Below are 115,343 nucleotides of genomic sequence, written 5' to 3'. Positions count from 1 at the left end.
AAAGAGCCGACGCAACAGCTGGCGCATCAGGCGGCGCTGATTGAAGCACCGGAAAGCCAGGTGCTTGCCGAGCAGGCCGAGCGCATCGCGCGCCTGGTGGATGAAATTCAGCTGGTGAATCAGCTGGAGGCGGATTTCTGGCGCCCGACGCCTACCGACTTCACCATTCAGGAGCTGATTGACGAAGTGGTCCCGGAAGTGCTGCCGGTCATCAAGCGTAAGGGTTTACAACTGCTGATTAATAACCAGCTTGCCGCTAATGAAGAGCGCCACGGCGATCGCGAGGCGCTGCGTAAAGTGCTGCTGATGCTGCTGCACTACTCCGTCACCACCACGCAGATTGGCAAGATTACGCTTGAGATTATGGCGGAAGAAGGCGCGCGCGAGCGTCTGCTGTTCCGCGTGCTGGATACCGGCGAAGGCATCAGCAACAGCGAAATCGATAACCTGCACTTCCCGTTCCTGAACGACACCTCTAACGATCAGTTTGGCAAAGCTAACGGCCTCACCTTTTATCTGTGCAACCAGCTGGCGCGCCGCCTCGGCGGTCATCTGAATATCAAAGCCCGCAAAGAGCTGGGTACGCGCTATTCGTTGCACGTGACGATGCCGGTGGAGCCGCTGGAGACCGAAGAGAGCGACGAGCGGCTGCTGGATGACGTTATCGCGATGATCGATATTACGTCGAACGAAGTTCGTAATGTGGTGGTGCGCCAGCTCGAACAGTGGGGCGCGTCCTGCATCACGCCGGACGAAAGATTATCAAGTCAAGAGTACGATATATTTTTGACTGATAATCCGTCTAATCTTACTGCCAACGGCCTGCTTTTAAGCGATGATGAGGCCGGCGTACGACGCATCGGACCAGGACAGCTGCGCGTCAACTTTAATATTAGTCACGCAATGCAGGAAGCAGTGCTACAACTAATTGAAGAGCAACTGGCGCAGGAAGATATTCCTGAATCTCCAATGGGCGGCGATGAAAATGCGCAGCTTCATGCCAGCGGCTATTATGCGCTGTTCGTCGATACGGTACCGGATGATGTTCAGAGATTGTATACTGAATCGTCCGCCGGCGATTTTGCTGCGCTGGCGCAGACGGCGCACCGCCTGAAGGGGGTGTTCGCTATGCTGAATCTGGTTCCCGGCAAACAGTTATGTGAAACACTGGAGCATCTTATTCGCGAGAAGGATGCCACAGCCATAGAAAAATATATCAGCGACATTGACGTTTACGTCAAGAGCCTGCTGTAGCAAGGTAGCCTAATACATGAACAATATGAACGTAATTATTGCCGATGACCATCCGATTGTTCTGTTCGGCATTCGCAAATCTCTTGAACAAATCGAGTGGGTGAATGTTGTCGGTGAGTTCGAAGATTCCACAGCATTAATTAACAATTTGCCGAAGCTGGACGCGCATGTCCTTATCACCGACCTCTCCATGCCGGGCGATAAATACGGCGACGGTATTACGCTTATTAAATACATTAAGCGCCATTTCCCGACCTTATCTATTATCGTGCTGACGATGAACAATAACCCGGCCATTCTGAGCGCCGTGTTAGATCTCGATATCGAAGGGATTGTTCTTAAGCAAGGCGCGCCGACCGATCTGCCGAAAGCGTTGGCTGCGCTGCAAAAAGGCAAAAAATTTACCCCGGAAAGCGTCTCCCGTCTGCTTGAGAAGATCAGCGCAGGCGGCTATGGCGATAAACGCCTGTCGCCGAAAGAGAGCGAAGTGCTGCGTCTGTTCGCAGAGGGCTTCCTGGTCACCGAAATTGCCAAGAAGCTGAACCGCAGTATTAAAACCATCAGTAGCCAGAAGAAATCGGCGATGATGAAGCTCGGCGTGGATAACGATATCGCGCTGCTGAACTACCTCTCTTCCGTGAGCCTGACGCCTGCGGATAAAGAGTAATCCCTGCTGTCCCTGCCCGCCGGGCAGGGACACACCGCCGTCTCCCGCCCTGCTTTTCCTGCCATTTTTTACACAATCAATCAATGCCGCTAATGATGACGCGCTATGGGTTTTTATTCTCACACGGGTAAACCATCGCGCGCCGCTCATGCATGAGGGCGCGCGTTACGATTAACCGCGCGTCTTGCGAACCCTGTCGGCATACACCGCCAGCGTCTGCTTCAGCACATCCAGCGTCACCGGTTTAGACAGACAGCTGTCCATCCCGGATTCCAGGCAGCGCTGTTTCTCTTCCGCCAGCGCGTTAGCGGTCACGCCCACAACCGGCAGCGTCATGCCAAGCTCGCGAATACGCTGCGTCAGGCGGTAACCGTCCATGTTCGGCATGTTGACGTCGCTTAATACGATATCGATATGGTTTTTGCTGAGCACATTGAGCGCGTCCACGCCGTCATTCGCGGTACGGCACTGATAGCCCAGCGTACCGAGCTGATCGGCCAGCAGTCGGCGGTTGATCGGGTGGTCATCCACCACCAGAATCATCATATCTTCGTTCTGTTCGGCGCTGGTGGAGGACGCAGGCAGTACAGGCTCGCTGCCCGGCACGTCGACATTAATGCTGTAAATGCGTCCCAACAGCGTCAGAAGCTCATGCGGTGCGGCGACGCTGTGCATCCAGACGCCCGGACTGCGCTCCACCGGAATTCCGATATGCCGGCGGCAGAAGAAGATAACCCCTCTGCCCTGCCACTCGACGCAGTTTTCATCGTCGGTAATCAGGATATCGTCTTTATCCGGCGTTTCGCCGTGATGATTTTGTACGCGGATATTGTTGCGCGAGAGCAGGCCCTGCAAATATTCGCACAGCGACGCGTTGCGTACCGCCAGCCAGCAGCGCTTATTGGAAAGCCCGTCGACGTTGGGCTTCGGCGGCAGCTGTGCCTGCCAGAGCGGAATGCGGATGGTAAACTGACTGCCCATACCCGGCTCGGTATCGACCGAAATATCGCCATCCATCATGTTGATGAGTTTTTCGCAGATAGCGAGCCCAAGCCCCGTTCCCTGGAAGTTGCGCTGCACGCCGGTTCCCACCTGGAAGAACGGATCGAAGAGCCGCACGACCTCTTTCGCCGGAATGCCAACACCGGTGTCGCGCACGCGGAAGCAGAGATAATCGCCCTGAGTACCGACATGCAGAATAATGCAGCCGATGTCGGTGAATTTAATGGCGTTGCTCAGCAGGTTGGAGATCACCTGTTGCAGTCGCATCGGGTCGCCCAGCAGCGACATCGGCACGTCTGGCTCGATAAAGCAGTAGAGGCCGAGCTGTTTACGCACCACCAGCGGCTGATAGTTGGCAGTGATATGGCTCATCACTTCGCGCGGTGAAAACTCGCGCGGCTCGATTTTGAGCTGTTCCGATTCGATTTTAGAGAAATCGAGAATATCGCTGATGATTTTCAGCAGCAGGCTTGAAGAGTTATGCATCGCCGTCACCAGACTATCGACGCCTTTCGGCAGCTCCTGCGTTTGCAAGAGATCGAGGTTACCGATAATCCCGTACAGCGGCGTGCGCAGCTCGTGGCTGACGGTCGCCAGGAACATCGATTTCGACTGGCTCGCCTGCTCGGCCGCCTGGGCCATCTCCTGCAGCGACTCTTCCATTTTAACGCGCGCCGAGACATCCACCAGCACGCAGATCGCCACGTTTTCATTGCGATAGCGCGAATGCACAAAGCTGATTTGCAGGTTGGTGTTGTTGCTGGTGAGCACGTCGACGAAATTCACCTGCTGCCCGCAGATAATCTGCGTGAGCCGCTGGCGGTCTTCATGCGTCAGCATGTTCAGATAGTTATGCGCCAGCTCGTTGGAGATAATATTGGTCCCGTCCTGGGTGCGCAGAATACAGATCCCGACCGGCGCGGAGGCAACGATTTTACGGTTGAACTGCTCATGTTCTTCCAGGCGCTGCGCGTCGTTTTCCGCCGGAATAAAGATGCGTCGCTCATACATGCGCGCCAGCGTAAACAGCACAATCCCCACCAGCACATTCAGCAGTACGGCGTTGAGGATAAGCATCCGGATGCGCTCCAGCACCAGATCGACCGGCACGGAATAGACAATGCTAAGCGACGACGGCGGCAGGCTCTTTTTCAGAATCAGCTGCTTAAAGCCAGACGTATAGCCAAACCACGCGCGCTCCTGCTCCCACTCGCCATTCGGCTCAAGGTTGGTTTCCGAACCGGTAAGCGAAAAGAGCGGCCGATCGTTTTCATCGAGAATCGTCACACCCATTGGCATACTGCCGGGCGTAAAGAAATTTTCAATGCGGATGGTCTGCTCAATACCCAGCAACCCTTGCAGGCGGTTCGCCAGGTAGACTGGCGTCAGCGAATAGAAATTACCGATACCAGGACGCTGGCCAGCCGATACCCAAAACAAGCTGTTGCTACGTTCGTCCTGCGGCGCGTTGCGATATTTAATGATGCGCTCATGCAGCGCCTGCAGGGTTTTGTCGCGCTCAAGCGGGATCTCACGCAGACCAAAATCCGCCATGCAGAGGTTATCGGAGCCTATCAGAAACACGCGGTTTAAGTCGTAGGCGGCGGAGAAGTTATCGTGCCAGTAGCGCAAAAACCAGGAGAGTGATTGCAACGAGCCGCGCCAGCTCGTCCCGAGCGAGTTACAGTCGGAATCGGAAAACAGCGGCACAAACGACGGCGCGTTCAGCGCATCATTTTGCCCACGCCCGCTTTTCATCAGCGCATCGATATTTTCCAGCCGGTTTTCAGCCACATACTTCAGCTCTTTCATCACATCAGACGTGCGCTGAATATAGCGCTGCGCCTGATCGTAACTCAGGTTAAATTCCTGACGAATTTCCGACTCTTTCACATGCAGCGCGCTTACGATGTAAAACACCGAAAACAGGGCGATAAGCAGCCAGAGCAGCAGCGCCAGCGCCCGGAAAAGATAGCGAGACACTTTAAGCGTCGAGCGGAAAGAGACGAAGTATTTCAAGGGGGCACCAGCCAGCCGTGAGGTAAGAAAAAGGAATGCCGTTAAGGTAGCCGCAAAACCCTTGTGCCGCAACGGCAACGCGCTTATCCGGCGATATTCAGAGCAGCCTGCCCCGCAAAAAGAAAGGGCCGGTCAGACCGGCCCTTTCATAAGGCAAAACACGGTGTGCGAAAGCCGCGCGACGATTACTCGTCTGCGTCGTCCACCGCATCGTCGTCGGCGTCGGTTTCCGGCGCGATGTCGTCATCGCCTTCCGCCACGCTGCCGTCGATGGAGTCAAGCTCTTCGTCATCCACCGGCTCGGCGACACGCTGCAGACCCACCACGTTTTCATCTTCCGCAGTGCGGATGAGGATAACGCCCTGAGTGTTACGGCCTACCACGCTGATTTCCGACACGCGCGTACGCACAAGCGTACCGGCATCGGTGATCATCATGATTTGGTCAGCGTCATCGACCTGCACCGCGCCGACCACCGGCCCGTTGCGATCGGTCACCTTGATGGAGATAACCCCTTTCGTCGCGCGCGACTTGGTCGGGTACTCTTCCACCGCGGTACGCTTGCCGTAACCGTTCTGGGTGGCAGTCAGGATAGCGCCTTCGCCGCGCGGCACGATAAGCGACACCACGCTGTCGCCTTCGCCGAGGCGAATACCGCGCACGCCGGTGGCGGTACGGCCCATCGGACGCACCGCGTCTTCTTTAAAGCGCACCACTTTGCCCTGCGCGGAGAACAGCATCACTTCGTCTTTGCCTGCGGTCAGGTCGACGCCGATAAGCTCATCGCCTTCGTTCAGGTTCACCGCGATGATACCGGCGGTACGCGGACGGCTGAACTCGGTCAGCGCCGTTTTCTTCACGGTACCGCTCGCGGTCGCCATAAAGACGTTAACGCCCTCTTCATATTCGCGTACCGGCAGAATCGCGGTGATACGCTCGTTCGCTTCCAGCGGCAGCAGGTTGACGATAGGACGTCCACGCGCGCCGCGGCTCGCTTCCGGCAACTGGTAGACTTTCATCCAGTAGAGACGGCCACGGCTTGAGAAGCAGAGGATCGTATCGTGGGTGTTGGCCACCAGCAGGCGGTCGATAAAGTCTTCTTCTTTAATACGCGCGGCGGATTTGCCTTTACCGCCGCGGCGCTGCGCTTCGTAATCCGTCAGCGGCTGATATTTCACATAGCCCTGGTGAGACAGGGTGACCACCACATCTTCCTGGTTAATCAGATCTTCGATGTTGATATCGGCGCTGTTGGCGGTGATTTCGGTGCGGCGCTCGTCACCGAACTGATCGCGGATAAGCTCCAGCTCTTCGCGGATCACTTCCATCAGGCGGTCGGCGCTGCCGAGGATATGCAGCAACTCAGCGATCTGCTCCAGCAGCTCTTTGTACTCGTCGAGCAGTTTTTCATGCTCAAGGCCGGTGAGCTTTTGCAGACGCAGATCGAGGATCGCCTGCGCCTGTTGCTCGGTCAGCCAGTATTTGCCATCGCGAATACCGAACTCTGGCTCCAGCCACTCCGGACGCGCGGCGTCATCACCGGCGCGTTCCAGCATCGCAGAAACGGTGCCAAGCTCCCACGCCTGCGCGATGAGGCCCGCTTTCGCTTCCGACGGAGTCGGCGCGCGGCGAATCAGTTCGATAATGGGATCGATATTGGCCAGCGCAATCGCCAGACCTTCTAAGATATGCGCGCGCTCGCGGGCTTTGCGCAGTTCGAAGATGGTGCGGCGGGTCACGACTTCACGACGGTGGCGAACAAACGCCGCCAGAATCTCTTTCAGCGTCATGATCTTCGGCTGACCGTGGTGCAGTGCGACCATGTTGATACCGAAAGACACCTGCAGCTGCGTCTGGGAATAGAGATTATTGAGCACCACTTCGCCCACGGCGTCGCGTTTGATCTCAATAACAATGCGCATACCGTCTTTGTCAGACTCGTCGCGCAGCGCGCTGATGCCTTCGACGCGTTTCTCTTTCACCAGTTCGGCGATTTTCTCGATCAGGCGCGCTTTGTTCACCTGATACGGAATTTCGTGCACGATAATGGTTTCGCGGCCATTTTTCGGATCGACTTCCACTTCCGCGCGCGCGCGAATGTAGATTTTGCCGCGCCCGGTGCGGTACGCCTCTTCAATGCCGCGACGGCCATTGATGATGGCGGCAGTCGGGAAATCCGGGCCGGGGATGTGCTCCATCAGCCCTTCGATGCTGATATCTTCATCATCGATATAGGCGAGGCAGCCGTTGATCACTTCCGTCAGGTTATGCGGCGGAATGTTGGTCGCCATCCCGACCGCGATACCGGAAGCCCCGTTTACCAGCAGATTCGGGATTTTGGTCGGCATGACGTCCGGGATTTTTTCCGTGCCGTCATAGTTATCGACAAAATCAACGGTTTCTTTGTCGAGGTCGGCCATCAGTTCATGGGCGATTTTCGCCAGACGGATTTCCGTATAACGCATCGCCGCGGCGGAGTCGCCGTCGATAGAACCGAAGTTGCCCTGACCATCCACTAGCGTATAGCGCAGCGAGAACGGCTGAGCCATACGTACAATGGTATCGTAGACGGCGGAATCACCGTGGGGATGGTATTTACCGATTACGTCACCAACGACACGGGCGGATTTTTTGTAGGCTTTATTCCAGTCATTGCCCAACACGTTCATGGCGTAAAGTACGCGACGGTGTACCGGTTTGAGGCCATCTCGGACATCCGGAAGCGCGCGGCCGACAATAACCGACATCGCGTAATCCAGATAGGAGTTCTTTAACTCTTCCTCAATGTTGACCGGTGTAATTTCTCTGGCAAGGTCGCTCATCTGACCGTTATCCCTCTACTGTGTCCCGGATTCAAAGGTCGCAAATTATAACACAGCCGCGGCCTGTTCGGTAAACCGAATAGCCCCGTCAGGCCGCTTTATTCCCTACTAACGCCTGTTATACTCGACGCTCTTGCGAAGAAAGGAGTAAAGGCGTCCATGAATGCTGAAAAACCGCCCGTTGCGCACAACGTAGACTTAGAAGAAATCGCCAAATTTGAAGCTGTCGCTTCGCGCTGGTGGGACACTGAAGGGGAATTTAAACCGCTGCATCGCATTAACCCGCTGCGTCTTGGCTATATCGCCGAACGCGCCGGTGGCCTGTTCGGGAAAAAAGTGCTGGATGTCGGCTGCGGCGGCGGCATTCTCTCAGAGAGCATGGCTCGCGAAGGCGCGAACGTCACGGGGCTCGACATGGGCGCGGAGCCGCTGGCGGTGGCGCGTCTACACGCGCTGGAAAGCGGCGTTGAGCTTAACTATGTTCAGCAGACCGTGGAAGAACACGCCGCGCAGCATGCCGGTGCCTATGACGTCGTGACCTGCATGGAGATGCTCGAACACGTGCCGGACCCGCGCTCGGTGGTGCAGGCCTGCGCTCAACTCGTAAAGCCCGGCGGCCACGTCTTTTTCTCCACGCTTAACCGCAACGCCAAATCCTGGCTGATGGCGGTGGTAGGCGCAGAATATGTGCTGCGCATGGTGCCCAAAGGCACGCACGATGCCAAAAAATTCATTCGCCCTTCCGAACTGCTGGGCTGGGTGGACGAAACGCCGCTGGAAGAGCGTCATATCATCGGGCTGCATTACAATCCGCTGACCAACCGCTTCAAGCTCGCGCCAGGCGTTGATGTTAACTATATGTTGCATACACAGGCTAAGAAACCTGTCTGAAAACCGTCCTGTCAGAAGCTTTTCGTATTAAAAATTGCGCAACGTTCTGTTGCGCCATTTCTTTCCTGACCAGGAAATCAGCGTTCGATCAAATTTTCATTTTTTTTCCTGCCGCCTTGACAAGCCCTCAAGGCCTTATGTGATGAGGACTTACTTAATTTCGAGATTTTGCAACCGCAAATTAACACCGAAATCAAGGCTTGTTCTCAAAAGAATCCGGACTAGAATACTCACCATATAGCGTTTCACTTATCTCAAACCCCCTATATATAGTATTTATCCACAGAGTTAGTCACTTGTGGATAAGCGGGGGATATTTCTATTTCACGGATTTCACGGACAGGTATTACCCATGAATCAGAGTCTGCTGGTAACAAAACGAGATGGCAGCCAGGAACGCATCAACCTGGATAAAATTCATCGTGTTCTGGACTGGGCTGCGGAAGGTCTGCATAACGTCTCCATCTCCCAGGTAGAGCTGCGTTCTCACATTCAGTTCTACGACGGCATCAAAACCTCCGATATTCATGAAACCATCATCAAGGCGGCGGCGGATCTTATCTCCCGCGACGCGCCGGACTATCAATACCTGGCCGCGCGCCTGGCGATTTTCCACCTGCGCAAAAAAGCCTACGGTCAGTTCGAGCCGCCGAAACTGTACGACCATGTCGTGAAGATGGTGGAGCTGGGTAAATATGACCACCACCTGCTGCAGGATTACAGCGAAGACGAGTTTGCGCAGATGGACGGTTTTATCGACCACTGGCGTGATATGAACTTCTCCTACGCCGCCGTGAAGCAGCTCGAAGGGAAATACCTGGTCCAGAACCGCGTTACCGGCGAGATCTACGAAAGCGCGCAGTTCCTCTACATTCTCGTGGCGGCGTGCCTGTTCTCTAACTACCCGCGCGAAACCCGTCTGGATTACGTGAAGCGTTTCTACGATGCGGTCTCCACGTTTAAAATTTCGCTGCCGACGCCTATCATGTCCGGCGTGCGCACCCCGACCCGTCAGTTCAGCTCCTGCGTACTGATCGAGTGCGGCGACAGCCTGGATTCCATCAACGCCACCTCCAGCGCCATCGTGAAATACGTTTCCCAGCGCGCCGGTATCGGCATCAACGCGGGCCGCATCCGTGCGCTCGGCAGCCCGATCCGCGGCGGCGAAGCGTTCCACACCGGTTGCATTCCGTTCTACAAACATTTCCAGACGGCCGTGAAATCCTGCTCGCAGGGCGGCGTTCGCGGCGGCGCGGCCACCCTCTTCTACCCGATGTGGCATCTGGAAGTCGAAAGCCTGCTGGTGCTGAAAAACAACCGCGGTACCGAAGCGAACCGCGTGCGTCACATGGACTACGGCGTACAGATCAACAAGCTGATGTACCAGCGCCTGCTGAAAGGTGAAGACATCACGCTGTTCAGCCCGTCCGACGTGCCGGGCCTGTATGACGCGTTCTTCGCCGATCAGGACGAGTTCGAACGCCTGTACACCCGTTATGAACAGGACGAGAGCATCCGCAAACAGCGCATTAAAGCCTCTGAGCTGTTCTCGCTAATGATGCAGGAGCGCGCCTCTACCGGCCGTATCTACATTCAGAACGTGGATCACTGCAACACTCACAGCCCGTTCGATCCGGTTGTCGCGCCGGTGCGTCAGTCTAACCTGTGCCTGGAAATCGCGCTGCCGACCAAACCGCTGGATGATGTGAACGACGAAAACGGTGAAATCGCGCTCTGCACCCTGTCTGCTTTCAACCTGGGCGCTATTGAGAGCCTGGACGAACTGGAAGAGCTTTCTACGCTGGCAGTTCGTGCGCTGGACGCCCTGCTGGATTACCAGGATTACCCGATTCCGGCGGCTAAACGCGGCGCGATGGGCCGTCGTACTCTCGGCATCGGCGTGATTAACTTCGCTTACTATCTCGCGAAGCACGGCGTGCGTTACTCCGACGGCAGCGCCAACAATCTGACGCACAAAACGTTCGAAGCGATTCAGTACTACCTGCTGAAAGCCTCTAACGAACTGGCGAAAGAGCAAGGCGCGTGCCCGTGGTTCAATGAAACCACCTACAGCAAAGGCATTCTGCCAATCGACACTTACAAGAAAGATCTGGACGCGATCGCCAGCGAGCCGCTGCATTACGACTGGGAAAGCCTGCGCGAATCGATCAAGACGCACGGCCTGCGTAACTCCACGCTGTCCGCGCTGATGCCGTCCGAGACCTCTTCGCAGATCTCCAACGCCACCAACGGCATTGAGCCGCCGCGCGGCCACATCAGCATCAAGGCGTCGAAAGACGGTATCCTGCGTCAGGTGGTGCCGGACTACGAACAGCTCAAAGATCAGTACGAATTGCTGTGGGAAATGCCGGGCAACGACGGCTATCTGCAGCTGGTGGGCATCATGCAGAAATTCATCGACCAGTCGATTTCTGCTAACACCAACTACGATCCGACACGCTTCCCGTCAGGTAAAGTGCCGATGCAGCAGTTGCTGAAAGACCTGCTCACCGCTTATAAGCTCGGTGTGAAGACGCTGTATTATCAGAACACCCGCGATGGCGCGGAAGATGCCCAGGACGACCTGGCGCCATCCATTCAGGATGACGGCTGCGAAAGCGGCGCATGTAAAATCTAAAACGCAGGGCGGGGAAACCCGCCCTCTTGTTGTTAAGGCCGTAGGGCGGGTACGCGAAGCGCAACCCACCATTTACAGCCGAACCGTTAACAGCCGAACCGTTGGCCGTAGGGTGGGTAAGCGAAGCGCACCCACCGTCAACAGCCGATATTGTTTGCAGACAGGATCTACGTCATGGCCTACACCACATTTTCACAGACGAAAAACGACCAGCTTCTTGAACCCATGTTTTTTGGCCAACCGGTCAACGTGGCGCGTTACGATCAGCAAAAATATGAAATTTTCGAAAAGCTTATCGAAAAGCAGCTGTCATTCTTCTGGCGTCCTGAAGAAGTGGACGTTTCCCGCGACCGCATCGATTTCCAGGCGCTGCCGGAGCATGAAAAACACATTTTCATCAGCAACCTGAAATACCAGACGCTGCTTGATTCCATCCAGGGCCGCAGCCCGAACGTGGCGCTGCTGCCGCTGATCTCCATCCCGGAGCTGGAAACCTGGGTCGAAACCTGGGCGTTTTCCGAGACCATCCACTCGCGCTCTTACACCCATATCATCCGCAACATCGTCAACGATCCGGCGGTGGTGTTTGACGACATCGTCACCAACGAGCAGATCTTAAAGCGCGCCGAAGGCATCTCGCACTACTACGACGATCTGATCGAGATGACCAGCTACTGGCACCTGCTGGGCGAAGGCACTCACAGCGTTAACGGTAAAACCGTGACCGTGAACCTGCACGAGCTTAAGAAAAAGCTCTACCTGTGCCTGATGAGCGTCAACGCGCTGGAAGCGATTCGCTTCTACGTCAGCTTCGCCTGCTCTTTCGCCTTCGCCGAGCGCGAACTGATGGAAGGCAACGCGAAAATCATCCGCCTGATTGCCCGCGACGAAGCGCTGCACCTGACCGGTACCCAGCACATGCTGAACCTGATGCGCAGCGGCGAAGACGATCCGGAAATGGCCGCGATTGCTGAAGAGTGCAAACAGGAGTGCTATGACCTGTTCGTGCTGGCGGCGCAGCAGGAGAAAGAGTGGGCGGAATACCTGTTCCAGGGCGGCTCCATGATCGGCCTGAATAAAGATATTCTGTGCCAGTACGTTGAGTACATCACCAACATCCGTATGCAGGCTGTTGGTCTGGATCTGCCGTTCAAAACCCGCTCCAACCCGATTCCGTGGATCAACACCTGGCTGGTGTCTGATAACGTGCAGGTAGCGCCGCAGGAAGTGGAAGTGAGCTCTTATCTGGTCGGCCAGATCGATTCTGAAATCGACCATGACGATCTGAGCAGCTTCCAGCTCTGATATGGGTCGTATTACGCTTCGCGTAACGGGCACCGAGTTGTCGTGCCCGGACGAGCACCCTTCCCTGCTGGCGGCGCTGGAGTCACACGCGGTGACGGTCGAGTATCAGTGCCGCGAAGGCTATTGCGGCTCGTGCCGCTGCAAACTGGTCGCAGGCCAGGTGCAGTGGCTGACAAAACCGCTGGCGTTTATTCAGGAAGGCGAGATTCTGCCCTGCTGCTGTAAACCGCAGGGCGATATTGAGATTGAGATGTAACAACGCCGTATTGTCGGGTGGCGCGACGCTTACCCGGCCTGGCAAACCATACTACCGGGCCGGATCAGGCGAAACCGCCACCCGGCAATATCAGCGATTATCTTTCAAAAAACTCACCGCTTTATCCGGGAAATCGGTAAATAGCCCGTCCACTTCCGCCTTGTTATACAGCACGTCATAAAGCTGATTCACGTCCGTGGCATACACCGGCAACTGGTCGGCGCGCACCGTATACGGGTGCACCTGCAAATGGCTGGCGTGCGCCTCTTTCGCCATATCGGTCAGCGTCACGTGGTCTTTGGTCGAGCCTTCCGCCACCAGCATATGGTAATCCGGCCCGATGCCATCGGCGTACTGCGCAATCTGCTTCATGGCGCCCGGTTTAAACATCCAGTCATAGCGATAGTTTACCCATTTGCCATCGGCCTGTTTCTCCTGGGTTTCGTTCCAGTCGGTGTAAGCGATAAGCTGCACCAGCTTCAGATCCATTCCCAGTTTTGGCTCCAGCTCATTCTTGATGCGCTTAAGCTCGTTGGCATCGAAACATTGCAGATAAACCTTATCCTGCTTCGTGGTGTAGCCATATTTTTTCAGGGTTTCCAGCACCTTAAGGGCGATGTCTTTCCCCTCCTGATGATGGAACCACGGCGCTTTGATCTCCGGGTAAATACCGATGTTTTTGCCGGTGGAGTGATTCAGCCCCTGCACAAACTCGATCTCTTCTTCAAAGGTATGCACCCGGAAATCGGATTTGCCCATCGGGAAGCGGCCGGGGAATGTCTGCACCTTTTTGCCATTTTCCAGCTCGAAGCCTTCGCTGAATTTCAGCGATTTGATCTCCGCGAGCGTGAAATCTATCGCGTAGTAACGACCATCTTTACGCGCGCGGTCCGGGAAGCGCTCCGCCACGTCGGTGACGCGATCCAGGTAGTGGTCATGCAGCACCACCAGCTGGTCATCTTTGGTCATCACCAGATCCTGCTCAAGGTAATCCGCGCCCTGCGCATAGGCCATCGCTTTGGCAGGCAGCGTGTGCTCCGGCAGGTAGCCACTGGCGCCGCGATGCGCGATCACCAGTTTATCCGCCGCCAGCGCGCTTGCCGACATTACGCCAATCGCCAGCGCCGCCAGCGTCATTTTCAGTTTCATCGGTGCTCCTTATCCGCGTTTCGCAAGCGTTGCATGGTGGTGTTTATGCTCACCGACCATCACGATAATCAGCAGTAATACCGCCAGAATGCTGCCGCCAATCATCACCATAAAGCCGCCATCCCAGCCGAAGAAATCGACGGTGTAACCGACGATAGCGCTCGCCGCCACCGAGCCGCCGAGGTAGCCGAACAGGCCGGTAAAGCCCGCCGCGGTGCCCGCCGCTTTTTTCGGTGCCAGTTCCAGCGCATGCAGACCAATCAGCATCACCGGGCCGTAAATCAGGAAGCCGATGACAATCATGCACGTCATATCAATGTTTGGGTTGCCCGGCGGGTTGAGCCAGTAAACGATAGTGGCAATAGTCACCAGCGTCATAAAGAACACGCCCGTCGCGCCGCGGTTGCCGCGGAAAACTTTGTCCGACATCCAGCCGCAAATCAGCGTGCCGGGGATGCCTGCGTATTCATAGAAGAAATATGCCCACGAAGATTTATCCAGCGCGAAATGCTTCACCTCTTTTAAGTAAGTCGGCGACCAGTCGAGGATGCCGTAGCGCAGCAGATAAACGAAGACGTTCGCGATGGCGATGTACCACAGCAGCTTATTCGGCAGCACGTATTGCATGAAGATCTGCTTCGCGGTCAGCTCTTCTTCGTGCTTCTCGTTATAGTCGTCCGGGTAATCATTTTTGTACGCTTCGATGGGCGGCAGACCGCAGGACTGCGGCGTATCGCGCATCAGGGCGAAGGCGATAATCGCCACCAGAATCGCCGCGAACGCAGGCATATAGAGCGCGGCGTGCCAGTCGTTGAACCATGCCATGCCGAGCAGGAACAGCAGCGGCGGAATACCGCCGCCCACGTTATGGGCGCAGTTCCACACGGAGACAATCCTGCCGCGCTCCTTCTGCGACCACCAGTGCACCATCGTGCGCCCGCACGGCGGCCACCCCATGCCCTGGAACCAGCCGCACAGGAACAGCAGCACAAACATCACCATAATGCTCGACGTCGCCCAGGGAACGAAGCCCATAAACAGCATCACCGCCGCCGCGAGGATCAGGCCCGCGGGCAGAAAGACGCGCGGATTCGAGCGGTCAGAAACCGAACCCATGATGAACTTCGAGAATCCATAAGCGATGGAAATGCCCGAAAGCGCAAAACCGAGATCGCCGCGCGAGAAGCCCTGCTCCACCAGATACGGCATCGCGAGGGCAAAGTTTTTACGCACCAGATAGTAAGCGGCATAGCCGAAGAAAATCCCCATAAAAATCTGCCAGCGCAGGCGACGATAGAGCGGATCTATCTCGCCGTCAGGCAGCCTTGCGCGATGCGGGGCGGGTTTAAAAATACTTAACATCTCTGTCTCCTGCTGATGAGGTTTATATCTATTCGTTTTACTTATGTTTCCTTTGCGAGCGTGATAGTAGGCAAAATGGATTATTTATGCTGTGAAACGTCGCACAAAATGTTACAGAAATATGACAATCGAAAACAAAAGCGCAAATTTTTGCCATGTATTTTCGAATGGTGCGCGTTTACTTTCGATTAAGCGCATAAAAGAGAAGGAAAATGCGCGGTGTGAGCGCCAGTACGCTAAATGGAAAACAGAGAGGGGAATAGAGCGCAGAGCAGCGCGTCTGGATGTTCAGCAGATAACGGACGCCCGGCTCTGCACAGGCGCCCCGTTACGCCGTCAGACCGTGTGCGTGTCAACTACCTGCACCCAGCCCTGGCTTGCCGTCACGTCCTGGCCGTTAAGCCAGCGGCGCACCAGCGTGAGCGCCATCATGGCGCAAATCTCCTGGCGGATATGCAGCGCGTAGCGGCTGGCGTTAAAGCGCAGGCGCACGGCATGGGTGCCCTGCGGCGTGGTGAGCGCGATGTTAATGTTGTCGTCTTCAAAGCTCGCGATGCTCAGCGCCAGATCGGCGAGATGACGGCTGCGACGATCCACGTTCCAGTGGGCGGTCTGCGCCAGCGTCTCCACCTGGGCGGGCAGCACTTCGCTTGCCAGCAGCGGCGCGTCGGCCCCCGAGAGTTGCAGCGCCAGCAGGCCCGCGGTGAACTGTTCGCTTAACGTAATGCTGAGCTGCTGCTCGCGCAGGCAGCGGGCGATCTGGGCGGGCAGCGTTTCGGTGCCTTCAAAAATCAGGCTGTCGCCCGCCACTTCACGCACTTTTGGCCAGATAGCTTCCATCTCCGCACGCCGCGACGCAGGCCCGGTGAGTTTGAGTTCAATGACTGGCGTGGAGGAGCGGTAGCCCATCACGACGTCCGGCGGCAGCGGCAGCGTATCGAGCGCGGCGGCGAGGTCGCTTTCAGAGCGGCCAAAGGTGGTGAGACGCAGACAGAGCGGGGGTTCGGGGAACGTAAAGCGCTCGCGCAGGCGCGGCAGGATCTCATGCTCCACCATGCGCTTAAATTCAGACGGCACGCCCGGCGTGAAGAAAATCAGACAACGGTTGAGCTTCATCGCAAACCCGCAGGCGGTGCCGACCGGGTTGTCGATCATTTCGCTGCCCGCCGGCAGCAGCGCCTGTTTGCGGTTGCTGGCGGCCATTACGCGCCCGCGCGCTTCGAAAAAGCGCTCCATCTGCGCGAGCCAGCCTTCGTGCAGCACCAGCTCCACACCCGCCGCGCGGGCCGCCGCTTCAGCGCTGAGATCGTCGCTGGTCGGCCCCAGGCCGCCGTTGACGATTAAAATATCGGCGTGCTGGCTGCGCTCGGTCAGCGCGGATACCAGCGATTCCAGGCTGTCGCCCACGGTGTTACGGCGGGTCAGCGGCAGTCCCTGATTAAAAAACAGATCGGCAAGCCAGGCGGCGTTGGTATCGACAATCTGACCGTGCAGCACCTCATCGCCGGTCGAGAGCATTTCTGTCTGTAGCATTATTTTCTCCGCAAGAAGGGAACGCTTTACTATAGCGCGCAGAGAAAAGAAGAAGGAGAAAAACAGGCGCAGCGGAACACCGCGCCCGGAAAATCAGAAGCCTGCGCTGACGCCCAGGTACGGGCCATCGGCCACTTTGCTGTCGCGATCGCCGTCTTTACCGGTCAGGTTAATATAGCGATAACCGGCTTCGACGCTAATCGGGCGGAAGATCGAGAAACGCGCGCCCGCGCTGGCTTCCTGGTAATCGTTCACGCCGCTGGAAAGCGAATCCGGCGAGTAGTAGTAGTCACCAAACAGTGAAAGATGCTGGCCGAGATCCCAGCGCACGCCGCCGCCGACCGCCGCCGCGTAGCCTTCACTGCCTTCTTTCGGGCTCAGGTAAACCGCCTTCACGCCCGGCGTCACCATAAACGGCCCGAGCGGCATATTGAAGCCCAGGCCCGCGCCCACGATATCGCCGTGATCGTCATTGTGCGCCCAGTTGCCGGTCAGTTGCAGACCGCTGCTTTCAGTGCCGAGGCCCACGCCCATATTGGTGTAATGCTCACCCACGGAGCCGTTGACGCTGATGGCGCTCGCCTGGGTGGCAGCCAGCAGCAGGCCGGCCATTGCTAAACGAAGTGTGTTTTTCATTCCATGTGTCTCAAAAAAAGAAAAAGTGCCCTGCAAAACGCAACGCGGCATTGTACCCGTATCGGGGCGGCAATCAACGTGGGGCGGGCGCGGCAGGCCTGCGGCACCTGAAAAAGGAGAAAACACCTATGCAGAAAAGCATTAAACGCCGCTTTGACCTGGCGCAGAGGCATGAAGAAGCAGACGCACGCGTACCAGCAGGCCACCGAGCTGCTCGCCTTTTAAGAGTTCGGCGCGGGTGCGGTGCCAGCGGGCGATATCGTTAACCAGCGCCAGTCCCAGCCCGGCACCGGGGTGCGTGCTGGCGTTATCGAGACGGCGAAACGGCGTCAGCGCCTGGTCGCGCTGCGCGGCATCAATGCCGGGGCCGCTGTCTTCGACCTCAAGGCGCGCCTCCCCTGCCTCAACGCAGACGCGCACCGTCACGACGCCGCCCGCGGGCGTATATTTCAGCGCGTTATCGAGCAAATTGGCGCACAGCTCCGCCAGCAGCAGCGGTTCAGCGGCGACCCACACCGGCCCCTCTTCGCCTTCATAACCAAGATCGACGGGCTTGCTGCGCGCCTGCGGCAGCCGTGAAAAACAGCTTTCCCGCGCCGCTGCCACCAGATCCACCACATCGAGCGCGCGCGTCTCGCCGGGCTCGGCGCGCCGAAGCGTCGCGAGCTGTAATAACCGCTCGGTCAGATCGATAGTCTGATCGAGTGTCGTGCTCATCGCCTGAAGGCTTTCGCGCCACTGCGCCGGATCCGGGCTCGCCAGCGCCACAGCCGCCTGGGTTTTCAGCACGGCCAGCGGCGTTTTTAACTGATGCGAGGCGTCGGCGCTGAAGCGCTCCTGGCGGGCGATGAGCGCGCGCAGGCGGCTCATATAACGGTTGAAGGCGATAATCAACAGGCGCGTTTCCGACCACGGCAGCAGATCGGGCAGCGGCGTCAGTTCGCCGGGCGCGCGTCTGACCATCAGGCGCGACAGCTTGCGCATCGGTTTCAGCACGCGGCGCAGCAGCAGCCCGGCGAGTACCAGCGTTAACAGCACCAGCCCGCCCTGCGAGAGCGCAGACGAGATGAGCAACTGCCGCGCCAGCAGATGACGCGACTGCAACGTCTCGGCGACATAAATCTCCGCCATGCCGACCACGCCGCCTTCGTTAACCGGCTGCAACAGCCGCGCCACCCGCAGCCGCTGGCCCTGATAGGTCGCGTGATAAAACCACGCCAGCGCCGGGTAAAGGTCGGTACGCGCCATGCCGCCCGGCATCGGGGGCAGATCGTCATAGCCGGAGATAACCCGCCCGCGCGTATCTTTCACTTTGTAGTAGAGGCGGTCATTCATGTTGCGCTCGACGCTATCGAGCACCACCCAGGGCACGTCCGCCTGTAATTCGCCGTGCTGGACGTTCAGGCGCTCGGCCACAATACGTGCCGAAGCCAGCAGCGTGCGATCGTAGGCCTGGGTTGCGGCGTTCAGCGCGCTGACATAGCTGTTTAACACGGAAAATGCCCACAACAGCGAGAGCGGCAGGCCGAGGAACAGCAGCAGTTTTCCGAGCAGGGATTCAGGGCGCAACCAGCTCATCGCTGCACTCCAGTACATAGCCCAGGCCGCGCAGCGTGGTGATTTGAACGTTGCTCGCCAGCAGTTTTTTACGCAGTCGGTGAATATAGATCTCAATGCTTTCCGGGCTGACGTCGTCGCTTAAGCTGAACACCTGTTCGAAGAGTTGCTGACGGGTGACCGGACGGCGGCGACGGTACATCAGCACCGTTAAGAGCGCATGTTCGCGCGGCGTGAGCGCAAGCGGCCTGCCCTGTAGCTCGAAATAGCCTTCGTCGTGAAAGGTCAGTTCGCCGAGCCGCTGGGCCTCCTGCACCTGCCCTTCGCTGCGGCGCACCAGCGCGCGCAGCCGCGCCTCCAACTCGCTCAGCTCAAACGGCTTTGGCAGATAATCATCAGCGCCCTCGTTAAGCCCTTTTACGCGGTCGGCCACCGCGCCGTGTGCGGTGAGCAGTAACACAGGCACCGCCTGCCCGCGACGACGCAGACGGCTTAATACCTCAAGCCCGCTCATGCGCGGCATTTCAATATCCAGCACCGCCACGGCGTAGCGCTCGTTTTGCAGCAGGTGATCCGCCGCCAGCCCGTCGCCGACGCAGTCCACCGCAAAGCCGGTGTTCGCCAGCGCTTTCTCCAGCCAGTGAGCCAGCTCACGGTTATCTTCCGCCAGTAAGAGACGCATATCACATCCAGTAAAGTTTCTGTCGCGATGAAAGGAAACTGAAAGGCTTTAGTTTTAACAATCATGCAACCGATACGCTACAAAGCAGTTCACATAATCAGAAACATCACGGCAGTCATGCATGAGGATGAAAATGAAAACATCACTTCTCTCTACCCTGTTAGCAACGTCTCTGGCTTTCTCTTTTACCGAAGCCGTGGCGGCAGAAGCACCGTCGCGCCCGGAGTGCATCGCGCCTGCCAAGCCCGGCGGCGGCTTCGATTTAACCTGCAAACTGATTCAGGTGAGCCTCCAGGAAACCGGCGCGCTGGAAAAACCGATGCGCGTGACCTACATGCCAGGCGGTGTCGGCGCGGTGGCCTATAACGCGATTGTGGCTCAGCGTCCCGGCGAGCCGGGCACCGTGGTGGCGTTTTCCGGCGGCTCACTGCTTAATCTCTCGCAGGGCAAATTTGGCCGCTATAACGTCGATGATGTGCGCTGGCTCGCAAGTGTCGGCACCGATTACGGCATGATCGCGGTGCGCGCCGATTCGCCGTGGAAAACGCTCGGCGATCTGATGAAAGCGCTGGAGAAAGATCCGAACAGCGTGGTGTTTGGCGCGGGCGCGTCGATTGGCAGCCAGGACTGGATGAAAACCGCGTTGCTGGCGCAGAAAGCGGGCGTCGATCCGCACAAGATGCGCTACGTGGCCTTTGAAGGCGGCGGCGAGCCAGTCACCGCGCTGATGGGCAACCACGTGCAGGCGGTGTCCGGCGATCTCAGCGAGATGGTGCCTTATCTCACCGGCAATAAACTGCGGGTGCTGGCGGTCTTCGCGAACGAACGCCTGCCCGGCCAGCTCGCCCAGGTACCCACCGCTAAAGAGCAGGGCTATGACCTGGTGTGGCCTATTATTCGCGGCTTCTATGTCGGCCCTAAAGTCAGCGACGCCGATTACCAGTGGTGGGTCCAGACTTTCGAAAAACTCCAGCAAACCGATGAATTCAAAAAGCAGCGCGATCTGCGCGGCCTGTTTGAGTTCAACCTGACCGGCAAAGCGCTGGATGAATATGTGAAAAATCAGGTCAACGACTACCGCGAAAAAGCCAAAGCCTTTGGGCTGGCGAAATAGCGCAGGAGGATGTGATGAGCGATCGCATTTTTGCGGGGATCTGGATCCTGCTCTGTATCGGTGGGCTATTTGTAGGCTGGCAAATCCACAGCGAGTATGCCTACGAACCGGTCGGGCCGCGCCCTTTCCCGATGGGCATTATCGCGCTGATGCTGCTGTGCGCGGTGCTGTTACTGCTGCGCCGTCCGGATGTCGTGGACTGGCCGCATCACGCCGTGCTGCAACGGCTGGTGGTGATGGTGATTGTGCTGTTGCTCTACGCCGGGGGCTTTGAATGGCTGGGCTTTCCGCTCGCCACCGCGCTGCTGACGGCGGTCATCGGCATGCTTTTCGGCGCGCAGCTACCGGCGGCGCTGGTATCCGGCGTGGTGATGGGCGGCGTGCTCTGGTACGCCTTTGACCGCCTGCTTGACGTGACGCTGCCTCTCGGGGCCTGGCTTAATTAACGGGAGCTTTTATGGATACCTGGCTTTATCTCTCACAGGGCTTCGCCGTCGCGCTGACGCCCACCAATCTGCTGATTGCGCTGATTGGCTGTTTCGTCGGCACCATCGTCGGGCTGCTGCCGGGCCTCGGGCCGATTAACGGCGTCGCTATTCTGCTGCCGCTGGCGTTCGCGATTCATCTGCCGGCGGAATCGGCACTGATCCTGCTCGCCACGGTCTATATCGGCTGTGAATATGGCGGGCGCATTTCATCGATACTGCTCAATGTGCCGGGTGATGCGGCAGCGATAATGACGGCGCTGGACGGCTACCCGATGGCGCAGCAGGGGCGCGGCGGCGTGGCGCTCTCTATCTCCGCCGTCAGCTCGTTCGTCGGCTCGTTTATCGCTATTTTCGGCATTATCCTTTTTGCACCCGTGCTGGCGGAGTGGTCGCTGGCGTTCGGTCCGGCGGAATATTTCGCGCTGATGGTGTTTGCCATCGCCTGTCTTGGCAGCATGATGGCGCAAAACCCGCTGAAATCATTCCTGGCCGCGCTGATTGGCCTCGGGCTCGCGACGGTCGGTGTCGATGCCAACACCGGCGTGTATCGCTTCACGTTTGACAGCGTACATCTCTCGGATGGCGTGCAGTTTATCGTGGTGGTGATTGGCCTGTTCTCGGTCTCCGAAATTCTGCTGATGCTGGAGAGCACCAGCAGCGGCCAGACGCTGGTGCGCAAAACCGGGCGGATGCTGTTTAACGCCAAAGAAGCCGCCGCCTGTACCGGCGCGACGCTGCGCTCGTCGGTAGTTGGCTTTTTTGTCGGTATTCTGCCGGGCGCGGGGGCGACCATCGCGAGCGCCATTACCTATATGACCGAGAAAAAGCTCGGCGATAAAGACGGCTCGTTCGGCAAAGGCGATATTCGCGGCGTGGCGGCACCCGAGGCGGCAAACAACGCCTCGGCCTGCGGCTCGTTTATCCCGATGCTGACCTTAGGCGTGCCCGGCTCCGGCACCACGGCGGTAATGATGGGCGCGCTGACGCTCTATAACATCACGCCGGGGCCTGCGATGTTTACCGAACAGCCGGATATCGTCTGGGGGCTTATCGCGGCGCTGCTTATCGCTAACGTAATGCTGCTTATTATGAACATTCCGCTGATCGGCCTCTTCACCCGCATGCTGACCATTCCGCTGTGGTTCCTGGTGCCAGCGATTGCGGCGGTTTCGGCGGTGGGCGTTTACGCGGTGCACAGCACGACATTCGATCTGCTGCTGATGGTGGGTCTCGGCGTGCTGGGTTATATCCTGCGTAAAATGCATTTTCCGATGTCGCCGCTGATTCTGGGCTTTGTGCTGGGCGAGATGCTGGAGCAGAACCTGCGCCGCGCGCTCTCTATCAGCAACGGCGAGCTCGGTATTCTCTGGCAGAGCGGCGTCACCAAAACCCTGCTCATTATGGCCACGCTGGTGATTATCGTACCGCCGCTGGTGAAGCGACTGCGTAAGCGCCCGTTGAAAACGCAGAGCGATCTCTCTTCCTGATAGCCACCCTCGCTGGTGGCAGTTAAAATGCCGCCAGCGAGGGAAGACGTTGTATTTTCGCCATATCTGCCCGATAGTTAGCGTTTTACATTTCTGGCAGATCATTATGACCGTCACATCATCTCGTACGGCGTTAACCTTCGCAGCGCTGGTGCTGGCCCTGATCCTGATTTACACCGGCATCAGCGCCAAAGACAAACTCACCTGGCTTATGGAAGTGACGCCGGTCATTATTATCGTTCCACTGCTACTGGCCACACACTCGCGCTATCCGTTAACGCCGCTGCTTTACGTACTGATTTTCTTCCATGCCATCATTTTGATGGTCGGCGGTATGTACACCTACGCGAAAGTGCCCATCGGTTTTGACGTTCAGGCGTGGCTGGGATTAAGCCGCAATCCTTACGACAAACTGGGACACTTTTTTCAGGGTCTGGTGCCGGCGCTGGCGGCACGGGAGATTTTGCTGCGCGGCGGCTACGTTCACGGTCGTAAAATGCTCGCCTTCGTGGTCTGCTGTATCGCGCTGGCGATTAGCGCCGTTTACGAATTAATCGAATGGTGGTCGGCGCTGGCGCTGGGACAAGGTGCCGATGACTTTCTCGGCACCCAGGGCGATCCCTGGGACACCCAGTCGGATATGTTTTGCGCCCTGCTTGGCGCGCTCACTACCGTGTTCGCGTTGAGTCGCTGGCATACGAAGCAGCTAGTGAATATCCAGCGTCCCTGAATCCGCAATCGCCTGCTGGTTTACCCAGTCGCGTAGCGCCCGGCGGGAAATTTTAATCCCGCCGTTTTTAAGCGTCTCCGGCAGCCGAAGCCAGGCAACCGGCTGCTCAAATCGCGCCAGCTTATCGCTTGCCCACAGGCGCAGCGCCTGTGGCTCAAATGACGCCTCACACTCGATGACTGCCACCGGCCGCGCGCCGAACTCGTCATCCTCCAGCGGGACGACAAACGCCTGCCGCACCTGCGGATGCTGGCTCAGCACGCGCTCGACCGCCTCCGGCTGAACGCCTTCCCCACCGCAGAAAAAAAGATTATCCAGCCGTCCGGGCACCAGTAATTTGCCGTCGCGCCACGCGCCGCGGTCGCGGGTGGCGAACCAGCCCCGCGCATTGGTGAGCGGCACCAGCGCGCCGTCACGCCAGTAGCCAGCGGCCATGCTGCTGCCACGCAGCCAGATCTCATCGCCTGCGAGCATCACCTCGCGTCCCGGCAGCGGCACACCTACATCAGCCTCGCCATCGGCGCGTTTCGCGCACACCGTCGAGGCAAACTCCGTCAGCCCGTAGCCGCACCAGCAGGCGATCTCCCGCTGTGCCGCCGCTTGCGTCAGCGCAACCGGGATCGCAGCACCACCGAGCAACACCGCTTTGAGGCTCAGGCGACGCTCCGGCATCGTTAACAGCCGCCAGAGCTGGGTCGGCACCAGCGAGGCGTGCGTGCAGCCTTCCAGCGCCTCGTAAAGCGGCAGGGAATCACGTACCGCCAGCTGCGCGCCTGCCCGCAGCCAGCGCCAGAATATTCCCTGACCGGAGACATGAAACAGCGGCAGCGAGAGCAGCCAGCAGTCGGCGGCATGAAACGGGATCAGGCTCAGCACGCCCCTCGCGCTCTCCAGGTGTGCGAACGCCGTATGAACGGCGGCTTTCGGCAGGCCGCTGGAGCCGGACGTTAGCGTCATGGATACCAGGCGATCCGCCTGCCACGTAGCGGCATGCGTCGCCGCAGGCTCGCGCCAGTCGAGCAACGTAAGGCACGGCAACGCGGGCGCATCACCGATACAAACGGCATACCGCAACGTGAGCGACGGCAGCAGCGCGTTGATTAACGGTGCCGGCAGTTGCGGGTTTAGCGGCAGAATACGCGCGCCGCACTGTAACAGCGCAAGCCAGGCGAGCAGCGTTCGTTCGCTGTTTTTCGCGCACACCGCCACGCCGTCGCCGTCGCGCACGCCCTGCTGATGAAACCCTGCAGCAAGAGCATCAATCCGCTTGCAGAGCGCGCGCCAGGTGATATCGCCACTGTCGGCGCGCAGCGCGATGTCATGCGGCCTCATGCTTGCCCAATGACGCCAAGGCCAGTCGAAGAGACTCACAGCAGCGGCTCCAGCGCATCCACAGGCCAGCACGGCAGCGGGCTGCCCGGCCACGGGCGCACCAGTTGAGCCTGCATCAGCGCGAGCGTATCGAGCCCCGGCGTGACACCCGGCGTCAGCCAGGCGGCAAGCCGCGCGAGCTGGGTCAGCCCCAGGCTTGACTCAATGGAGGAACTGATGACCGCCGTCAGACACTGCGCATGAGCCTGCGCCACCTGCTGCTGTACCGTTTGCAGACTGCCGGTGAGCGTCGGTTTGATAATCACCGCCCGCAGGCCTGGCTCGGCTGTAATGGAAAAATCGCGTTCGCGCAGGCTTTCATCCCAGGCGATGGCGATACCGGTTTCGGCGGCGAACGCGCGGGAATCGTCAGGGGTTTTGCAGGGTTCTTCGATAAATTCGATGCGCGAACGGTACGCCGGGTTAACGTATTTCGCGAACTGCTGCGCTTTCAGCGGCGTCCAGGCGCGATTCGCGTCAAGACGCAGCGTGAGATCGGGAATCGCCTCCAGCAGCAGGTTGACCACCATGCCGTCGCGCACCGCCTCATACAGCCCCACTTTAACTTTGGCGACTTTCTTGCCGGTCAGCCCGGCGAGGCGTGCGAAGAGTTCATCCGGATCGCCCGTACACAGCGGCGCGGTGTGATAATTCGCGGCCACGGGCAGCGTGCCGTGAAGCTCCGCCTGCGCCATGCTTAAACCAAACGCGACGCTTGCCACCTCCGGCAGCGGCTGTGCGTCGCCACGCTGCCAGGCACGGAGCCAGTCGCGCGCGGCAGACAGCGCCGCGTCCAGCGTCTCGTCGCTAAACCCCGGCAGCGGCGCAATGTCTCCCCACCCTTCGCGTCCGTTGTCAGAAAGGCGCACCAGCAGGCCGTCGCGGGTTTTCAGGCGCCGCTCCCGCAGCACCACGCCTGCGTCCATCGGCACCTGATAACGATAAAGCTGAGCCGCACGCATTATGGGTTACGCTTGAATTTGCTGAAATCTGGCTGGCGCTTCTGGTTGAACGCATTGCGTCCTTCCTGCCCCTCTTCGGTCATGTAGAAAAGCATGGTGGCGTTGCCTGCCAGCTCCTGAAGCCCCGCCTGACCGTCGCAGTCGGCGTTGAGCGCCGCTTTAAGGCAGCGCAGCGCCATCGGGCTGTTTTGCAGCATTTCGCGGCACCAGCGCACCGTTTCTCTCTCAAGCTCCGCCAGCGGAACGACGGTATTCACCAGGCCCATATCCAGCGCCTGCTGCGCGTCGTACTGACGGCACAGAAACCAGATTTCACGCGCCTTTTTCTGGCCGACGATGCGCGCCATATAGGACGCTCCCCAGCCGCCGTCAAACGAACCGACTTTCGGGCCGGTCTGGCCGAAGACGGCGTTTTCCGCCGCAATGGTTAGATCGCACATCATATGCAGTACGTGGCCGCCGCCAATCGCAAAGCCCGCGACCATCGCCACCACCGGTTTCGGGCAGGTACGGATCTGACGCTGGAAATCGAGCACGTTGAGATGATGCACGCCGGAGTCGTCCTGATAGCCGCCGTAGTCGCCGCGCACTTTCTGGTCACCGCCCGCGCAAAAGGCTTTTTCACCTTCACCGGTGAGGATAATCACGCCGATATTATCGTCATAGCGCGCATCGGCCAGCGCCTGGATCATCTCTTTAACGGTGAGCGGGCGAAACGCGTTGCGCACCTGCGGACGGTTGATGGTGATTTTAGCGATGCCGTCAGTGGATTTGTGGTAGCGAATGTCGGTGTAGCCTTCCGAACAGTCGAGCCATTCGGCAGGCGCATAAAGCATCGCTTCATCAGGATAGATCATGGGAGTTCTCCGTTAGGGGCGCAAAATCGCGTTAAGACAGCAGGCCACCGCAGCCGGGTTTTCCCGGTGTGCGTTGTGGCCCGCGCCAGTAATGAGATGCAAAGGCACATTGAGCGTGGCGGCGAGCGCGCGAAATTTTGCATCGCGCTCCCCGCACAGGTAATGAAATGGTACTGAAAGCCGCGCTAAAGGCTCATACAGCGGCGGCTGGCGGCCAGGCGATGTGGCTTCCAGCATCGTGGCCAGGGCAGTGGGTGCATTGCAGGCGCGCAGCGTGATTAATTCCTGGCGCTGTGCATCTGTCAGCGTGGCGAAAACGGGCTGGCGATACCAGGCGTCCAGCACCGTTTCAATCGGTTCATCGTGAAACCGCTGCGCCCACTGTTTATCCGCAACGAAACGCGCATCGCGCTCATCGGCATTCAGAAGCCCCGGATGGCCACCCTCAACCACAAGCCCTCGCAGGCCGGGCGTATTCCCCTGCGTGGCGTGAAACATCGCTATCCGCCCGCCGAGCGAGTAACCCACCAGCCAGTATTCAAGTATGTTGTAACTATTTAACGTTGCGATAAGCTGTTCGTTCACGTGCGCAAAATCAACGGCGCAAAGATGCGCCGAGCCGCCGTGGCCCGGCAGATCGATAAACAGATGGTTATGCTCAACGCAGGCCGCGGCGACCGTCTGCCATTCCCGATGGTCGCCAAGAAAACCGTGCAGCCAGACGACAGTGCCCCGCGCGGCAGCACGGGCGGGCTGAAAATACGCGGTCAGCGGCATCAGGCGCACACCGCTTTGAGTAAACGCGAGAATACCTGCGCACCGGCGGTTTCCGGGACGCGCAGTTCAATGACTGTGGCGACCGATGAACGCCACGCGCGCGTCACCGCCTCTTTAAGCGCGGCCAGGCTCTCCGGCGCGTCGTAGTTCAGCGAAAACATCGCCGCCGCGGGCGCAAAACAGACGTTTTGCGGCATACAGTAAAATTTTTCGCGCTCGCGGGCGGGCGTCGGGAGCATGGAAAAAATCTGCCCGCCGTTGTTGTTCACGACAATCAGCACGAAAGGCGCGGGCGCGTCGCGCAGGAGCGCCAGCGCGTTGAGATCGTAAAGCGTGGAGAGATCGCCCAGCACGGCAAGCGTGGGTTTTCCGGTGGCGCGCTGTACGCCCGCCGCGGTAGAAACCAGCCCGTCAATGCCGCTCGCGCCGCGGTTACCATAGACCGGGTAACCGGCAGGCAACTGCGCCAGCGCATCCACCAGCCGCACCGTCAGGCTGTTGCCGAGAAAGAGCTGGCCGTCTGGCGGCAGCAGTTCCGGCAGGCGGTGCGCCACCTGCGCCTCGCCCCACTCAGTGAGTTCGCGCGCCACAATACGCTGCGTCTGCGCCGCCAGCCCTTCCAGCGGCTCATCCCATGGCATCATGGGGTGCGCCGGATGCTGTTCAAGCCAGGCGGAGATATCCGCCACAATCCGACGCCCGCGGTGGTGTGCCGGATCAAGCCGCCCTGGCAGCGGGTCAACAACCCAGTACTCCTGCGGGCGACATTCGCTTTGCCACTGCAACACGCGCTTGCCGGTCAGGCTGCCGCCAAACTGAACGACAACCGGCGCCTGCGCGAGCAGCGCGGCGGCACGCGGGTGCGCGAGCCAGAGATCGGCGCATGGCAGTGGCTGGCCGGTTTGCGAGAGCACATCGCCAATGAGCGGCCAGCCAAGACGCGCCGCCCACTGCGCAACGGCTTCGCCCTCCTGCGCCGTCAGCCTGCCTGCCAGCACGACCCCGCGCTGTTCGCGCCAGAAAGGCCAGTCCGCCTGCGCGCTGACCGCCTGTATTTTCTCATAGCGCAGCCAGGGTGTTGTCGTCTGCCACCACTCGCCTGGTGCCTGCTGCCACGTAAGATCGGTTTCGTCCAGCTCGCCATAGAGCGGTTCGGCGAATGGTGTATTGATATGCAGCGCGCCTGCCGCGAGCGCGCCCATCGTTTCATCGATGGCGCTGATAAGCCAGGCGGCGGGAATGGAGGGCGTGGGGCGCGGTAAATCGAGCGTGGCGGCGGGGTGTGAGCCAAAAATGCTGTGCTGGCGAATCGCCTGGTTCGCGCCGCAGTCAATCAGCTCCGGCGGACGGTCGGCGGTGATCACCACCAGTTTTTCGCCCGTCAGCCCGGCTTCTATCACCGCGGGATAAAGGTTCGCCACTGCCGTACCGGACGTGACAATCACCGCCACCGGCTCGCCGCTTGCTTTGGCAAGCCCGAGCGCCAGATGGCCAAGACCGCGCTCATCGAAGTGCGTATGCGGCGTGAACGCCGGATGTTGCGCGGCGGCGAGCGTCAGCGGCGTGGAACGCGAGCCCGGCGCGATGCAAAGATGGCGCACGCCGTGGCGGCTCAGCGCTTCGAGAATGACGCCCGCCCAGCGGCGGTTAAACGTGCTTGTCGACATAAGCTTGTCCGGTATCAATTTAGCCGGTTTATTATAAAGCCTCGTCGGAATCGAATTTTGATATGGGTCGGGTTGTGGCTCGGCTCATGAAGTCAGAAGCGTGAGCAGCGCCGCCGCTTTGTTCTCGATCTCCTGCCACTCCAGCGCGGCCTGCGAGCCCGCCACCAGCCCGGCACCCGCGTAAATACGGATTGTTTCGTCCTTCAGGCGCGCCGAGCGCAGGCTGACGCAAAACTCTGACTGCTCCATCGACAAATACCCGGCAGAGCCCGCATACCATTCCCGCTCAAACGGTTCGTGCTCAGCGATAAAACGGCGCGCCGCCTCGCGCGGCAGTCCGGCCACTGCGGCGGTAGGCTGTAACTGATGCAGGCATGCGGCGTCATCGGGCGCGAAAAGGCGCGCGGTCATCGCACACCGGAGATGCTGCACCCGCCGCAGCCGCATCACCTCCGGCAGCCGCGTTGTGATGCTGTGCGCAATCGGCGCCAGGCGCGCGCGAATGTCTTCCACCACCAGCGCATTTTCGCGGCGATTTTTATCATCATTCAGCAGCCAGATGGCGCGCGCCTGCGCCTGACTGTCGTCGGGAAGATTTTCCACCGTACCCGCCAGCGCCTCGGTATCCAGCGCCAGCCCATTGCGCCGCCACAAGCGCTCCGGCGTCGAGCCAAGAAACGCCTCGCGCGCGCTGAAGGCCAGATAAAAGTGGTAGCAGTGGTGATTAGCCTCGCGGCTGGCGGCCATCAGCGCCGTCGCGTCCGGTGGCGCGAGAAAACGCAGATCGGTGGCGCGCGCCAGCACCACTTTAGCGAAATCGCCGCGCTCAATAGCGTGTGTCGCCGCGCCAACCAGTTGCGCCCATTGCTGCGCCTGCGGAATATCACATCGGCTGACGCGGCGCGGCGGGCGTTGCAACAGCGTGTGCCGCGCTGGTTGCAGGTTGTGGATAAGCGGCTTTAACGCCTGCGCCGCTTTGTATTGTGAGCAGGCACTATAAATGTTCACTATCAGCCAGGCGCGATCGTCCTCCCGGCGCAGCTCCAGGCGCGGCAGGAAAAAAAGCCCATTTTGGGGATCGAACGCGTTCAGCCCCCAGACACGAAGGCCTGGTGTATCCGCATGCTTGTGTAAAAACGCCTGCGCCTCGTCGAGACTTGAGAATGTGCATGCCGCACCAAGCGTGGCAACCTCTTCATTGCCTTCACGAGAGCGCCAGTAAAACTGCGGAAACCCTGGCTGCGCGCCAAGCCAGGCGAGTAAATCGTAAAATTCAGGGGAAAATTCAAACGCGCAACGGCAGAGACCGGGCGCATCAGGCACGTCCGCAAGCGCCTTTTCAGCCAACGCCTGCGCGGCGGCGAGGGTATTCACAGGTTTCCTTTCCTCTGCTTAAAACCCTGCATTCTACAGGGCTTTGCGCGCAAAAAAAATGGCGCACCCGAAACGGATGCGCCGGTGCGCGATGTGCGGAGGATTAACGACGGGCTAACAGCAGGCCCAGCACCAGACCTGCGGCGGCACCGATACCAACGCCCTGCCACGGTTTTTCATGCACATAGTCATCGGCACGATAGACCGCCTGTTTGGCGCGGAAGTAGTAGTTGTCGGACGCGGTGCTGACGCGGTTTTTTACGTCATGCAGCGCCTGCTCGGCACGCGCTTTCAGTTCAACATACTTTTGATCCGCTGGATCGCCGGACGAGCGCAGGATCTCTTCCAGAGTATCGCTCAGCAGAGTCAGGTCATCGTCGACACGCGTTTCATAAGGTTGTGAAGATAAAGGCATAACTGGTCTCCGTGTTATCAAGTTACCGGTTTGCTAACTATAGACACACTCACGCTTTTTTGCCTGGACGCGGTTCGCGCCGCATCCCGACGTGCGGGATGCCGTCTTCGTCGTAGATCTCCGTGGCCGGGACAAAACCAAATTGTGCGTAAAACGCCTGCAGATGCGCCTGTGCGCTCAGGTATAGCGGGCTTTCCGGCCAGTTGCGCTCGCAGCTCTCAACCGCGCGTTTCATGAGTTCAACACCCAGCTTTTCACCCCGTGCGGCACCTGAAACAATAACCCGCCCTATCGCGACCGGCGCATATGGATCGTCACTTTTCAGAATCCTCGCATAAGCAATCAGCTGATTATCGCGCCAGGCCAGCAGATGACGGTTTTCGCCCACCAGATCTTCGCCGTCCACATCCAGATAAGGACACGTTTGTTCAACCACAAATACTTCACAGCGCAGCTTCAGCAGCGCGTACAGCGTCGGGACATCCAGCTCGGCGTGATGTTTATCCTGCCAGTCGATCATATTGGGCTCCGGTGTGTGCGGCTTTCCTCGTTATACTAAAAGCTTTCGCGCAATCGTACAGAGTAAATTCCTCATGGAACTGACATTTTTAGGCACCAGCGCCGGGCTGCCGTCCACCACCCGCAACGTGACGGCCATTGTCCTGAACCCGCAAAACAATCGCTCCGGGCTGTGGCTTTTTGACTGCGGCGAAGGCACCCAGCACCAGATGCTGCGCGCCACGGCCACCCCCGGCAAAATAGAGAAAATTTTTATCACGCACCTGCACGGCGATCATATCTTCGGGCTGCCGGGCCTGCTGTGCAGCCGCTCCATGGCGGGCTGTGAGACGCCGCTTGAGATTTACGGCCCAAAGGGCATCGCGGAATTTGTCGAAACCACGCTACGTCTGAGCGGCTCCTGGACCAGCTACCCATTAAACGTGCATGAGATTACCGAAGGGCAGCTATTGGACGATGGCGAGCTTACCGTGACCGCGTACCCGCTGACGCATCCGGTGGAATGTTACGGCTACCGGATCGAGGAGCAGGATAAACCCGGCGCGCTGGACGCGGCGCGCCTTAAAGCGGCGGGCGTTATGCCAGGGCCGCTGTTCCAGCAGCTCAAGCGCGGCGAGACGGTGACGCTTGCTGACGGGCGCACGGTGTGCGGCGCAGATTACCTGAGCGCGCCCCGCCCCGGCAAAAAAATAGCGATTTTCGGCGATACCGGCCCGACGCCACAGGCGGTTACGCTTGCCCGCGATGTGGATGTGATGGTCCATGAAACCACGCTTGAAGCGGCTATGGCGGAGAAAGCTAACGGACGCGGGCACTCGACCACACAGCAGGCGGCTGAGGTGGCCAGAGACGCGGGCGCGAAGCGCCTGTTGATGACGCACTTTAGTTCACGCTATAGCGCGGAAGAGTGTCAGCGGCTGCTCGCCGAATGCCAGGCCATTTTCCCGGCAAGCGAGCTGGCGGAAGATTTCCTGACCATCACGGTATAGCGCCCATAAAAAAACCGCCGGTAAACGGCGGTTTTTATCTTAAGCACAAGGCTTACATCAGTGGTTTCGCCAGCTGCACCAGCGTAATCAGCGGCTGCGGCCAGACACCCAGCACCAGCACCAGCAGTGCGGAAATCAGCACCACGACACCGCCCGCGCTGTATGCCCAGTTGGACGGCGCATCGCGGTTGAGCTGCTGCGGCGCGTTCAGGTACAGGCTCACTGCCACGCGCAGGTAGTAGTAGAGACCAATCGCCGAACCCACGACTACCGCACCGGTCAGCCACCACAGGTTGGACTGCACGCCGACGGCCAGCACGTAGAATTTACCGATAAAGCCGAGCGTCATCGGGATACCCGCCAGCGACAGCATCATCACGGTCATTACGGCCGAGAGAATCGGACGGTGCCAGAACAGGCCTCGGTAGGAGTAGAGCGAATCCGCGTCCGGACCGCGATACGGGCTGGACATCAGGCTCACCACGCCAAACGCGCCGAGGCTGCTGAAGAGATAACCCGCCAGGTAAACGCCCACGGTTTCCATCGACATATCGCCGCTTTTCAGCGCAATTAGCGCGACCAGCAGGTAGCCCAGATGGGAGATGGATGAATAACCGAGCAGACGCTTAATGTTGGTCTGGGTCAGCGCCATCAGGTTACCGAAGAGGATGGAGGCGAAGGCCAGAACACCTAACACCACGCGCACCGCCTCGCTGTCACCTACCGGCGCATAGAGGAACAGACGCATCACCACACCGAAGATAGCGATTTTGCTCGCGGTCGCCAGGAAAGTGGAAACCGGCGCAGGCGCGCCCTGGTAGACATCCGGCGTCCAGAGATGGAACGGCACCAGAGAGAGCTTAAAGCCGAGACCGACAATCATCAGGCCCAGACCCGCCAGCAGCAGCGGCTCGCTCAGCATGTTGTCCGCGAGGCTCTTACCGAGCGTCACAAACGACAGGCTGCCGGACTGCGCATAGACCAACGCCATACCAAACAGCAGGAAAGACGACGCTGCGGCAGACAGAATGGTGTATTTGATCGCCGCTTCCAGCGAGCGTTTCTGACGGAACGCATAACCGACCAGACCAAACAGCGGCAGAGAGATAAGCTCGATACCCAGGAACAGCGATGCCAGATGATTGGCGTTCGCCAGAAGAATACCGCCCAGTGCGGCGATCAGCACCAGCAGATAAAACTCTTCCTTGTTATCGTTGTAGCCCTGCAGCCACGGATAGGCGAAGGTACAGGTGGCGAGGCTCGCCAGCAGCACCAGGCCGGTATACAGCATGGCGTAACCGTCCACGCGCATCAGCGGCGTGACGTCCATCGCGCCCGCCTGACCCACGAACCACAGCGACAGCAGCGCGGCGTTCAGGCCAACAACGGACAGCGTGGCATTGAGGAAGTGATTACGTCGCCACGCAATGGAGAGCATCACAACTACCACCGTCAATCCGACGATCAGCAGCGGTAGCAGCGCGATCAATTGTTGAGTAGTTATTGTCATGGCGAATTACGGCCTTGTAGTTGAAACAGAATCGGTAAACCACTGCTGAATATTGCTCATCGCCGAATGGGATGTATCCAGAATTGGCTGGGGATAGAAGCCCAGCAGTACCAGAAGCACCACCAGCAGCAGGATCATAAACAGCTCGCGCGGCGACAGGCCGCGAATCTCCTGACGCGCCGCCTCGCTCTTCGGCTGACCGAAGTACGCGCGATGCAGCATCGCCAGTGAGTAAACGGACGCGAACACCAGACCGAAGGTCGAGATGACGGTAATCACCGGGACCACCTGGAAGCTGCCGAACAGGATCATGAATTCGCCGACGAAGTTACCGGTGCCCGGCATACCGAGCGTCGCCACGGCAAAGAACATCGACAGCGCCGGCAGCCATCTGATTTTGCTCCACAGGCCACCCATCTGGCGCATATCGCGAGTATGCAGACGTTCGTAGAGCTGGCCGCACAGAATAAACAGACCCGCCGCGGAAAGACCGTGAGCGATCATCTGAATCACCGCACCCTGATAAGCGAGCTGGCTACCGGTGTAGATGGCGATCAGCACAAAGCCCATATGGGAAACGGAGGTGTATGCGATAAGACGTTTGATGTCGTACTGGGTGAAGGCCATCCACGCGCCGTAGAAAATACCGATTACGCCAAGCCACATCGCGATTGGCGCGAATTCGGCAGAGGCGTTCGGGAACAGCGGCAGCGAGAAGCGCAGCAGACCATAGGCCGCGGTTTTCAGCAGAATACCCGCGAGGTCAACGGAGCCTGCGGTCGGTGCCTGGGAGTGCGCGTCCGGCAGCCAGCCGTGCAACGGCACCACCGGCATTTTCACCGCAAACGCGATGAAGAAGCCCAGCATCAGCAGGTATTCGACACCGTGAGACATCGGCGTTTTCAGCAGGCGTTCGTAGTTGAACGTCCACTCGCCGGTGGCGTTGTAGTGCACAAATACCAGCGCCAGGATGGCAATTAACATCACCAGACCGCTCGCCTGGGTATAGATGAAGAACTTGGTCGCCGCGGTGATACGCGTTTTACCGTCCGATGCCTTATGGCCCCACAGGGCAATCAGGAAGTACATCGGCACCAGCATCATTTCCCAGAAGAAGAAAAACAGGAACATGTCGATGGCGAGGAACACGCCAATCACGCCGCCCAGGATCCACATCAGGTTGAGATGGAAGAAGCCCTGATATTTCTCAATTTCATTCCAGGAGCAGAGCACCGCCAGCACGCCGAGCAGTCCCGTCAGTACCACCATCAGCAGCGACAGCCCGTCGATGGCTAAATGGATGGTGATCCCAAAGCGCGGGATCCAGTCGAGAATGAACTGGTCCTGCCACTTCGGAAACTCACCGGATTGCGTCAGGGAGTAGCCGCCCTGCAACCAGAGTTGCAGGCCGAGCGCCAGCGTCAGTCCCATCGTAATCAGCGCAATCCAGCGCGGCACCTTGACGCCGAAGCGTTCGGTCTGCCAGCACAGGAAGCCGCCGATAAAGGGAATCAGTATTAGCCAGGGTAGTAACATGGCGATTTTTGTTCCTTGTTTAAGTCCAGCTCAGGCTATCTTACTCGCCACCGTGAATCCCGCTGCGCGCAGAGAGTCTCCACGGTGGCTTCGCTGATAACGCCTGTCCTTTCGGACTTGATTTTCAACGAATTCTTTTAAAATTCACTTATGAATCAACGCAACACCATCAGCAACACCAGTACGACTACCGCACCGACGCTCATGGATGCGACATACCAGCGCAGGTAACCGTTCTCGCTCAGCAGCAGACCGCGGCCTGCGTAGCGGGAAAGGATGGCCGGAATGTTCATCAGCGCATTCAGCGGATCGCGTTGCAGCAGCCAGGCGATACCCAGGAAAGGCTTAACGAAGACTTTGTCATACAGCCAGTCGAAGCCCCAGGCGTGATACCACCAGGTACCGAAGAAACGACCCGGCGCGCTTTTGGCGACGGCGGTAACCAGCGTGCGTTTGCCAAGCCACAGCCAGGCGGCGATCAGGATACCGACAATCGCTACCACGCCCGAGGTGATTTCCAGCGCCATTTTGCCTTCGTGACCGAAGTGGTTTTCCGGCAATACGCCCGCCAGCGGCGGCGTAATCAGCGCGCCGACAAAGGTCGAAAGCACCAGCAGCACGATAAGCGGCAGATGATGAGTGATCCCCTTCCCGGCGTGTGCGTGAATTTTTTCTTCGCCGTGGAACACGATGAAAATCATGCGGAAGGTGTAGATGGACGTCAGGAACGCGCCAACCAGACCCGCCAGCATTAAGTAGTTATGACCGTTGGCAGCAGCACCCCACAGAATTTCATCTTTACTATAGAAGCCTGCGGTCACGACCGGCAGAGCAGCAAGGGCCGCGCCGCCCACCAGGAAGCAGGCGTAAACCAGCGGAATGGATTTACGCAGGCCACCCATTTTGAAGATGTTCTGCTCGTGATGGCACGCCAGAATGACGGAGCCGGACGAGAGGAACAGCAGCGCTTTAAAGAACGCGTGCGTCATCAGATGGAAAATCGCCGCATCCCATGCCTGAACGCCAAGCGCCAGGAACATGTAGCCAATCTGGCTCATGGTGGAATACGCGAGAACACGTTTGATGTCGGTCTGCACCAGCGCGGCGAAGCCCGCCAGCACCAGCGTAATGGCACCAACGATACCAACCAGATGCAACACGTCCGGCGTCAGCAGGAACAGGCCGTGGGTACGGGCGATCAGATAAACGCCCGCGGTCACCATGGTCGCCGCGTGGATAAGCGCGGAAACCGGCGTCGGGCCTGCCATCGCGTCCGCAAGCCAGGTCTGCAGCGGAAGCTGTGCGGATTTACCGACCGCGCCGCCAAGCAGCATCAGCGTCGCCCAGCGCAGCATTTCATTGCCATTGGCAAAATGCTGCGGTGCCAGTTCAACCATTTCACGGAAGTTCAGCGTACCCAGTTCGTTGTAGAGAATGAACAGCGCGAAAGCGAGGAAGACGTCACCCACACGGGTCACGACAAACGCTTTCATCGCGGCGGCCCCGTTCTTCGGATCGGTGTAGTAGAAACCGATCAGCAGATAGGAGCACAGGCCCACGCCTTCCCAGCCGAGGTACATCAGCAGCAGGTTATCGGAGAGCACCAGCACAACCATGCTCGCGATAAACAGGTTGGTGTACGCGAAAAAGCGGGAATAGCCCTCTTCGCCGCGCATATACCAGGACGCGAACATGTGGATCAGGAAGCCCACGCCGGTGACCACGGAGAGCATCGTCAACGAAAGACCGTCCAGCACCAGGTTAACACCGATGTTGAAATCGCCAACTGACATCCAGGTCCACAGCGGCAGAGAAAACGCCTGCTTGCCGTTATTAAAGAAATCAATGCCAGCGTAAGCGGTGACCAGCGCCGCCAGTCCCACAGAGCCGACCCCAACCGTCGCGGAGAGGTTTTCCGACCAGCGACCACGGGAGAAGGCGAGCAGAATATAGCCAATCAATGGCAAAATAATGGTTAATGCGAGCAGGTTCATCCACGCATCTCACTTACTGAATCGATATTCAGGTTCTGGCGACGACGATGGAGTTGCAGCAGCAGCGCAAGGCCGATACTGGCTTCTGCTGCGGCTAAGCTAATCGCCAGGATATACATTATCTGACCGTCGGTCTGACCCCAGTAGCTGCCCGCGACCACGAAGGCCAGCGCGGCGGCGTTAATCATGATTTCCAGCCCAATCAGCATAAACAGCAGATTGCGACGGATAACCAGACCGGTCAGACCCAGGACGAACAGAATAGCCGCCAGGATCAGTCCATGTTGTAACGGGATCATGCGCGCTCCTCCGTTTTTCTTTTCGACGCGTCCGACGGAGCACCGCCGCGCACGCTTACCACATCGCCCGCTTTCTCTTCACGGCCAAGATGGAAGGCCACGACCAGGCCTGCCAGTAACAGCATGGAAGCCAGTTCGACCGCCAGTACGTAAGTCTGGAACAGGTCTTTACCAACGGCTTTGGCGCTAATCGGGTTGCCTTCAATGCCCTGATCGTTAACGCCCAGAATGGCGTAGACAATCACCACCAGCAGAACCGCCGAGAGAATGCCAGGGCCAATCCAGATTTGCGGTTTGAGCCATTCGCGCTCCTGACGCACCACGGAATCGCCGAGGTTGAGCATCATGACCACGAACACGAAGAGCACCATGATGGCGCCTGCGTAGACGATGATCTCCAGCGCACCGGCGAAGTAAGCGCCGAGTGAGAAAAAGACGCCTGCGATCGCCAGCAGCGAGATAATCAGGTACAGCAGCGCCTGTACCGGATTGCTGTGGGTGATCACCCGGGCGGTGGTCAGGACCGCCACAAGGGCGCAGATATAAAAAGCGAATTCCATTCCTGACTCCTTAAGGTAACAGGCCTTTGACGTCGATAGGTTTGGCTTCGTTTTCCGCGTCGCCTTTATCTTTGCCGTCGATTGCCATACCCGCCATCCGGTAGAAGTTATATTCCGGGTATTTGCCCGGACCGGAGATCAGCAGGTCCTCTTTTTCATACACCAGATCCTGGCGCTTGAACTCGCCCAGCTCGAAATCCGGCGTCAGCTGGATAGCGGTGGTCGGGCAGGCCTCTTCGCACATGCCGCAGAAAATACAGCGTGAGAAGTTGATGCGGAAAAACTCCGGATACCAGCGACCGTCTACCGTCTCCGCTTTTTGCAGAGAGATACAGCCCACCGGACAGGCGACCGCACAGAGGTTGCAGGCCACACAACGCTCCTGACCGTCCGGATCGCGCGTCAGCACGATACGGCCGCGGTAGCGCGGCGGCAGATAAACCGGCTCTTCCGGATACATACGCGTTTCGCGTTTGGAAAACGCGTGCAGGCCAATCATCCAGATACTGCGTAGTTGGGTGCCGAAACCAACCACTATGTCTTTCAATGTCATGGTTTTCTCACCCCTTATGCCGCTGTCTGCCAGAGAATGACAGCCGCGGTTACCAGCAGATTGATAAGCGTCAGCGGCAGGCACACTTTCCAGCCGAAGGACATTACCTGGTCATAACGAGGACGCGGTAATGCGGCGCGAATCAAAATAAACATCATCATGAAGAACGCGGTTTTCAGCGCGAACCAGATGAAAGGCGGTAACCAGGGGCCCTGCCAGCCGCCGAAGAACAGCGTCACGATCAGCGCAGAAACAGTCACAATCCCGATATATTCGCCCACGAAGAACAGACCGAACTTCATGCCGGAATATTCGATGTGATAACCGTCAGCCAGCTCCTGCTCCGCTTCCGGCTGGTCAAACGGGTGACGGTGACACACCGCTACGCCCGCGATAGCGAAAGTGATAAAGCCGAAGAACTGCGGGATAACGTTCCAGAGATGCGCCTGGTTGTTCACGATGTCGGTCATATTGAACGACCCGGCCTGAGCGACAACACCCATTAGCGAGAGGCCGAGGAACACTTCGTAGCTCAGCGTCTGCGCGGAGGCGCGCATTGCGCCCAGCAGCGAGTATTTGTTGTTGCTCGACCAGCCTGCGAACAGCACCGCGTAAACGCCAAGGCCCGCCATCATCAGGAAGAAGAGGATCCCGATATTGAGATCCGCCACGACCCAGGTCGGGCTGACAGGCACAATCGCGAACGCCAGCAGCAGCGAGGTAAACGCGATCATCGGTGCCAGCGTAAAGATAACGCGGTCGGAGAAGCGCGGGATCCAGTCCTCTTTAAAGAACATCTTGATCATGTCCGCGACCAGCTGGAGCGAACCGCCCCAGCCTACACGGTTCGGCCCGTAGCGGTTCTGGAAGAGGCCGAGCAGACGACGCTCGCCAAAACTCATGAACGCGCCGCAGCTCACAACCACCAGCAGAATGACCACCGCTTTCAGGATGCTGAGCAGGATCTCAATAACATCCGGTGTCAACCAACTCATTGCGCAGCCTCCTGCAGATTTTCAAGACGAGCGCCAGCCATGACAGGCGCGATGCCCGGCATGCCCATCGGCAGACCGACCTGCCCTTCCGTCAGCCCTTCCGACAACTGCAACGGCAGCGTGATAGTCTGGCCTTCATAATTGAAGGAGACCTTCGCCCCCGCATTGACGCCAAGCTTCGCGGCATCAGCCGGATTCAGGCGGATGTACGGCTGCGGCATGCGGCTCTGGAAGACCGGTGAGCGCTGCGACAACTCGTCGCTGCCAAACAGATGGTAGTAAGGCGCGATACGCCACTGACCATCCTGCGGCGCGAAACGCTGCGGTATGGTCGTGAAGTAATCGATAGCGCCCTCGCCCGCCTCAATGAGGCGCACGCCCGGATCGCCATGACGCAGGTGGCCGCCCACTTCGTCCTGGAATTTGTTCCAGGCCTGCGGGGAGTTCCAGCCCGGTGCCCAGGCGAACGGCACCTGAGAACGCGGCGCGTCCGGATGGTTGTTCCCTTCCATGGAGAAGGCGAACATGGTGTCTTTATCCTGCGGCTGACGCGGCTCGTGAACGCTGATGTTCGCGCGCATCGCGGTGCGACCGCTGTAACGATGCGGTTCGCGCGCCAGTTTCTGGCCGCGGATGCGGAACGTCGCGTCCGGCGCGGCGTTTTTAATGCCCGCCAGGTGCGGCAGTTTTTCGATGCAGGCGTCGATCACATGATCAAGCTGCGTCCAGTCCGGATGACGGTTTTCCAGCGTGCTGTGCAGCGAATGCAGCCAGCGCCAGCTTTCCAGCATGGTCACGGTGTTGTCGTAGTACGACGGGTCATAGACCTGGAAGAAGCGCTGCGCGCGGCCTTCGTTGTTGATGACCGTACCGTCGCTTTCGGCGAAGCTCGCGGTGGAGAGCACAAGGTGCGCGTGATCCATAATCGCGGTGCGCTGATGGTCAATCACCATCACCAGCGGCGCTTTCGCCAGCGCTGCATCCACACGTGCCGCCGAGGCGTGACGGTGCAGATCGTTTTCCAGCACGATGACGGCGTCAGCATTGCCGGTTTCGAGCTCGTTCAGCGCGTCGTCAAGTGAACCGCCGCCAATCATGCCGAGACCGACGCTGTTAACCGCGCGGGCGATCATGGTGATGCCGACATCCGCGCCGCGGCCTTTCAGGGCTTTCGCCACGTTCGCGGCCGCCTGAATCACTTCCACGCTACCGGCGTTGGTGCCGGAGATAATCAGCGGCTTCTTCGCGCCTGCCAGCGCCTGCACAACCACGTCTACTTTGTTTTGCAGATCGCGATCCAGCCCTTCCACCGCAGGCGATGCGGCATCCAGCGCGTTGGCGATGGCAAAACCGAGACGCGCCTGATCTTCCACCGGCGCGCGATAAGTCCACGCGGCGATGTCGTCCAGACGGGTGCTGTCAACGTTGGTCACAAACAGCGGATGTTTGGCGCGCTGGCCGATGTTCAGGATGGCCGCGATCTGCCAGTCAGCCACTTTCTGGGCCGCCGCCATTTCACGCGCTTTGCCTTTCACCGCCTGACGTACCGCCAACGCCACGCGCGCACCGGTCTGGGTGATGTCTTCGCCCAGCACCAGCACGGCATCGTAAGATTCAATCTCACGCAGCGCTGGTGTGCGGATGCCGCTGTCACGCAGCACTTTCAGCATCAGTTGCAGACGTTCCTGCTCACCCGCCGCGATGCCGGTATAGAAGTTTTCCGCACCGACCAGTTCACGCAGCGCGAAGTTGCTTTCGACGCTCGCGCGCGGGGAGCCGATACCAATCACTTTCTTCGACTGGCGCAGAATATCCGCCGCACCCTGCATCGCCTGTTCGGCGTTCAGGGTGATCAGGTCATCGCCACGGCGCTGCACCGGACGACGCGGGCGATCTTTCAGGTTGACGTAGCCGTAACCGAAACGACCGCGGTCGCACAGGAAGTAGTGGTTAACGGTACCGTTGTAGCGGTTTTCAATGCGGCGCAGTTCGCCATAACGTTCGCCAGGGCTGGTGTTACAGCCCAGCGAGCATTGCTGGCAAATGCTCGGCGCAAACTGCATGTCCCATTTACGGTTGTAGCGCTCGGAGTGCGTTTTATCGGTGAAAACGCCGGTCGGGCAAATTTCGACCAGGTTACCGGAGAATTCGCTCTCAAGCGTACCGTCTTCGGGGCGACCGAAATAGACGTTGTCATGCGCGCCGTACACGCCGAGATCGGTGCCGTCAGCGTAATCTTTGTAGTAACGCACGCAGCGATAGCAGGCGATGCAGCGGTTCATCTCATGGTTGATGAACGGCCCCAGATCCTGATTACGGTGAGTACGTTTGGTGAAACGGTAGCGACGGAAGCTATGGCCGGTCATTACGGTCATATCCTGCAGGTGGCAGTTGCCGCCCTCTTCACAGACCGGGCAGTCGTGCGGGTGGTTGGTCATCAGCCACTCCACAACGCTTTCACGGAACTGTTTCGCTTCGTCGTCATCAATAGAAATAAAGGTGCCATCGGATGCCGGCGTCATGCAGGACATCACAAGGCGACCACGGGTATCTTCCGCGTTCTGATATTGCTTCACCGCGCACTGGCGGCAGGCACCGACGCTACCCAGCGCCGGATGCCAGCAAAAATAAGGAATATCGAGGCCGAGCGACAGACACGCCTGCAGCAGGTTGTCCGCGCCGTCTACCTCATATTCTTTGCCGTCTACATGAATCGTAGCCATAGTCAGCATGCTTCCAGTTGGCCTGGCGCGAGCCAGGCGTTAATCAAAATGCTTTTACCAGCGCGTCTTGAGCAGGTTCGGCTGAATACCATTGATGGCACGGGTGTTGCCGGGGCTCTGCTTAATGCCCGCTTCGAATTCGTCACGGAAATATTTAATGGCGCTCTGAAGTGGCTCTACGGCACCTGGCGCATGGGCGCAGAACGTTTTACCCGGCCCCAGGAAGCGGCAGAGCTGCTCCAGGGTTTCGATATCCCCCGGCTGCCCTTCGCCGCGCTCCAGCGCGCGCAGGATTTTAACGCTCCACGGCAGCCCGTCACGGCATGGCGTACACCAGCCGCAGGACTCGCGCGCAAAGAACTCTTCCAGGTTACGTACCAGCGACACCATATTGATTTCGTGGTCGACGGCCATCGCCAGCGCGGTGCCGAGACGGCTGCCCGCTTTACCAATGCTGGCGAATTCCATCGGCAGATCGAGATGCGCGTCGGTCAGGAAGTCTGTTCCCGCGCCGCCCGGCTGCCAGGCTTTGAATTTCAGGCCGTCACGCATGCCGCCCGCGTATTCTTCGAGGATTTCACGCGCGGTAGTGCCAAACGGCAGTTCCCAGACGCCCGGGTTTTTCACGCGCCCGGAGAAGCCCATCAGCTTGGTGCCTTTGTCTTCGCTGGTCGACAGGCCCTGATACCACTCCACGCCGTTGGCGAGAATGGCCGGCACGTTGCACAGGGTTTCTACGTTGTTAACGCAGGTCGGTTTACCCCACACACCGCTGGATGCCGGGAACGGCGGCTTGGAACGCGGGTTGGCGCGACGGCCTTCCAGCGAGTTGATAAGCGCCGTCTCTTCACCGCAGATGTAGCGGCCCGCGCCGGTATGCACGAAGAGTTCAAAATCGAACCCTGACCCGAGAATGTTTTTACCCAGCAGGCCCGCTTCGGTCGCTTCCGCGATAGCGCGGCGCAGACGCTCGGCGGCTTCGATATACTCGCCGCGCAGGAAGATGTAACCACGGTACGCTTTCAGCGCGAACGCAGAGATCAGCATGCCTTCCACCAGCAGGTGCGGCAGCTGTTCCATCAGCATGCGGTCTTTATAGGTGCCCGGCTCCATTTCATCGGCGTTACACAGCAGGTAACGGATGTTCATGGATTCGTCTTTCGGCATCAGGCTCCATTTCAGACCGGTCGAGAAGCCCGCGCCGCCGCGCCCTTTCAGGCCCGCGTCTTTCACGGCATTGACGATTTCATCCGGCGCCATGCCGGTGAGCGCCTTACGAGCGCCTTCGTAGCCGTTTTTGCTGCGGTATTCTTCAAGCCAGACCGGCTGCTTATCGTCGCGCATACGCCACGTCAGCGGATGCGTTTCGGCAGTACGAATTATCTGTTTCATTTGTACTGCTCCAGAAGTTCAGGGATCCCTTCCGGCGTCAGATAACTATGAGTGTCCTCATTAATCATCATGGTCGGCCCTTTGTCGCAGTTGCCAAGGCAGCAGGTCGGCAGCAGGGTGAAGCGTCCGTCAAACGTGGTCTGGCCCGGTTTGATGCTCAGGTGTTTTTCAATCGCGGACTGAATGCCCTGATAGCCAGTGATATGGCACACCACGCTGTCGCAGTAGCGAATCACGTGACGGCCCACCGGCTGGCGGAAGATCTGGCTGTAGAAGGTAGCGACCCCTTCGACGTCGCTCGCCGGAATGCCCAGGACTTCCGCTATCGCATAGATAGCGCCGTCCGGCACCCAGCCACGCTGCTTCTGAACGATTTTCAGCGCTTCAATGGACGCCGCACGCGGGTCTTCGTAGTGGTGCTTCTCGTGCTCAATCGCCTCACGCTCTGCCGCACTCAGCTCAAAAGCCTCGTTCTGTGGTTGTTGATTCTCGTGCATAGTTAGCGATCCACATCAGACATTACAAAATCGATACTACCCAGATAGACAATCAGGTCGGACACCAGGCTGCCGCGGATCACCGACGGGATCTGCTGAAGATGCGGGAAGCTCGGTGTACGGACGCGGGTACGGTAGCTCATGGTGCTGCCGTCGCTGGTCAGGTAGTAACTGTTAATCCCCTTGGTTGCCTCAATCATCTGGAAGGATTCGTTGGCCGGCATGACCGGGCCCCAGGAAACCTGCAGGAAGTGGGTAATCAGGGTTTCGATATGTTGCAGCGTGCGCTCTTTCGGCGGCGGCGTGGTCAGCGGGTGATCCGCCTTGAACGGGCCTTCCGGCATGTTTTTCAGGCACTGCTCAAGAATACGCAGTGACTGGCGCACTTCTTCGACTTTCAGCATCACGCGGGTATAGCAGTCGCTGATGCCGCCGCCGACCGGCACTTCGAACTCAAAGTTCTGATAGCCAGAGTACGGGCGGGCTTTACGCACGTCGAAATCGATACCGGTAGCGCGAAGGCCTGCGCCGGTAGTGCCCCATGCCAGCGCTTCTTTGGCGTCATACGCCGCCACGCCCTGAGAACGGCCTTTCAGGATGGTGTTTTTCAGCGCCGCTTTGACGTAAGAGTCGAGACGTTTTGGCATCCACTCAAGGAACTCTTTGAGCAGGCGATCCCAGCCGCGCGGCAGGTCGTGCGCGACGCCGCCAATGCGGAACCAGGCCGGGTGCATACGGAAACCGGTAATCGCCTCAACCAGATCGTAGATTTTCTGACGATCGGTAAAGGCGAAGAAGACCGGTGTCATGGCACCGACGTCCTGAATAAATGTCGAGATGTACAGCAGATGGCTGTTGATGCGGAACAGCTCAGAGAGCATTACGCGGATGACTTCCACGCGCTCCGGCACCTGAATCCCCGCCAGTTTTTCCACGGCCAGCACGTACGGCATTTCGTTTACGCAGCCGCCGAGGTATTCGACGCGGTCGGTATAAGGAATGTAGCTGTGCCAGGACTGACGCTCGCCCATTTTCTCCGCGCCGCGGTGGTGATATCCGATATCCGGCACGCAGTCGACGATCTCTTCGCCGTCCAGCTGCAGGATGATACGGAACGCACCGTGCGCCGACGGGTGGTTCGGGCCGAGGTTCAGGAACATGAAATCTTCAGTGTCGTTGCCGCGCTTCATGCCCCACTCTTCGGGCTTGAAGGTCAGCGCTTCCATTTCCAGCTCTTCTTTTTGCTTAGTGAGCGTGAAGGGATCGAATTCCGTCGCGCGCGCCGGGTAGTCTTTACGCAGCGGGTGCCCTTCCCAGGTCGGCGGCATCATGATGCGGCGCAGGTTCGGGTGACCGGTGAACGTAATACCGAACATCTCCCAGGTTTCACGCTCATACCAGTTGGCGTTCGGGAAAAGGCGGGTAAAGGTCGGCACGTTGAGGTCGTTTTCCGACAGCGCCACTTTCAGCATGATGTCGCGGTTGCGATCGATGGAAAGCAGGTGGTAGAAAACGGAAAAATCCGCAGCCGGTAAACCGTTGCGGTGGGTGCGAAGGCGCTCATCCATGCCATGCAGGTCATACAGCATGACGTAGGGTTTCGGCAGCTTTCGTAAAAATTCGCCAACTTCCAGTAATTGTTCACGCTTAACCCAGACAACCGGAACACCGGTGCGGGTGGCCTGAACGGTAAAGGCATCCGGCCCAAAACGGTTACGCAGTTCGCCAATCACCGGATCGTCGAGGTGATCCCTGGTCTGCCACACAGGCAAAACGGCGTCTTGCGCAGTTAAATCGGTCATATTGTTCACCATTGCCAATGGTCTGTGATGACTGTCGGGCGGCGGCTTCTCGCTGTCGTTTATTGGTATACGTGAGAAGCGACCTCCCGCAGGCGCAAATTAAATTTCGTCCGGCGTACGCAGGTTAGTGACTGCGATACGTTCGCCGCGTTTACGCTCACGCTCTGACTGCATGTTGGCGCGATAAACGCCCTGATCGCCAACCACCCATGAAAGCGGACGGCGCTCTTTGCCAATCGACTCCTGCAGCAGCATCAGCGCCTGCATATACGCTTCCGGGCGCGGCGGGCAGCCTGGGATGTACACATCCACGGGCAGGAATTTGTCCACGCCCTGCACGACGGAATAAATATCGTACATGCCGCCGGAATTCGCACACGCGCCCATGGAAATCACCCATTTCGGTTCCAGCATTTGGTCATACAAACGCTGAATTACCGGAGCCATTTTGGTAAACGGCGTACCGGCAACCACCATGAAATCCGCCTGACGCGGGGAAGCACGTAGTACTTCCGCGCCGAAACGCGCAACGTCGTGAACCGCGGTGAACGAGGTCACCATTTCCACGTAGCAGCAGGAAAGGCCGAAGTTATAAGGCCACAGGGAGTTTTTACGCCCCCAGTTCACCATGTCATGCAGGGCATGCTCGAGCTTGCCCATGTAGACGCTGCGGTGTACATGCTGTTCCAGAGGATCAGTCACAATCTCCTGTTTTTGCAGGGGGTAACGGTCATTCTCACCGTCGGGATCTATGCGGGTGAGCGTATAGTCCATCTTATTGCCTCGCTGTTACTGCGTATGACGATTAGTGAGACTGCCGGCTTCTTCGGTGTTAAGACGTTCGCGACGTGAGCGCGAAGGCGTCCACTCCAGCGCGCCGATGCGCACCAGGTAAACCAGACCAGCCAGTAGCACTAAAATGAAAATTGCGGCCTCGATAAAGCCGAGCCAGCCGACTTCACGAACTGATGTTGACCAGGCGAAGAGGTAAAGCGCTTCCACGTCAAAGATGACGAAGAACATCGCTACCAGGTAGAACTTCGCGGAAAGTCGTAAGCGGGCGGTGCCGACCGAGTCGATCCCCGATTCGAACGGGGTGTTTTTGTACCTGGCGCGGGCGCGTCCGCCGAGGAACCAGGCGCCGACCAGCATCAGACAACACAGGCCAATGGCAACAATAAGAAAGATACCGAACGCCCAGTGATGAGCGATAACTTCAGTGGATGTTGACATACTCATTGCTTACTCATCAAAAGTGGCGCTAAAGCCTCTGCTCTTGCTGGCAGATGAACGCCACATCGATTCAAGGGGAGGAACAATCAACCGTACAATAACTGCCGGAATTATTACTTAAGCAGCAAATTGATGGGGTTTTTTACTCCTTTCTATAACCTTTTGTCAACTTTAACAAAAGAAACCTAACATTAGTTTACATCTCCCCAAGACCCTTAACATTTGATGCTTTAAGCGTCCTGTGAGCCGCGTGCGAGACTACGGAGCCCGGCGGGTGAATCGTGTCCGTTAAAAGTGAGAAGACATAAACACCCCTTATTTTGGCAGGAATTTCTGACTATTCCTCCCCCTCGTCGGGAGTATTTTCTTGATCTGAGACACGCTTTTGTTAATTGACCACTGAAAAAGGCAACAAAATCGCTCACTTTTTAACAACAAAAGTAAAATTTTCTGCTGGCATACCAGTCGCAAAAGCGGATGAAGAGAGTGGAACAGTGGATGATAAGGGCGTTTTATCAGAGCTAATTACAGTCACTTAGAGTGCGAAAGTGTATAAAAAAAGCCTCTGGAGATCCTGAGACCTTCAGAGGCTTTATTAACACAGTTTTAACAAAAGCAGAGAAATTACTCCAGATCGCCCTGCATCAGGAGAGTATCATCGCCGCCTTCAAGCGTGGCGGTATAACGCCACGGCTGATAGTGGCTTTCCATCGCCTGGAAGATGATTTCCGCCATTTCGTTTTTGCTGTTCGCGTTGCGACACAGCATGTATTGCGTCTCCGGCAGGACGGGCAGACCGTCTGACGCGCCAAGCACGCGCAGTTCCGGGCTCATCATCTCGACCGGGCGCGCGGTGATGCCAAGCCCCGCTTTCACCGCGGCACGCACCGCCGGCAGTGTTGATGCGACATAGGAGATACGCCACGGTACATTCGCCGCATTCAGTTGCTCAATAATCACTTCACGATGCGGGCTTGGCTCATCAAGCATCACCAACGGCACCGCTTCATTTTTGTGCAACGTGTAGTCGGCGGCGCAATACCAGAGCGTGGGCGACGTACGCAGTACCAGCGAGTCCAGATTCTCCGGCTGATGCGTGGTGACTACCAGATCGATCTCCTGCTGGTTGAGCATCTCGATGATGTACGGGTTACGCTGAACGCGAACATCAATCGCCAGCTTCGGATAAACCGAACTGATGCGATTGAGAAGATACGGCAGGATGGTATCCGCCGATTCGTCAGAAGCGCCAATGGTCAGGACGCCCTGCAGATTGCTATACATTAGCGAAGTGCATGCTTCATCATTGAAGCGCAAAATTTTACGGGCATAACCCAACAACTGGATGCCGTGTTCGGTTAAAAGCTTATTACGCCCGTGGCGGGCGAAGAGCTCTTTACCGACCAGTTGCTCCAGGCGCTGCATCTGCTGGCTGACGGCCGACTGCGTACGGCATACCGCTGCCGCCGCGGCGGCAAACGTGTTCAGATCGGCGACTGCGACAAACGTTCTCAGCAGATCGAGGTCGAGGTTTAAGATCGGACGATTTGCGTTAATCATATTGTTATCACTTTCAGGTAACCGCACGCAGCGGGCACCGTCTGTTGCTATGTGTAAAGGAAAGAAAGCAATTCCTTTTGAAGCATGCTTCCGGGCTAACACAACCCGCGTCGGAAGACCGCCATGCGCTTTTCTAATTCAAACCCCTGGTTATTAAAACAGTAAAAGGGGCATTTCTCTGTTATCGTTGTGCCTTTATGTCAAATATTCTGCACAGCGAACCCGTGATTTGAATTAAAAATCTGGCTACGTTGGCTAAGGCGAAAAGCAACAACTTCACGACCTTAACATACTCTGGCAAAAGAAAAAAAAGAGTATATAACTATGCCTGACTTGTGTCCTGAATGACTATAAAAACAACCAGTTGCCCGCAAGAGGCGTTACGGCCTGGCTGCGCTGGCGAAACGTCTCGCGCAGGCGGCTTTATAATATCGCAAATCTGTTCTTTTTTTAAGACTTCGTGCGATTTTACTTATACGAGCCAGTAAATTTCAAAATTTTCGTAACTCTATTACAGACATCGTCAGAACCAATAATTAATATTATTTAATAATTCATAATTTCTCCGTCTTTTCATATAACAAGATTGTTACAAAGCGCGTTATACCGCCGCCTTTTTACAGTAATAAAGGTTGGGTTAAAGCCTGGCTAATTTCTGTGGGTAAATTTCATATCGCGTGAATTAATTAACGCGCTAATGTTGTGATTCTCCAGCGATGGTGGCATCAACCATAGTTAAATCTTATACCAGCACAAAAATTACAACTCACTCGGTTTTACAATATTTTATAAAACAAAAAGTTAATTATTAAAAACTTAACACCATTCAAATGAAGTGTTGATGCAGAACCTGGCCGGCACAGGAGGCTTTAAAAGCATGAGCGGGAGGAGTAAATTGTCGGCCATCGGCTTCCATGGCAGGAAGCGCAAAACAAGTAAGGTTCTGACGTTATGTCACCCATCGAAAAATCCAGTAAGCTCGACAATGTCTGTTATGACATCCGCGGCCCGGTGCTTAAAGAGGCCAAACGCCTTGAAGAGGAAGGTCAAAAAGTTCTTAAGCTGAACATCGGCAACCCGGCGCCTTTTGGCTTTGACGCGCCAGATGAGATTCTTGTCGATGTCATCCGCAACCTGCCCACCGCGCAGGGCTACTGCGACTCTAAAGGGCTCTACTCCGCCCGCAAAGCTATCATGCAGCACTACCAGGCGCGCGACATGCGCGATGTGACGGTCGAAGATATTTATATCGGCAACGGCGTGTCAGAACTGATAGTCCAGGCGATGCAGGCATTATTGAACACCGGTGACGAAATGCTGGTGCCTGCGCCCGATTATCCGCTGTGGACCGCGGCGGTGTCGCTCTCCGGCGGCAAAGCGGTGCATTATCTTTGCGACGAATCCTCCGACTGGTTCCCGGATCTTGACGATATTCGTGCCAAAATCACGCCGCGCACCCGCGGGATTGTCATCATCAACCCGAACAACCCGACCGGCGCGGTCTACTCTAAAGAACTGCTGCTGGACATCGTTGAGATTGCCCGTCAGCACAACCTCATCATTTTCGCCGACGAAATCTACGACAAGATCCTCTACGACGACGCGCAGCACCACTCGATCGCCGCGCTGGCACCGGATCTGCTTACCGTCACCTTTAACGGTCTTTCTAAAACCTACCGCGTAGCGGGTTTCCGTCAGGGCTGGATGGTACTGAACGGGCCGAAAAAACACGCCAAAGGCTATATCGAAGGGCTGGAAATGCTCGCCTCGATGCGCCTGTGCGCTAATGTGCCCGCACAGCATGCCATTCAGACGGCGCTTGGCGGTTATCAGAGCATCAGTGAATTTATTGTACCCGGCGGGCGGCTTTACGAGCAGCGCAACCGCGCGTGGGAGCTGATTAACGACATTCCGGGCGTTAGCTGCGTTAAACCGCGCGGCGCGCTCTACATGTTCCCGAAGATCGACGCAAAGCGATTTAATATTCACGACGATCAGAAAATGGTGCTCGATTTCCTGCTGCAGGAAAAAGTGCTGCTGGTTCAGGGTACCGCGTTCAACTGGCCGTGGCCGGATCACGTGCGTATCGTGACGCTGCCGCGCATCGACGAACTCGATCTTGCCATCACTAAGCTCGGCCGCTTCCTTTCCGGCTATCATCAGTAACCGATTCGGGGGGAGATTTGCATCTTCCCCCCGCTCCCCTCACAATGGTTTTTTGTCGCAGTCACAGACAAGGGATCTTTATGAGTCAGAGTCATTTTTTCGCCTACCTTTCCCGCCTGAAATTAATCAACCGCTGGCCACTCATGCGCAACGTGCGCACTGAAAATGTCTCTGAACACAGTCTGCAGGTGGCGATGGTTGCCCACGCGCTCGCTGTGATTAAAAACCGGAAATTTCAGGGCAATGTGAATCCCGAGCGCATCGCGCTGCTGGCGATGTACCACGACGCCAGCGAAGTGCTGACGGGCGATCTGCCCACCCCGGTGAAATATTTCAACTCCCAGATAGCGCATGAATATAAAGCCATCGAGAAAATCGCTCAGCAGAAGCTGATTGCAATGGTACCGGAAGAGTTACAGGACATCTTCGCCCCGCTGCTTGATGAGCACCACTACACGGAAGATGAGAAATCGCTCGTGAAACAGGCCGATGCGCTGTGCGCCTATCTGAAATGTCTGGAAGAGCTTTCGGCGGGCAACAATGAATTCCTGCTCGCCAAAAGCCGTCTGGAAAAAACGCTGGCGCAGCGGCACAGCGCCGAAATGGACTATTTCATGCAGGTCTTCGTGCCGAGTTTCCATCTTTCCTTAGATGAAATCAGCCAGGACTCCCCGCTCTGAGCGGTTCAGAACGGGAACAGCACAGGGATTAACAGTACGCAGACCACCATCACGATAAGCGTGAACGGCACGCCGGTTTTTACAAAATCACTGAAGCGGTAGGTCCCCGGCCCCAGTACCAGCGTGTTGACCGGCGACGACACCGGCGTCATAAAGGCCGCTGACGCCGCCATCGCGATGCCCATGGCGAACGGGTACGGTGACACGCCCATTGTCTTCGCCGCCGCCAGCGCGATCGGTGCCATCAGCACGGCCGTCGCGGTATTGGAGATAAACAGCCCAATAACGGCGCACATGATAAACAGACAGCCCAGCATTATATGCGGGCCATAGCCGCCGACGCGCATCAGGCCGTCAACAATCAGCGCCACCCCGCCGGTTTTTTGTAGCGCCTGTGCGAATGGCATCATACCGACAATAAGAATAATGCTCGGCCAGTGAATGGCTTTCCACGCGCTTTCGGGGTTAATGCAGCGAAACTTACCCATCAGCAGACAAGCAATTATTGCGGCGACAGGATTCGGAATTTCATCCGTCAGCATCATCGCCACCATCAGCGCCAGACAGAAGATGGCGTGCGGTGCCTGACTGTGAGCGGGCGAAGCGTCGCTCTCTTCCACCGGCAGATTGAGCACAACCACATCGCGGCTTTTCTGCCCGAGCTGGCTGATAAGCTTCCAGGTACCGACCACTAAGAGTAAATCCCCAAGCTCAAGCGGTTCGTCCACTATCGCACCCGGCAGGGCTTTCCCTTCGCGTTTAATGCCGACGACATTCAGCCCGTAGCGGCTGCGGAAATTCAGTTCGCGTACCGTTTTCCCCACCATGGTTCCTTCCGGCGTCAGCGACAGCTCGGCCATGCCGACATCCAGCGCCTGATCGGAAAAATAGTCGCCGCGCAGAATCATCGGCTCCAGCTGCTGCTCGCTGCAAAACTGACGCAAATCGATATCAGACGCGGAAATATCTATCAGCAACACATCCCGCGCGCGAAACTCCGTCACGCCATTCACATCCACAATCACACGGCGAAAATGACGCCAGCGCTCAACGCCTATCACATTCGCGCCATAGCGCTCACGGAGTTTTAAATCATCAAGGCGATGGCCGATAAGCGGCGAGCCGGGGCGAATGGCGAGGCGGCGCGCCCGCCCCGTGAGATGATAATCGCGGATAAAATCGCGGAAGGTGCGGCGGTTCCACGCCTGCGGCTTCTCGCGGCTGTCACCGGAGCCGAGCATAAAACGCATCAGGAGCATATAGAGGATGCCAAGCGCGAGGATTGCCAGGCCTACGGGCGTCACGCTAAAGAAGCCAAAGCCCGGATGCCCTTCGCGCAGCAGTTCGCTGTTCACCACCAGATTTGGCGGCGTCGCCACCAGCGTCATCATACCGCTGATAAGCCCGGCGAAGCTTAACGGCATCATCAGCCGCGACGGCGCAATTTTCATCCGCGCGCAGACGCTTATCACCACCGGAATAAAAATCGCCACCACGCCGGTGGAACTCATAAACGCGCCGAGTCCGGCAACGGTGAGCATCAGAAGGACTAACATGCGGGTTTCGCTGCTGCCCGCCATCTGCACCAGCCAGGCGCCCATTTTTGTGGCAACGCCGGTACGCACCAGACCATCGCCAATCACAAACAGCGCGGCGATAAGAATGACGTTGGGATCGCTGAACCCTGCAAAGGCTTCGTTAACGGTCAGCGTCCCGCTGAGAATGAACGCCACAATCACCAGCAGCGCTACGGCGTCCATACGGATTTTCCCGGTGGCAAACAGTAAAACCGCCCCACCTAATAGCGTCAGCACCCAGATTAATTCACCATTCACAACGTATCCTTGTGTTGTCATCACGGCCCCAGGAAACGAAAACGGCGGGAAGCAACCCGCCGTACAAAGAAAGGTGGCGCGAGAGCGCCTGAGGGCGGAGAGCCGTTACGGCTGCTTTTTAACGCTGACCCAGCCGTCCGCTCCTTTTTCCAGTACCAGTTCGGTAAAGGATTTAATCACCAGTGCCGCCTCGTCAAGACGCGGCGTATCGGCAGGCGGGTTAGCGGCAATCACCGGGCAACCCGCCGCAAGGCCAGAGAGAATGCCCGCCGGCGCGTCTTCCACGACAGCACACTCATGAGGCGCAAGCCCCAGCAGCTCAGCGCCGAGCATATAGGCATCCGGCTCCGGTTTGCCACGCTTCACGCGCTCCGCGGTAACGAACACTTCCGGCTTCGGCAGCCCCGTAGCACCACGACGCGCGGAAGCAACGGGCATAGAGCCTGAAGTGACAATAGCCCAGGGGATGCGGGCCTCGTTCAAATGGTTCAGCAGTTCCAGCGCGCCCGGCAGCGCGACGATGCCTTCGGTATCACTCGCTTCTATTTGTTCCAGACGATGAAACTCCGCCATGATCTCGTCTTCGCTGTGCCCCGCCATAAAATGACGGAGCGACGTGATCGCCTGCTTACCGTGAATAAAGCCCAGCACTTCGTCATGCGCGATGCCAAAGCGATCCGCCCAGTGACACCAGGCGCGTTCAACGGCGGGCAGAGAGTCCACCAGCGTACCGTCAAGATCGAACAAAAACCCTTTACATTCCACAGCCTTCTCCCGTCAGGCGTTAATAATCTGCATAATTTCGTTGGCGCACAAATGGTACTGCCGCGGACACGCCTGCCACACTTTCAGCATCCGTTGATATTTCTCCCACATCGGGGTTTGCGCGTTAAAGCCGTGCGTGCCGGCGTCGAAATGGGTATAGCGCCCTTCGGTATTAACCAGAAACCGCACGTAACCCAGAAAGCGCGCTTCGGTCGCCGCGTCAAAGCCCAGGAAGGTGACGCGACGCTCATCAATGCTCTGGCCTTCTTTCATATTTGATCTGGAGACCTGGAGGGCATGATACATCTCCATGATATCGATGACGGTGCGGCAGGTTTCTTCGCTGAGCTCGCCGAAATCGCGGTCGAGTTCGCGCATCTGTAGCCCGTAACCGCGCTCAATAATGGTTTGCAGGCGGCGATAACGCTCGCCATTTTCCGGATCGAGCAGGGTCATCATTTTGTACTGGTTGGAGAGAATAAGACGCTGGGCATGGGTCATTTCCATGGTGTGCTCCTGTTACAGGCGAAGCCCGATCAAAGTGGGATACTGCCCTTACTTTGCCTTTTTTTGCCCAAACGTCTTTTGATCAATTACAAGTCATCAAGAAATGTTTTATCAAGTTGCTTAAACGCACGTTTTAAGGTGTCGGCCAGCGCCTGATAATCGGGCTTGCCTTCCACCGGCGCGAGCGCCTGCCCCGCCTCCTGCAATTTCGTGCGCACTTCATAAAACCAGTTCAGCGTGCCCGGCGGCAGCGGCGTGACGGAGCGTTTGCCAAGCCACCACAGGCCCTGCATCGGCATACTCAGCGCGAACAGCGCCGTAGCGACGGCAGGCCCCAGCTGGCCGCCGAGCGCAATCTGCCAGCAGAGCGTAAATACGGCGACGGGCGGCATAATGCGTATCGCAAAGCGCGTGGCGCGGATTACGCGGTTTTCAATAAAGACCGGTGCCAGGCGTTTATCAGTCGGCCAAGTCTTGGAATAGTGTTGCCCACGACGAAACAGGCTAAAAAAGCTCACGGGGCGATTTTCAGGTGTCGACATGGCCTTACCTCAACTTCATTAATAAAAAATAAAATTTTCCTGCAAGATAACAACTCTCTATGACAACGTTCAAAATATTTTGTCAATACAAGTCGCAATCAGTTATCCTGTGCGCGCCTGCGATGGCGTAGAAGGCAAAGCCCGCGCTGTCAAATCTTTAAGGCCGTCTTTCGCGCCGGAAATTTGCGCAAAATGGCGTAAACTCTGTTTATTTCTTCGTCACAGCAGAATCTCGCTTCGCTATGACGTTAATCATAAATGTCGGCGTCATCTTACGCTACGCTGAGAGACTCACTGACGTTTTTTTAGCCACGTATCATTAATAGGTACTTCCATGTCGAGTAAGTTAGTACTGGTTCTCAACTGCGGTAGCTCCTCACTGAAATTTGCCATCATCGATGCACTGAACGGTGACGAGTACCTGTCCGGTCTGGCCGAATGTTTCCATCTTCCAGAAGCGCGTATCAAATGGAAAATGGACGGCGGCAAACACGAAGCGGCGCTTGGCGCCGGTGCGGCTCACAGCGAAGCGCTGAACTTCATCGTTAATACTATTCTGGCACAAAAACCAGAGCTGTCTGCACAGCTGACCGCGATTGGTCATCGTATCGTGCATGGTGGCGAAAAGTATACCAGTTCCGTTGTGATTGATGAGACTGTTATTCAGGGCATCAAAGATTCCGCCTCTTTCGCACCGCTGCACAACCCGGCTCACCTGATCGGTATCGCCGAAGCGCTGAAATCCTTCCCGCATCTGGCGGATAAAAACGTGGCCGTGTTCGACACCGCGTTCCACCAGACCATGCCGGAAGAGTCTTACCTCTATGCCCTGCCGTACAAACTGTACAAAGAACACGGCATCCGTCGCTACGGCGCACACGGCACCAGCCACTTCTATGTGACGCAGGAAGCCGCAAAAATGCTGAACAAACCGGTGGAAGAAGTGAACATCATCACTTGCCACCTGGGCAACGGCGGTTCTGTTTCCGCTATCCGTAACGGCAAATGCGTTGACACCTCCATGGGTCTGACCCCGCTGGAAGGTCTGGTTATGGGCACCCGCTCCGGCGACATCGACCCGGCTATCGTCTTCCATCTGCACGACGCGCTGGGTATGAGCGTTGATGACATCAACAAACTGCTGACCAAAGAGTCCGGTCTGCTGGGCCTGACCGAAGTCACCAGCGACTGCCGTTATGTTGAAGACAACTACGCGACCAAAGAAGACGCGAAGCGCGCGATGGACGTTTACTGCCATCGCCTGGCGAAATACATCGGCTCTTACACCGCGCTGATGGAAGGCCGTCTGGACGCGGTCGTCTTCACCGGCGGCATCGGCGAGAACGCGGCGATGGTTCGCGAACTCTCCCTCGGTAAACTGGGCGTGCTGGGCTTCGAGGTTGACCACGAGCGCAACCTGGCCGCGCGTTTCGGCAAATCCGGCTTCATCAACAAAGAAGGCACCACCCTCGCGATGGTCATTCCGACCAACGAAGAACTGGTTATCGCGCAGGACGCCTGCCGTCTGACCGCCTGATCCCTCACCGCCAGCCTCGCTGGCGGTGTTGTTTTATGTGGTGCCAGCCGCGCGGCTGGCTGCAACAAAAAGAGGATAAACCGTGTCCCGTATCATTATGCTTATTCCTACCGGAACCAGCGTCGGCCTGACCAGCGTCAGCCTCGGCGTGATCCGCGCTATGGAACGTAAAGGCGTTCGTCTGAGCGTCTTCAAACCTATCGCCCAGCCACGTACTGGCGGCGATACGCCGGACCAGACCACGACTATCGTGCGTGCTAACACCAATTTGCCGGCTGCTGAGCCGCTGCGCATGAGCCACGTCGAGTCGCTGCTCTCCAGCAACCAGAAAGACGTGCTGATGGAAGAGATCATTGCTCGCTTCCATGAGAACACCAAAGATGCCGAAGTGGTGCTGGTGGAAGGCCTGGTGCCGACCCGTAAGCATCAGTTCGCCCAGTCGCTGAACTATGAAATCGCGAAGACCCTGAACGCGGAAATCGTGTTCGTGATGTCTCAGGGCACCGATACCCCGGAACAGCTGAAAGAGCGTATCGAGCTGACGCGCAGCAGCTTCGGCGGCAGCAAAAACGCCAACATCACCGGTGTTATCGTCAACAAACTGAACGCGCCCGTGGACGAGCAGGGCCGCACGCGCCCGGATCTTTCCGAGATTTTCGATGACTCCACGAAAGCGAAAGTCATCAATATCGATGCTCAGCATCTGCAGGCCATCAGCCCGCTGCCGGTTCTCGGCGCGGTGCCGTGGAGCTTTGATCTTATCGCCACCCGCGCTATCGATATGGCCCGTCACCTGAACGCGACCATCGTTAACGAAGGCGATATCAAAACCCGCCGCGTGAAGTCTGTGACGTTCTGCGCGCGCAGCATTCCGCACATGCTGGAACATTTCCGTCCAGGCTCCCTGCTGGTGACCTCCGCGGATCGCCCTGATGTGTTAGTGGCTGCCTGCCTCGCCGCGATGAACGGCGTGGAAATCGGTGCCATCCTGCTGACCGGCGGCTATGAAATGGACGAGCGCATCAGCAAGCTGTGCGAACGCGCTTTCGCTACCGGCCTGCCGGTATTCATGGTGAACACCAACACCTGGCAGACCTCGCTCAGCCTGCAGAGCTTCAACCTTGAAGTGCCGGCAGACGACCACGAGCGTATCGAAAAAGTGCAGGAATATGTGGCAAGCCACGTTAACGCCGAGTGGATCGACTCTCTGACTGCCGCCTCCGAGCGCAGCCGTCGTCTCTCGCCACCAGCGTTCCGCTACCAGCTGACTGAGCTTGCGCGTAAAGCGGGCAAACGTGTTGTGCTGCCGGAAGGCGACGAGCCGCGCACCGTGAAAGCCGCGGCCATCTGCGCCGAGCGCGGCATCGCGACCTGCGTGCTGCTGGGCAACCCGGATGAAATCGCGCGCGTTGCTGCCGCACAGGGCGTTGAACTGGGCGCAGGCATCGAAATCGTCGATCCGGAAGTCGTGCGTGAAAGCTATGTGGCGCGTCTGGTTGAGCTGCGTAAAAACAAAGGCATGACCGAAGCGGTCGCCCGCGAGCAGCTGGAAGATAACGTGGTGCTGGGCACGCTGATGCTGGAGCAGGACGAAGTGGACGGTCTGGTATCAGGCGCGGTTCACACTACCGCGAACACCATTCGCCCGCCGCTGCAGCTCATCAAAACGGCACCGGGCAGCTCGCTGGTCTCTTCTGTGTTCTTCATGCTGCTGCCGGAACAGGTTTATGTGTACGGCGACTGCGCGATCAACCCGGATCCGACTGCAGAACAGCTGGCCGAAATCGCCATCCAGTCCGCCGATTCCGCTGCCGCTTTCGGCATCGAACCGCGCGTGGCGATGCTCTCCTACTCCACCGGCAACTCCGGTGCGGGCAGCGATGTCGAAAAAGTGCGTGAAGCGACCAAACTGGCGCAGGAAAAACGCCCTGACCTGGTTATCGACGGCCCGCTGCAGTATGACGCTGCCGTTATGGCTGACGTAGCGAAATCCAAAGCGCCGAACTCACCGGTTGCCGGCCGTGCTACCGTGTTCATCTTCCCGGATCTGAACACCGGTAACACCACATACAAAGCGGTACAGCGCTCTGCCGACCTGATCTCCATCGGGCCGATGCTGCAGGGTATGCGCAAACCGGTTAACGACCTGTCCCGTGGCGCGCTGGTTGACGATATCGTCTACACCATCGCCCTGACGGCAATTCAGGCAAGCCAGCAGTAATCACTGCTGAAAAGAAAGCAAAAGGCCGCGCGATGCGGCCTTTTTTATATCCTGTCAGTACGCGCTTAAGCACGCTCCAGCGAAAACCATCGCCGCCACACAAAGCGAATCACGTAATACTCCACCGTGCCGAGCAGTAAAAACCAGATGCAGAAGATGATGGTGTAGAGCTGGTTAAGATCGACCAGATGGAACATCGTCATCAGGTGCTGCGCCAGCGTCAGCGTGAGTCTCGGGGCCGGCAGCAGCAGGCAGGAGAGAAACGCCAGCAGCAAAATGCCACCAGCGGTGATGAGCGTTTCAAGAGGATGCTTCATGAGAGGCTTTCGGTTAGTTCAAAAGCGTATTGTCAGGGAATCTGGCGCGCTATGCAAACCGCCCGCGCTCAGTGGTTGGTCGGGGCATCGCCCTGCTTGCGCCAGGTGCCAGGCGACATCCGATACTTACGCGTGAAGAGTCTCGTAAAAGTTTGCTGAGAATCGAACCCGTATTTCATGGAAATATCCAGCACGCGGTCGTTGGTGGCACGCAGGTCCTGCGCCGCCAGCCGCAGCTTTTTCTCGCGAATATAACGCCCGATGCTCTCCCCTTTATGATGGTGAAAAAGCCGCTGCAAATGCCATTTCGAATAACCCGCGTGGCGCGCGATATCATCAATGCGCAGCGGCTTATGAAGATTGTCATCAATCCAGTCGGTCAGCGTTTCAATAACCTGAGCGGGAAGTTCCATAGAATCCCTCCAGTAGTGGTAATCGCAATGATGTTTCAGGCCTTCGCCTGTCCTGAATTCCGGCTCGCATGAGCGCTCTGCTCATTTTCCGGGCGAAAACGGCCCGCACGCAGCACCATCAAAAATGGTAGCCAGTGAAACTTGATAATGAGTGAGTAAACACTCATTATAGGAATGTCGGCCGATTCGTCAACTCTGTTTTTTCCTGTGATCGCAAGCCTTGCAGCGGATCGGCGAGTCGTGATTCAATCTGCCCTTTTTACAGGAGAGCAATGTCCGTGGCGCGTCCCCGCAGTGAAGATAAAAGAATGGCGATTCTCGAAGCCGCCACCGAAGCGATAGCCGAGGCGGGCCTTGGCGCGTCGACCGCGCTTATCGCGCGTAAAGCGGGCGTGGCTGAAGGGACGATATTTCGCTATTTCGCCTCCAAGGACGATCTCTATAACGCGCTCTATGTCCATCTTAAGCAAGATTTCTGCCGTTCGATGATAGGCAAGCTCGACAGCAAGAACGACCACAAAGAAAATATTCGTTATGTCTGGAACAGCTTTATCGACTGGGGGTTAACCAAACCGGAAGCCAATCTGGCCGCGCGTAAGCTCGAAGTCAGCAGTCGTATTACCGATGAAAGCAAAAAACTGGTGACCGATATCTACCCGGAGCTCCATGAGCTTTGCGAGAAATGCATTTTGCCGCTGTTCCGCTCCAGTGAATTTCGCGCGTTTGGCGATGAAATTTTCTTTGCGCTGGCGCAGACGACCATGGATTTCGCGACGCGCGAACCGGCGCGCTCTGACGAGTTTAAAGCGGTGGGATTTGATACGTTGTGGCGCGCGATGTGCGACAACCAGCAGGCGTAAGCTTACGCCGAAAAAGCCGCCCCGCGCGTCGCTGACGATGGCGGGGCCGCGACGCTTAGCTGAGCGTAGGGTTTTTCTCTTCCTGCTCTTTTTCTTTACTGTCTTTACTGTGACCGCCACTCTCCTGACCCGCGTTGCGGCTCAGCCAAAGCGAAAGCGCTTTTAGCGTATCCGGCGTAAATTCATCGCAACGCGCCGTTATCTCTTCCGGCTCCATCCAGCATACTTCGCTGATTTCGCTCTCCTGGAGCGCGAACGGACCGTGGGAGACGCAGCTGAACAGCCCGCCCCAGACGCGACAATGCTCATCTTCAAAATAAAACTGCCCGTGCTCGGCGAAAGGAACGCCCGCGATGCCCAGCTCCTCTTCCGCCTCGCGACGCGCGCTCTCAAGCAGCGCTTCGCCCGCCTGCACTACGCCGCCTGCGGTGGCGTCGAGCATGCCCGGCATAAAGTCTTTGATATCGGTGCGACGCTGCACCAGGATTTTGCCCATACCATCATGCACCACGATATAGGTCGCGCGGTGACGCAAACGTTCGGCGCGCATCTGCGCCCGGCTGGACTGCGCTATCACCTCATTGTCTTCACTGACAATGTCCACCCATTCCATGTCTGCCAAATGATTCTGCTCCACCATCAGGAAACCTTCTGTAATAAGCGCTCTTACGGCGCGTTCTGGTTGTTCGGTAAATTAAGGGGAAATCGCGATCTGTGCAATAACCTGCGAGGTTTCCAGGGTAATGACGCTCAGCGTATCGCCATTGAGGAACCCGTAGCTTGCCGGATGCCCGCCTTTCGGCATACTGATTGAGCCTGGATTAAAGTGGAACTGCTCGCCGTGGCGCGCCGCCACCGGAATATGCGTATGGCCGTAGATCAGGACATCGCCTGCGGCCAGCGGCGGCAGGTTATCGGGGCTGTAGAGATGACCGTGGGTCAAAAAGAGCCGCTGTCTGGCGAGCAACACCTGCTGCCAGGGCGCGGTGACGGGAAACTCCAGCAGCATCTGGTCGACTTCGCTGTCGCAGTTGCCGCGCACCGCGATAATGCGGTCGGCCACGGTGTTAAGTCGTTTCGCCACTTCGCCTGGGGCGTAGCCCTCAGGAAGCGGGTTACGTGGCCCGTGGTTTAAGAAATCTCCCAGCAATACCAGCCAGCGGGCGTCGCTGTCGGCAAAGCGCGCCAGCAGAAGCTCTGTGGCAGGCAGCGAGCCGTGAATATCCGAAGCAAACATCAGCTTCATTACTCACCTTCCGAATGAAAATTGTGGTGCACGCATGATAACGGATCGCGCCGGGCTTATCAGCCCAAACGCCTGGCAGAAAGTGCGATATAACGCTGCACTGACGCGCGCTGCCACTGGAACGCAGCATAGTCGGCAAGCGCCTCCGGCACCGGGTCGCCATGCATGACCAGCCGGTTAATCATCAGCGCCAGATCGGTATCTGCGAGTGACCATTCACCAAACAGATTTTGTTGCCCGTGCACAAGTAACGCCTGCGCGCACGCGATAAGCTTATCCGCCGCCGCCTGCCCATCTGCACTTAATGGCGCGTAGCGGGCCGCACCAAAGATAACGTCAGTCGGACGTTCAGCACGTAACGCGCCCAGATCGCTGCGCAGCCACGCCTGTACCTGGCGGGCGCGGGCACGTTTTTCAATATCGTGCGGATAGAGCCTCTCCCACACCGGCGGCGCAAAGCGCTCTTCAAGATATTCCGTGATGGCGGAGGATTCGCTCAGCGCGAAATCGTCAATCACCAGCAGCGGCACACGGCGCGTCAGGGCGAAGCCCTGCCAGTCGGCCTGTAAATGTTCGCCGCGTGACAAATCGCGGGTTTGCAGCTGAAATTGCAGACCTTTTTCCTGAAGCGCCACCCAGACGGACATCACGTAAGGGCTAAAGAAACTGGCATCGGACCAAAGCGTAATGGCGGGCTGCGACATAGCAATTCTCATCTCTGATGGCGGATAGCTAAAACTATACCGTAAACCGTTTTCTGTCATGCTGCCGACTATGAGAGCTGCCGCATTATTCAGCAAACCGCCTATACTTTGAGCACGCCAAATCCCCATCTAAAGGACGCTGTCATGCTGGATCTCTACTACGCCCCGACGCCGAACGGCCATAAAGTTACGCTGTTTCTTGAAGAGGCCGGGCTTGAGTATCGCCTCCACCGCGTTGACATCAGCAAGGGCGAGCAGTTTAAACCGGAATTTCTCGCCATTGCCCCGAACAATAAAATTCCCGCCATTATCGACCATGCGCCCTCCGACGGCGGCGCGCCGCTGAGTTTGTTTGAATCGGGCGCGATTTTGCTCTATCTCGCCGAGAAGAGCGGCAAGCTGTTGAGCGGCGAACTGCGCGAGCGTCAGGTGACGCTACAGTGGCTGTTCTGGCAGGTTGCCGGATTCGGGCCGATGCTTGGCCAGAATCATCACTTTAATCATTTCGCGCCCCAGGCGGTGCCTTACGCCATTGAACGCTATCAGGTGGAGACACAGCGTCTCTACGGCGTGCTGAATAAGCGTCTGGAGAAATGCCCGTGGCTTGGCGGCGAGCGTTACAGCATTGCCGATATCGCCACCTATCCGTGGGTGGTGTCGCACGAGCGCCAGCGAATCGATCTCGACAACTTCCCGGCGGTCAGTAACTGGTTTGAGCGCATCAGGCATCGCCCGGCGACCGAACGCGCGTACCAGCTCGCCAGCAGTTAACCAGTGCAAATTCGTTGATAACCTTCTCTCTTTACAGGAAAAATTACGCCCGGCGTGCGCCATATCTCAGGCAAACCTTGCCGGGTCGCCTATGCTGAAGAGATAACACTACGTTATGCGCGGGCGGCGCAGGAGGCACTTATGGAGATTCTGATAACTGGCGGTACTGGCCTGATTGGCCGCACGCTGACATCGCGCCTGGTGGCGTTAGGGCATCACGTCACGGTCCTCACCCGCAATCCTGAGCGTGCCCGCGCGCGGCTCGACACCGCTATTACGCTGGTGCCGGGCCTCGATCACTTCAGTAATCTCGATACGTTCGACGCGGTGATTAACCTCGCGGGCGAGCCTATTGCCGATAAACGCTGGACCGCCGCCCAGAAAGAGCGCCTGTGCCAAAGCCGCTGGCATATAACGCAGCAACTGGTGGCGATGATGCAGGCTGGTAGCAATCCGCCTGCGGTGTTTCTCTCCGGCTCTGCGGTCGGTTATTACGGCGATCTCGGCGAAGTGGTGGTGACGGAAGACGAACCGCCGCACAGCGAATTTACCCATAAGCTTTGCGCCCGCTGGGAGCAGATAGCCGAAGGCGCGCAAAGCGATAAAACCCGCGTCTGCCTGCTGCGCACCGGCGCGGTGCTTGCGCCCGATGGTGGCATGATGAGCAAACTGCTGCCGCTGTTTCGTCTGGGCCTTGGCGGGCCGATTGGCAGCGGCCGTCAGTATCTCGCCTGGATCCATATCGACGATATGGTCAACGCGATTATCTGGCTGCTGGATAACGATCTGCGCGGGCCATTTAACATGGTCTCCCCTTACCCGGTGCGCAACGAGCGCTTTGCTCATGCGCTTGGCCACGCACTGCACCGCCCCGCGCTGATGCGCGCGCCCGCAACCGCCGTGCGCCTTATGATGGGCGAATCCGCGGTTCTGGTGCTGGGCGGCCAGCGCGCCCTGCCTAAACGCCTGGAGGAATCGGGCTTCGGTTTCCGCTGGTTTGAGCTGGAAGAGGCGCTGGAGGATATCGCTGCGCGAGCGCGTTGATGCCGTCTTTGGCTACGCGGGCAATGATGGTGCCCGCGTCCCGCTATTTTTTACACGTTTCACCCGCCGCTGGCATTCCCTCACCTGATTACGTTATAATCAATATCACGAATATCATTTATATCACGAAGGGGGCACGATGAGTTCCCGTCCACGCCACGTAAAACTGAACGAGTATCCACTGGACGTCAGCGTCGAGTTTGTCGATGTCGGGCATCTGGTGACGTCCCTGCACGAGACGCCTGCGCCCTGGGGACAGATTCACCTTTCCGATATTCCCGGTGAAGACGCCGGGCGCTATTTGATGCTCAAAATGCCGGACAACCTGGACGAAGAGACGCTGGATAACGATTTGCGGCTTGCAATTGTCAGCGCCGTCACGGCGGTGTCGCAAATGAAGCGCGCCGGGCACCATAGCGAGCCCGCGCACGCCGCGCCGTTGCAGGCCCGTAATCGCGAGCGGCTTGATGCGCTGCGCCAGACCGTGCTTGATGAAGGCCAGTGGCTGTCTGCAGGCGAAGTGAGCCTTGCCGCCGGTGCCGCGCTGAAAAACCCGAGCGCGACCGCGAACCGCTGGAAACAGGCAGGTAAAGTTTTTGCGCTGCCGGTCAACGGCAAAGATCGTTACCCCGCCTGGGCGTTTGACGAAGGCGGTCAGCCGCTGCCGTCACTCAAACCCATCCTTGCGCTGTTTCGTGAGAAAACGCCTTGGAGTATCGCCCTCTGGTTTCATTCGCCCAATGCCTGGCTTGGCGGCGCAAAACCCAAAGACCGTCTGAAAGCCGATCCGCAGGCGGTGCTGGACGCCGCAAAAGCGGAAGCCGAAGGGCCGATGCATGGTTGAATTCAGGGAAGAACGCCTGCCTGCGCCGCCTGCAGATATGCAAGTGCCGCGCGTCACGGTATGGCCCGCAGGGAGGCGGATAGTTCGCGTTCACAGCCGTCAGTTCGCGGGCGACGCTTTCAACCCCTGTTATGGTAACGCGCGTTTCAGCCCGCTACAACGCGCCGATGGCCGTCTTATTCCCACGCTTTATGGTGGTATCGACGCCGAAGTGGCGATTATGGAATCGCTGTTTCACGATGTCCCGACAGGCGCCTCTGGTGCCAGCTTCGATCTGCACAAAGCCCGCGAACTCTGCATCAGCACGTTAACACCGGACGTGGCGCTTGAGCTCGCTAACCTGACGCCGGTACTGCTGCGCCGCTGGGGCGTCACGCAGGCGGCGCTGACGGGCAGCTCTCCGCAGAGTTATCCACAAACGCGCCTGTGGGCGTCGGCCATTCACGCCGCGAATCCGCGCCTTCACGGTATTAGCTGGGCGTCGCGCCAGCACGGCGGCAAAGCGCTGATGCTGTTCGGGGATCGCATCAACCGTCTTACGCTTCATGAAAGTCTGCCGCTGATACCGGGGGCACTGACCGACATTTACCGGCTGGCCGAAGAGATGGGCCTGATTCTGATAGACGACGAGGCATAACCGGCGTCCCTGCCGGACTGATAGATATTACTTCAGCGATCCCTTCAAAAACTGCTGCAGACGCGGGCTTTGCGGGTTGTTAAAGAGCGCGTCCGGCGGCCCTTCTTCTTCGATTTTGCCCTGATGCAGGAAAATCACATGCGAGGAAACGTGGCGGGCAAACTCCATTTCGTGCGTCACGACCACCATCGTTTTGCCCTCTTCGGCGAGCTTCTGCATGATGCGCAGCACTTCGCCCACCAGTTCCGGGTCCAGCGCGGAAGTCGGTTCGTCGAACAGCAAGACATCCGGCTCCATCGCCAGCGCGCGGGCAATAGACACGCGCTGCTGCTGACCACCGGAGAGATGCACCGGGTATTTGCCCTGCGCGCGCTCATCGATGCCCACTTTGGCGAGGTATTTCACCGCACGCTCGCGCGCATCCTGTTTGCTTAAGCCCAGCACCTGAACCGGCGCTTCCATCACGTTCTCCAGCACCGTCATGTGGCTCCACAGGTTAAAGTGTTGGAACACCATCGTCAGGCGCGTGCGCAGAAGGCGCAGCTGGTTTTTATCCGCCACCTTGAGCTGACCGTCTTTATCACGCACCAGCGTAATGTTCTGGTTGTTCACCACGATGGTGCCTTCGCTGGGCTTTTCCAGGAAGTTGATGCAGCGCAGGAAGGTGCTCTTGCCGGAGCCAGAAGAGCCGATAATGCTGATGACATCACCGGCGTTCGCCTTCAGCGATACCCCTTTAAGCACTTCATGTTCGCCGTAGCGCTTGTGCAGATCGGTAACGTTTAATTTATTTTCAGACATGCGTAGCCACTCAGTGCGTTGAAGCCGGTTTCAGGTGCCGCAGCCAGCGCTTTTCCGCCCTGCGGAAGAGGCTTATCAGCACATAAGAGATAATCAGGTACAGCACCGCCGCGATGCCAAACGCCGTAAACGGCTGATAAGTGGCGGCGTTAATATCGCGGGCGATCTTCAGCAGATCCGGGACGGTCGCGGTAAACGCCAGCGCCGTGGAGTGCAGCATCAGAATCACTTCATTGCTGTAGGCAGGCAGCGCGATGCGCAGCGCCGACGGCAGAATAATGCAGCGGTACATTTTAAAGCGTGAAAAGCCGTAAGCGCGCGCCGCCTCGATCTCGCCATGCGGCACCGCGCGAATGGCACCCGCGAAAATCTCGGTGGTGTATGCGCAGGTGTTGAGCGTCAGCGCCAGCACGGTGCAGTTGAGGCCGCTTCGGAAAAACTCATTGAGTAAGGGCGTGCCTTTCACCACTTCCAGCGTATACATGCCGGAGTAGAACACCAGCAGCTGCACGTAGAGGGGCGTGCCGCGAAAGACATAGGTAAAGAGCCAGATGGGGAACCAGACCAGTTTGTTTTCCGAAACGCGCCCAATGGCGAGAAAAACTGCCAGCACACCGCCCATCACCACCGAGGCGATAAGCAGCCAGAGCGTAATCGCCACACCCGTAAAGCGATAGCCGTCGGTCCACAGCAGGGATTTCCAGTACTCCTGAATAATTTCGATCACAGGTCAGCCCTCTTCACGCCCACGGTATAGCGGCGCTCAAGCAGCAGCAGAACGCCGTTGGAGAGCGTGGTAAACACCAGATAAATCAGCCCGCAGACAATCGCGAAGTAAAACGGCTGCCAGGTGCTTTTCCCGGCAAGCTGCGTCGCTTTCACGACATCTTCCAGCCCCAGTAGCGACACCAGCGCGGTGGCTTTTAAAATCACCTGCCAGTTGTTGCCGATGCCCGGCAGCGCATAGCGCATCATGGAAGGAAACAGAATCCGGCGGAAGGTTTGCGAGCCGGTAAAACCAAACGCGGTCGCCGCCTCGATATGGCCTTTTGGCACGGCGAGATACGCGCCGCGGAAGGTTTCGGTGTAATAAGCGCCGTAGATAAACCCAAGGGTGATAATGCCCGCGATCATCGGGTCGATATCAAACTGGCTGAATCCCAGCGCGTCGGTAATGGCGTTCAGCGCGATCTGCAAACCATAAAAAATCAGCAGCATCAGAACGAGATCGGGCACGCCGCGAATCAGCGTCGTGTACGCCTCAAAAATCAGCGCCATCGGGCGGTTGCGTGAGAGCTTCGCCCCTGCGCCGACCAGACCAATCGCCACCGAGAGGACAACGGCGCTGAGCGCCAGCTCCAGGGTGACGAGCGCGCCCTGAAGGATTACCTGTGAAAACCCATACAGCATGGTGACTTATCCTGTACTCAGCGTGCGCACGGCCCATCGGCGCCCCGCAGGGCGCCGTGCAAACGCGTGCGGATTAATCGCCGTAGACGTTAAAATCGAAATACTTTTTGGCAAGCTTCTCGTAGGTGCCGTCGGCGCGCATGTCGGCAAACGCCTTGTTCAGCGCCTCGCGCAGTTCGTTATCTTCTTTACGGATCCCCATCCCGGTGCCGACGCCAAAGAGTTTTTCATCTTTAATCGACGGGCCGCCGAACTGATAGCCTTTGCCCACCGGCTGCTTCAGAAAGCCTTCACTGGCGGCCACTTCATCCTGAAACGCGGCGTCGATACGGCCCGCGGTCAGATCGGAATAGATATTGTCCTGGCCCTGATAAGAGACAATTTCCACGCCTTTCGGCGCCCAGTGCTCATTACCGTAGGTTTCCTGAGTGGTGCCCTGCAACACGCCCACGCGTTTGCCCTTCAGCGACTCCAGCGTCGGCTGGATGGGCGAGCCTTTTGCCACCACCAGGCGCGAATCCGCAGCGTAGAGCTTGTCGGTAAAGGCGATTTCCTGCTGGCGTTTTTCGGTGATCGACAGCGACGACATAATCGCGTCGATTTTCTTCGCTTTCAGCGACGGGATCAGCGCATCCAGCGGCTGTTCAGTGAACGAACATTGCGTCTGAATGCGTTTGCACAGTTCTTTGGCCAGATCGATGTCGAAACCAACCAGTTCACCCTGCGCGTTTTTCGATTCAAACGGCGCATAGGTAGGGTCAGTGCCGATACGTAAGTGCTGCGGAATTGCTGCGAAAGCCCCAGAAATGCTGGACAGCGCCAGCCCCAGAGAAAGTGCTAACAGCCTTTTTTTCATAACTATCCTCATCAGACGCGCATATTTAAATGTCAGGCGGAAAAACTGCACTTATCGTGCCATCACTGCCGCCTCGTAATCAAAACTTTATGCGCGCTGAGATAGATTTATTTTCATTTTCGGTGCGTAGAAATGCACACATGCTCTTCTCTGGTGCATAACCTGCACCATTTTGCGTCATGCCAGCCAGGCACGCACCAACATAGTGACTGGCTGGCAAACGCGTTACAGATAATCAGTCGCCGTAGACGTTAAAGTCGAAATATTTTTTCGCCATTTTGTCGTAGGTGCCGTCTTTGCGAATCTCGCCGAGCGCTTTGTCGAACGCGGCTTTCAGCTCGGCGTCTTCTTTACGCAGGCCAACGCCGGTACCATCGCCAAAGTAGTTTTTGTCTTTTACCGACGGGCCGGCAAAGGCGTAATCCTTCCCGGCAGGCTGTTTGAGGAAACCTTCGCTGGCAGCCACTTCATCCTGCAGCGCTGCATCAAGACGGCCCGCCGAGAGATCGGAGTAGATCAGATCCTGGTTCTGGTACGCCACGACATCCACACCCTTCCCGCGCCATTTTTCATTGGCGTAGGCTTCCTGCGTGGAGCCCTGCAGCACGCCCACATGTTTGCCTTTCAGCGATTCAATAGTCGGCTGAATGGTCGCGCCTTTGGCGGCAATGAGGCGGGAGTCGGCGGCATAAAGCTTGTCAGAGAAGGCAATCTCTTTCTGACGCTTTTCGGTAATAGAGAGCGAAGAGATAATCGCGTCGATTTTTTTCGCTTTAAGCGACGGGATCAGCGAATCGAAATCGCTGCCAACCCAGGTGCATTTCACCTGCATGCGTTTACACATCTCGTTGCCGAGATCGATATCAAACCCGACAAAATCGCCTTTGGCGTCTTTTGAGGAGAACGGCGCGTAGGTGGCATCCGTACCGATGCGTACCGTCTGGGGAAGCGCGGCGAAAACGCTGGCGCTGGTGGAAAGGCCAAGCAGTAAGGAGAACGCGAGCACCTTCTTCTTCATACATTACCCTCAAGTTTTCTGTTTTATTATCTGTTGCGTTGTGTGTTGCAACCAGACGTTGCACTTCCCATGCCAGCTTTGCGTAGTCGCATACGCCGCCATGATTTGTTAAAAAATGGTTGCAATGAAGTTGTGTGAATGAAGATAGCATTCCGCACAGCAGACGCTGAGCGTGAAATCGCAAAAAGCGGGATTAAATGTCGAGGATATGATCGCGCTTGCAGAATTGCCCCACAATGAGGCACCGCGCTGCGCTTTGCCTCATCGTGAAGCGCCTTACGCGCCTGGCCAGCGGGTGAAGAGATCGGCAGGAAGCGTGATATCGAGCTGATCGAGCGCGCGGTTTACCGTCTGGTTAATCACATCATCCAGCGTCTGCGGACGATGATAAAATGCGGGCATCGGCGGCATGATAATCGCGCCAAGCTCAGCTGCCTGGGTCATCAGACGCAAATGGCCGAGATGCAGCGGCGTTTCCCGCACGCACAGCACCAGCCTGCGACGCTCTTTTAACACCACATCCGCCGCGCGGGTCAGCAGCCCGTCGGTATAGCTGTTCACGATGCCGGAGAGCGTTTTAATCGAACACGGCAGAATAATCATCCCGTCGGTTTTAAACGAGCCGGACGAGACGCTGGCGGCGATATCGCGCGCGTCGTGGTTTACATCAGCCAGCGCCTGAACATCACGCACGCTCATATCGGTTTCCAGCGACAGCGTCTGACGCGCCGCCTGGCTCATGATGAGATGCGTTTCCACCTCTGCCACCGCCTGAAGCGTCTGCAACAGGCGAATGCCATAAATCGCGCCGCTGGCGCCAGAGATGCCGACAATGATTTTTTTCATGGAGTTATCTGGAAAAGGAGCACTGAGCGAGACTTTGCCGCAAGACGCGACGAGATGCAAACGGGGATTTCGCCCCTCGCGTTGCGCAAGGGGCGACGGCACGCGGGAAGATTAACCTTCGTTGTGCATCTCTAAGTTTTCGACTTCGTTCTGGCGCATGACCGCTTTGGCGTCGTCGTTACGCAGGGATTCGAGATATTCCAGGTACTGGTGATCGACATCTTTGGTGACGTAAACGCCGTTAAAGACCGAGCATTCGAACTGCTGAATATCCGGGTTCTCGGCGCGCACGGCTTCGATAAGATCGTCGAGATCCTGGAAAATCAGACCGTCAGCGCCGATGATCTGGCGGATTTCATCTACTTCGCGGCCGTGAGCGATGAGCTCGTTGGCGCTCGGCATGTCGATACCGTAGACGTTCGGGAAGCGAATTTCCGGCGCGGCGGAGGCCAGATAGACCTTCTTCGCGCCCGCCTCGCGGGCCATCTCGATAATCTGCTCGGACGTGGTGCCGCGCACGATAGAGTCATCCACTAGCAGCACGTTTTTATCGCGAAACTCGGCGCGGTTGGCGTTCAGTTTGCGGCGCACCGATTTACGGCGCAGATGCTGTCCCGGCATGATGAAGGTACGGCCGACGTAGCGGTTTTTCACAAAACCCTGGCGGTAGGGTTTGTTAAGAATGCGCGCAATTTCAAGGGCGATATCGCAGGAGGTTTCCGGGATCGGGATCACCACGTCGATATCCAGATCTTCCCACTCGCGCGCGATTTTCTCGCCGAGCTTTTTGCCCATTTCCACGCGAGCGCTGTAGACGGAAATCTTGTCGATAAAAGAGTCCGGACGCGCGAAGTAAACATACTCAAACAGGCACGGGTTACTGACCGGGTTGTCAGCGCACTGGCGCGTGAAGAGCTGGCCTTTTTCGCTGATATAAACCGCTTCGCCAGGCGCTACGTCGCGCAGGAACTCAAAGCCCAGCGTATCGAGCGCCACGCTCTCGGAGGCCACCATGTACTCGGCGCGGCCGTTACCGGCATCGCGTTTACCAAGCACCAGCGGGCGAATGCCGTTAGGGTCGCGAAACGCTACCATGCCGTGGCCAATGATCATCGCCACACACGCGTATGCGCCGCGGATCAGGCGGTTCATCGCCGCGATGGCCGCGAAAATGTTGTCCGCTTCCAGCGGGTAGTGACGGAAGTTATCCAGCTCGCTGGCGAAAATATTGAGCAGGATTTCAGAATCTGAGGTGGTATTGATATGACGGCGCTTCTCTTCAAAGAGCATTTTGCGCAGTTCATGGGCGTTCGTCAGGTTGCCGTTGTGGGCAAGCGTAATACCGTAGGGCGAGTTCACATAGAACGGCTGGGCTTCGGAGGCGCTGGAGCTGCCTGCCGTCGGGTAGCGCACATGGCCGATACCCATATTGCCCTGCAGACGCTGCATGTGGCGGGCTTCGAATACATCATTCACCAGGCCGTTCGCTTTACGCAGACGGAAGCAATTATTCGCATCGATGGTGATGATGCCTGCGGCATCCTGCCCGCGGTGCTGAAGCACCGTTAACGCGTCATAAATCGACTGGTTGACCGGCATAACACCGGCGATCCCGACAATACCGCACATGTTGTCTTTTCCTCAATTCAAAGACCGCCCCCGGCACGATTACCGGGGCAGGAAACTTGACGAGCTTTGCAGATAGTCAAAGAACCATCTGATGATGAAACTGAACTGCGGGATGAGCTGCGACTTTTGCCAGTCCTCGCTTTTGGACAGGCCCGTGAAGGTATCAAGAAAGAACAGAATGGCGGCGACAATCAGCACGCCCCGCAAGGCGCCGAAACAGATCCCCAACACCCTGTCTGTACCCGACAGGCCGGTTTTCTCCACCAGCGCGCCAATCACATAGTTGACTATCGCACCGACGATAAGCGTCGCGATAAACAGCACCGCGATAGCAATCCCATTACGTACCAGTTCGTCTTCAAAGCCGGTGAACCAGACTGCCAGGTAAGTGTAGTAATGACTGGCGACAAAGAAAGCACAGCCCCAGGTGACCAGCGACAGCGCCTCTCTCACGAAGCCGCGGATGAGGCTGACCAGACACGAGAAACCCACTACTGCAATGATGGCGTAATCTATCCAGACCATGAATGTGTCCCACGATAAAACGCCCTGACATCCGGTTCGGGGCGCATTCTAACAGAAAAAGAAAACGTTTGCGTAGGGATTTCCTTTCCACGCGTTAATAAAAAATGGCGTTGAAAAAATCTTCAACGCCATCCGTCCGTTACGCCCGCGGGCGGCAAAAAAGCGCCGTAAGCGGGCCGTCTGTGGCGCGATGCGGTTTCTCGATGCGCCTTTAAAAAAGACGCCAGACCGCTTAATTCACGCTGTAATTCATTATTACGCCGTTAAGCCCTGACAGGCTGTTCAGCTCGCCAAGCGACGATTTTAACTTATCCTTCGACGCCTCCGGCCCTACCAGAATGCGGGTGATTTTCCCTTGCACCGGCGTGGACGGCGACGTATACGCCCGATAACCCGCCGAGCGCAGTTTGCCGACGATTTCATTGACTTTATCGGCGTTTTTCAGCGCACCGAGCTGCACGACATACGCCTTGCCCGCAGGCGGCGTCTGCGGTTTCTCCGGCGGCGCGGTTTTCGCAGGCGCGGGCGCTTCGGCCTCGCTCACCATCGCGAGCTGCTCGTCGGTTTTATCACGCTGCGGCTTGCTCTGGGGCTTATCGGCAGTCCGTGTTTTCGCAGGCTCCGTCGCTTTCGGCTTCGCAGGCGTCACCGGCACTTCATCCAGATCCGCGCCGGTATCGGCAGGCAGTCGCGTGGTATCTATCGACGTCGCCGCCGCGTTACCGGCTCTTACCTCTTCCGCCGCGCCTTCCGGCGGCTGAGACGGCAGCGCCTGCGTTGCAGCCGGCAGCATATCCGGCTCGTCGCGATCGCCAGGCTTCGGCACCAGCGGGATCGCCGCGAACTCATCCTGATAATGTTTTTTCTGGCCGTCCAGCAGCCCTGGCAGCACGATAACGCCCAGCGCCACCAGCACAATTGTGCCGACTAATCGGTTCTGAAACTTACTCGCCACCTCGTCTCCCCGCGTCCATCTCTTCCATTACCGCTGCGACGGTATGAAACGACCCGCATACCAGCACCGTATCGGCGGGCTGCGCGTCGGCCAGCGCCGCGTGCCAGGCCTGCGCCACGCTATCAAAGACAGCGCTGGCCTGCAGATGTTCCGCAAGCTCTTCGGCGCGGGCGCCGCGCGGCCCGTCCAGAGGGGCACAATACCAGCTATCCACGACCCTCTCCAGACAGGCGAGCGTTCCGGCGATATCTTTATCATGCAGCATGCCGATAACGGCCAGCACGCGCCCGGCGGATGGCGACTGCGCGAGCCGCTGCGCCAGATAGCCCGCCGCGTGCGGATTATGGGCCACATCCAGAATGATGCGCGGGGCCTCGCTCACAATCTGGAAACGCCCCGGCAGCGCGGCGCGCGCGATGCCGTCGCGGTAAGCCTGCTCGCTAATCGCAAGGCCGCTTGCGCGAAGCGCGGCGAGCGCGGTCGCCGCGTTAGGCTGCGGCACCTGCGGCAGCGGAAGATGAGTCAGTTCGCCGTCGCCATCACTAAAGCGCCAGCCGTCGCGTTCCGCCTCATAGCGCCAGGCGTCGTTCACACGCAGCAGTCGTGCGCCCTTCTCCTGCGCCACCTGCGCGATGGTGTGCGGCATATCCGTCTCGCCCACCACCGCCGGTTTGCCCGCGCGGAAAATACCGGCTTTCTCGCGCCCGATGCTTTCACGATCCGGCCCCAGCCAGTCGGTATGATCGAGCGCGATGCTGGTGATGACCGCCACATCGCAATCCACCAGGTTGGTGGCGTCCAGACGCCCGCCGAGACCGACTTCGAGGATAACGACATCCAGCTGCGCCTGCTTAAAGAGCCACAGCGCGGACAGCGTGCCATATTCAAAGTACGTGAGGGACGTTTCACCGCGCACAGCTTCAATCTCCGCAAAGGCGGCGGTGTGCTGGCTTTCGGCAAGCTCCTCGCCCTGCACACGCACGCGCTCGGTGTAGCGCACCAGGTGCGGCGAGCTGTAGACACCCACGCGATAGCCTGCCGCCATCAGCACCGCTTCGAGCGTGCGGCAGGTGGTGCCTTTGCCATTAGTGCCCGCGACGGTAAAGACAAACGGCGCAGGTTTCGCCACATCAAGCAATGCCGCCACGCGCGAGACGCGCTCAAGGCCCATGTCGATGGTTTTACCGTGCAGGTTTTCCAGATAAGAAAGCCACGTGGCCAGAGGCGACGTGGCTTGGGGAAGGTGTTGCTTTTCCATGATGCCCGTATCCTGGTTACGGTTCATAAACAAGAAGGGCAGTGCCTTATGGCCCTGCCCTTCATGACTATCAGGCCTCGTGATCCTGGTCCGGTACCGGCGGCACGACCACCGCTTCACGCGGCGCGTCCGGGCTTGGTGCCGGAAGGTTCATCAGCTTCGCCAGAATGCTGGCAAGCTTGAGGCGCAGCTCCGGGCGACGCACGATCATATCGATAGCGCCTTTTTCGATCAGGAACTCACTGCGCTGGAAGCCAGCCGGCAGTTTTTCACGCACGGTCTGCTCGATAACGCGCGGGCCGGCGAAGCCAATCAGCGCTTTCGGCTCGGCGATGTTGAGATCGCCAAGCATCGCGAAGCTCGCGGAAACGCCGCCCATGGTCGGGTCGGTCAGCACGGAGATGTACGGCAGACCACGCTCCTGCATTTTCGCAAGCGCCGCGGAGGTTTTCGCCATCTGCATCAGCGACATCAGCGCTTCCTGCATACGCGCGCCGCCGGAGGCGGAGAAGCAGATAAGCGGGCAGTTGTCTTCCAGCGCCTGCTCAACCGCACGCACGAAACGCGCGCCCACGACGGAACCCATTGAGCCGCCCATAAAGGCGAACTCGAACGCCGCCGCAACAACCGGCATACCGTGCAGGGTGCCTTTCATCACCACCAACGCGTCTTTCTCGCCGGTTTCCTTCTGGGCGGTGGCCAGACGATCCTTGTATTTTTTGGAATCACGGAACTTCAGCACATCTTTCGGCTCAAGCTCACTGCCCAGTTCCACCAGCGACCCTTCGTCTAACAGGCTGTGCAGACGGTCGCGCGCCGCCATGCGCATGTGGTGATCGCATTTCGGGCAAACCTCAAGGTTACGCTCCAGTTCGGCGCGGTAGAGTACCTGGCCGCAGCTGTCGCACTTGGTCCACACCCCTTCCGGGATGTTTGCCCTGCGAGTGGGAGTAATATTGCTTTTATTGAGAATTCGTTCAATCCAGCTCATTGATAACCTTTCTGCCTGAACCTGGTCGATGCCAGTTTTTCTGTGGGGGCGCATAATGCCATTATTGCCTTCCACAGACCATAAATGGTGCTCATTAAACCATAACGGCCCGCAACTTTGGATAAAAAAGTGGTCGAACCGCCAGAGGGCTTATTTTGTCTGGCGCGCCGCGGCGCGTTTGTGACGCACCACTTCATATACGCCCGGCAATACCGAGAAGACGATAATAGCGACGATCAGCAACTTCAGATTGTCCTGAATAAACGGCATCGCGCCAAAGAAGTAGCCCGCGTAGGTAAACAGCAGAACCCACAACAGCGCGCCCACCACGTTATACAGGGCAAAATGACGATAGGACATATGCCCCATCCCGGCGACGAACGGCGCGAAAGTGCGCACGATCGGCACGAAGCGGGCGAGGATAATCGTTTTACCGCCGTGACGCTCATAAAACGCATGCGTTTTATCAAGATAGCTCTGACGGAAGATTTTTGAATCCGGGTTGCTGAAAAGCCGCGCGCCAAAGAGTCGGCCTATAGTGTAGTTCACCGCGTCGCCGAGTATCGCCGCGATAACCATTAAAAGCGCCATCAGGTGCACATTGAGATCGTTGGACGGCAGCGAGGAGAGCGCGCCCGCCACAAACAGCAGCGAATCGCCCGGCAGAAATGGCGTCACGACCAGACCCGTTTCGCAGAACAGGATCAGGAACAGGATCGCGTAAACCCAGATCCCGTACTGCGCCACCAGCTCCGCCAGATGCACGTCGATATGTAAAATAAAATCAATCAGAAAGCGAATAATGTCCATACTGGTTCTTCTTCCCCGACTGCTGTCAGTCAGCTAAAAAAAGTGGGCCCATCGGCGGCTTCGGAAGCTCAAACTGCGCCGGATAATCCACCGACACCAGATAGAGCCCTTCCGCCTTCGCCGTCGCTGCCGCAAGCGTTCTGTCCTTAGCCGCCAGCAGTTCTGCCATCCAGCTCTCCGGCTGGTTACCGCAGCCTATTTCCATCAGGCTGCCAACGATATTACGCACCATATGATGCACAAACGCGTTAGCCTTGATATCCACCACAATGTATGCCCCGAAGCGCTCAACGTTAATATGCATCAGGTTGCGCCAGGGCGTGCGGGACTGGCACTGCACCGCGCGAAACGAGGTAAAGTCGTTTTCGCCGATAAGACACTGCGCCGCCCGGTGCATACGCTCTGCGTCCAGCGGCAGATGGTAATGCGTCACCCCTTGCGAGAGCACCGCCGGTCGCAAACGGTGATTATAGATAACGTAGCGGTAACGGCGAGCCGTGGCGCTGAACCGGGCGTGAAACTCTGCGGGCACATCTTTCACCCAGCGCACCGCGATGTCACCAGGTAAATTCGCATTTACGCCGAGCGTCCAGGCGGCATCCTTGCGAATAGCGGTCGTTTCAAAGTGCACCACCTGTCCGGTGGCATGCACGCCCGCGTCGGTACGGCCCGCGCAGAAGACGTTAATCGGCTCGTTCGCCACCTGCGAGAGTGCTTTTTCAAGCTTCTCCTGAACGCTGCGCACTTCCTGCTGACGCTGCCAGCCGTAATATTTACTGCCGTCGTACTCAATGCCAAGCGCGATTTTAACTACCGGCTTTTCCAGACTCTCCGACATCAGTACAGGTACTCCTGCAGCAGTTTTTCCGCCGTTTTGATGGCCATCAGCGCGCCGCCGAAGCGCACGTTATCAGCGACCGACCAGAACTGGATCTGCTCCGGCATGCCGTAGTCGTTACGCACGCAGCCGATGGAAAGATGCACGCTGCCGGAGGCGTCGCCCACCTGCGTCGGATAGTCGTTCTCTTCAGAGAGCGCGATGTCCTGATCGCGCTCCAGCGCGTCGCGGGCTTCTTCCGCCGCGAGCGGGCGCAGCGCTTCGAAATTCACCATCTGGGCATGACCGTAAAATACCGGTGCCTGTACGCTGGTGACGGAAATCATCAGGCCTTCGTCCTGCAACACTTTGCGGACTTCATCGACCAGACGGCGATCCTGGCGCACGCTGCCTTCGCGGTCCGGCAGCAGCGGCAGCATGTTGAACGCCAGCTGGCGGCCAAAATGATCGTCTTCATCGACCGGCATCCCGTTCAGCAGGCGCGCGCTCTGGCCCGCCAGCGCGTCCACCGCCGTTTTACCCTGCGCGGAAACGGACAACAGATTCGTCACCTGAATGCGCGACAATCCGCCCGCTTCCATCAGCGGACGCAGCGCCGTCAGAAGCTGGCTGGTCAGGCTGTCGGCCACCGCCACCACATTGCGGTTGCGGTAATCCGCCAGTACATACGGGTTGACGTCCGGCACCACCAGCGGCACGTCCGGCTCCAGCGCGAACAGGCCGCTGGAATCGATAACCAGACAACCGGCGTTAGTTGCGTCATCCACGTAGCGGGCGCTTGCTTCCTGGCCTGCGACGAAAAAGGCGAGCTGCGCCTGAGTCCAGTCGAACGCGTCGGCGTCCTGCACCTGCACGCTTTTACCGTTGAAGCGCAGCGTTTCACCCGCGCTTTCATTGCGCGCCAGCGCATAAAGTTCACCCACCGGGAACTGACGCTCGGCGAGTTGCTCAAGCAGGGCCTCTCCCACGGCGCCCGTCGCGCCCAGTATGGCGATATTCCAGCCTTCAGACATGGTGGTTTTACTCCAGAAAATAAAATGCCTTCCCCGCGGGTTTGCGGGGAATAAGAGAATCAGTGATTAACGGATCGGATGATGGGTCGCGTTAAAACCCAGCTTTTGCAGCAGCGCGGCGGCGGCTTCGTCATCGCACTGCACATAGAGCGACGACCATTCGCGGCGCTCCTGGTAATTTTTGCGAAGCTTATCAAATTCGCCCGGCATGCCCGCCACGCGGCGAAGCGGCGCGTCGTCGCGGCGCACATCATACACCAGATGCACCAGCCGTTTCAGCGTCGGCTGATCGAGCGGCCCCTGAAGCGTGATGCGGCCAAACTCCGGCGGCGGCAGCAACGTGGCAAGCGCCACCTGTTGCGGCGTGCCGAGAAACTGGCTGTACGCCTCAAAGACCTGCGTAGTGCCGCGCGCTTTGCCTTCCAGCGTATAGCCCGCGATATGCGCGGTGCCGATATCAACACGCTTTAAAAGCTCAACGTTCAGCGCAGGCTCCGGCTCCCAGACATCCAGCACGACACTGAGCGGCTGCCCCGCCTCAAGGCGCGCCAGCAGCGCGGCGTTATCGACCACCGGGCCGCGGCAGGCGTTAATGAGAATAGCGCCAGGCTTAAGGCGCGCGATCAGCGCCTCGTCGGCCAGATGCAGCGTTTTGTACGGCCCTTCTTTAAAGAGCGGCGTGTGGAAGGTGAGAATGTCTGCTTCGCGCACCAGCTCGTCGAGCGTGCGGAAATCGCCGCTGTCGCCGCGATCGGCACGTGGCGGATCGCACAGCAGCGTGCGCACGCCGAGCGCCTCCAGCCGCGCCTGCAAACGAGAACCAACGTTGCCCACGCCGACAATACCGACAGTGCGGTCGGTAAGCGCAAAGCCGTCGCGCTCGGCAAGCATCAGCAGCGCGGAGAACACATACTCAACGACCGCAATCGCGTTGCAGCCGGGCGCGGCGGAAAACCCGACGCCCGCCTCGCGTAAGTAATCTTCATCAACGTGATCGGTGCCCGCCGTGGCGGTGCCGACAAACCGGATGTTTTTGCCTGCCAGCAAATCGCGATTGACCTGCGTGACCGAGCGCACCATCAGTGCGTCGGCGTCGTCCAGCGCCGCCTGCGGGATCGGGCGGCCAGGCACGGCCTGCACCTCGCCAAGACGGCTGAACAGCTCGCGTGCGTAAGGCATATTTTCATCAACGAGGATTTTCACGTTTCTCTACCTGTTTATGTGCGGGAGATAGCCGTTAAGTGTGCCATAATCTCGCCGCCAGGCATACTTAACAGCGTGGTTAGTTTCGCGGCACCGTCCGGTCAGGTTAAGGATTATTGATGATGCAACCCATTCATGGCGCCACGCCCCGCCCGGCGGGGGAGCCTCCCACATCGCCCCACTCCGCAGGCGAGCAGCCGCTTTCCACTCAGCAGCGCACGGTGCTTGAGCGGCTTATCACCCGGCTTGTGGCGCTAACCCAACAGCAAAGCGCCGAAGTCTGGGCCGGTATGAAGCACGATCTGGGCTTAAAGAGCGATGCGCCGCTGCTTTCGCGCCACTTCCCCGCCGCCGAGCAGAATCTTAACCAGCGGCTAGGCCAGGCGCAGCAGACCCACACTCAGCGCCAGGTGTTGTCGCAACTGACCGAGCTTCTGAACGTCGGCAACAACCGCCAGGCGGTGAGCGATTATATCCGCCAGCAGTTTGGGCACACCGCGCTGAACCAGCTTTCCGGCGAGCAGCTCAAAAGCGTGCTGACGCTGCTGCAAAACGCGCAGCTGAATATTCCGCAGCCGCAGCAGCGCCCGGCGACCGACCGCCCGATGCAGCCCGCGGAGCATAATACGCTCAACCAGCAGGTAACGAAGCTTGCCGCCGCCACCGGCGAATCGCCGAAGCTCATCTGGCAATCGATGCTGGAGCTTTCTGGCGTGAAAAGCGGCGAGCTGATTCCGGCGAAGCATTTCGCGGCGCTCTCGACCTGGCTTGTCGCGCGCCAGACGCTCGCCGACCAGCCCGCGCCGACGCTGCACAGCATTCAGGCCGCGCTGCGCCAGCCGCTGGAATCGCGCGAATGGCAGGAGATAAGCGACTACGCGCAGCAGCGCTTTCAGGCCACGCCGCAAACAGTGCTGACCACCGCGCAGGTGCAGGATATTCTTAATCAGGTGTTTATTCGTCGCTCGGAAGGGTCGCCGGAAACGCTTGAAGTGCGCCATATTCAGCCTATCTACAGCCCGCTTATCGCGTTTTTCACCCAGCCGATGAAGCAGATTTCCGCGAAACCCGGCCTTGCGATGTTCCTGCTGGTGCTGGTTATTCTTCTGCTCTGGCTGGTTATCTGACAGGCAGCAAAAAGGCGTCTTACGACGCCTTTTTATTTTCCCCATACCCCGTATCAGAAACTTAACGACACGCCGGCCATCACGCTGCGGTTGCTGTTGCGCCCGTCGCTGGTCTCCTGCTCGCCCGTCAGATTCAAATTCAGCGCCGGGTTCACCTGCCAGCCGAGCGACACCGCGCTGGTCAGCGTTTTCTCAGGTGCCGTCACGCCGTGCAGCGGCACTGGCTGATCCACGCCGGTAAAGCTCGCCTGATAGCGGCCTTCATCCTGGCTCAACGCACGCTGCAGGTGAGTCTGGAAGCTCAGATCCAGCCGCCCGTGGGTTTGCAGATCGAACGTGTACGCCGCGCGCAGCCCCGCGCCCGCCTGCCAGCGCGTGGTGGTCTGGTTGTCGGCGCGCAGGCCAAAACCTGAGCCGCTCTTCTCGCTAAACGCATCCTGCTTCAGCGTGATGTATTGCGTATCGATAAACGGCGTCACGGCTAAGCCGTCCACGTTGAAGCGATAGCCGGTCTCGCTGCCAAGCGACATCCAGCTGCCGCTCTGACGGCTGCTGACGCGCTCGGAACGGCTGCCGAGCCACAACATACGGCGCTGCTGGCCGTCGTAATACCCGGACGCCAGACGGCCGGTCAGGTAGTAGCCGCCGTAGATCTTGCCGCCGTACAGCGCAGCTTCACTCAGCGTGCCGGTATTGCGCTCGCCGCCGCTGCTCAGCGCGCTGAACGTGTCGGTGCGCGACAGTGACGTGCCGATAAACGTGTGCTCATCAATAAACCGGTCCTGGCCGGTCACCCACCCTTTCATGGAGTAGCTCACCGGCGAATATCCGCTGCGCCCGAGGCTGCCGTTCCAGGAGAGCGTATCGCTCCAGCTACGGCTTTGCGGCGCGTCCAGCAGCGCGTTGATGTGATTCGCGCTGCTGCGCTGATTCACATTGATGGCCTGCCAGGTGAGCGCCGCCGTCGCTGCCGGAAGCTGGCCGGAGAGGCTCTCCAGCGCCGCGCGGGCAGACGTGTTATTGGAGATGTGCTGCAACTCGCCCGCCGCGGACGCAAACGAACTGGCGCGTACCGCCACGCCGGTCGCGACTTGTTTATCAAGCTGCGTAAACGCCTGCTCCAGACGCACGGCGGCGGACTGCGTGGCCGCAGACGTGCTGGCGACTTTGGTCTGCGTCACCTGCAGGCGTTTGATGTTCAGCCATACCTGTTTCGTGCTGTAGCCCAGCGAACCCGTCAGGAACACGCCCGCCGACTGCGTAAAACGGCTGAACTTGCCGGATACCGCGCCCGCGTTGACCACCGGCTGGCGCGCCTGGGTGATGTAGCCTGCCGGTACGCCCAAAAGATGCAGGTTACCAGCGAGCGTCGCGCGCCCCGCCACATCCAGCGTCGAGCCGAGCATAAACGCCAGGCCGCCGGTGGTGCGCTGCGTATAGTTGGTCATAAAGCGCGTTTTGCCGTCGCGCAGCAGCACGAAACCGCTGTTATCGACATTGCCTTTTACCGTGCGCACATCCAGCGTGCCCGCGCGGCCAATGTTCACCGCGGAGGCCAGACTTTTCGCCGATGACAGGCTACCGCCCAGCACCTGTGTGGTGCCGGTATAGCTGGCGTCCTGCGTCAGCACCAGCTTGCCGGTACCGCCTTTAATCAACCCGCCGCTGCCGCTGATGGCGTTGCTCCAGGTCGAGGTGTAGCTGTTAAACGCGACGCTCACGGTGCCCCAGTTAAACTTCGCCGGGCCGTTAATCGCCTTCGCGGCGTTCAGCAGGCCGTAACCAAATACCGCGTCCACGCCCGGTGCGCCGATATCGGTCGCGGTGCCGAGCACCGTCTGGCGAACGAGGTCGTTAGTAAAATACGGATATTTCTGCCAGACCATCGCCGCCACGCCGGAAACCTGCGGCGCGGCAAATGAGGTGCCGCTCACCAGGCGTAGCACCGGTTTGCCGGTGCTGTCGGTCGACTGTACATACACGCTGCCGGGTGCCGCGAGGCAGCTGTTTTTCATTACGCCGCAGCGGTTAGCGTAGCTTGCGATATAGCTCGGGTTAAAGGTGTCGACCGCCGTAGCCACCAGCCAGCCCTTATCCAGCCCGGAGGCGGGGGCCAGCGATGGCAGTTTCGCAACGCCTACCGGATTCGCCGCGCCATCGTTGCCGCTCGCAAACACAATCAGCCCGTTATACGACGAAATAAAAGGCTTCCAGGCGTTTACAAAATAGGTAGTCGTGGCGGTGCTAGTCGGGTTCCAGTCAGGAATACCCCAGGAGTTATTGATAATTTTCGCGCCTGCACGCGCGAGATCGTAGTTAATCTGCCCGAAATTCAGGCTCTGCCGGGTATTGGCGACATCAGGAATGATACGCGCGCTGATAAGCGTCGCGCCCGGCGCAGTACCGCCGGTGAACAGGCCTGTGGCGCGGCCCGCGAGCGTCTGGGCGACCATCGTGCCGTGGCCGCGCACATCGCCCACGCTCAGATTATTGGCGCTCGGATCGACATAGTTCAGCGTGCCTTTCACCACCCCCAGCAGCGCCGGATGCGTGGTCAGAATACCGGTATCCGCCACGCCGACTTTTATCCCGGCGCCGTTAATGCCTGCCGCGCGCGCCGTCGCGGCGCTGGTGATAAACAGCGGACGGTTATAGTTGGTGCGCGTGACGACATCCGCTGCCGCCACAGAGGGGACATACGTGAAAGTATCATCCGCATTCTTCTTTGCGCTGGCAGAGGCGGCCCCTGAGCAGGCCAGAATAATAAGTGGAATCACTTTTCCTGTGGTCAAAAAAGTCCCTTTACCCAGAGATACGTCTGTGGGCATGGTTGGTTTCCCCGGCTGGCAAGGCCTCGTGAGAGGCAAACAACTATTCCCTGAATTCCGCAAACTGATTTCGGATTTCTTTTATGCTGCGTCCTTCACTCTTATCTTTTTGAAAAGATTGAGAATGGCATTATGTGATATGCGTTTCCGCTACGAGTTACCGTTATTGCGAAGAAAACGGCCACTCAGATATATACGGATATATCGTCAAAAAATGCCATAACTTTAAGAAAGAAGCCAATAAAGGTATTTTCATTAAACTAAATTATATTTATCAGCAGGTTAGAATTATTATAAATATATTTTTTACGACTTAAGTTAAATTAAATAAAAAAAGAAAAGTTTAAGCCATGGTTAAATAGGGATTTTCATGAAACGACACACATCAGGAAGGAACAATGTTTAAAACTATTAAATCAAAAGGTTATTCTTAATAAGGCAGGAGAGATGTCAGTAACTACAGGGAGGAGCAGATTAAGCCTGTTTCGGATAAAAAAACAAGAAATGTTAAAGGCGGAGAGTAAATATAAAAAAAGGAGCCTTTCGGCTCCATTTCTTTTAAAGAGACGTTACGCCTGATATTTACGCATGACCAGCGTGGCGTTGGTGCCGCCAAAACCGAAGCTGTTGGACATTACCGTCGTCAGCTCACGCTCAACCGGCGCGGTGATGATGTTCATGCCTTTCGCCTGCTCGTCCAGCTCTTCAATGTTGATGCTCGGCGCGATAAAGCCGTGCTCCAGCATCAGCAGCGAGTAGATAGCTTCCTGAACGCCTGCGGCACCCAGCGAGTGGCCGGTCATCGCTTTGGTCGCGGAGATAGCCGGCGTGTTATCGCCGAAGACTTCACGAATAGCGCCAAGCTCTTTCACGTCGCCAACCGGCGTAGACGTACCGTGGGAGTTCAGGTAGTCAATCGGCGTATCCACGCCATGCATCGCCATCTTCATGCAGCGCACCGCGCCTTCGCCAGACGGTGCGACCATGTCGGCACCATCGGAGGTTGCGCCGTAGCCGACGATCTCTGCATAGATGTGCGCACCGCGCGCCAGCGCGTGCTCCAGCTCTTCTACCACGACCATACCGCCGCCGCCTGCGATGACAAAGCCGTCACGGCTTGCGTCATAGGTACGGGACGCTTTGTCCGGAGTCTCGTTGTACTTAGTGGAGAGCGCGCCCATCGCGTCGAATTCACACGCCATTTCCCAGCCCAGCTCTTCACCGCCGCCCGCAAACACGATGTCCTGTTTGCCAAGCTGGATCTGCTCAACCGCGTTGCCGATGCAGTGCGCGGAAGTCGCACACGCGGAGCTGATGGAGTAGTTAACGCCGTGGATTTTAAACGGGGTCGCGAGGCAGGCGGAAACCGCAGAGGCCATCGCTTTAGTCACCACGTAAGGGCCGACCGCTTTCAGGCCGCGCGGGCTGCGCATCGCGTCAGCGCCGAACACCTGGGCTTTGGACGAACCACCGGAGCCGGCCACGATACCGACGCGCGGGTTGTTCTGATACACCTCGTCGGGCAGACCAGCGTCTTTAATCGCTTCCTGCATGGAGAGATAAGCATAAATAGAGGCGTCGTTCATGAAACGCACCACTTTACGGTCGATAAGACCGGTGGTGTCCAGCTTCACGTTGCCCCAGACGTGGCTGCGCATACCTGCGTCGAGAAATTCTTGAGAGAAAGTGATCCCCGAGCGTCCTTCACGCAGGGATGCCAGGACTTCCTGCTGGTTATTACCGATGCTGGAAACGATGCCCAGGCCAGTAATTACTGCACGTTTCATTCAATACCTCTTCGAGTACGCTAAGTAAGTTGTCGTGTCGCAAGATAGCGTACAGTTGTACGCCGAACAAGTCCGATCAGCCAGATTGGCAAGAAATTTGCGATGTCTGACCGGGCTCGCTAAGATCGTGCGACTGCCTGTCATTCGAGCCATTTACGTGAAACCTATCGCCATACAGCCCGCCAGCCTGACGTTTAATAATGAGGGTACACCTGTTTCCCGAGATTTTGATGACGTTTATTTTTCCAATGATGACGGTCTGGAAGAGACCCGCTATGTCTTTCTGGACGGTAATCAGCTCCCTGAACGCTTTATGACACACCCGCGTGACAGCTTTATTGTCGCCGAAAGCGGATTTGGCACCGGGCTGAATTTCCTGACGCTCTGGCAGGCGTTCGCGGCGTTTCGCGACGCGCACCCGGACGCTACGCTGCAACGCCTGCACTTCATCAGTTTTGAAAAATTCCCGCTGACGCCTGCCGATCTTAAAAGCGCGCACGCCCACTGGCCGGAACTCGCGCCGTGGGCGCAACAGCTCCAGGCACAGTGGCCGATGGCGCTGCCGGGCTGTCAGCGGCTGGTGCTGGATGGCGGACGCGTGACGCTCGATCTCTGGCTTGGCGATATCAACGAACTGGTCGATACGCTGGATGACACGCACAACCGCCAGGTGGACGCCTGGTTTCTGGATGGCTTCGCGCCGTCGAAAAACCCGGAAATGTGGACGCCAGGCCTGTTTACTGCGATGGCGCGCCTCGCCCGCCCCGGCGGTACGCTCGCGACATTCACCTCGGCAGGCTTTGTGCGCCGCGGGCTGATTGAGGCCGGGTTTGACGTGGTGAAGCGCAAAGGATTCGGGCGCAAGCGCGAAATGCTGACAGGCGCGCTCAGCCATGACGCGCCGCCGCCTGCCCGCGCGCCCTGGTATGCGCGTCGTCCGGCGAGTGGTGATAAAGACGTAGCGGTTGTCGGTGGCGGCATCGCGAGCGCGCTGCTCGCACTCGGCTTATTAAGACGCGGCTGGCAGGTCACGCTCTACTGCGAAGATGACGCACCGGCGCAGGGGGCATCGGGCAACCGCCAGGGCGCGCTCTATCCTCTGTTAAGCCATCATGACGCCGCGCTGGCCGCCTTCTTCCCGGCGGCCTTTACCTTCGCGCGCAGGCTCTATGACGCGCTGCCGGTCAGTTTCGATAAAGACTGGTGCGGCGTGACGCAGCTTGGCTGGGATGAAAAGAGCCAGACGAAAATCAACCAGATGCTGGATCTCGCCCTGCCGGACACGCTGGCGCATGGCGTTGACGCGCGAGAAGTGCGCGAACGCTGCGGCGTGAAGACGGGCTGTGGCGGCATTGAATATCCACAGGGCGGCTGGCTCTGCCCGGCGCAACTGACTGCAGGCGTGCTGGAACTTGCGCAGGCGCACGGCCTGCGGGTGCACTACGGGCACAGGGTGAGCGCGCTGCATCGGGAAGACCTGGACTGGCAACTCGACTTCGCGAACGGCGCGCAGGCGCGCCACGCCGCCGTGGTACTGGCGAACGGGCACCAGCTCAGCGGCTTCCCGCAAACCGAAAAGCTGCCGGTCTACCCGGTCGGCGGCCAGGTGAGCCATATTCCCACCACGCCGGGCCTCGGCGCGCTGCGCCAGGTGCTCTGTTATGACGGCTACCTGACGCCGCAAAACCCGGCGAATGCGATGCACTGCATCGGCGCCAGCTATCACCGCGGCGTGAGCGAAATGCGCTACCAGGAGGAAGACCAGCAGCGCAACCGCCAGCGGCTTATCGACTGCCTGCCCGCGGCCAGCTGGGCGCAGGAGGTGGACGTGAGCGCGGGCGACGCGCGCTGCGGGGTACGCTGCGCCACACGCGATCATCTGCCCATGGTCGGCAACGCGCCGGATTACGCCGCGACGCTTCGCGATTACGCGACACTTTCCCAGGATGCCAGCGCGCCGGAGACGGTCATGCCCGCGCCGGTGCTCAAGAATCTCTTTGTGCTGGGCGCGCTCGGCTCGCGCGGGCTGTGCAGCGCGCCGCTGGCCGCTGAGATTTTAGCCTCGCAAATGAGCGGCGAACCGCTGCCGCTTGATGGCGCGACGCTCGCCGCGCTGAATCCCAACCGGCTGTGGGTGCGTAAGCTTCTCAAGGGGCGTGCGGCGAGTTAATGCGATAATGTCGGGCAGGTGACGTGGCTGAAAGCGTAAACGCTAAAAAAACCTGCGCGCCGGGCGGCGCGCAGGCTGTGAGGCTTAGTTGAGCTTCGCCTGCTGGAACAGGTTGTCCCACATGCCCAGCACCAGCGCCTGGTCGCGCGGCGAAAGCTCGCCCGCGTGGATCGCCGTCTCAAGGCTGTTGGTCACTTTGGTATATACCGCCTGCGGCGAGTGGTCGTCGCCCTGCTCCAGCGCCGCGACGGCAAGCGTCAGGTGTCCGCGCAGGTAGCCGCTGGCGAACAGTTCGTCGTCGCTCGCGTGCTCCACCATCTCATCAATCAGCGCCAGAATACGTGCTTCAAATTCGGCAATCATTCGTTTTCCTCGGTTAATAACATGGCGATTAGCACAAGTCTTCCGGCCATGGGAATTGTTGCGCCGCCAGCGGCGGCGTCTGGTAAAAATCCTGTAAGGCCGCGATAAAGCGCGCCGGACGTTCGGGAATGCCGTTGGTCAGATACTGCATCACCTGCGCGTGCACCCGGCGCTGAAACGCGATGCGATCCGGATCGAAATCGCCGTTAAGATTGTCGCAGCTGACGTTAAACGGAAAGCCCGCCGCCACGCAGAACAGCCACTCCAGCGCCTGCGGTTTGACTTCGACGTCTTCAAACTGGCTCTGGGTTTGCGCATCGCGCCCGTCCGGGCAGTACCAGTAGCCAAAATCCACCAGCTCGCGCCGCGCTTTCCCCGCGATGCACCAGTGCGAAATCTCATGCAGGGCGCTGGCATAAAAGCCGTGTGCGAACACCACGCGGTGATAAGGCGCATCGGCATCTGCCGGAAGATAGATCGGTTCGTCGTCGCCTTTAATCAGACGGGTATTAAAATCACCGGCAAAACAGCCGTCGAAAATAGTAATTAAATCCTGATAGTGGTGTTCACGCATTACGCCATCCCCAGCCAGTGGAGGATCTCCTGTCCGTGGCTGTCATATAACAATTTGGCGCTCATCACCGCCGACACGATAACGATCATCGGGCGGATCAGGCGCTGTCCTTTACTTAATACCAGACGCGAGCCTAAGCGCGCGCCGAGAAACTGTCCGGCGAGCATCACAAAGCCGGTGCCCCAGATAACTTTGCCGCCAATGATAAAGAGCAGCAAACCGCCGACGTTAGACGTGGCGTTAAGCACTTTCGCATGGGCGGTGGATTTGGCGAGGCCAAAACCGGCGAGCGTCACAAACGCCAGCGCGTAAAACGAGCCTGCGCCGGGGCCGAAAAAGCCGTCATAAAAGCCGACGCAGCCGCCCGCCACCAGCGCGAACGGCAGGCCATACAGCCTGCGCTGGCGATCGTCTTCGCCAAGGCGCGGCATCAGCAGAAAATAGAGACCAATGGCAATTACCAGCACCGGCAGGATCTGGCGCAAAATATCGGACTGCACATGCTGCACCAGCAGCGCGCCGCTGGTGGAGCCGATAAACGTCATCAGGATATTGAGCTTCTGGTCATGCAGGCTGACCACGCCGCGGCGGATAAAATAGAGCGAAGCGGAAAGCGAGCCGCCGCAGGCCTGGAGTTTATTGGTCGCCAGCGCCTGGGCAGGCGACATCCCCGCCGCCAGCAGCGCAGGCACGGTCAGCAACCCGCCGCCGCCTGCGAGGGCATCGATAAATCCTGCCAGCATCGCGACAAAAAAGAGCGCTGTCAGCAACAGCGGCGAAACCATAAACCAATCCATCACGGCCATCCTTAGTCGGTATTAAAGAACGTGTTTGTCGAGCAGCGCCTGACATGACGGCGGCAGCGGCGGCGGCGTGGTTTTCTCAGGCTTGCTGCTGCCAGGTGCGGCAGGCTTAAACCAGCTTTGCAGCTCTTCACCACAGCCATCGCCCGGCGGCGGCGGGTCTTGCTCCACGCACTCCAGGCTGTCCGGCGGGCAGCGCAGACGCACGTGCATATGGGCGCGATGCTGGAACCACGGGCGCACTTTACGCAGCCAGTCGCGATCCGGCCCGGCATCCAGGCAGAGCTGCTGTTTGATGGCCGGGTTTACGAAAATACGCGTCACTTCATCATCAAGCGCCGCAAGCTTAATCAGCCCGCCGATCTCCGGCTTCCAGAGTGACTGCACCACCGATTTCCCGTCGCTTGAGACTAAATCCAGCGCCTGCGGACGACGCAGTTGCGCCGTGCTCCAGCGCGTTTTCGGCAGTTGCAGGAAAATATCGACGTCGAGCCCCGTCTGGTGGCTGGCGTGGCCGCCGTTGAAGCGCCCGCCCGCAGGCATTCCCATATCGCCCACCAGTACCGTTCCGAGCTGCAAATCGCTCACCTGGTTGCTCAGGCGCTCGATAAAGCGCACCAGCTCCGGGTGACCGAAATAGCGGCGCTGGTCGGTGCGCATGATTTGATAGTGCTCTGACTCGATCGGCAGCGGCTGCGCGCCGACGATACAGCCGTTAGAAAAGGTGCCGATCGACTGGGCCGCGCCCGGGATCGGCTGGGTGATTTTCTGCCACGGCGTGGCGGCGCTTGCCGCGCTGCAGGCAAGCAGCGCCAGCAAGGCTAAGCAGAGTTTTTTCATGACGTTACCAGCGAGGAAGCGTGGTGGTGACATCCGCGTTCTGGGCGCGGTGACGCAGCAGGTGATCCATCAGCACGATAGCCATCATCGCCTCGGCGATCGGCACGGCGCGAATACCCACGCACGGGTCGTGACGCCCGCGGGTGATCATCTCGACTTCCTCGCCAAAGCGGTTAACGGTACGGCCCGGCACGGTGATGCTGGAGGTCGGCTTCAGCGCGATGTTCGCGACAATCTGCTGGCCGCTGCTGATGCCGCCGAGAATGCCGCCCGCATGGTTGCTCTGAAAACCCTCTTTGGTGATTTCATCGCGGTTTTCGCTGCCTTTCAGCGCCACCACGCCAAAGCCTTCGCCAATCTCCACACCTTTCACGGCGTTGATGCTCATCAGCGCGTGGGCGATGTCGGCATCGAGACGGTCAAATACCGGCTCGCCGAGGCCCGGCGGCACGTTATCCGCCACGACCGTTACTTTCGCGCCAATGGAGTCGCCCTCTTTTTTGAGCGCGCGCATCAGTTCGTCCAGCGCTTCCAGTTTATCCACATCCGGGGAGAAGAACGGGTTCTGCTCCACCTGCGCCCAGTCTTTGATCTCCAGCGGAATATCACCCATCTGGGTCAGACAGGCGCGAATGACGATGCCGAATTTCTGCGCCAGATACTTTTTGGCAATGGCACCTGCCGCCACGCGCATGGCGGTTTCACGCGCGGACGAGCGCCCGCCGCCGCGATAATCACGCAGGCCATATTTCTGTTCGTAGGTGTAATCGGCGTGTCCTGGACGGAACACATCTTTAATCGCGCTGTAATCCTGGGAGCGCTGATCGGTATTTTCAATCAGCAGGCCGATGCTGGTGCCGGTGGTCACGCCCTCAAACACGCCGGAGAGAATTTTCACCTGATCCGGCTCGCGGCGCTGCGTGGTGTAACGGGAAGTGCCTGGGCGGCGGCGGTCGAGATCGTGTTGCAGGTCGGCTTCGCTCAGCGCAATGCCCGGCGGCACGCCGTCAATGATGCAGCCGAGCGCCAGACCATGCGACTCGCCGAAAGTGGTTACGCGAAAGAGTTGTCCAAGAGTGTTGCCTGCCATCACGGCTCCGTTGTCGTGTCGTTGTGGTGTTTTTATGGTTCAGCGGGCCTGCGCCCGCCTGTTGTTAATCTTTGTAGATGCTGAAGTGTTCGCGGGCGCTGATGAGCTGCGCTTTGGTCAGCATAAAGACGCCGTCGCCGCCGTTGTCGAACTCAAGCCAGGTAAACGGCACGTCAGGGTACTGCTCCATCAGATGTACCATGCTGTTACCGACTTCACAAATCAGAATACCGTTGTCGGTCAGGTAGTCCGGCGAGCAGGCGAGAATGCGGCGCGCGAGCTTCAGCCCGTCGCTGCCCGCCGCCAGGCCGAGTTCCGGCTCGTGGCGATATTCGTTCGGCAGATCGGACATATCTTCTTCATCCACGTATGGCGGATTGGTGACGATGATGTCGTACTGCACTTTCGGCAGATCGCGGAACAAGTCAGAGCGGATCGGCGTGACGTGATGGATAAGCCCATGCTCTTCAATATTGTGCTCGGTCACGGCCAGCGCGTCGGCAGAGATATCCACCGCGTCAACTTCCGCGTTCGGGAAGGCGTACGCGCAGGCGATAGCGATGCAGCCGCTGCCGGTGCACATATCAAGAATGTGCTGCGGTTCGTGGTCGATAAGCCCGGCGAAGCGGTTATTGATTAGCTCGCCGATAGGCGAACGCGGCACCAGCACGCGCTCGTCGACATAAAATTCGTGGCCGCAGAACCAGGCTTTATTGGTGAGATACGCCACCGGAATACGCTCGTTAACGCGGCGGATCACCCGCTCCACGATACGATGACGTTCGCTGGAGGTCAGGCGCGCGGTGCGCATATCTTCCGGAATATCAAGCGGCAGGTAGAGCGACGGCAGCACCAGCTGCACGGCCTCATCCCAGGGGTTGTCCGTGCCGTGACCATACCAGATGCCGGCCGCACTGAAGCGGCTCACCGCCCAACGCAACATATCCTGAATGGTATGCAGTTCACTGACTGCCTCATCGACGAAAATTTTATCCACACTGCCCTCCGCATGACGCTCCGCGTTAAATTCGGCGGCTAGTTTGCCATGAAGGCGGCGATAAATCAGCAACCGGCGCGTCATCGCCGAAAAATGGCTTTTGTTTGGCGACGCGCCAAACTCGGGTACACTGCCTGCGCAAAGAGAAAGAAGAGAAGAAGATGAAAAAGAAGCCATCGCTAAGCGAAGAAGAAAAGTCGCTGTTTCGCGCGCTGATGAGCGGAACGCGCGAGCTGAAACAGGACACCATCGTGCATCCGCCCGCGCGTAAAAAGCTACGCGAGGTGCCGCCAAAACGCCTGTTGCAGGAGCAGGTGGACGCGAGCCACTATTTTTCTGATGAATTCCAGCCGCTTCTGAACAGCGACGGGCCGATGCGCTATGTGCGCCCTGGTGTGGATCACTTCGAGCTGAAAAAACTGCGCCGCGGCGACTACTCGCCCGAGCTGTTTCTCGATCTCCACGGCCTGACGCAGATGCAGGCCAAGCAGGAGCTGGGCGCGCTTATTGCCGCCTGCCGCCGCGAACATGTGTTCTGCGCCTGCGTGATGCATGGCCACGGTAAACATATTCTCAAACAGCAGACGCCGCTGTGGCTAGCCCAGCACCCGCACGTGATGGCCTTTCATCAGGCGCCGAAAGAGTATGGCGGCGACGCCGCGCTGCTGGTGTTAATCGAAGTGGAAGAGTGGCAGCCGCCGCAGTTGCCTTAAGCGTCGCCTGCACTGCAGAAACAGAAAGAGCCGCATCAGCGGCTCTTTTCTTTTATGGTTCAGGCTTGAGTTAAATCGCTTTCGCCATTTTGAGATTGCAGGGGCTCATCTGCCAGTTAAAGATGCCCTTGTCGTTATCGCCCTCAACCGTCACACAGGCGATAGCGGACGTGGAGAACATCGGCGGCGTTTCGCCAGGACAGAGTTCCGCCACCAGATAACCGACCAGCGGCAGGTGGGAGATAACCATGACCGCGCTGACGCCATCACGGGCCAGAACGTGGAGGTAATCGCTCACCAGACCGACATCGCCGCACGGCGTGAGCTCCGGCAGAACTTCGGTTTTGACAGGCAGGCTCATGGCCTCTTTCACGACGTCCAGTGTCTGTTCGGCTCGCAGGAAAGGGCTCACCAGAACACGTTCGATATCCACCTTTTGACCTTTTAACCAGGTCGCCATTTGACGGGATTCATCACAACCGCACGCGGTCAGAGGACGAACCGAATCACTGGCGGCATCGAGTGCTGCGTCGCCGTGACGCATGATAAAAACTTGCATATTGCACCGCTTTTGTTGACCAGAAGCGCCAGCGAGAGCTTAAAAAGCAACGCGCTTTTTAAGGGTATCGTCTGGCGGTCGGGCATTGTGCCTGATCCGTACTTCGAATGAAACGCTGTTTTTTACCTTATTGACGTAAGTATAGTCAATCACTGTTTACAAATTAGCCAGCGCTGCGTTTTCGATATCAGGAACGTTCTTATATCAGACCGTCATTTCAGCTTGCAGGTTCCCCGCGAGCCAAAATGTTTGTCCGGTCTGCGCCATGCGCAACAGCCTGTCGCACGGGGTAAAACGGTCTCCATAACGGGTGGCAAGACGCGTGAGCGTCGTCGCCATGGCCGCCGCGCCGAGCGTGTCCATATAGCGGAACGGGCCGCCAAGAAACGGCGGAAAACCGATGCCAAACACCGCGCCGATATCGCCGTCTCGCGCGGAACGCACCACGCCTTCATCCAGACACCGCGCCGCCTCGTTAAGCATCATCATGACGCAGCGCTCGGCAATCTCCTCGCCGCTCAGTTTCCCGCCGGGTTTAACGCCAATAAGCCCGTAAACCGCAGGGTCAACCTGTTTTTTGCTTTTACGCCCTTTCGCCGGATAAAGATAGAAACCGCGGCCATTTTTTCTGCCTTTGCGATCGTCATTCAAAATTGCTGCAACGGCGTCTCCCGGCGCGCTGAATCGCGGCCCGTAAGCGCGCTCCAGCACCGGCATAATTTTGGTGCCGACATCAATGCCCACTTCATCAAGCAACTGAATCGGCCCCACCGGAAAGCCTCTTTTGACCAGCGCCTCGTCGATTTTCTCAATGCTCTCCCCTTCCATCAGGCAGCGCATCGCCTCATTGATGTAGGGAGCGAGAATGCGGTTAACATAAAACCCGGCGCAGTCGGCCACCACGATCGGCGTTTTGCCCTGTTTTTTGGCAAGCTGAACGGTGGTGGCAATGGTTTCCGCGCTGGTGCCCGCGTGCGGGATAACTTCCACCAGCGGCATTTTATCCACCGGGCTGAAGTAGTGTAGGCCAATCACCTGCTCCGGGCGCGTAGCGCCTGCGGCGATATCGCCGATAGGCAGCGACGAGGTATTAGACGCGAAAATCGTATGCGGCGCGGTATGCGCCTCGATCTCTGCCACCATGTTTTGCTTAAGCGTTAAATCTTCGAAAACCGCTTCCACGACGATATCGCGCTGGTGAAATCCACGGTAATCGGTGCTGGCGGAGATGAGCGCCATTTGAGCGTCGCGCTCGCTGGCGCGCAGATGACGACGACGCACTTTTTTCTCAAGCAGATCCCAGCTGTATTTCAGGGCATGGTTAATGCCTTTTTCGCTGATGTCTTTGATACGTACCGGCAACCGGGCTTTGGTGGCGGTGACATACGCAATCCCGCCGCCCATCAGCCCGCCGCCCAGTACACCGACCGAGTGCAGCGCGCGCGGGGCGGCCTCGCTGCCGGTCTCTTTTTTAAGCTCGGTGGTGGCGAAGAACAGCCCTCGCAGCGCGGCAGATTCCGGCGTCATCGCCAGCTCGCCAAAGGCGCGGGCCTCAGCCTGGTAACCGCTGGCACTGCCCTGCTCAAGGCCGGTGCGCACCACGTCAATAATGCGCTGCGCCGCCGGATAGTTACCGTGGGTTTTCTGGTGCGTTTTCTGCGTCACCATGCGAAACAGCAGCGCGCGGCCAATCGGGCCTGCGAGCAAACGCTCGCGAACCGGCAGACGGCGCGGCGCGGGACGGCGCTTTTTCGCCAGTTCGGCAGCGGCTTCCAGCAAAATAGATTGCGGCACCACATCATCCACCAGCCCGGCTTTCAGCGCCTGACGCGGCCTCAGCTGTTTGCCCGCAAGGATCATCTCAAGCGCGGTGCTAACGCCAACGAGGCGCGGCAACCGCTGCGTGCCGCCGGAGCCCGGCAGCAGCCCAAGCTGCACTTCCGGCAGCCCGAGCAGCGTTTTCACATCATCGGTACAGATGCGGCTGTGGCAGGCAAGCGCCAGCTCCAGCCCGCCGCCAAGGCACGCGCCATGAATGGCCGCGACCACATGCACCGGCAGCGCGCGGATCTCCGCCATGATCTGCTGGCCCTGGCTTGCCAGCGCTTCGGCCTCCTGCGCGCTCTGGCAGTGCGCGATCATGTTGATATCCGCACCGGCGATAAAGTTATCCGGCTTGGCGGAGATAAATACCACGCCCGCGAGATCGCGGTTTTCCCGCAGCGTTTTGACAATCGCGCGGACGTCGCGGGCAAACTCCGCCTTCAGCGTGTTCATTTTCTCGCCCGGCACGTCGATGGTGACCACCGCAACATTGTCCGGGCGCATCTGTAAATTAAATGCGGATGTCGATTCCATTATTCGGCCTCCAGTACCATTGCCGCGCCGAGCCCGCCCGCCGCGCAGGCGGTGACCAGCCCGAAACCGCCGCCGCGGCGGCGCAGTTCATTGAGCGTCTGGGTGATCATTCGCGCGCCGGTGGCCGCGAACGGGTGCCCGTAAGCGATAGAGCCGCCGAGCACGTTAAATTTGCTCTCATCCACCTCACCGGTAGCCTGGCTGCGGCCCAGCACCTCGCGGGCGAAGCGGTCGCTCGCCATCAGCTTCAGGTTGGTGAGCGTTTGCGAGGCGAACGCCTCATGCATATCAATAAGCGTGAGATCGGCCATCGTCAGTCCGGCGCGCTCGAGCGCCAGCGGGGTCGACCAGGCCGGGCCCAGCAGCATGTCCTGCCAGACATCGACCGCGGTAAAAGCGTAGCTGCGCAGATAGCCGAGCGGCGTCAGGCCAAGCTCGCGGGCGCGGGATTCCGTCATCAGAATGACCGCCGCCGCGCCGTCGGTGAGCGGCGTGCTGTTCGCGGCGGTCACGGTGCCGTGTTTACGGTCAAATGCCGGGCGCAGTTTCGCGTAATCGGCCAGCGACGAAGTTTTGCGGATGTTGTTGTCTTCGCTGAGCGGCTCGCGGTACGGCGGCGTGTAAGCGGTCATCACTTCTTCACGCAATTTGCCTTCCGCCCACGCCTGCGCCGCCAGCTGGTGCGAACGATGCGCCAGCGCGTCCTGCTGTTCGCGGGTGATGCCGTGCGTTTTCGCCATCTGCTCGGCGGTGTCGCCCATGCGAAGTCCGGTGGAATATTCCGCCACGGCGGGCGGCACCGGCAGCAGGTCACGCAGACGCAGGCGCGAGAAGAGTTTCAGTCGCTGTCCGGCGGTGCGGGCTTTATTCGCGTCCACCAGCGTGCGCGCCAGTTTTTTACTGACGCCAATCGGCAGCACGGAGGAGGAATCGGCCCCGCCAGCGATCCCGGCGCGGATAGTGCCCGCCATCAGGCTTTCGGCGACGTTCGCCACCGCCTGAAAACTGGTGGCGCAGGCGCGGCTGACGCTGTAGGCGTCGGTATGGACGCTCATGCCGGTGCCGAGCACGATTTCGCGCGCGATGTTGGGCGCTTCCGGCATCTGCACCACCTGGCCGAAGACGAGCTGTTCAATAACTTCAGGCGGGATTTCGCTGCGGGCCAGCAGTTCGCCGACCACCATTTTACCGAGATCGACCGCCGGAACGCCGTGGTACGCCGTTGCCTGACGGGCGAAAGGCGTGCGCAATCCACTGACAATGGCAATGCGATCCCCCTGCCGGGTGACCAGCGGTAGTGCCTGACTCATAACGTTCCCCTGTGAAAAGGCTAAAGATGAATTAAGTGGTCTGACCTGATAACAGTTTTAACCAGAATTTTACATTCAGCCAATCACATAAAGGAAAAATTGCGAGGCAAAACACGAATTACGTAACAAGAAATGCGCCCCGGAGTGCCGGGGCGTAAGCGATGGGATTAACGCAGACCTAACTGGAAAATAACGGTTTCCGCCTGGCAGGCGAAAACAAAATCGATATCCAGACGCACGCCGTCGGCTTCTTCAGTAAAGCGCGGGGTGATCTGGCACGGCTCAGATTCGACTTCACGCGCTTTGGCGGTGAGAGCCGCGAGCGTGGCTTCAGCGTCGGCGCGGTTTTCAAACACGCGGCTGTAAGAGGCAACGCAGTCGGTATTATCAATAATGGTGCCTACATCAATACAGCAGCAAACCGGGGTTTCATCAGCACTGCATTTGGTCATGGTGATTTCCTCTGTATTTCCTGAAAAGGGATAAGGCTATTTTACGCCCCGCGCCGCCACCGCTCTACCTGTTCTTCCCGTTTACGCTTATAAGTGACCGAAATCACACTTAAAAATGATCTAAAACAATAATCACCAGATTGATGAATTTCTGAACCCCAAAATTTTGCTAAACGGATCGCGTTTCTTAGATCACAATTGAAAAAACTTATAAACATACTTGCAACATCTCTGCTGGTCGGACCTATACTCTCGCCACTGGTCTGATTTCCATGCCGTACCTCAGACCCTACACTCCGCGCTCCTGTTACGTCACGTAACATTATTTGAATAAAAATAAATGGATGAGGTTATGGTCATGCGCCAGAAAACCCTGTTTACCAAATCTGCTTTAGCAGTCGCAGTGGCAATCGTGTCTTCTCAGGCCTGGTCCGCAGGTTTCCAGTTAAACGAATTCTCTGCCTCCGGTCTGGGCCGCGCCTATTCCGGGGAAGGCGCTATTGCGGATGACGCGGGCAACGTCAGCCGTAACCCGGCGCTGATTACCATGTTCGATCGCCCGACATTCTCCGGCGGCGCGATTTTCGTCGACCCGGATGTGAATGTGTCTGGCCGTTCCCCGACGGGACGTAGCCTTAACGCCGATAACATCGCGCCGACCGCCTGGGTGCCGAACCTGCACTTTGTCGCGCCGATCAACGAGCAGTTTGGCTGGGGGGCGTCCGTCACCTCCAACTACGGCCTCGCCACCGAATATAGCAACAGCTATGCCGCAGGTTCTGTCGGCGGTAAAACCGATCTCGAAACGCTGAACCTGAACCTCAGCGGCGCGTATCGTCTCGATAACCACTGGAGCTTCGGCCTGGGCTTCGACGCCGTGTATGCGCGCGCCAAGATCGAGCGTTACGCGGGCGATCTGCCGCAAATCATCGCAGGCGGCTTACCGGGACTCGTGCAGTCCGGCAAGATCGATCCGCAGACTGCGGCACAGCTTGGCGCGGCTGCAGGCGGCATCAACAGCGACACCCAGATTGCGCACCTGAAGGGTGACGAGTGGGGCTTTGGCTGGAATGCCGGTATCCTGTATGAACTGGATAAGAACAACCGCTACTCGCTGACCTACCGCTCTGAAGTGAAAATCGACTTCGACGGCGACTATAAGAGCAGCCTGCCGGCAGCCCTTAACCCTGTTAACGCCGCGCTGGGCCTCGGCCTGCCTTACGGCACGGGTGGCAGAACCACCGGCGGCTCGTTGACCCTGAACCTGCCTGAAATGTGGGAAGTGTCTGGTTATAACCGTATCGCGCCGCAGTGGGCGATTCACTACAGCCTGACCTACACCAGCTGGAGCCAGTTCCAGGAGCTGAAAGCGACCAACAGCAACGGCGACACCCTGTTTAAGAAAGAAGAGAAATATAAAGACGCGTACCGCATCGCCCTCGGCACCACCTATTATATGGACGACAACTGGACCTTCCGTACCGGTATCGCCTTTGATGACAGCCCGGTGCCAGAGCAGCAGCGCTCTATTTCCATTCCTGACCAGGACCGTCTGTGGCTGAGCGCCGGTACCACTTACGCCTTCAATGAAGACGCCTCTGTCGATGCCGGTGTGTCTTACATGCACGGCCAGCACGTGGAATTCACCGAAGGCCCGTACACCTTCAAATCTGAAGGTAAAGCGTGGCTATATGGCGTGAACTTTAACTACCGTTTCTGATTGCTCTGTCACGACAAAGGCGAGCTGCGGCTCGCCTTTTTTATTGCGCCTTATCGTTCGGAAATAAAAAAGCGAGCCTCGGCCCGCTTTTTTTATTTACCTTAAGAATGATCGCATCCGGCGTTTTATTCCGAATCGATATCCTTGAGATCGCCTTCGATCGCCTGCGCGTTCGGGTTTTCATTTGGCTTAAGCTTACCGCCGTTGGCGATAAAGTCGTGACGCTGGAAATAGGCCTCACGCACCAGAATGTAAGGATCGGAAGACTGGCGCAGCAGGCCGTCGGAATCGAGCAGTTGCGCGCGGGTCTCCACGCCTTCCACCGCCCATTTGCCGAGCGACAGCGGCCAGGTCAGCCAGGAGAGCACCGGATAAGTGGTGTCCGCCATATCGCCGACATCTTCACGCAGCGTGAAGCTGCCATAGAACGGCAACTGCACATACGGCCCGTAACCGACGCCATAGGTGCCGAGCGTGCTGCCGAAACGGTGCGGCTCTTCGCGCTGCAGTTTCGGGTTCGCCATACCGGCCACGTCGATGAAACCGCCCATCCCCAGCAGGGTGTTCAGGAAGAAACGGGTAAAGTGCACCATCCCCTGGTAGGGGTCGCCCTGCAGAAATTTATTAAGCATTGAGGCGGGTTCTTCAAGGTTGCTGGTGAAGTTGCCCAGCCCGTTGCGCGCCGGTTGTGGCACGTAGTCGCGCCAGGCGACAGCCACCGGGCGCAGCACATAAGGGTCCACCACGTCATAGTTAAAAGTAAACATGGTGCGGTTGAACCCTTCAAAGGGGTCGGAACGCCCTTGCTGCGGCTCTGACGAACTGGCGCAGCCCACTAAAAGCGTGGCCGCCAGCGCAAGCCCGGTAAGGCGAAAGTTCATAGCAGTCTCCCTGTAAATGGTAACTAACCCGCTCCTGATGGCGAAGGTGCGACCAGGACGTCCACCGGCGCTGCCGGGTTGAGCGTGGTGAAGCGGCGCTCGCCTGTCCAGTCTCCGGGTTGTACGGCCGCGTTGCCGTCCCGGGAAATATGCACCTTCACAATGCCCTGCGTGACGTGTTCAAGCCCCCTGTCCGGGAGCATCGCGTCAGCGTCATCAAGCGTAATTGTCAGCGGAAAATGACCCAGCGGCAATTTTTTCACCAACACCGGTACGTTTGATGCGCCATCCGTCACGCTGATAAAGAGTATCCCTTTATCCGGCAAGGCTTTTTTCGAAACGGGTGAGAGCGTGATTTTAACAGCCAGTCTCGCGTTGTCCATGCCGCTGTCCACGCGCGCCTGCGCAATGCCGCGCACGACCGCCGCACGGCGCGCATCGCCCGGCGGCAGGCGCGTCAGCATCGACTGCCAGATGGCAATCGCCTCCGTATAGCGCTGCTGGCGAAACGCGCTGAAGGCAAGCAGCCCCTGCGCGCGCAGATTATCAGGTGCCTGCGCCGAGACGTCTTTTAGCATTTGCTCGCCGAGGCGGTTATCGTCCGGCTGCGGCGAGCGCGCCAGCACTTCAGCATAGTCGAGCCGCGCTTCGATGCTTTGCGAATTGAGCTGCCAGGCGCGTTTAAACGCTTCTGTAGCGGTATCAGCATTATTGAGCACCATACCGATGCGCCCGAGCATCGCCCAGCCCGCGCCATTATGCGGGTCGTCCTGCAAACGCGTGCGCAGCCCAAGCCCGAGGCGCGTCAGCTCCTCCACCGTGAGCGGTGTTGCGTGCGGATCCATCACGCGCGCCACCAGTGAGGGTGTCTCGCGCACCGCCGCCTGCCAGTCATTCACCTGTTTAAGGCTATGCGTCGCCATGAACAGCCCGCCGCTCACCGCCACGACCAGCAGCACGCCCGCCAGCAACACACCATTACCCCTGTGACTCGTTTTCTGCCCGCGCGGCTCGGGAATATCCGCCAGCAGGCTGTATTGTAATTCCACCACCAGCGCCTGACGAGCCTCGGGCGGCTCCTCGTCAAGCTCCCGCAGGCGCGAGTAATAGAGTGTGCGGTTCAGCGCATCGCGGCTGACCGCGCCCCGCTCGCGCCACGGCCAGAAGACCAGCGCCGCAACGCCCACCAGCAGGACGACGATAACCATAATTAACGCGCTCACGGGCGTTTTCCTTCTTCATTCAGTAGCGCGCGCAGCCGCTCCTGTTCGTCTTCGTCAAGCGCGAGCGGCTCCCGTCGGATGCGACGCGCGCGGATCACCAGCACGGCAACGCCGCCTGCCGCAAAGAGCGCGGGCAGCAGCCAGAGCAGTATCGTGCCGGGCGTAACGGGCGGATCGTAGGTCACGAAATTTCCGTAGCGCGCCACCATATACGCCACAATCTGCTCGCGGCTCTGCCCCTGCTGCATCAGCTCATAGACTTTCTGGCGCATATCGGCCGCGATCATCGAACCGGAATCAGCGATGCTGTTGTTCTGGCATTTCGGGCAGCGCAGCGCGCTGGTCAGCTCGCGGAACTGCTGCTCCTGCGCCTCGTTCTGAAAAGGGTACGCCTCGATGGCGGCAGAAACATGACACGCCAGCAGCAGGCCAGCCAGCAGGCTTAACAAACATTTCACGGCTCGACCTCCTGATTCAGCGCATCCCACAGCGGTTTGACGTCCTGACGCCACACCTCGTCATTCAGATCGCCCGCGTGGCGATAGCGAATCACGCCGCGCCCGTCGATAACAAACGTCTCCGGCGCGCCATAAACGCCCAGATCCAGCCCCAGCATCCCGCTGCCGTCAAACAGGCTCAGCGCGTAAGGGTTGCCGAGCGTATTGAGCCAGGCCACGGCTTTAGCGCGATCGTCTTTATAGTTAAGCCCGACGATCCGCACGCCCTTTGCGGCCAGGCCGTTGAGAAACTGATGTTCGGCGCGGCACGTCGGGCACCAGGTCGCCCAGACGTTAAGCAGCAGCGGTTTGCCGTTCAGGAGAGCGGCGCGATCGTAGGTCACGTTCGGGTCATCAAGCGCGGCGAGCCGGAACGCGGGTAGCGGTTTGCCCACCAGCGTGGATTCGAGCTGAGACGGATCGTCCCCCGCCGCGTTGCGCGTCAGCTGCCAGAACAGCACGGCGGCGAGCAGCAGAAACAGCGCCAGCGGGAGAAGTAAAATACGGCGTCTCATGCGGCCTCCTGAATTTTTCTCAACCGGTAACGCGGGTCGAGCAGACAAAGCAGCCCGCCGAACGCCATCAGCAGCCCGCCGTACCAGATCCAGCGGACAAACGGTTTGTAATAGAGCCGCACCGCCCAGCTACCGTCATCGAGTTCTTCACCGAGCGCCGCGTAGAGATCGCGCGTCAGCCCGCCGTCGATGGCGGCTTCGGTCATCACCACGCGGTTGCTGTTATAGGCGCGTTTTTCGGCGCGCAGCGTCGCCTCGGGTTTACCGTCGCGCAGCACATCGATAATCCCGACCGCACCGCGCCAGTTTGGCCCCTGCGCGTCGCGCACTTCGCGAAACACAAAACGGTAATGATGAATATCAACGCTGTCGCCCGCCGTCATGCGCACATCGCGCTCCACGCTGTAGTTCTGGCTGAACGCGATCCCGATAACCGTTACCGCAAGCCCCACGTGCCCGAGCGTCATGCCCCACTGGCTGCGGCTTAATTTCCCCAGCCCGCGCCACAGGCCGTGGCGGTGCGTGGCGCGCTCAAGCAGCTCCATCAGCGTTAACACCAGCACCCAGACCGCCATAATCAGCCCGGCGACCGTCATCGCGTTAATGCTGTCCTGCAAAAGCCAGGGCAGCATCAGCGAGGTCGCGAGCGTAACGACCAGCGCCACCAGCAGGCGACGGCGCAGCTTTTGCGGCTCATCGCGCCGCCAGCGCACCAGCGGCCCGACGCCGAGCAGCAGCGCGAACGGCACTATCAGCGCGCTGAACAGCACATTGAAAAACGGCGCGCCGACGGAAATCGACCCCAGCCCCAGCGCCTTATGCACCAGCGGCAGCAGCGTGCCGAGCAGCACCACCAGCATGGCGGTGATAAGCAGAATATTGTTGCCGAGCAGAAAACTTTCACGCGACCAGAGCGCATTGCCCACCCGCGCCCTGACGCTGCCGCCTTTCACGGCATAGAGCAGCAGCGAACCGCCGATGACAATCACCAGCAGCGCCAGAATAAACATGCCGCGCGCCGGATCGGAGGCGAACGCGTGCACGGAGACCAGCACGCCGGAGCGCACCAGGAACGTGCCGAGCAGACAGAGCGAAAACGCGGTGATGGCGAGCAGCACTGTCCAGGCGCGGAAGCTGCCGCGCTTTTCCGTCACCGCCAGCGAGTGCATCAGCGCGGTGCCCGCGAGCCACGGCATCAGCGAGGCGTTTTCGACCGGGTCCCAGAACCACCAGCCGCCCCAGCCGAGTTCGTAATAGGCCCAGGCGGAGCCAAGCACAATGCCGATGGTCAGAAACATCCACGCCGCCTGCGTCCAGGGGCGCGACCAGCGCGCCCAGGCGGTGTCGAGCCGCCCGGTTAAAAGCGACGCCACCGCAAAGGCGAACGCGACCGAAAACCCGACATACCCCATATACAGCAGCGGCGGATGGAAAATCAGCCCGATATCCTGCAGCAGCGGGTTGAGATCGCGCCCTTCAATCGGGTATTCCGGCAGTGTGCGCGTGAAGGGGTTTGAGGTCAGCAGAATAAACAGCAGGAAGCAGAAATTAATCCCGCCCATCACCGACAGCACGCGGGCGATCGCCTCCTGCGGCATGGCGCGGCTGAACATCGCGACCGCCAGCGTCCACGCGCCCATCAGCAGCACCCAAAGCAATAGTGAGCCTTCGTGCGCGCCCCAGGTCGCGGCCACGCGATACCAGACCGGGAGCTCGGTGTTGGAGTTACTCGCCACATAGAGCACCGTGAAATCGTTCACCACAAAGGCATGCACGAGGATAAGAAACGCGCTTATCAGGCAGGCGAAAAGCGCGCAGGCGAGCGGGCGCGCCAGCGCCATCAGCCGCGGTGCCTGACGCATCGCGCCCCACTGCGGCCAGAGCGTGAGCAGCAGCGCGAGACCTGCGGCGAGGCACAGCAAGAAATTCCCGATTTCCGGCATCATGGGCGGTTGTCCTTATACGCCTGCGGCGGACGCGTGTGGTTGGCATCCATCGCCGCTTTCACCTCCGGTGGCGTGTAATTTTCGTCATGCTTCGCCAGCACTTCGCGGGCGTGAATACGCTGATCGTCGCCCAGCACGCCCTGCGCCACCACGCCCTGCCCTTCACGAAACAGATCGGGCAGAATGCCGTCGTAATCCACATCGACCACACCGCGTGCGTCATAGAGACGAAAGCTCACCTTCAGGCTCCGGCTGTCGCGCTTCACGCTCCCTGGCATCACCATGCCGCCGACGCGCAGCCGCTGGCCCGGTTCTGGTTTCTCCTGCGCGGCACCTTTGCCGTAGAGAATTTCACCCGGCGTATAGAAGAGATCGATATTGGCGCGCAGCGCGTAGAGCACCAGCGCCATCGTCAGCCCGAGGCCCGCCAGCACCGTAAGCGCGACCCACAGGCGCGTTTTACGACGCGGGTTCATCGCGACACCCCCGCGCCCTGACGTCGACGCTCGCGCGCCTGACGTTTCGCGATATCCCGGCGCAGCGCATGGCGCGCCAGACGCGTATGCGCTATCAGCAGTGCCAGCGGAATCACCGTCATCGCCACCGCCAGCCAGACGTAAAAGGCGTAGCCGCCCATCAGGAAAAATGTGGTTAACGCGGCGGTCATGATTTTTTCTCCAGCACCGCGGCCACCCACGGGCGATGGCGCTCCTGAAGCAACAACAGGTTGCCGAGGCGCATCAGCGTGAGCGTCATAAACAGGCACAGAAAACCGGCGATATTCCAGCGCAGCGGCGCGCGCATGCTCGGGTCGATGCTCTGCTGCATATTGGTGGAGCCCTGATGCAGCGTGTTCCACCACTCCACCGAGTAGTGGATGATGGGCAGATTCACCACGCCCACCAGCACCAGTATGCCCGCGGCGCGGCCCGCGAGGCGGCGGTCGTCAAAGGCGTGCCAGAGCGCGATGACGCCCGCGTATAAAAACAGCAGCACCAGCTCGGAAGTGAGCCGCGCATCCCAGATCCACCAGGTGCCCCACATCGGTTTCCCCCAGGCGGAGCCGGTTGTCAGCGCGATAAAGGTGTAGACCGCGCCCACCGGGGCCATCGCCATCACGGCCAGGTCGGCCGCCCGGTTCTGCCACACCAGCCCGATAAACGCCGCGACCGCCATTGAGGCGTAAATGCCCATCGAGCCCATCGCCGCCGGAACGTGCAGATACATGATGCGGTAGCTGTCTCCCTGCTGGTAATCGGGCGGCGCAAAAACAAAACCCCAGATACAGCCCGTCGCGAGCATCACGGCGCCCGGCCACGCGAACCACGGCGTGAGCCGCTGGCAGAGGCCGTAAAGCCGTTCAGGCCGCGCCCAGGGGTGTAAGAATTTCCACATGCTATTGCTCACATAAAATTATCGCCCGCGAAACCGGGCCTACTGAATAGTGATACGCAGCGCCGCCGCCGTCGCGAACGGCATTAGCGTGACGCTTGCTGTTAAAAACGCGCCGGAGAGCGCGAAAAACCCGCCGACCGGCAACTGCATCACGGCGGCATCCACCGCGGCGGTGGAGAAAATCAGCAGCGGGATCGCAAGCGGCAAAATAATCAGGCTCAACAGGATGCCGCCGCGGCGCAGCCCGGCCGTCAGCGCCGCGCCCAGCGCGCCGAGAAAGCTCAGCGTCGGCGTGCCAAGCAACAGCGTCAGCATTAGCGTCAGCGTCGCATGGCCGTTCAGTCCCATCAGCAGCGCCGCCAGCGGCGAGAGCACGACCAGCGGCAGCCCGGTCGCCACCCAGTGAGCGGTCACTTTCGCGATAACCACCACAGGCAGCGGCGTTGGCACCAGCATGAGCTGTTCGAGCGCGCCGTCGCGCGCGTCGTCGCGAAACAGCCGGTCCATCGCCAGCAGCGAGGCGAGCAGCGCCGCCACCCACACCACGCCTGGCGCGATGCGCGCGAGCAGCTGCGGCTCCGGGCCTGCGCCAAGCGCGAACAGGACAATCACCACCAGAAAAAACCACAGCGGGTTGAGGAGCTCAGCCTGGTGACGCGCGGCGAGACGCAGCTCGCGGCGGATAATGCGGCCCATCATGCGGCGGGCTCCGGCGTCAGGGTTAATGTGCGGTGGGCACCAGTAAGCGCCAGCGGTTGGTGAGTGGTGACTATCACCGTGCCGCCGCGTGCCGCGTGCGCCTCAAGACGCCTCGTCAGCGTCGCCACGCCTGCGGCATCAAGCGCCGTCAACGGTTCATCCAGTACCCACAGTGATGCTTCGCTAAGCCACAATCTTGCCAGCGCTACGCGGCGCTGCTGGCCTGCTGAGAGTTGTTCAACCGGGAGATCTTCATACCCGCCAAGCCCGATGGCGGCAAGCGCCTGCCAGCGCGTCTCGCGCCGGGTCAGTGGGTGATAAAACGCGAGATTTTCATCGGCGGTAAGCGCCGCTTTGATACCCGGCAGATGGCCGAGCCACAGCAATTCCTGATGAAAGGCAGAGCGCTGATGCGCCAGCGGTTCGCCGCGCCAGTACACCTCGCCCTCTTCCGGGCGCGCCAGCCCGATCAGCAGGCGCAACAGCGAGGTTTTCCCGGCCCCATTCGCGCCGGTCAGGTGCACAATCTCGCCCCGCGACACGCGAAACGAGAGCGCGCGAAATAGCAACCGCTCGTCGCGCAGGCAGGCAAGATTCCGGGCTTCTAACATGGGACAGCTCCTTTCAGGCGAGTCGGGAATAGTACCACAGGGCAATGGCGCGGCCACCCCGCGGACTGTGCAGGCGGCGAAACCCTGCGCGATGCCTCGCAAAATATTCATCACGCAGGGGAATTATCTGTTTTTCCTGATAATACCCGCCGACGCGCTACGCTTAATGCATTCCCTTATTTGACTGGAGTACATAATGAGCAAACCTGGCGAGGAAAAAATCGGCGAGGCGGATGAGCTGGAAGTCGAAAGTGAAGAAAAAGAGAGCGGAGAAGAAATAGAAGTGGATGAAGAGGAACTGCCGTCGCGCGCGATGGCCATCCACGAGCACATCCGCCAGGACGGCGAGAAAGAGATGGAGCGCGACGCGATGGCGCTGTTCTGGTCGGCCATCGCCGCCGGGCTGTCGATGGGCGCGTCGCTGCTGGCCAAAGGTATTTTCCACGTCCACCTGGAAGGCATTCCTGGCGGATTTTTGCTGGAAAGCCTCGGCTACACCTTTGGCTTTATCATCGTCATCATGGCGCGCCAGCAGCTCTTTACCGAGAATACCGTCACGGCGGTGCTGCCGGTGATGCAGAACCCGACCGGCACCAATATGCGGCTGTTGCTGCGGCTCTGGGGCGTGGTGCTGCTCGGTAATATCATCGGCACCGGCCTCGCGGCGCTGGCGTTTGAGTTTATGCCGATTTTTGACGAGGCAACGCGCGACGCGTTTGTGACCATCGGCATGGAAGTCATGCACAACACGCCAGGGGAAATGTTCGCGAACGCGATTATCTCCGGCTGGATCATCGCGACGATGGTGTGGATGTTCCCGTCTGCGGGTGCTGCGAAGATCGTGGTGATTATCCTTATGACCTGGCTTATCGCGCTCGGCAACACAACGCATATCGTGGTCGGCACCGTCGAGATCCTCTATCTCGTGTTTAACGGCACCATTCACTGGAGCGAATTCTTCTGGCCGTTCGCCCTGCCGACGCTTGCGGGCAACATCATCGGCGGTACGTTTATCTTCGCGCTGTTAAGCCATGCGCAGATCCGTAACGACATGAGCAATAAGAAGAAATCGGAAGAAAAAGCGCGCCTGAAAAAGGAAAAGGCAGCGCGTGAAAACGAAACCGGGCGCGGTTCACAAAAACGCTGACGGTGGCGATTGTTTAACCGAACAGGCGGCTAAGCCCTTAACGGCGGTGTAAAAATCGGTATACTGACGCCGCCTCGTCCCCTTAGTTAAATGGATATAACGAGCCCCTCCTAAGGGCTAGTTGCAGGTTCGATTCCTGCAGGGGACGCCATTACCAAACCTCAAATAGTCCAACAAATTCCATAATTCATTAAGAATTAAACAAAATCCCTAAAAACCACGTCTAGCTGGGTTCTATATTTTCTAATGGAATCTATACGCACTTGCGTATAGGATTGTGTATAACCCGGTTCGATCTTTTTTCTATACACATGCTGCTCTCAGACCTCCAAATTAAACGTGCCAAACCTAAAGAAAAATCCTATACCCTTAATGACGGGATGGGGTTGTCACTGCTTATAGATACAACTGGCAGTAAGGGCTGGCGCTTTCGTTACCGTTTCGCCGGTAAACCAAAGATGATTTCGTTTGGTGTATATGGTGAGGTATCACTCGCTGAAGCACGGCAAAAGCGCGATGAATGCCGATCTATGCTGGCGAAGGGTATTAACCCCAGCGAAGCCCGCAAAGCAGAAAAAATCGCGCTGCAATTCGCCCATGAAAACAGCTTTGAGGCTGTCGCTAAAGAGTGGCATTCGTCAAAAACGGCCACATGGTCGCACGGGTACGCAAAAGAGGTTCTGAGTTGCCTTGAGAAGGATATTTTCCCCTATATCGGCCAGCGTCCCATTGAACAAATCGAACCTCTAGAACTATTAACAGTCCTGCAAAAAATTGAGAAACGAGGGGCACTTGAGCAGACCAGCAAAATCCGTCGCCGTTGCGGCGAAGTGCTGCGTTACGCCGTTGCTACTGGCAGGGCAAAATACAATTTTGCTCCCGATCTGGCTATCGCACTCAGCAGACCTAAAACTCAACACTTCCCGTTCCTGACTGAAAGCGAGTTGCCCGAGTTCGTCAATGCTCTGGATAACTATCAGGGCAGTTTAGTCACCAAATACGCCACGCAGCTGTTGATGCTAACAGGCGTGCGAACAATTGAACTACGCGCAGCGGAATGGGCTGAGTTTGATTTAGATAATGCCTTATGGGAGATCCCCAAAGAACGGATGAAGAAACGCCGCCCCCATCTGGTTCCGTTATCTACTCAAGCGATCAGCATATTGAAAAAGCTGCAAGAAATAACTGGGAATTACAGCCTCGTTTTCCCTGGGCGAAACGACGTCAGGAAACCAATGAGCGAAGCCAGTATCAACAAAGTGATAAAGCTGCTTGGCTATCATGGTCGGTTAACGGGTCACGGCTTCAGGCATACCATGAGTACTATTTTGCATGAACATGGTTTTGAAAGCGCCTGGATTGAAATGCAACTTGCGCATGTTGATAAGAACTCCATTCGAGGCACATACAACCATGCTCAATACCTTATACAAAGGGCAAGTATGCTTCAATGGTATGCTGACCATATACTAATCTAAATATATTTCCTTTCTAACATGCAAAGAACAGGATAGCCGTCGATAAACGTTCTATTAACTGAGTCGATTAGACTTAACACTTCACACTCTATTTCGACAAATAAATTCTTGGGTCCATTATTTATTTTCATTCCTATTTTTGATGTTGCATCAATTATTTTTCTCTGATGAGTCTGGTATTTATAATTACCATTCAACGATGATATATTATAATTAGCTTCCTCAATCACAGATTTAATACCATTGAGAAAAGTCAAATATTCAGCGCTATAATTAAGATCTCCCTTCTTTGATCTAGGAAAAATCACATTATACCAAGCATAAACGTCTATTGTATCAGGATATATTTTCTTTCGCTTTGCAATTTCTGTATTTACAAAATCTCTAAACATAGAGAAATGTGCTATATGATTTGTTATATTACTATTATCAATCCCTGAACGATAAGTTCTTAAAGCAACAATCACCCCACCAATAGTTGCAACCAAGGCAATAAACCATCCAAAAGCTTGAGCTAATGCAATCACCCCTTTTATCTTTTCAGAAAAATGGTCTATACATTTACTTTGTATGCACAGATCCAATTTATACATATCCTGAGATATAATAGTTGAGGTTAATGAAAAAAATAAAACAAAAATAAAAACAAAAGAAATAATCGCTATAAAGAAAATAAAATATTTCATTCCATTATCTTTGGACATTCGGCTTAATCCTGTTCAGTCGCTTACGTAAATCCTTCACTACTTCGTAAAAAGACGAACTTCTGTTTATCAAAGATAAGAGATGGCTAACAAGTTGATATCGACGAAAGTAAATATCACTAGTATTATAACCTTTAGCATGTAATTTCTCGAGTTTTACTAACTTACCTTTGCAATCAACAACATCTTTATATGATGGCATAGGCCGTATTAATTTTATTTTAGACATAAAAACAAGATGTTTTTCATGTCCAACTCGGCCTAATTTGTTAATCCTCCCCATACATCTGTTGAATTCAATCCTATATGCCAAACTTGTTTTATTATTATTTTTTGATGCATTAGCAATTAAGTTATGCAAAGAAGCTCGTATTTTTTTTACTTCATCTGACGGTAATCTAGGTTTACTATGATCTATTCTTAATCCATGAACAACAAGAGGCTTAGTTGAGGTAATAAACACACCTGACTTTTCTATATTTATCGGCAAATCTTTTTTAGCCAACATATCTTCAATATGCTTTCTAATTTGTGAGAAATCAAAATCATGGATTTTTGATGATACTGTTATATCATCAACCAAACGTGTATAGACAAGTTTTTTACGCTTAGCTCTTGCATATATACCAGCTTCGACATCATGCAAACATAACGACGCTATATAGCTAGATGTTAAGGCACCTTGCACAATGAAATCACCAGCACAACAAACATCTACTATATAATCTAAAGCATCGTTTTTGATATTCAGAACTTTATCAAAAACATCTCTTACGATATCTTGATGGATGTTATCGAAAAAATCCTTAATATCAATTTTCAGAATTGATTTAGCGGCACAATGCTGGCTAGCACATGTAATATAATCTCTTTTTATAGATTCATCGTCATTATCACACGGCACTGAACCATATAAATAAACAGGCCAAATCACAAGAGGCCGAAAAATACGAGAGTTAATTCTTCGCTGCAATCTCTTTAATTTAAAATGAGGTCTATAGACCGTTCTCATAGTCCCATCTATTTTTGGTTTTTCGAGTTTTACATAGCGTTTTTCTAATGGGATAGCTCTGATCTCTTCAAGTTCTTCGATGGAAAAACCCAAAGTCTGAGAAAGCTTTATCAACGATGGAATCGCAGATTCAGTTGTTTTTATTGGTCTATCAGAAGACATGCTAATATCTCATGGCAAAGTTACTTACGGTCTCCCCATAATCAAGGGTGCAGAAAAACAGAGATGCCTACACCAAAAGTTGCTAGCAACAGCCTCTGTTCTCTACGACCGTAAGTAATGCCCGACAGCTACGGCGCCAGCCGTCGTTGGCGGCGGTGGGGCCTCGGATCGAGTCTGGATAACCAGACGCCCCCTAGGGGGCAAAAGCTAGCAAATTATTAACTTGGTTGCAGCATTCAAAGCGAAACGCTTGAGCTGAAAAAACCTTACCAGTATTTTCCTTCAAATACAACAGACTGAAGATTAGATCGCGCAGATTTACCTTGCACAGATAGCCCACCTTCTAACCGTATTTACCGCCATTTCATATTTATCCATGCCTGGTACAAAAAAGTGTAAACGACCAAAATCGCACTACACCGCACCCGCCTGCGGGTTCTGGATCACATAATTTTTTCAGTTTCGAGTTGTTACAGACGGTATCGCCAGTCCGCGCCACTGCCGGGCTGGCGAGCCAGAAAGCAGACTGAAAAAGTTGAAAGAAATTTCACTGTTTTTCACTTTCGATTCTTTACCAAGCTGTGCGGCAGAGAGTTAACCCGCTGATTTTACAGTTTAAATTTAACTTTGCGTGACCTGCAGACTGGGATTTCAAGCAGATAATATTTTGCATGCGATTGATAATAAAAGGATTTTTTCAGGATGAAACTGAAAAAAACAGACACCCAAAACAGGGTGCCGGGCATGTTCGTCAGAATGCCCGGCAGTTGTTGTTAATGCTTTTCTTCGGCCTCCTGTAACAACGCCAGCGCCTTTTTGCGGTCATGCTCTCCCAGTGAGTCAATCAGCTCCTTTACCCGCCCCTGCCCGCTCAGCGCGCTGGGGCTGATGGTGTGTGAGAACGAGACATTCATTACAAAGGAGTGCCCGCATTCCATATTACTGCACTGGCAGTACACATCAGCCAGCTGGGGATGTTTGCGGTTAGTCTTGCGTATCTTTGCGTCTGCCAGACATACCGGGCAGGTCATTTTCATTATCCGCATGGTTATTCCTTTAAAAACAGGCCCGCCAGAAATAAGGCTCCCGACATGGCGCTTTCTGTCAGAGACGTGTAACAGTGGTAACACCGGTAACATCGTTGATATTAAAAGAGAAATCCCGTTACCACTGCGGTATTTACTGTGGTAACACGCGGTAACAGGCTGTTTTCTGTTACCAGTGTTACCACTCATGTTTTCTGACTGGTAACGGTCACACGCCGCATAAACACAGGCTGTTACCTCTGTTACCAGTGTTACCTCAGATAAATAAGACTCGCGCGATTTAAACCGGGTCCGCGCTCCCCAGTACCTGACTGTTAAACTGATACACCCGCTTGAGCCCTATCTCTGGCAGGCGGACGTTGGTCTGTGTACGCCCTTCGCTGCCCGCCTCCAGCCACCCGGCGGCCACGCACAGCCGCGCCACCTTACGGGCATCAAAACCCTTGCAGATTTCCTTCCAGCCGGACGGCAGCACATAAAAGGTGGTTACCGGCTCGCTGTCATTACCGCCCTTCTCCACCTTACGGAACCCCATCATGGATACAGGCCGGTTGCGCTCGTCATGCCAGTCGGCAAAGCGGCTGAACTGGTTGCGGGTCATGAAGTCGCACACCTGTTCCAGTGCGGCCTTATCCTCCTGATTGGCGGTATGGCCACGGTCAGCCATCCATGAGGCCAGACAACGCTCAGCGGCCCGGAAAGCCTCACCCTCCGGCCAGCCGGTGATACCGGCGCGGGTGGCAAGCTCCCCGGCCATTGCCACCAGGGCAAAGCGCGTGACTGCACGCCCGACCTGATTCCCCGCATCCTGCGGCGTCAGCCTGCGGGTAAACGCCTTCAGCATGGCCTTAGCCTCGCTGGTCACCTGCGGTAAATCCTGCGTCAGGTGATGCAGCCAGTCACGGAACGGCGCGCCGTGATGCAGCTTCACTGCCTGCTCAAGGTGCTCTGCCAGCGCCTTGCCGCCGCTGAAGCCATGCAGCTCCTCAAACACGCCGAATCTGCCCGAATCGCTGGGGATCTGGATCATCCTGACCTCAACACCGGCATAGGTGCGTTCTCCGGCATTTGCGGCGTGTTCAACCAGTGACAGCTCGCCGGTGGACAGAAACAGCAGGTTCCAGCGGTTGGTTTCCCGTACAGAACCGTCTGTTCTGGCGCGGGCCTTACCCTGCCCGTTCGCCAGCATATAGGCGATGTTACCGGCCTCCCGCCCGTCCACCTCACGGATTTCGTCAAGCATCAGCGTGGCGTCGTTGCGGCGGCTGGCCGTGCCTTCCAGCGCATTACCGGTGGCGCGCCACGTATGCCAGAAGTCGGTTCCCCCACAGACGGAAGCAGCCACCTTCATGGTGGTGGTTTTGCCGTCCGTGGATTCGCCCTTGAGGTGATAGCCGCCTCCGCTCATGCCCACCAGTTGCAGCAGCGGTGCGGCAAAAGCCAGGCTGACGGCAAAAGCCACCCGCGCGTTCCCCACGCAGTAGCGGCTTATCTGTTCGCGCCATTCGTCTGCGGTGCCGTTCACCCGGAAGTCACGACCCTGCACGCTGCTGGTCTGTAAAATCACAGACTGCGCGTCGCGGCCTATCACTTCGTCCTGAAGCACATAGACGCCACCGTGCCAGCCGGTTTTGTTCACGCAGGTCACTTTTCGGTCAGGTTTACACAGCGAGATATATTCCATCAGATGCGCACGCGCCATCCCGTTGATGTTGATATAGGAAAGCCCGTTAACCAGCAGCACGCGCCGCAGCTCTTCCCCGCTGCCGCCAAGCAGCTCCATCGGCATGGCCCATTTGCGGCTGTTGCCGTTGGTGTCCTCCCACTCCAGCAGGCGGCCATAATTACTGCCGTCAGCATCACTGGTAATGGCCGTCACACGCAGGGGGCTGCAAATTTTGATGTTGCGGATTTCCG

The 115,343-nt window shown here is 57.9% G+C and carries 107 protein-coding genes and 1 tRNA gene (1 of these 108 running past the window's edge); 28 read left to right on the top strand and 80 right to left on the bottom strand.

The features are described 5' to 3' along the window. Together rcsD and rcsB are read left to right on the top strand one after the other, a co-directional pair. Window positions 1-1,254, top strand: the 3' portion of a protein-coding gene (gene rcsD / locus G6041_RS01565) for a phosphotransferase RcsD (RefSeq protein WP_084999143.1). Its footprint begins 1,401 nt before the window's first position; the window shows 1,254 of its 2,655 coding nt (coding positions 1,402-2,655); its start codon lies off the left edge, out of view; the stop codon is at window positions 1,252-1,254. Between the two features lie 16 nt (window positions 1,255-1,270). Further along, window positions 1,271-1,921, top strand: coding sequence for a response regulator transcription factor RcsB (gene rcsB, locus G6041_RS01560; protein WP_007676706.1), 651 nt, complete (start codon window positions 1,271-1,273; stop codon window positions 1,919-1,921). 171 nt (window positions 1,922-2,092) lie between these two features. On the opposite strand, the gene rcsC is transcribed toward rcsB, so the two are convergent. Both rcsC and gyrA read right to left on the bottom strand, forming a co-directional pair. Continuing rightward, window positions 2,093-4,942 (bottom strand): two-component system sensor histidine kinase RcsC, encoded by a 2,850-nt coding sequence (gene rcsC / locus G6041_RS01555; protein WP_166491623.1) that lies wholly within the window; start codon window positions 4,940-4,942, stop codon window positions 2,093-2,095. Window positions 4,943-5,127: 185 nt separating this feature from the next. Further along, entirely contained in the window at window positions 5,128-7,764 is a 2,637-nt protein-coding gene (gene gyrA, locus G6041_RS01550) for a DNA topoisomerase (ATP-hydrolyzing) subunit A (RefSeq protein ID WP_012124178.1), read from the bottom strand. A gap of 159 nt (window positions 7,765-7,923) precedes the next feature. Here gyrA and ubiG point away from each other — a divergent pair, with 159 nt between their 5' ends. The 4 genes from ubiG to yfaE all read left to right on the top strand — a co-directional run bounded on the left by ubiG (window position 7,924) and on the right by yfaE (window position 12,854). After that, window positions 7,924-8,655, top strand: a complete 732-nt coding sequence (gene ubiG / locus G6041_RS01545; RefSeq protein ID WP_007869503.1) for a bifunctional 2-polyprenyl-6-hydroxyphenol methylase/3-demethylubiquinol 3-O-methyltransferase UbiG — start codon at window positions 7,924-7,926, stop codon at window positions 8,653-8,655. Window positions 8,656-9,007: 352 nt separating this feature from the next. Then, window positions 9,008-11,293 carry a class 1a ribonucleoside-diphosphate reductase subunit alpha gene (gene nrdA, locus G6041_RS01540; protein WP_004387473.1) on the top strand — a complete coding sequence of 762 codons (2,286 nt, stop codon included), beginning with the start codon at window positions 9,008-9,010 and terminating at the stop codon, window positions 11,291-11,293. Between the two features lie 174 nt (window positions 11,294-11,467). Next, window positions 11,468-12,598: a class Ia ribonucleoside-diphosphate reductase subunit beta gene (gene nrdB, locus G6041_RS01535; protein WP_004387472.1), complete on the top strand. Its 1,131-nt coding sequence runs from the start codon at window positions 11,468-11,470 to the stop codon at window positions 12,596-12,598. 1 nt (window position 12,599) lies between these two features. Next, on the top strand, window positions 12,600-12,854 hold the full coding sequence (gene yfaE, locus G6041_RS01530; protein WP_004387471.1) for a class I ribonucleotide reductase maintenance protein YfaE: 255 nt from the start codon (window positions 12,600-12,602) through the stop codon (window positions 12,852-12,854). Between the two features lie 90 nt (window positions 12,855-12,944). Here the strand turns inward: yfaE and glpQ are convergent, their stop codons facing one another. From glpQ to tctD, 6 genes are all read right to left on the bottom strand, one after another. Beyond that, a complete protein-coding gene (glpQ, locus tag G6041_RS01525) occupies window positions 12,945-14,003 on the bottom strand; it encodes a glycerophosphodiester phosphodiesterase (protein WP_004387470.1) in 1,059 nt (352 codons plus the stop codon). A 9-nt stretch (window positions 14,004-14,012) separates the two neighbouring features. Continuing rightward, window positions 14,013-15,365, bottom strand: a complete 1,353-nt coding sequence (gene glpT, locus G6041_RS01520; protein ID WP_012124177.1) for a glycerol-3-phosphate transporter — start codon at window positions 15,363-15,365, stop codon at window positions 14,013-14,015. A gap of 336 nt (window positions 15,366-15,701) precedes the next feature. Further along, window positions 15,702-16,898, bottom strand: a complete 1,197-nt coding sequence (locus G6041_RS01515; protein WP_012124175.1) for a nicotinamide mononucleotide deamidase-related protein YfaY — start codon at window positions 16,896-16,898, stop codon at window positions 15,702-15,704. A 93-nt stretch (window positions 16,899-16,991) separates the two neighbouring features. Beyond that, window positions 16,992-17,534, bottom strand: a complete 543-nt coding sequence (locus tag G6041_RS01510) for a YfaZ family outer membrane protein (protein WP_004388515.1) — start codon at window positions 17,532-17,534, stop codon at window positions 16,992-16,994. 141 nt (window positions 17,535-17,675) lie between these two features. Further along, entirely contained in the window at window positions 17,676-19,112 is a 1,437-nt protein-coding gene (locus G6041_RS01505; RefSeq protein ID WP_054628500.1) for a sensor histidine kinase, read from the bottom strand. Next, the gene (gene tctD, locus G6041_RS01500) at window positions 19,093-19,773 is read right to left on the bottom strand and encodes a transcriptional regulator TctD (protein ID WP_004388278.1); all 681 of its coding nucleotides are present in this window, start codon (window positions 19,771-19,773) and stop codon (window positions 19,093-19,095) included. Before tctD ends, G6041_RS01505 begins: the two co-directional genes overlap by 20 nt. 133 nt (window positions 19,774-19,906) lie before the next feature. On the opposite strand from tctD, the gene G6041_RS01495 reads away from it, so the two are divergent. The 4 genes from G6041_RS01495 to G6041_RS01480 all read left to right on the top strand — a co-directional run bounded on the left by G6041_RS01495 (window position 19,907) and on the right by G6041_RS01480 (window position 23,592). Next, complete coding sequence (locus tag G6041_RS01495) at window positions 19,907-20,887, top strand: Bug family tripartite tricarboxylate transporter substrate binding protein (protein WP_014728406.1); 981 nt, start codon at window positions 19,907-19,909, stop codon at window positions 20,885-20,887. A gap of 14 nt (window positions 20,888-20,901) precedes the next feature. Continuing rightward, window positions 20,902-21,333, top strand: a complete 432-nt coding sequence (locus tag G6041_RS01490; protein WP_007776742.1) for a tripartite tricarboxylate transporter TctB family protein — start codon at window positions 20,902-20,904, stop codon at window positions 21,331-21,333. A gap of 11 nt (window positions 21,334-21,344) precedes the next feature. Continuing rightward, window positions 21,345-22,862, top strand: a complete 1,518-nt coding sequence (locus tag G6041_RS01485; RefSeq protein WP_012124172.1) for a tripartite tricarboxylate transporter permease — start codon at window positions 21,345-21,347, stop codon at window positions 22,860-22,862. Window positions 22,863-22,968: 106 nt separating this feature from the next. Beyond that, window positions 22,969-23,592 (top strand): DUF2238 domain-containing protein, encoded by a 624-nt coding sequence (locus tag G6041_RS01480; RefSeq protein ID WP_012124171.1) that lies wholly within the window; start codon window positions 22,969-22,971, stop codon window positions 23,590-23,592. Here G6041_RS01480 and menE read toward each other — a convergent pair. The 8 genes from menE to G6041_RS01440 form a co-directional block, all read right to left on the bottom strand. Beyond that, window positions 23,569-24,963: an o-succinylbenzoate--CoA ligase gene (gene menE / locus G6041_RS01475; protein ID WP_041460429.1), complete on the bottom strand. Its 1,395-nt coding sequence runs from the start codon at window positions 24,961-24,963 to the stop codon at window positions 23,569-23,571. The genes G6041_RS01480 and menE overlap by 24 nt on opposite strands. Then, complete coding sequence (menC, locus tag G6041_RS01470; RefSeq protein ID WP_012124169.1) at window positions 24,960-25,925, bottom strand: o-succinylbenzoate synthase; 966 nt, start codon at window positions 25,923-25,925, stop codon at window positions 24,960-24,962. Before menC ends, menE begins: the two co-directional genes overlap by 4 nt. Next, complete coding sequence (gene menB, locus G6041_RS01465) at window positions 25,925-26,782, bottom strand: 1,4-dihydroxy-2-naphthoyl-CoA synthase (protein WP_012124168.1); 858 nt, start codon at window positions 26,780-26,782, stop codon at window positions 25,925-25,927. Before menB ends, menC begins: the two co-directional genes overlap by 1 nt. A gap of 12 nt (window positions 26,783-26,794) precedes the next feature. After that, window positions 26,795-27,559 carry a 2-succinyl-6-hydroxy-2,4-cyclohexadiene-1-carboxylate synthase gene (gene menH / locus G6041_RS01460; protein ID WP_012124167.1) on the bottom strand — a complete coding sequence of 255 codons (765 nt, stop codon included), beginning with the start codon at window positions 27,557-27,559 and terminating at the stop codon, window positions 26,795-26,797. Continuing rightward, window positions 27,559-29,226, bottom strand: a complete 1,668-nt coding sequence (gene menD, locus G6041_RS01455) for a 2-succinyl-5-enolpyruvyl-6-hydroxy-3-cyclohexene-1-carboxylic-acid synthase (protein ID WP_012124166.1) — start codon at window positions 29,224-29,226, stop codon at window positions 27,559-27,561. Before menD ends, menH begins: the two co-directional genes overlap by 1 nt. 84 nt (window positions 29,227-29,310) lie before the next feature. Further along, complete coding sequence (menF, locus tag G6041_RS01450) at window positions 29,311-30,600, bottom strand: isochorismate synthase MenF (RefSeq protein WP_012124165.1); 1,290 nt, start codon at window positions 30,598-30,600, stop codon at window positions 29,311-29,313. 103 nt (window positions 30,601-30,703) lie between these two features. After that, window positions 30,704-31,015, bottom strand: a complete 312-nt coding sequence (elaB, locus tag G6041_RS01445) for a stress response protein ElaB (RefSeq protein WP_004388266.1) — start codon at window positions 31,013-31,015, stop codon at window positions 30,704-30,706. A gap of 49 nt (window positions 31,016-31,064) precedes the next feature. Next, a complete protein-coding gene (locus tag G6041_RS01440; protein WP_012124163.1) occupies window positions 31,065-31,535 on the bottom strand; it encodes a GNAT family N-acetyltransferase in 471 nt (156 codons plus the stop codon). 73 nt (window positions 31,536-31,608) lie between these two features. Between G6041_RS01440 and rnz the strand changes: the two genes are divergently transcribed. Then, complete coding sequence (gene rnz / locus G6041_RS01435) at window positions 31,609-32,523, top strand: ribonuclease Z (protein WP_004388264.1); 915 nt, start codon at window positions 31,609-31,611, stop codon at window positions 32,521-32,523. 52 nt (window positions 32,524-32,575) lie between these two features. On the opposite strand, the gene nuoN is transcribed toward rnz, so the two are convergent. The 14 genes from nuoN to lrhA form a co-directional block, all read right to left on the bottom strand. Continuing rightward, window positions 32,576-34,033, bottom strand: coding sequence for an NADH-quinone oxidoreductase subunit NuoN (gene nuoN, locus G6041_RS01430; protein WP_012124162.1), 1,458 nt, complete (start codon window positions 34,031-34,033; stop codon window positions 32,576-32,578). A 6-nt stretch (window positions 34,034-34,039) separates the two neighbouring features. Continuing rightward, window positions 34,040-35,569: an NADH-quinone oxidoreductase subunit M gene (gene nuoM / locus G6041_RS01425; protein ID WP_004388262.1), complete on the bottom strand. Its 1,530-nt coding sequence runs from the start codon at window positions 35,567-35,569 to the stop codon at window positions 34,040-34,042. A 155-nt stretch (window positions 35,570-35,724) separates the two neighbouring features. Next, window positions 35,725-37,563 carry an NADH-quinone oxidoreductase subunit L gene (gene nuoL, locus G6041_RS01420; RefSeq protein ID WP_012124161.1) on the bottom strand — a complete coding sequence of 613 codons (1,839 nt, stop codon included), beginning with the start codon at window positions 37,561-37,563 and terminating at the stop codon, window positions 35,725-35,727. Next, a complete protein-coding gene (gene nuoK, locus G6041_RS01415) occupies window positions 37,560-37,862 on the bottom strand; it encodes an NADH-quinone oxidoreductase subunit NuoK (protein ID WP_004388260.1) in 303 nt (100 codons plus the stop codon). Before nuoK ends, nuoL begins: the two co-directional genes overlap by 4 nt. After that, window positions 37,859-38,422 (bottom strand): NADH-quinone oxidoreductase subunit J, encoded by a 564-nt coding sequence (gene nuoJ / locus G6041_RS01410; RefSeq protein WP_084999135.1) that lies wholly within the window; start codon window positions 38,420-38,422, stop codon window positions 37,859-37,861. The genes nuoK and nuoJ overlap by 4 nt, the downstream gene beginning before the upstream one ends. A 10-nt stretch (window positions 38,423-38,432) precedes the next feature. Then, on the bottom strand, window positions 38,433-38,975 hold the full coding sequence (gene nuoI, locus G6041_RS01405; RefSeq protein WP_004388259.1) for an NADH-quinone oxidoreductase subunit NuoI: 543 nt from the start codon (window positions 38,973-38,975) through the stop codon (window positions 38,433-38,435). A 14-nt stretch (window positions 38,976-38,989) separates the two neighbouring features. Beyond that, window positions 38,990-39,970, bottom strand: a complete 981-nt coding sequence (gene nuoH, locus G6041_RS01400; RefSeq protein ID WP_004388258.1) for an NADH-quinone oxidoreductase subunit NuoH — start codon at window positions 39,968-39,970, stop codon at window positions 38,990-38,992. After that, window positions 39,967-42,693 carry an NADH-quinone oxidoreductase subunit NuoG gene (gene nuoG / locus G6041_RS01395; RefSeq protein WP_041460690.1) on the bottom strand — a complete coding sequence of 909 codons (2,727 nt, stop codon included), beginning with the start codon at window positions 42,691-42,693 and terminating at the stop codon, window positions 39,967-39,969. The genes nuoH and nuoG overlap by 4 nt, the downstream gene beginning before the upstream one ends. Before the next feature lie 54 nt (window positions 42,694-42,747). Further along, complete coding sequence (gene nuoF / locus G6041_RS01390; protein ID WP_004388651.1) at window positions 42,748-44,085, bottom strand: NADH-quinone oxidoreductase subunit NuoF; 1,338 nt, start codon at window positions 44,083-44,085, stop codon at window positions 42,748-42,750. After that, window positions 44,082-44,582, bottom strand: coding sequence for an NADH-quinone oxidoreductase subunit NuoE (gene nuoE / locus G6041_RS01385; RefSeq protein ID WP_012124159.1), 501 nt, complete (start codon window positions 44,580-44,582; stop codon window positions 44,082-44,084). Before nuoE ends, nuoF begins: the two co-directional genes overlap by 4 nt. A gap of 2 nt (window positions 44,583-44,584) precedes the next feature. Further along, window positions 44,585-46,396, bottom strand: coding sequence for an NADH-quinone oxidoreductase subunit C/D (nuoC, locus tag G6041_RS01380; RefSeq protein ID WP_004388649.1), 1,812 nt, complete (start codon window positions 46,394-46,396; stop codon window positions 44,585-44,587). Window positions 46,397-46,483: 87 nt separating this feature from the next. Beyond that, a complete protein-coding gene (locus G6041_RS01375) occupies window positions 46,484-47,158 on the bottom strand; it encodes a NuoB/complex I 20 kDa subunit family protein (RefSeq protein ID WP_004388648.1) in 675 nt (224 codons plus the stop codon). A gap of 15 nt (window positions 47,159-47,173) precedes the next feature. Further along, complete coding sequence (nuoA, locus tag G6041_RS01370; protein WP_007776781.1) at window positions 47,174-47,623, bottom strand: NADH-quinone oxidoreductase subunit NuoA; 450 nt, start codon at window positions 47,621-47,623, stop codon at window positions 47,174-47,176. A gap of 618 nt (window positions 47,624-48,241) precedes the next feature. Then, entirely contained in the window at window positions 48,242-49,177 is a 936-nt protein-coding gene (gene lrhA / locus G6041_RS01365; RefSeq protein WP_004388646.1) for a transcriptional regulator LrhA, read from the bottom strand. Window positions 49,178-50,128: 951 nt separating this feature from the next. Here lrhA and alaA point away from each other — a divergent pair. Beyond that, complete coding sequence (alaA, locus tag G6041_RS01360) at window positions 50,129-51,343, top strand: alanine transaminase AlaA (protein ID WP_012124157.1); 1,215 nt, start codon at window positions 50,129-50,131, stop codon at window positions 51,341-51,343. 80 nt (window positions 51,344-51,423) lie between these two features. Next, on the top strand, window positions 51,424-52,023 hold the full coding sequence (gene yfbR / locus G6041_RS01355) for a 5'-deoxynucleotidase (RefSeq protein ID WP_007699992.1): 600 nt from the start codon (window positions 51,424-51,426) through the stop codon (window positions 52,021-52,023). A gap of 5 nt (window positions 52,024-52,028) precedes the next feature. On the opposite strand, the gene G6041_RS01350 is transcribed toward yfbR, so the two are convergent. The 4 genes from G6041_RS01350 to yfbV all read right to left on the bottom strand — a co-directional run bounded on the left by G6041_RS01350 (window position 52,029) and on the right by yfbV (window position 55,672). After that, on the bottom strand, window positions 52,029-53,858 hold the full coding sequence (locus G6041_RS01350; RefSeq protein WP_041460428.1) for an SLC13 family permease: 1,830 nt from the start codon (window positions 53,856-53,858) through the stop codon (window positions 52,029-52,031). 105 nt (window positions 53,859-53,963) lie between these two features. Next, entirely contained in the window at window positions 53,964-54,623 is a 660-nt protein-coding gene (locus G6041_RS01345) for a sugar phosphatase (protein WP_012124155.1), read from the bottom strand. A gap of 12 nt (window positions 54,624-54,635) precedes the next feature. Then, the gene (locus G6041_RS01340) at window positions 54,636-55,130 is read right to left on the bottom strand and encodes a YfbU family protein (RefSeq protein WP_012124154.1); all 495 of its coding nucleotides are present in this window, start codon (window positions 55,128-55,130) and stop codon (window positions 54,636-54,638) included. A gap of 86 nt (window positions 55,131-55,216) precedes the next feature. Continuing rightward, window positions 55,217-55,672, bottom strand: coding sequence for a terminus macrodomain insulation protein YfbV (yfbV, locus tag G6041_RS01335; RefSeq protein ID WP_007869555.1), 456 nt, complete (start codon window positions 55,670-55,672; stop codon window positions 55,217-55,219). 334 nt (window positions 55,673-56,006) lie between these two features. Between yfbV and ackA the strand changes: the two genes are divergently transcribed. Further along, entirely contained in the window at window positions 56,007-57,209 is a 1,203-nt protein-coding gene (gene ackA / locus G6041_RS01330; protein ID WP_004387827.1) for an acetate kinase, read from the top strand. A gap of 82 nt (window positions 57,210-57,291) precedes the next feature. Continuing rightward, window positions 57,292-59,430 (top strand): phosphate acetyltransferase, encoded by a 2,139-nt coding sequence (gene pta, locus G6041_RS01325; RefSeq protein ID WP_004387826.1) that lies wholly within the window; start codon window positions 57,292-57,294, stop codon window positions 59,428-59,430. Window positions 59,431-59,495: 65 nt separating this feature from the next. Here pta and G6041_RS01320 read toward each other — a convergent pair whose 3' ends face one another. Both G6041_RS01320 and G6041_RS01315 read right to left on the bottom strand, forming a co-directional pair. Then, window positions 59,496-59,747: a DUF1158 domain-containing protein gene (locus G6041_RS01320; protein WP_004387825.1), complete on the bottom strand. Its 252-nt coding sequence runs from the start codon at window positions 59,745-59,747 to the stop codon at window positions 59,496-59,498. Between the two features lie 68 nt (window positions 59,748-59,815). Then, on the bottom strand, window positions 59,816-60,160 hold the full coding sequence (locus G6041_RS01315; RefSeq protein WP_004387824.1) for a RamA family antibiotic efflux transcriptional regulator: 345 nt from the start codon (window positions 60,158-60,160) through the stop codon (window positions 59,816-59,818). A 272-nt stretch (window positions 60,161-60,432) separates the two neighbouring features. On the opposite strand from G6041_RS01315, the gene G6041_RS01310 reads away from it, so the two are divergent. Then, window positions 60,433-61,020: a TetR/AcrR family transcriptional regulator gene (locus G6041_RS01310; RefSeq protein ID WP_007892041.1), complete on the top strand. Its 588-nt coding sequence runs from the start codon at window positions 60,433-60,435 to the stop codon at window positions 61,018-61,020. A 55-nt stretch (window positions 61,021-61,075) separates the two neighbouring features. Here G6041_RS01310 and yfcD read toward each other — a convergent pair whose 3' ends face one another. The 3 genes from yfcD to yfcF are packed head-to-tail and all read right to left on the bottom strand — an operon-like array spanning window position 61,076 to window position 62,970. Continuing rightward, on the bottom strand, window positions 61,076-61,660 hold the full coding sequence (yfcD, locus tag G6041_RS01305) for an NUDIX hydrolase YfcD (RefSeq protein ID WP_007869564.1): 585 nt from the start codon (window positions 61,658-61,660) through the stop codon (window positions 61,076-61,078). Window positions 61,661-61,714: 54 nt separating this feature from the next. Further along, window positions 61,715-62,266 carry a phosphodiesterase gene (yfcE, locus tag G6041_RS01300; protein ID WP_004387821.1) on the bottom strand — a complete coding sequence of 184 codons (552 nt, stop codon included), beginning with the start codon at window positions 62,264-62,266 and terminating at the stop codon, window positions 61,715-61,717. Window positions 62,267-62,325: 59 nt separating this feature from the next. Continuing rightward, window positions 62,326-62,970: a glutathione transferase gene (yfcF, locus tag G6041_RS01295; protein WP_032988663.1), complete on the bottom strand. Its 645-nt coding sequence runs from the start codon at window positions 62,968-62,970 to the stop codon at window positions 62,326-62,328. A 144-nt stretch (window positions 62,971-63,114) separates the two neighbouring features. On the opposite strand from yfcF, the gene yfcG reads away from it, so the two are divergent. From yfcG to G6041_RS01275, 4 genes are all read left to right on the top strand, one after another. Next, entirely contained in the window at window positions 63,115-63,741 is a 627-nt protein-coding gene (yfcG, locus tag G6041_RS01290) for a GSH-dependent disulfide bond oxidoreductase (RefSeq protein ID WP_004387818.1), read from the top strand. Window positions 63,742-63,882: 141 nt separating this feature from the next. Then, window positions 63,883-64,785, top strand: a complete 903-nt coding sequence (locus G6041_RS01285) for a TIGR01777 family oxidoreductase (protein WP_012124150.1) — start codon at window positions 63,883-63,885, stop codon at window positions 64,783-64,785. Window positions 64,786-64,924: 139 nt separating this feature from the next. Then, on the top strand, window positions 64,925-65,629 hold the full coding sequence (locus tag G6041_RS01280; protein WP_007892037.1) for a hypothetical protein: 705 nt from the start codon (window positions 64,925-64,927) through the stop codon (window positions 65,627-65,629). Then, entirely contained in the window at window positions 65,622-66,266 is a 645-nt protein-coding gene (locus G6041_RS01275) for an RES family NAD+ phosphorylase (RefSeq protein ID WP_012124149.1), read from the top strand. Before G6041_RS01280 ends, G6041_RS01275 begins: the two co-directional genes overlap by 8 nt. Window positions 66,267-66,293: 27 nt before the next feature. On the opposite strand, the gene hisP is transcribed toward G6041_RS01275, so the two are convergent. The 15 genes from hisP to pdxB all read right to left on the bottom strand — a co-directional run bounded on the left by hisP (window position 66,294) and on the right by pdxB (window position 80,419). Continuing rightward, entirely contained in the window at window positions 66,294-67,067 is a 774-nt protein-coding gene (hisP, locus tag G6041_RS01270) for a histidine ABC transporter ATP-binding protein HisP (RefSeq protein WP_004386652.1), read from the bottom strand. A gap of 10 nt (window positions 67,068-67,077) precedes the next feature. After that, entirely contained in the window at window positions 67,078-67,794 is a 717-nt protein-coding gene (locus G6041_RS01265) for an ABC transporter permease (RefSeq protein WP_012124148.1), read from the bottom strand. Further along, entirely contained in the window at window positions 67,791-68,477 is a 687-nt protein-coding gene (locus G6041_RS01260) for a histidine ABC transporter permease HisQ (RefSeq protein WP_084999207.1), read from the bottom strand. Before G6041_RS01260 ends, G6041_RS01265 begins: the two co-directional genes overlap by 4 nt. 73 nt (window positions 68,478-68,550) lie before the next feature. Continuing rightward, complete coding sequence (gene hisJ, locus G6041_RS01255; protein ID WP_032968945.1) at window positions 68,551-69,333, bottom strand: histidine ABC transporter substrate-binding protein HisJ; 783 nt, start codon at window positions 69,331-69,333, stop codon at window positions 68,551-68,553. Between the two features lie 235 nt (window positions 69,334-69,568). Next, on the bottom strand, window positions 69,569-70,351 hold the full coding sequence (argT, locus tag G6041_RS01250) for a lysine/arginine/ornithine ABC transporter substrate-binding protein ArgT (RefSeq protein WP_004386648.1): 783 nt from the start codon (window positions 70,349-70,351) through the stop codon (window positions 69,569-69,571). Between the two features lie 276 nt (window positions 70,352-70,627). Next, window positions 70,628-71,197, bottom strand: a complete 570-nt coding sequence (locus tag G6041_RS01245; protein WP_007869579.1) for a UbiX family flavin prenyltransferase — start codon at window positions 71,195-71,197, stop codon at window positions 70,628-70,630. 111 nt (window positions 71,198-71,308) lie between these two features. After that, on the bottom strand, window positions 71,309-72,826 hold the full coding sequence (purF, locus tag G6041_RS01240; RefSeq protein ID WP_004386646.1) for an amidophosphoribosyltransferase: 1,518 nt from the start codon (window positions 72,824-72,826) through the stop codon (window positions 71,309-71,311). A gap of 39 nt (window positions 72,827-72,865) precedes the next feature. Then, window positions 72,866-73,351 carry a colicin V production protein gene (gene cvpA, locus G6041_RS01235; RefSeq protein ID WP_004386645.1) on the bottom strand — a complete coding sequence of 162 codons (486 nt, stop codon included), beginning with the start codon at window positions 73,349-73,351 and terminating at the stop codon, window positions 72,866-72,868. A 232-nt stretch (window positions 73,352-73,583) separates the two neighbouring features. Continuing rightward, entirely contained in the window at window positions 73,584-74,306 is a 723-nt protein-coding gene (gene dedD, locus G6041_RS01230; protein WP_012124144.1) for a cell division protein DedD, read from the bottom strand. Then, on the bottom strand, window positions 74,296-75,564 hold the full coding sequence (gene folC / locus G6041_RS01225; protein WP_041460689.1) for a bifunctional tetrahydrofolate synthase/dihydrofolate synthase: 1,269 nt from the start codon (window positions 75,562-75,564) through the stop codon (window positions 74,296-74,298). Before folC ends, dedD begins: the two co-directional genes overlap by 11 nt. Window positions 75,565-75,634: 70 nt before the next feature. Then, window positions 75,635-76,555, bottom strand: a complete 921-nt coding sequence (gene accD / locus G6041_RS01220) for an acetyl-CoA carboxylase, carboxyltransferase subunit beta (RefSeq protein WP_007892032.1) — start codon at window positions 76,553-76,555, stop codon at window positions 75,635-75,637. Between the two features lie 150 nt (window positions 76,556-76,705). After that, the gene (locus G6041_RS01215) at window positions 76,706-77,365 is read right to left on the bottom strand and encodes a DedA family protein (RefSeq protein ID WP_012124142.1); all 660 of its coding nucleotides are present in this window, start codon (window positions 77,363-77,365) and stop codon (window positions 76,706-76,708) included. Between the two features lie 25 nt (window positions 77,366-77,390). Beyond that, complete coding sequence (truA, locus tag G6041_RS01210) at window positions 77,391-78,203, bottom strand: tRNA pseudouridine(38-40) synthase TruA (protein WP_007776862.1); 813 nt, start codon at window positions 78,201-78,203, stop codon at window positions 77,391-77,393. Beyond that, window positions 78,203-79,216: an aspartate-semialdehyde dehydrogenase gene (locus tag G6041_RS01205; RefSeq protein WP_007892029.1), complete on the bottom strand. Its 1,014-nt coding sequence runs from the start codon at window positions 79,214-79,216 to the stop codon at window positions 78,203-78,205. The genes truA and G6041_RS01205 overlap by 1 nt, the downstream gene beginning before the upstream one ends. 66 nt (window positions 79,217-79,282) lie before the next feature. Beyond that, window positions 79,283-80,419: a 4-phosphoerythronate dehydrogenase PdxB gene (pdxB, locus tag G6041_RS01200; protein ID WP_012124141.1), complete on the bottom strand. Its 1,137-nt coding sequence runs from the start codon at window positions 80,417-80,419 to the stop codon at window positions 79,283-79,285. 119 nt (window positions 80,420-80,538) lie between these two features. Here pdxB and flk point away from each other — a divergent pair, with 119 nt between their 5' ends. Then, a complete protein-coding gene (flk, locus tag G6041_RS01195; RefSeq protein WP_007892020.1) occupies window positions 80,539-81,546 on the top strand; it encodes a flagella biosynthesis regulator Flk in 1,008 nt (335 codons plus the stop codon). 53 nt (window positions 81,547-81,599) lie between these two features. Here the strand turns inward: flk and G6041_RS01190 are convergent, their stop codons facing one another. Then, window positions 81,600-84,233, bottom strand: a complete 2,634-nt coding sequence (locus G6041_RS01190) for an autotransporter serine protease (protein WP_236907253.1) — start codon at window positions 84,231-84,233, stop codon at window positions 81,600-81,602. 13 nt (window positions 84,234-84,246) lie between these two features. On the opposite strand from G6041_RS01190, the gene G6041_RS21595 reads away from it, so the two are divergent. Further along, entirely contained in the window at window positions 84,247-84,597 is a 351-nt protein-coding gene (locus tag G6041_RS21595; protein WP_236908579.1) for a hypothetical protein, read from the top strand. A gap of 346 nt (window positions 84,598-84,943) precedes the next feature. Here G6041_RS21595 and fabB read toward each other — a convergent pair whose 3' ends face one another. After that, window positions 84,944-86,161, bottom strand: coding sequence for a beta-ketoacyl-ACP synthase I (gene fabB / locus G6041_RS01185; RefSeq protein ID WP_004388551.1), 1,218 nt, complete (start codon window positions 86,159-86,161; stop codon window positions 84,944-84,946). Between the two features lie 157 nt (window positions 86,162-86,318). Here fabB and mnmC point away from each other — a divergent pair, with 157 nt between their 5' ends. After that, the gene (gene mnmC / locus G6041_RS01180) at window positions 86,319-88,331 is read left to right on the top strand and encodes a bifunctional tRNA (5-methylaminomethyl-2-thiouridine)(34)-methyltransferase MnmD/FAD-dependent 5-carboxymethylaminomethyl-2-thiouridine(34) oxidoreductase MnmC (RefSeq protein WP_041460426.1); all 2,013 of its coding nucleotides are present in this window, start codon (window positions 86,319-86,321) and stop codon (window positions 88,329-88,331) included. Window positions 88,332-88,415: 84 nt separating this feature from the next. Here the strand turns inward: mnmC and G6041_RS01175 are convergent, their stop codons facing one another. The 6 genes from G6041_RS01175 to prmB all read right to left on the bottom strand — a co-directional run bounded on the left by G6041_RS01175 (window position 88,416) and on the right by prmB (window position 92,998). After that, entirely contained in the window at window positions 88,416-88,694 is a 279-nt protein-coding gene (locus G6041_RS01175) for a YfcL family protein (protein WP_004388549.1), read from the bottom strand. 28 nt (window positions 88,695-88,722) lie between these two features. Further along, window positions 88,723-89,268 (bottom strand): elongation factor P hydroxylase, encoded by a 546-nt coding sequence (locus G6041_RS01170; protein ID WP_004388548.1) that lies wholly within the window; start codon window positions 89,266-89,268, stop codon window positions 88,723-88,725. Beyond that, entirely contained in the window at window positions 89,268-90,065 is a 798-nt protein-coding gene (locus G6041_RS01165) for a sulfite exporter TauE/SafE family protein (RefSeq protein WP_041460425.1), read from the bottom strand. The genes G6041_RS01170 and G6041_RS01165 overlap by 1 nt, the downstream gene beginning before the upstream one ends. 21 nt (window positions 90,066-90,086) lie before the next feature. Continuing rightward, the gene (gene mepA / locus G6041_RS01160; protein WP_007899330.1) at window positions 90,087-90,911 is read right to left on the bottom strand and encodes a penicillin-insensitive murein endopeptidase; all 825 of its coding nucleotides are present in this window, start codon (window positions 90,909-90,911) and stop codon (window positions 90,087-90,089) included. Window positions 90,912-90,915: 4 nt separating this feature from the next. Further along, entirely contained in the window at window positions 90,916-92,001 is a 1,086-nt protein-coding gene (aroC, locus tag G6041_RS01155) for a chorismate synthase (RefSeq protein ID WP_012124137.1), read from the bottom strand. Between the two features lie 64 nt (window positions 92,002-92,065). Next, the gene (gene prmB, locus G6041_RS01150) at window positions 92,066-92,998 is read right to left on the bottom strand and encodes a 50S ribosomal protein L3 N(5)-glutamine methyltransferase (RefSeq protein ID WP_004387044.1); all 933 of its coding nucleotides are present in this window, start codon (window positions 92,996-92,998) and stop codon (window positions 92,066-92,068) included. A gap of 161 nt (window positions 92,999-93,159) precedes the next feature. Between prmB and smrB the strand changes: the two genes are divergently transcribed. Then, window positions 93,160-93,711, top strand: coding sequence for an endonuclease SmrB (gene smrB / locus G6041_RS01145; protein WP_004387043.1), 552 nt, complete (start codon window positions 93,160-93,162; stop codon window positions 93,709-93,711). 70 nt (window positions 93,712-93,781) lie between these two features. Here the strand turns inward: smrB and sixA are convergent, their stop codons facing one another. From sixA to G6041_RS01125, 4 genes are all read right to left on the bottom strand, one after another. Then, a complete protein-coding gene (sixA, locus tag G6041_RS01140; protein ID WP_004387042.1) occupies window positions 93,782-94,270 on the bottom strand; it encodes a phosphohistidine phosphatase SixA in 489 nt (162 codons plus the stop codon). A gap of 204 nt (window positions 94,271-94,474) precedes the next feature. Beyond that, window positions 94,475-96,628, bottom strand: coding sequence for a fatty acid oxidation complex subunit alpha FadJ (fadJ, locus tag G6041_RS01135; protein ID WP_012124133.1), 2,154 nt, complete (start codon window positions 96,626-96,628; stop codon window positions 94,475-94,477). Next, a complete protein-coding gene (gene fadI, locus G6041_RS01130) occupies window positions 96,628-97,938 on the bottom strand; it encodes an acetyl-CoA C-acyltransferase FadI (RefSeq protein WP_012124132.1) in 1,311 nt (436 codons plus the stop codon). Before fadI ends, fadJ begins: the two co-directional genes overlap by 1 nt. 167 nt (window positions 97,939-98,105) lie before the next feature. Next, window positions 98,106-98,390, bottom strand: coding sequence for a YfcZ/YiiS family protein (locus tag G6041_RS01125; RefSeq protein WP_004387038.1), 285 nt, complete (start codon window positions 98,388-98,390; stop codon window positions 98,106-98,108). A gap of 358 nt (window positions 98,391-98,748) precedes the next feature. On the opposite strand from G6041_RS01125, the gene fadL reads away from it, so the two are divergent. Next, entirely contained in the window at window positions 98,749-100,110 is a 1,362-nt protein-coding gene (gene fadL, locus G6041_RS01120) for a long-chain fatty acid transporter FadL (protein WP_032976169.1), read from the top strand. Window positions 100,111-100,235: 125 nt separating this feature from the next. On the opposite strand, the gene mlaA is transcribed toward fadL, so the two are convergent. From mlaA to ccmA, 10 genes are read right to left on the bottom strand one after another with little or no spacing between them, the layout of a single operon-like run. Beyond that, a complete protein-coding gene (mlaA, locus tag G6041_RS01115) occupies window positions 100,236-100,991 on the bottom strand; it encodes a phospholipid-binding lipoprotein MlaA (protein WP_004387036.1) in 756 nt (251 codons plus the stop codon). 23 nt (window positions 100,992-101,014) lie between these two features. After that, complete coding sequence (gene ccmI / locus G6041_RS01110; protein ID WP_012124130.1) at window positions 101,015-102,214, bottom strand: c-type cytochrome biogenesis protein CcmI; 1,200 nt, start codon at window positions 102,212-102,214, stop codon at window positions 101,015-101,017. After that, window positions 102,211-102,672 carry a cytochrome c-type biogenesis protein gene (locus G6041_RS01105; RefSeq protein ID WP_012124129.1) on the bottom strand — a complete coding sequence of 154 codons (462 nt, stop codon included), beginning with the start codon at window positions 102,670-102,672 and terminating at the stop codon, window positions 102,211-102,213. The genes ccmI and G6041_RS01105 overlap by 4 nt, the downstream gene beginning before the upstream one ends. Then, the gene (locus G6041_RS01100; protein ID WP_012124128.1) at window positions 102,669-103,226 is read right to left on the bottom strand and encodes a DsbE family thiol:disulfide interchange protein; all 558 of its coding nucleotides are present in this window, start codon (window positions 103,224-103,226) and stop codon (window positions 102,669-102,671) included. The genes G6041_RS01105 and G6041_RS01100 overlap by 4 nt, the downstream gene beginning before the upstream one ends. Next, the gene (locus G6041_RS01095; protein WP_012124127.1) at window positions 103,223-105,172 is read right to left on the bottom strand and encodes a heme lyase CcmF/NrfE family subunit; all 1,950 of its coding nucleotides are present in this window, start codon (window positions 105,170-105,172) and stop codon (window positions 103,223-103,225) included. The genes G6041_RS01100 and G6041_RS01095 overlap by 4 nt, the downstream gene beginning before the upstream one ends. After that, window positions 105,169-105,648 carry a cytochrome c maturation protein CcmE gene (gene ccmE, locus G6041_RS01090; protein WP_012124126.1) on the bottom strand — a complete coding sequence of 160 codons (480 nt, stop codon included), beginning with the start codon at window positions 105,646-105,648 and terminating at the stop codon, window positions 105,169-105,171. The genes G6041_RS01095 and ccmE overlap by 4 nt, the downstream gene beginning before the upstream one ends. Then, window positions 105,645-105,839, bottom strand: a complete 195-nt coding sequence (gene ccmD, locus G6041_RS01085; RefSeq protein ID WP_012124125.1) for a heme exporter protein CcmD — start codon at window positions 105,837-105,839, stop codon at window positions 105,645-105,647. The genes ccmE and ccmD overlap by 4 nt, the downstream gene beginning before the upstream one ends. Continuing rightward, entirely contained in the window at window positions 105,836-106,567 is a 732-nt protein-coding gene (locus G6041_RS01080) for a heme ABC transporter permease (protein ID WP_012124124.1), read from the bottom strand. The genes ccmD and G6041_RS01080 overlap by 4 nt, the downstream gene beginning before the upstream one ends. Before the next feature lie 39 nt (window positions 106,568-106,606). Beyond that, window positions 106,607-107,266 (bottom strand): heme exporter protein CcmB, encoded by a 660-nt coding sequence (gene ccmB / locus G6041_RS01075; RefSeq protein WP_012124123.1) that lies wholly within the window; start codon window positions 107,264-107,266, stop codon window positions 106,607-106,609. Next, the gene (gene ccmA, locus G6041_RS01070; RefSeq protein ID WP_012124122.1) at window positions 107,263-107,877 is read right to left on the bottom strand and encodes a cytochrome c biogenesis heme-transporting ATPase CcmA; all 615 of its coding nucleotides are present in this window, start codon (window positions 107,875-107,877) and stop codon (window positions 107,263-107,265) included. The genes ccmB and ccmA overlap by 4 nt, the downstream gene beginning before the upstream one ends. A 196-nt stretch (window positions 107,878-108,073) precedes the next feature. On the opposite strand from ccmA, the gene G6041_RS01065 reads away from it, so the two are divergent. The 3 genes from G6041_RS01065 (at window position 108,074) to G6041_RS01055 (ending at window position 110,502) form a co-directional block, all read left to right on the top strand. Continuing rightward, window positions 108,074-109,024, top strand: a complete 951-nt coding sequence (locus tag G6041_RS01065) for a formate/nitrite transporter family protein (protein WP_012124120.1) — start codon at window positions 108,074-108,076, stop codon at window positions 109,022-109,024. A 76-nt stretch (window positions 109,025-109,100) separates the two neighbouring features. Then, window positions 109,101-109,175, top strand: a tRNA-Arg gene (locus G6041_RS01060). Window positions 109,176-109,335: 160 nt separating this feature from the next. Beyond that, a complete protein-coding gene (locus G6041_RS01055) occupies window positions 109,336-110,502 on the top strand; it encodes a tyrosine-type recombinase/integrase (RefSeq protein WP_085371743.1) in 1,167 nt (388 codons plus the stop codon). Here the strand turns inward: G6041_RS01055 and G6041_RS01050 are convergent. The 4 genes from G6041_RS01050 to G6041_RS01035 form a co-directional block, all read right to left on the bottom strand. Then, complete coding sequence (locus tag G6041_RS01050; RefSeq protein WP_085371742.1) at window positions 110,499-111,206, bottom strand: retron Ec48 family effector membrane protein; 708 nt, start codon at window positions 111,204-111,206, stop codon at window positions 110,499-110,501. The two genes, G6041_RS01055 and G6041_RS01050, sit on opposite strands and share 4 nt — an antisense overlap. Continuing rightward, entirely contained in the window at window positions 111,193-112,380 is a 1,188-nt protein-coding gene (locus G6041_RS01045) for a reverse transcriptase family protein (RefSeq protein ID WP_085371741.1), read from the bottom strand. The genes G6041_RS01050 and G6041_RS01045 overlap by 14 nt, the downstream gene beginning before the upstream one ends. 773 nt (window positions 112,381-113,153) lie before the next feature. Then, entirely contained in the window at window positions 113,154-113,426 is a 273-nt protein-coding gene (locus tag G6041_RS01040) for an ogr/Delta-like zinc finger family protein (RefSeq protein ID WP_012125597.1), read from the bottom strand. Between the two features lie 280 nt (window positions 113,427-113,706). Further along, on the bottom strand, window positions 113,707-115,343 hold a 1,637-nt coding region (locus tag G6041_RS01035), incomplete at its 5' end, for a DUF927 domain-containing protein (RefSeq protein WP_166498053.1).

The sequence above is a fragment of the Cronobacter sp. HA18003 genome (assembly GCF_011605905.1).
In the GTDB taxonomy this organism is placed as follows: Bacteria; Pseudomonadota; Gammaproteobacteria; order Enterobacterales; family Enterobacteriaceae; genus Cronobacter; species Cronobacter sakazakii.
The sequence above is the reverse complement of the archived record's forward strand: the minus strand, read 5'-3'. Positions and strand labels throughout refer to the sequence as shown.

What these genes read in the sequence shown, in the direction of transcription:
- rcsB (WP_007676706.1), top strand. Translation starts at nt 1,271, where the DNA reads ATGAACAATATGAACGTAATTATTGCCGATGACCATCCGATTGTTCTG.
- gyrA (WP_012124178.1), bottom strand. Translation starts at nt 7,764, where the DNA reads ATGAGCGACCTTGCCAGAGAAATTACACCGGTCAACATTGAGGAAGAG.
- ubiG (WP_007869503.1), top strand. Translation starts at nt 7,924, where the DNA reads ATGAATGCTGAAAAACCGCCCGTTGCGCACAACGTAGACTTAGAAGAA.
- nrdA (WP_004387473.1), top strand. Translation starts at nt 9,008, where the DNA reads ATGAATCAGAGTCTGCTGGTAACAAAACGAGATGGCAGCCAGGAACGC.
- nrdB (WP_004387472.1), top strand. Translation starts at nt 11,468, where the DNA reads ATGGCCTACACCACATTTTCACAGACGAAAAACGACCAGCTTCTTGAA.
- yfaE (WP_004387471.1), top strand. Translation starts at nt 12,600, where the DNA reads ATGGGTCGTATTACGCTTCGCGTAACGGGCACCGAGTTGTCGTGCCCG.
- glpQ (WP_004387470.1), bottom strand. Translation starts at nt 14,003, where the DNA reads ATGAAACTGAAAATGACGCTGGCGGCGCTGGCGATTGGCGTAATGTCG.
- glpT (WP_012124177.1), bottom strand. Translation starts at nt 15,365, where the DNA reads ATGTTAAGTATTTTTAAACCCGCCCCGCATCGCGCAAGGCTGCCTGAC.
- G6041_RS01515 (WP_012124175.1), bottom strand. Translation starts at nt 16,898, where the DNA reads ATGCTACAGACAGAAATGCTCTCGACCGGCGATGAGGTGCTGCACGGT.
- G6041_RS01510 (WP_004388515.1), bottom strand. Translation starts at nt 17,534, where the DNA reads ATGAAAAACACACTTCGTTTAGCAATGGCCGGCCTGCTGCTGGCTGCC.
- G6041_RS01505 (WP_054628500.1), bottom strand. Translation starts at nt 19,112, where the DNA reads ATGAGCTGGTTGCGCCCTGAATCCCTGCTCGGAAAACTGCTGCTGTTC.
- tctD (WP_004388278.1), bottom strand. Translation starts at nt 19,773, where the DNA reads ATGCGTCTCTTACTGGCGGAAGATAACCGTGAGCTGGCTCACTGGCTG.
- G6041_RS01495 (WP_014728406.1), top strand. Translation starts at nt 19,907, where the DNA reads ATGAAAACATCACTTCTCTCTACCCTGTTAGCAACGTCTCTGGCTTTC.
- G6041_RS01490 (WP_007776742.1), top strand. Translation starts at nt 20,902, where the DNA reads ATGAGCGATCGCATTTTTGCGGGGATCTGGATCCTGCTCTGTATCGGT.
- G6041_RS01485 (WP_012124172.1), top strand. Translation starts at nt 21,345, where the DNA reads ATGGATACCTGGCTTTATCTCTCACAGGGCTTCGCCGTCGCGCTGACG.
- G6041_RS01480 (WP_012124171.1), top strand. Translation starts at nt 22,969, where the DNA reads ATGACCGTCACATCATCTCGTACGGCGTTAACCTTCGCAGCGCTGGTG.
- menC (WP_012124169.1), bottom strand. Translation starts at nt 25,925, where the DNA reads ATGCGTGCGGCTCAGCTTTATCGTTATCAGGTGCCGATGGACGCAGGC.
- menB (WP_012124168.1), bottom strand. Translation starts at nt 26,782, where the DNA reads ATGATCTATCCTGATGAAGCGATGCTTTATGCGCCTGCCGAATGGCTC.
- menH (WP_012124167.1), bottom strand. Translation starts at nt 27,559, where the DNA reads ATGCCGCTGACCGCGTATTTTCAGCCCGCCCGTGCTGCCGCGCGGGGC.
- menD (WP_012124166.1), bottom strand. Translation starts at nt 29,226, where the DNA reads ATGTCGACAAGCACGTTTAACCGCCGCTGGGCGGGCGTCATTCTCGAA.
- elaB (WP_004388266.1), bottom strand. Translation starts at nt 31,015, where the DNA reads ATGCCTTTATCTTCACAACCTTATGAAACGCGTGTCGACGATGACCTG.
- G6041_RS01440 (WP_012124163.1), bottom strand. Translation starts at nt 31,535, where the DNA reads ATGATCGACTGGCAGGATAAACATCACGCCGAGCTGGATGTCCCGACG.
- rnz (WP_004388264.1), top strand. Translation starts at nt 31,609, where the DNA reads ATGGAACTGACATTTTTAGGCACCAGCGCCGGGCTGCCGTCCACCACC.
- nuoN (WP_012124162.1), bottom strand. Translation starts at nt 34,033, where the DNA reads ATGACAATAACTACTCAACAATTGATCGCGCTGCTACCGCTGCTGATC.
- nuoM (WP_004388262.1), bottom strand. Translation starts at nt 35,569, where the DNA reads ATGTTACTACCCTGGCTAATACTGATTCCCTTTATCGGCGGCTTCCTG.
- nuoL (WP_012124161.1), bottom strand. Translation starts at nt 37,563, where the DNA reads ATGAACCTGCTCGCATTAACCATTATTTTGCCATTGATTGGCTATATT.
- nuoK (WP_004388260.1), bottom strand. Translation starts at nt 37,862, where the DNA reads ATGATCCCGTTACAACATGGACTGATCCTGGCGGCTATTCTGTTCGTC.
- nuoJ (WP_084999135.1), bottom strand. Translation starts at nt 38,422, where the DNA reads ATGGAATTCGCTTTTTATATCTGCGCCCTTGTGGCGGTCCTGACCACC.
- nuoI (WP_004388259.1), bottom strand. Translation starts at nt 38,975, where the DNA reads ATGACATTGAAAGACATAGTGGTTGGTTTCGGCACCCAACTACGCAGT.
- nuoH (WP_004388258.1), bottom strand. Translation starts at nt 39,970, where the DNA reads ATGAGTTGGTTGACACCGGATGTTATTGAGATCCTGCTCAGCATCCTG.
- nuoG (WP_041460690.1), bottom strand. Translation starts at nt 42,693, where the DNA reads ATGGCTACGATTCATGTAGACGGCAAAGAATATGAGGTAGACGGCGCG.
- nuoF (WP_004388651.1), bottom strand. Translation starts at nt 44,085, where the DNA reads ATGAAACAGATAATTCGTACTGCCGAAACGCATCCGCTGACGTGGCGT.
- nuoE (WP_012124159.1), bottom strand. Translation starts at nt 44,582, where the DNA reads ATGCACGAGAATCAACAACCACAGAACGAGGCTTTTGAGCTGAGTGCG.
- nuoC (WP_004388649.1), bottom strand. Translation starts at nt 46,396, where the DNA reads ATGGTGAACAATATGACCGATTTAACTGCGCAAGACGCCGTTTTGCCT.
- G6041_RS01375 (WP_004388648.1), bottom strand. Translation starts at nt 47,158, where the DNA reads ATGGACTATACGCTCACCCGCATAGATCCCGACGGTGAGAATGACCGT.
- nuoA (WP_007776781.1), bottom strand. Translation starts at nt 47,623, where the DNA reads ATGAGTATGTCAACATCCACTGAAGTTATCGCTCATCACTGGGCGTTC.
- lrhA (WP_004388646.1), bottom strand. Translation starts at nt 49,177, where the DNA reads ATGATTAACGCAAATCGTCCGATCTTAAACCTCGACCTCGATCTGCTG.
- alaA (WP_012124157.1), top strand. Translation starts at nt 50,129, where the DNA reads ATGTCACCCATCGAAAAATCCAGTAAGCTCGACAATGTCTGTTATGAC.
- yfbR (WP_007699992.1), top strand. Translation starts at nt 51,424, where the DNA reads ATGAGTCAGAGTCATTTTTTCGCCTACCTTTCCCGCCTGAAATTAATC.
- G6041_RS01340 (WP_012124154.1), bottom strand. Translation starts at nt 55,130, where the DNA reads ATGGAAATGACCCATGCCCAGCGTCTTATTCTCTCCAACCAGTACAAA.
- yfbV (WP_007869555.1), bottom strand. Translation starts at nt 55,672, where the DNA reads ATGTCGACACCTGAAAATCGCCCCGTGAGCTTTTTTAGCCTGTTTCGT.
- ackA (WP_004387827.1), top strand. Translation starts at nt 56,007, where the DNA reads ATGTCGAGTAAGTTAGTACTGGTTCTCAACTGCGGTAGCTCCTCACTG.
- G6041_RS01320 (WP_004387825.1), bottom strand. Translation starts at nt 59,747, where the DNA reads ATGAAGCATCCTCTTGAAACGCTCATCACCGCTGGTGGCATTTTGCTG.
- G6041_RS01315 (WP_004387824.1), bottom strand. Translation starts at nt 60,160, where the DNA reads ATGGAACTTCCCGCTCAGGTTATTGAAACGCTGACCGACTGGATTGAT.
- G6041_RS01310 (WP_007892041.1), top strand. Translation starts at nt 60,433, where the DNA reads ATGTCCGTGGCGCGTCCCCGCAGTGAAGATAAAAGAATGGCGATTCTC.
- yfcD (WP_007869564.1), bottom strand. Translation starts at nt 61,660, where the DNA reads ATGGTGGAGCAGAATCATTTGGCAGACATGGAATGGGTGGACATTGTC.
- yfcE (WP_004387821.1), bottom strand. Translation starts at nt 62,266, where the DNA reads ATGAAGCTGATGTTTGCTTCGGATATTCACGGCTCGCTGCCTGCCACA.
- yfcF (WP_032988663.1), bottom strand. Translation starts at nt 62,970, where the DNA reads ATGTCGCAGCCCGCCATTACGCTTTGGTCCGATGCCAGTTTCTTTAGC.
- yfcG (WP_004387818.1), top strand. Translation starts at nt 63,115, where the DNA reads ATGCTGGATCTCTACTACGCCCCGACGCCGAACGGCCATAAAGTTACG.
- G6041_RS01285 (WP_012124150.1), top strand. Translation starts at nt 63,883, where the DNA reads ATGGAGATTCTGATAACTGGCGGTACTGGCCTGATTGGCCGCACGCTG.
- G6041_RS01280 (WP_007892037.1), top strand. Translation starts at nt 64,925, where the DNA reads ATGAGTTCCCGTCCACGCCACGTAAAACTGAACGAGTATCCACTGGAC.
- G6041_RS01275 (WP_012124149.1), top strand. Translation starts at nt 65,622, where the DNA reads ATGGTTGAATTCAGGGAAGAACGCCTGCCTGCGCCGCCTGCAGATATG.
- hisP (WP_004386652.1), bottom strand. Translation starts at nt 67,067, where the DNA reads ATGTCTGAAAATAAATTAAACGTTACCGATCTGCACAAGCGCTACGGC.
- G6041_RS01260 (WP_084999207.1), bottom strand. Translation starts at nt 68,477, where the DNA reads ATGCTGTATGGGTTTTCACAGGTAATCCTTCAGGGCGCGCTCGTCACC.
- hisJ (WP_032968945.1), bottom strand. Translation starts at nt 69,333, where the DNA reads ATGAAAAAAAGGCTGTTAGCACTTTCTCTGGGGCTGGCGCTGTCCAGC.
- argT (WP_004386648.1), bottom strand. Translation starts at nt 70,351, where the DNA reads ATGAAGAAGAAGGTGCTCGCGTTCTCCTTACTGCTTGGCCTTTCCACC.
- G6041_RS01245 (WP_007869579.1), bottom strand. Translation starts at nt 71,197, where the DNA reads ATGAAAAAAATCATTGTCGGCATCTCTGGCGCCAGCGGCGCGATTTAT.
- purF (WP_004386646.1), bottom strand. Translation starts at nt 72,826, where the DNA reads ATGTGCGGTATTGTCGGGATCGCCGGTGTTATGCCGGTCAACCAGTCG.
- cvpA (WP_004386645.1), bottom strand. Translation starts at nt 73,351, where the DNA reads ATGGTCTGGATAGATTACGCCATCATTGCAGTAGTGGGTTTCTCGTGT.
- folC (WP_041460689.1), bottom strand. Translation starts at nt 75,564, where the DNA reads ATGGAAAAGCAACACCTTCCCCAAGCCACGTCGCCTCTGGCCACGTGG.
- accD (WP_007892032.1), bottom strand. Translation starts at nt 76,555, where the DNA reads ATGAGCTGGATTGAACGAATTCTCAATAAAAGCAATATTACTCCCACT.
- G6041_RS01215 (WP_012124142.1), bottom strand. Translation starts at nt 77,365, where the DNA reads ATGGACATTATTCGCTTTCTGATTGATTTTATTTTACATATCGACGTG.
- truA (WP_007776862.1), bottom strand. Translation starts at nt 78,203, where the DNA reads ATGTCGGAGAGTCTGGAAAAGCCGGTAGTTAAAATCGCGCTTGGCATT.
- G6041_RS01205 (WP_007892029.1), bottom strand. Translation starts at nt 79,216, where the DNA reads ATGTCTGAAGGCTGGAATATCGCCATACTGGGCGCGACGGGCGCCGTG.
- flk (WP_007892020.1), top strand. Translation starts at nt 80,539, where the DNA reads ATGATGCAACCCATTCATGGCGCCACGCCCCGCCCGGCGGGGGAGCCT.
- fabB (WP_004388551.1), bottom strand. Translation starts at nt 86,161, where the DNA reads ATGAAACGTGCAGTAATTACTGGCCTGGGCATCGTTTCCAGCATCGGT.
- G6041_RS01175 (WP_004388549.1), bottom strand. Translation starts at nt 88,694, where the DNA reads ATGATTGCCGAATTTGAAGCACGTATTCTGGCGCTGATTGATGAGATG.
- G6041_RS01170 (WP_004388548.1), bottom strand. Translation starts at nt 89,268, where the DNA reads ATGCGTGAACACCACTATCAGGATTTAATTACTATTTTCGACGGCTGT.
- G6041_RS01165 (WP_041460425.1), bottom strand. Translation starts at nt 90,065, where the DNA reads ATGGATTGGTTTATGGTTTCGCCGCTGTTGCTGACAGCGCTCTTTTTT.
- mepA (WP_007899330.1), bottom strand. Translation starts at nt 90,911, where the DNA reads ATGAAAAAACTCTGCTTAGCCTTGCTGGCGCTGCTTGCCTGCAGCGCG.
- aroC (WP_012124137.1), bottom strand. Translation starts at nt 92,001, where the DNA reads ATGGCAGGCAACACTCTTGGACAACTCTTTCGCGTAACCACTTTCGGC.
- smrB (WP_004387043.1), top strand. Translation starts at nt 93,160, where the DNA reads ATGAAAAAGAAGCCATCGCTAAGCGAAGAAGAAAAGTCGCTGTTTCGC.
- sixA (WP_004387042.1), bottom strand. Translation starts at nt 94,270, where the DNA reads ATGCAAGTTTTTATCATGCGTCACGGCGACGCAGCACTCGATGCCGCC.
- fadJ (WP_012124133.1), bottom strand. Translation starts at nt 96,628, where the DNA reads ATGGAATCGACATCCGCATTTAATTTACAGATGCGCCCGGACAATGTT.
- fadI (WP_012124132.1), bottom strand. Translation starts at nt 97,938, where the DNA reads ATGAGTCAGGCACTACCGCTGGTCACCCGGCAGGGGGATCGCATTGCC.
- G6041_RS01125 (WP_004387038.1), bottom strand. Translation starts at nt 98,390, where the DNA reads ATGACCAAATGCAGTGCTGATGAAACCCCGGTTTGCTGCTGTATTGAT.
- fadL (WP_032976169.1), top strand. Translation starts at nt 98,749, where the DNA reads ATGCGCCAGAAAACCCTGTTTACCAAATCTGCTTTAGCAGTCGCAGTG.
- mlaA (WP_004387036.1), bottom strand. Translation starts at nt 100,991, where the DNA reads ATGAACTTTCGCCTTACCGGGCTTGCGCTGGCGGCCACGCTTTTAGTG.
- G6041_RS01100 (WP_012124128.1), bottom strand. Translation starts at nt 103,226, where the DNA reads ATGAGACGCCGTATTTTACTTCTCCCGCTGGCGCTGTTTCTGCTGCTC.
- G6041_RS01095 (WP_012124127.1), bottom strand. Translation starts at nt 105,172, where the DNA reads ATGATGCCGGAAATCGGGAATTTCTTGCTGTGCCTCGCCGCAGGTCTC.
- ccmE (WP_012124126.1), bottom strand. Translation starts at nt 105,648, where the DNA reads ATGAACCCGCGTCGTAAAACGCGCCTGTGGGTCGCGCTTACGGTGCTG.
- ccmD (WP_012124125.1), bottom strand. Translation starts at nt 105,839, where the DNA reads ATGACCGCCGCGTTAACCACATTTTTCCTGATGGGCGGCTACGCCTTT.
- G6041_RS01080 (WP_012124124.1), bottom strand. Translation starts at nt 106,567, where the DNA reads ATGTGGAAATTCTTACACCCCTGGGCGCGGCCTGAACGGCTTTACGGC.
- ccmB (WP_012124123.1), bottom strand. Translation starts at nt 107,266, where the DNA reads ATGATGGGCCGCATTATCCGCCGCGAGCTGCGTCTCGCCGCGCGTCAC.
- ccmA (WP_012124122.1), bottom strand. Translation starts at nt 107,877, where the DNA reads ATGTTAGAAGCCCGGAATCTTGCCTGCCTGCGCGACGAGCGGTTGCTA.
- G6041_RS01065 (WP_012124120.1), top strand. Translation starts at nt 108,074, where the DNA reads ATGAGCAAACCTGGCGAGGAAAAAATCGGCGAGGCGGATGAGCTGGAA.
- G6041_RS01055 (WP_085371743.1), top strand. Translation starts at nt 109,336, where the DNA reads ATGCTGCTCTCAGACCTCCAAATTAAACGTGCCAAACCTAAAGAAAAA.
- G6041_RS01050 (WP_085371742.1), bottom strand. Translation starts at nt 111,206, where the DNA reads ATGTCCAAAGATAATGGAATGAAATATTTTATTTTCTTTATAGCGATT.
- G6041_RS01045 (WP_085371741.1), bottom strand. Translation starts at nt 112,380, where the DNA reads ATGTCTTCTGATAGACCAATAAAAACAACTGAATCTGCGATTCCATCG.
- G6041_RS01040 (WP_012125597.1), bottom strand. Translation starts at nt 113,426, where the DNA reads ATGCGGATAATGAAAATGACCTGCCCGGTATGTCTGGCAGACGCAAAG.